This window comes from Butyricimonas sp. RTP31003st1_G1_RTP31003_210430 (genome assembly GCF_040920905.1).
GTDB lineage: Bacteria > Bacteroidota > Bacteroidia > Bacteroidales > Marinifilaceae > Butyricimonas > Butyricimonas paravirosa.
The window spans coordinates 16561-114717 of the sequence record NZ_JBCOSQ010000006.1 but is presented as its reverse complement, the minus strand read 5'-3'; the positions used below and the strand labels follow the sequence as shown (position 1 = coordinate 114717).

Genomic DNA, 98157 nt, shown 5'->3' with positions numbered 1-98157 from the left:
AAAATTATTCTTTAATGTTGTGATAAACGTTAGTTACATCATCATCTTCTTCTAATTTCTCCAGCAATTTATCTACCGTTTCTCTTTATCAGAGCTTTAGATTAGAATTAATTTTTAGTGATTTTTACCCTTAAAATTGGTGGTATTTTATCTCTGGTTTAACTCATGGTTTAACTCAGAGAATGGTTTTAGTTAAACTAGGAATTATCCAAGAATGTGAATAAATTTTTAACTATTTATATATGAATATATTATTGCTGTGGGAGACATTGACTTTTGCCTCTATTATTTTGAATCTGTTAGTAATGGATTGGATCGATTCTATTGTATTTATTTAGCTTGTATTCATAAGGATAAGTTTTTATTTGATGAATGTTTTTTACTTAGTTGTAAGGAAAATTTCTAAGTAAATTCATGAGATAATGAGTAAAAATGATGTTCTACTGATTATCTCATCCTCTACACTTCAATAGTATTTATATCTTATATATTACAGGTTGAAGTGTTGGTGGTTGGTATTTAGCTAGTGTTGCTCATAGGTCATTATTTTTAAAGTTATTGATTGGTTTTGATTGTTGTGAAGGGGAATAGGGATTTAATGAAAAAATCCCAATAACGAGAGTATTGGGATAAAAGACTTGATGAGTAATAAGATGTTAATTAACTTTCCAACCTTTTTCTTCAGCAATAGAAGTATCCCATTTATCATTTATCTTAAGAGTTGAAATTGATTCTCCGTTATTATATTTCCCCATAGGTAAACTGGTTAAAAGAGCGTTGACTGTTTCTTGTGTGAATTGGTTCTCCTCACAATCTAATTCTATTAATTCTATATTTTTAGTCAAATCTAATGAACTTAGTTGATTACTAGAACAATCTAATGAATATAATTTTATATTCTTGCTCAAATCTAATGAACTTAGTTGATTACTAGAACTGATTAATTTTGTTAATTCTGTGTTTTTACTCAAATCTAAAGACACTAGCTGATTGTTGTAACATTCCAATTCTGTTAATTTTATATTTCTACTTAAATCCAAGGAAGTTAGTTTATTGTTACCACAACCTAATGTTGTTAATTTTATATTTTTGCTTAAATCCAAAGAGGTTAATTTGCAGTTTAGACACCATAATGTTGTTAATTCTGTAGCTTCACTTAGATTTAATGAAGTAACTTGAGAATAACTTATATTCAATTTTTTTATTTTTTTGACTTTAATAGTCACATAATAAATCCCTTTTTGCGAGTAATAATGTTTTGGAGATTCGTCTATTGTTCCATCTCCCCAATCTATGATTATTTTACAAGTTGTATAAGCATCTTTTTCATCTTCCATACAATCAAATGCACTTGCTAAGGTTGCATCAGTAATTTCCAAAGTCGCTTTAATTTCTTGCCAATTAGTATTATCATCATTATCATCATCAGAGCATGATGTCCAACAAGCTGCTAAAGCAACCATAACTAATAAAGTAAAAATCTTTTTCATAGTGTTAAATTTAAAGTTTGTAAATAATTGATATTAAGAATAATATAAATGTTCTATTATTTTAAAGTATGCCATTCCCCTTTATCGTAAGTAAGCGATTGTTCATGCAGAAAATTTTTGAACTCTTCTTCACTTTCTTTTAGGTTTATATCTTGAATTTCTAAATATTCAATATCCTTGCATTGGATCATTTGTAGTAACAATTCTTTCATCTTTTCAAATTCTTTAATAGGATAGTTCTCATTACCAATTTGGAATTGAAATATAGAACTAGAAGATAGTTTGGGTTGGAGTTCTATCACTTTATTGTTTTTAACAAAAAAGTCTCCAATGGAATTGAATAGCCAACCTTGGGACACCAAAAAATCATGGAGCTTTTGTTTGGTTTCTTCCAATTTTTTTATCCCTTTCCAAGAAAGCTGGACTTCAAAAATGTCATGCGCCTTTTGCATACAACTGGATATTATTTACCCCAATCCCCCAAGGGTAATTAATATAAATAAAGAAGTGTGGAGATTGCTAGTTTATCTATCTTTAGGTATCGCCAAACACCTGACTAAAAATAAACAGCCACCCCACACTAGACCAGTATATATTTAGAATTATATATGGCAAGCATGAGCGTTTGTACCGTTTATCCCTTTAGTCTTTTAAATTTGGCGATTTTAAAGATAAGGATAAAACCAAACACTTCTTATTAATATGTCTGCCCTCTAGATCACTCCAAAGGACACCACAAATGTAAATAATAATTAGCATTCTACAAACGCTCAACAGGGGTGGCTGTATGGCAAAAGTATTAAATTTCAATGTGAATAACTTCCTCTTCCTCTTAATATATAACCATTCTACAATTCACCTCTCTGGCTGTATATCCAGTATAAACAACCAAAGAGGTGAAAATCCTTACCCTCTCTTGGATAGTAACAGGATTATAAAAAAGATAAAAACAGCACAAGATTCCACTATTGCTGATCTGGGATAGATGGTGAACAAGGCAATGATGTAACCAATGAAAGTGATCAAAAACATCACCATGTACCATTTTAAATTCCTTTCAAATTTCTTATCTCTCATCTATCTTGAATATAATTATTCCCTCTAGTAACCTTCCTCTGAATAGCTGGAATAACCATCTTCCCCGACAATGATATGATCCAGACAATTCATGTTTAACAGCTTGCAAGCCTCCATCATGTTCTTGGTTATTTTTATATCCTCTGGGCTGAAAGCTAAACTCTGGCTTGGGTGGTTATGGAATATAATTAGATTGACTGCATTGGTCTTTATCATCAATTGCAAGGTGGTTCTTGGGTCTATAATAGTATGCTCTTGATTCCCGACACTCAATCTTGCGACACCTAACACTTTACAGCTTGTATTTAATAGCATCACCCATGCCTCTTCATGGTGATATAAACAACCTTCAAAAAAGGGTCTGATGAGTTTATATGCCTCCATCGCCATCGTGACCCTTGGTCTATCCTTGGGTTTAACCTCTGGCTTGTATTTAATCTCCACCTCTGGTAATAGTGTTAGATCATTATAATCTTCTCCTGTTCTAGTTTCATTGATAACTGGTGATGATAGATTCTTTTCATTCATGATCATAAATTTAATTGATGAGAAACTGGTTTTAAATAGAAGTGGGTAACATGAATGAAGTTTCATTACAAGTTACCCACTTCTATTTTGTTTTTAATTAAGGTCATACCGGGGGATGTGAGGTTGAATAGTCTAATCACTCATCTAGCTTGATAAATTTTCTACTTGTACCATCTTTATAAAAATAACAAGCTAATCAATCATCCTCTCCCAACACTTCAATGGTATATATTATAGTATATATATCAATCAAAGTGTATGAGGGGGAATGAATGTTTCCTTTTTAATTTTTATCATCATCATTCTAGAAGGAAAAGGATGGGAGAGGTGGGTACCAGAGGGGTAAAGAAGGATAAGGCTTATTTACCAGAAGTGTAGCATGGGTATAAAAAAAGCAACCACTTTGCAGTGATTGCTTGATGAATTAAATATCAACTAGAATTGTATCCAGTTTCCCACTCCTTGCCAGTTCTTGTAAATGCTGCCATAACCTCGCAGAACCTTCTCGAAGTAGATCATGATTGAGGTATTCAATATCAGTTGAATGATTGTAATGTTCCGTTATTTTAAATGGAACGAAACTTGGAGATTGCTCCTTCTCTTTTTTTTCTTTTTTCTTCATGTTGTTTTGTTTTAAGTTTGTAGTAAATGATAATTCTCTCCCAACATTTCAAACTGTTATTTTTAAAGTAATAATCATGTAGAAGTGTAGGGAGAGGGAAAGAGTGAAGAGCTACCAGTTATTAAATATAGCTGTAACCTTCACTTCTTTTATCTAGCTAATGCTTGCTTGTGGTGTTTATTTTACATGGAATAGATGATTTTACCTGTATCTCTATAATGTTCCAAAACAGGGGGTAAAGAAATTCACCTGTTCCAGTGGCTTTTTCATCTGGATGGTTTACAAGATTTTCATTGATTGGAAGTAGTTAGAAGGTTTCAATAATCTCGTAACTTCTTCCATGATTGTTATACTCTTTAGTGTGAAACAACAATCTAAAATATTGGACAGCATTATTATGTAACATCTTTTCCATCCTGTTTCTAACAAGTAACTTGTTCATCCTTTCAGTGATCTCATCACCAGTTAACCTTTCACCCACTTTAAACTCTGAGAGTAGGAGGGTTCTGAAGGTGATCAAGGTGGGATCAGTGCTATGCCTGATCTTCTTGCAAGCGATCACTTGATTCATCTTTTTAGTGTTGTGCAGGTGTTGTTCCTGCAATTCTCTAATCTCTTCATCCTGTAAACCTAGGGTAAGTAGTTCTTTATAAGTTCTTTCCACGGTATATTGCAGGGAATCCTTGTCGATCTTCACCCCCAAGACTGGATGAGAGTACTCTTTGCCCATGAAGGTAGTTGTCTCGTGTTGTTTTGACTTGTAAAACAAATCAATAGCTTTCAATGTTTCTTGTTTTTTCATGTCATGATCAATTTTGTTATTATCATTATTATTTTCCTTGTTCTCTTCATTATCACAATCTAGTACTAGTTTGGATTCAAGTCCAGAATTGCATAGGGTGATATTGTAATATTGCAGGACTTTATTCATCCTGTGTAATTGTTCATAAATAGTATAGTTAATCTTCTTGAAAGCGCTAAAAGCTATTCCTTGGTGATCAATCTCTCTGGTCACATTTATGTACTGGTCAAATTCATTAGCTTGTAATTTTAGCTGCCTTTTTAATTTCCTAGTGCTTTTAGTTATTTTCACCAGTTCCTCCATCCTTTTTTTGGCACCAGTTGTTAGCTGGTCTTTTAGAAAATCAAAAATAGAAGGGAAATTGTATATCCCACTATCCTCTTCTTTTACCCATGTGGCATTGGTGAGGATGAGAGATGTAACACTAGTGTCCTCTCTAAACCTGTTCATCATTTGCACAATGTCAACATAGGTATGTCTATTCTTCCCCGGTGCGATAACAAGGAAATAATTCTTTCCCAGTAATGAATATCCTTGAGTGTAAGTGGTGAAGATCACCTCTGCATCAATCCTGCATTCATTAACTAGCTGGGAGAGGTAATCGGTTTTATCCCCTTCACTTTCAGCTCCCATGTCCTTGACAATTAATTTATCCTCTTCCTCTACCTTTTGCCCTTCTTTCTTGATAACCTTTGTTTCTGAATTAATAGCGGCAATTCTTTCAATCCCCCTCTTCTTCAATTCTTCTATAACCTCGGGGAGTAGAGTGGATTTATCAAGTAAAGAAATAACAGGGATCTTGTTGTTCCTCCTTGCAAACAAGCATAATTCAATAATCCCACCTGCTAAATCTTTATAGGGGACAAACCCTAGCTCTCTTTTGTCTGGAATCTCTTTCCTTGCTTTTAGCACCTGCATCCCTTTAAATATATTATCATCACTGGTGACAGGTGTGCCAGAGAGGAATATGATCCTCTTGTAAAATTCTAGAGAAGTCATCACTTCTTCGATAGTACTCCCTTTCCAGCCAATTTGTGTGACTAGAGTGTGAGCCTCATCAATAATCACGGTCTCCCTGCTTTCAAATTTAGGGATATGGTGCTGTATGGTGATGATCAAACTTGAATTGAAATCTTCTCTATGATCTGCCGTGTAATATGGTATCTGGTACTGAGCTGATAGTTGTTTTGCCAAGTTAATGGTATCAACAACAAAAACAGCTTTTATCTCCCTCTCTTTTAGATAATTGAGAATGTAATAGGATTTCCCACCACTTGTTGGACAATCCACGTAGATTTTAAACTCTTCATTAAAATCCAAGTCATCAAGAAACCTTGTTTCTGATAACTTTTCCTTGAATGTAAACTTTTTACATTCCATAAAATTCTAAGATTTAGTTAATTCTTAATTTTCCTTCAACACTTCGATTGTTATTTTTACTATATAAAACAGGTTGAAGTGTTGAAGGTAAACATCACTTCTCGTGAGTTATTTTTAACACATTATAAGCCTGTATGTAAAGGTTTATCTATTTTGATATAATCTATCTGGATGGTGTTATTTACAGGTAGAAATGGAAATTTGCCCTGTAAAATGGTATCTAGGAAGGATGTGAAACATCCTTTAATTATGTTACAAAGATATATAACCTTCACAACATTTCCAAGTGAAGTGCAGGAAAAATTTTACATTTATTAAGAAATGAGAGGAGGATAGGTTTTATTGTTTTTTGGATGGTGTGATTATAGAGGTTTGATGATTTAACAGGCTAAAGGATGATTCCCCTTGTTTGCCTTGTTGACAGGTGGGGGTAGATATGAAATAATAGTGATCCAACCTTGAATAACTCCCTGAAAGGTCATTCATGGATAATAATTCCCCACCTTGTTTTTTGAGATAAACAAGGGCATTGTATTATGATTTAGATAAAAGGGACTAGGAGTTGAGCCAGTCCCCTTTTGATAATTCTAAGCTTTCATTTCTTCTTTTGGAATTCTTGCTGTCAGCCTTGAAACTATTAGGTTTACTTTATCTGTTTTAGTTGCTTGTATTATCTTTATATCAGAGGTATTAAAAGCTCTTAGAGCTTCTAATGCAGTGTGAAAACCATACGGTTCTTCTTTTTCATTTTGGAGGTTTGTGAAACTTGCAAAAGCATCTATAATGTACCTTTTCTTGATCTCTTCTCCAAAATTTAATTCATGCAAAACTGCTATTATCTTGTCTCCACAAGATAAATCATATTTGAATTCCCCTGTGAGGATTCCTCTAGCTGCATTGCATAGTTCTGTGTTTGTAAATCTTTTTCCAAGATTATAGTACTTTATAGCTGTACTTGCTGGCATTTTTTCCGACGCACAAGTTTCACTAATTTTTTTGATGAATTCATCTTCTGTGGCTAAAACTGCCAAGGATAATTTTTCCTTGCCCTTTAAACTTCTGTCCAGTAGTGTATTGGTACTGCAATATTTAGCAAGCTCTTTTATAGAGGTAAATTCTCTTTTTTGTATGTTTTTGATGATTCTTAAATCAGTCCCCTCAACTAGAGCATCGATATTTAATTTGTGTATAGCTTGAATAATTCTTTGATCTTTTACACTTCCAAGCATATAGCAAACATCTGCCGTGTTTGCGGGAATGATATTCCCGTTAAGATCTCTTAATTCGATATTTTCTTGATAGAAAATATCCGCTGTTGCTAGATATTTTGTTGAATCTTTTTCTAGTAGATCATCATTCACAATATCCATTGCCAGCTTGTCATTAGTTGTGGATAAGTTGATTATAGAGGGAGCATACCCTAGTATGACCATTTCTATCTTTCTTTCGATTACTAATTTCCCCTCTTCTTCTTTTGGTTTCCATTTTTCAATAGGAGTGGGGAGAAGATTTTTTTGTAATTCTTCTTTTAGAGCCTTTTTGGCTCGCGCAACTTTTCTCAGTGCGTTTTTTTTCCTCTCCTCTTTGGCTTGCGCCAATTTTTCTTTTGCTTTTTTGAGTTCTTCATATAGACTCTTGATTGTAGCTGATAAGTCAAGCTCATTAATTAATTCTTCCAATGAAATTTTCATAGTGCTATTTTTTAAATTATTTATTTCCATGTTATTACCCTCCAATTCTCTTTTGAGTGTATCCTTGTCTTCCATGCTTTCTGGATTTAAAGTGTTACTTACTAATTTTGCCTCACTCTCTGTTTGTTGGTTATTACCAACGATTTTATTATTATTTTCTAACATAGTATTGAAAATTAATTGTTTAACAATAATCCCCATTCCGAATAATTGGCCATTTCATCCTTTCTGGGGGTGATGAGTTTCGGGGGTGAAGTTTCCAAATTCTCCATTTTTTCTTTTATATTGGAGTGTCCCACCTTGTGAGACGGGAATCCTCTCAACCTTACATTCATCATTTTGTTCAATAGCTAAAGAACACCGTAACCAACTTTATGATGTTGATTACAGTGCAAAAGTATGGCAATGGATTTTGGCAGGAAAAAATGTAATTCCAGAAGATAGGGGTGAATTTTCTATGTAGTAGAAACCAGATAGTTAAGAGAGTTTCATGGCTTAAATTTTTACCAGTACTTGGGATTCCATATCTCCATTAATGTCTTCCCTTCTTCTTCTTCATTAGATTCTGGTTGAATAGAGGCTTTTTCAAAAAATTCTTGTTTCTTGCTTTTATATGCCCCTCTCTCTTTTTCTCTCTCTAGATTGTACTTGATGTTAGTGCGAATGTTGTTGACCCAAGTCGAGAGAATCTTGCTCCTTTTCTTCTCTTCTTTTTTAATATTAAATTCATCATCATCCGGGACTATGGTAAGGAATCCCAGAACCTCCAAAAATTTGGTGATGAAAGTGCAGATTTTATCAGTTGTTTTCCCATCCGGATCATGGTAAGGAGTTTCATCCTGCAAGAAGTGGTACAACTGGGTTACTATCCTGTGGAAGTCATGATCAGGTTTTGCTCCCACTTTGTTTTTATATTCCCTCAATTCAAATTCAACATCTTTGATATTATCCTCTTTTAAATACTGGCTGATGTACTCTGTGAGGTGGGTGAGAAACCAGTTATTCATGTTGTTCAATGTAAGGGAATGTTTTCCATAAGAAAGTGTTATATTTTTATATGGATCAGACCATGCCCCTTCCATTCTATATTTTGGAGAGTCTTTGTACTCTTGTTGATCGGAAGAGAAATTTTTATGATTATCATGCAGGAATTTATATAGAGCCAGCATATCTGGTCTCACAAATTCATAGAAAATCCTGTAATTGTAGTCCCAGCATTCTGAATAATCTGGTTCAATGATAGATTCACTGTAAACGTAAAACATTATCCACAGGATGATCTTCTGTTTCTCATCCTTGATTAAATTGGATTCATCATCAAAGAATTCCTGTATCTTTTTAGCCAGTGATTCTGGGTAGACAATAGTGATTGGATGGTTCTCTTCAATGAAAAATTTCTTTGGATTGAAACGTGAATGATGCATTCCTTTTTCATCAACGGTGGTTTCTGTGGCTTGATTGTTATATAGTTTCTTGTTGCACCAGTCCAGCATACCATTTATTTCAAGGAGAGTGAATGAAAAATGTTTTTGCATTACTGGGAGTATCTCTTTTAAATCCCCACCGTTAAATTGATAGCCTAGATATTGCTCATCTTTTTGATCCACGCTTTCCATGATGCTTTTTGTTTTCAAAGATAGGGACAGAATTTGATTAATTATACAAGGAAAGAGAAAAAAAAGTCCTGAATCCAAGCTGGAAACAGGACTTTGTGACTATAAAAGGTTTTGCATTGCATTACTCATTTGGGTATTTTCAAAGCTATCCAAGTAAATTTGGGTTACTTTTTCAGAACTATGTCCCAATGCCTCACTGATGATAGATGTGCTTACACCAGCTCTTTTTAATGTGGTTGCATGAGAGTGTCTAGCAACATAGGTTGTCAATTTCTTATCTATCCCAAGTTCTTTACCAATGTTTTTTAATCGCCGATTTACTTTAACAATTGTTTTATGAATTCTATTTCTTTGTTGAATTTCTGTTTGATGGAATGTTGATAAAATGGGGAAGAGAAAAGGACTACCTTCAGTTTTGTATTTGTCGATAATTTCAGAGGCTTTGGGGAGTAAAGGAAGTTTAATGAGTTTCCTTGTTTTCTTTCTTCTGTAAATTAATCGAGAATCTATTATGTTTTCATGGGTAAGGTAAGCCATATCAATGAAATTGATGCCTCCCATGAAATAAGAGAATGAAAATAAATCAATGGCTAAATGAATATATAAGTCTTTGCCGGTATAATTATAGTTGATAATTTGCATCACTTCTTCTTTTACAATTGCTCTTTTAGCTGTAACTTCATGTAGTCTTGAAATTTTGAATTTACGGAATGGGTAGTATTCCTCTTTAACAAGGTTTTCTTCAATTGCATGATTATAGACAACTCTTAATGTTCTGAATCTTATTCCAATAGAGTTCTCTGCATCTCCATTCGCTCTTTGCCATTCCTCATATTTTTTTAGCCAAAGAATATCAATATCAGAGAAATAAATATCAAGATGGCCATTAAATTTCATCAAGGAATTGTAAACATGGTAATGGGATTTTGCATATCCTGTTCTTTTGGCTATTTGGAGTTGTTCTATTTGTTCCAAAAAGAATTCTCCAACAGTCTTTTTCTTTGTTGGTTTGGAAACCTTTTCAATGAGAGTTCTTGCTGTAAATTCTTTGTCCTCAGATTTGAATTCAATAACCTTTTCATTAAATTCTTTGGTTTTATTTGCTATGAGGGTTTCTATGTACTCTTTATTGGGACAATTGAGTTTTGGTTTGTTTTTTGTGAAATCCCAATATTGTTCTGCAATTGATAGACCTAAACTGATGTATTTCTTTTTACCATCTTTACATACTCTAAGCATTAAAGGGTGTTCCCCATTTGCAAGTGTTTTTGATTTGTAACACAAGATGTTAATTCCTGTACTCATGATAGATTTCGGTTTAACTCTTGGTTTAACTCATGGTTTAACTGGGGGTGAAAATCTGCCTAAAAATGGATAAAAAAAGAAGCACCTACTTTTGTAAGTGCTTGATTTTTAGTGCTTTCTTTATCATAAAAGCTGATTAAGAGTCAATTGCTCTACCAGCTGAGCTACGAAGTCTTCCTTGTTGCAAGGGCTTTTAACCGTTTTGCGGGTGCAAATATGCAACAATATTTTTTAATCTGCAAGAAAATTATTCTTTAATGTTGTGATAAACGTTAGTTACATCATCATCTTCTTCTAATTTCTCCAGCAATTTGTCCACGGTTTCTCTTTGTTCGTCGGTTAATTCTTTTGTATCAAGAGGGATACGCTCGAATTCTCCGCTGACCATTTCGTAGTGGTTATCTTCCAAATATTTTTGAATAGCCCCGAACGCTTCGAATGAACCGTAGATGATCACGTGATTTTCTTCGTCCTCGAAGATTTCGTCGGCACCGTAGTCAATCATTTCCAATTCAAATTCTTCTAGGTCAAAGTTCTCCGGGCGGGTAATTTTGAACACGCATTTCCGATCGAACAAGAAATCGAGGCTACCGGTTGTTCCTAAAGAACCGCCGTATTTATTGAAGCAATGACGTACGTTAGCAACGGTACGGGTGTTATTGTCTGTTGCGGTTTCTACCACGATGGCGATACCGAAAGGACCGTATCCCTCGTAAACGATCTCCTTGTAATCAGAAGTATCTTTTGAAACGGCGCGTTTGATAGCTCTTTCGACGTTCTCCTTCGGCATATTTTCAGCCTTGGCGTTTTGGATAAGTATACGTAAACGCGTGTTATTCGCTGGGTCCGGACCGCCGGCTTTTACGGCAATATCAATCTCTTTTCCTATTCTGGTAAACGTACGGGCCATATTGCCCCATCTCTTTAGCTTCCGTGCTTTACGGTATTCGAACGCTCTTCCCATATGATGTGAATCTTATTTATATAACAATTTGAAACGCGAATTTAGTTTTTCTACTTAAAACAAAAAAGGAATTCAGCGATTTTGTGTTGAGAATGAGTTTCATTCCACGAGTTCTACACTGAAATCATCAATATATATTCCCTCTTCGGGGGTGATCTTTTTGCCATAGGTACGGATTTCTACCCGTAAAAGTTTAGCTCCTTCCGGAGCGGTGAATGATTTGCCGTTGAACACGTTGATCCAGCCGTTCGTTTGTTTCAGGTAACTCTGGGCTTGTATGGGCTTGTTGTGTTCTGCCGGGAGTGCTGTGCTTTTGGTTTTACGCCAGTAACAGTAATATTTCCACGGAAAAGAGGGAGAAGGGGCATTCACGTGCATTTTTATCTCGTAGCGTTTGCCGGTTTCAATTTCTACATCTTGGTACAGGTAAGTTTTACCTTGTAGGTAGGCCGCTTGTCCGGAACGGGCTTGGGAGCTCGTGATCTTGAGGGCGATACTGTCTTTCCCGTCTTTATAAAAATGCCAATGGTCGGGTTCTTTTGCCGGGTTACTCCATTCCTCGAAATTCCCGTTCCGTAATAAGCTTTCCCCATTTCCTTGTATCCCGCCTTCGGTTAATTCCGGGAAATTACATTCCACGTGAATGGTTTGATTCGTGTCGATAGCTATCGAGAAGGGGATAATTTTTCGCTTTGACGTGTTGTCTTCATCGTAGGTAACAGAAAGTGTGGTTTCCCCCTTTTTGGCGGGGAAGGTCCGAATCATTACTTTTCCTTGATGATCCACGGGTTTCGTGATCGTGCCGAAGGTGTTAGTGGTTGATCCGGAAAAACTGACAGAGGACGGGATGAAAGACAATTCTAGGTTTAGGTTGGATATTTCCTTTGGAATTGCGTGGAGAGAAACCTGTAATGTTCCCGTTCTCCGGAAGAGCCGGATCGGGGGAAGGGCATTTTTATTTTCCGTGATACTGACACTTTGTAGAGCCGTGGAGATGTCGCTGGCCTCTTGGTAAGTGTTTTCTTCATGTGGTAGGCAAAGGAACAAGTTTTCAAGTGTTTCTCCGGTTTCCGGAATAACCATGTTTCCCTTGGGAGCGTTGGCCACGAGGGCTAATCTGTATCTGCCCAGAGGGAGAGTAGCGTGAAGAGTGTTTTCATGAATGTCCGATGATGTAAACGTTTCATGACGGGCGATACGATTATCCCGGTCAATGGCAAACAGGTGCAAGTGGTGTATGGAAAATTCCTCGGAAGTGTTACATTCAAGCGGGATTTGTATCTCCTGCCCTTCCATGACTTTGCTTTTCTGACATGAAAAAAGTACAAACTGCGTTACCAGTAAAAATATTATTTTTCTCATTGTGTTTTTGAACTTGTAACTGGTAAACCTGCAACTTGTAACTTTTAGCAAGGTGAGGTCTTGTTAAAAAATAGAGATCCCGATGTTCGTGGTAAACCGTTCGAGCGTTTCGATACCCATGTACGAGTTCCCGTGTTCATTCAGTTCGGGACTCCACACGGCGATACTGAGTTTGCCCGGGATGATGGCTACCACGCCTCCTCCGACACCGCTTTTCCCCGGCATTCCTACACGGAAAGCGAACTCCCCGGATTCGTCGTAGAAACCACAGGTCAGCATGAGCGCGCTGAGGCGTTTCGAGCGGCTCACGGTGAGTATATTCTCGTTGTTGTGCGGGTTGATCCCGTGGTTGGCCAGAAACAGAAATGATTTTGCAAGATCCTCGCACGTCATGGCGATACTGCATTGATTGCAGTACACGTCGATCAGCGAGTCCACGTCGTTGTCGATGTTACCGAAACTTTTCATGAAATGTCCCAGGGCTTGATTCCGGCTAGCGTGTTCAAATTCGGATTGGGCCACCGTCTTATCATAGTAAATGTCGTCGTTTCCGGCCACGCTTCTCACGAATTGCAGGATGGCTTCTTTCGGTCGGTGGTAAAGGTTCATCACTTTATCCGTAACCACGAGAGCCCCGGCGTTGATAAACGGATTACGCGGGATTCCCTGTTCGTGTTCCAACTGAACCAGCGAGTTAAACGGGGTTCCAGAAGGTTCCCGGCCCACGTATTTCCACAGGTCTCCCCCCATATGGCGAACGACCATGGCGAGAGTAAAGACTTTCGAAATACTTTGGATGGAAAATTTGGTTTGGTAGTCTCCCGTGCCGACGATCTGACCGTCGAGAGTGGCTATGGCAATCCCGTATTGGCGCGGGTTGATATTTGCCAAGGCAGGGATGTAATCAGCTACTTTACCTTGTCCGAAGAGGGGTTTTACCTCGTTATATATGTTGTCAATAACTTCCTTGTAATCCATTGCAAACGTTTTAAACGGGGGCAAAGATAAGAAAGTAAATGATTCATCGGTACGTGTTTATTTTATTTTTCGTACAATTTTGCCGGAATAGGTTTCCGTGAAATGTTCTTGAAAATATATGTTCTTGGGAACTTCGTAAGGAGATAAACAGGATTTAAGTCGGGATAGCAATTGCTGACATTCGGCCTCGTCCCAGGGGAGCGATTCTATGACAAGCACGGCTTTTTGTCCTAGCCGATTGTCGTCTTCAGCCGTGATAAAGAAACGTTGGCTTAGAAAAGAGGCGATACGGGCTTCTATGCTTTCCGGGAATAGTTTTACTCCACCGGAATTGATCACGTTATCATGGCGTCCCAACCATTCGAAATGAGTGGTGTCAACAAGCTGGACAATATCGTTCGTGATGAATCTCTGTTGTTGGAGATGCGGGGTGTTGATGACCAGGCATCCTCTTTCGTCCGTGGAGAAGGACACTTTTCCCAGGGCAAAATAGGCGGGGGATTTTCTTTCGCTATTGATTTCCCGCAGGGCAATATGCGAAACGGTTTCAGTCATGCCATAAGTGCCATAACATCTTGTCGGCAGCTCTTGAAGACGTTGTTCTAACGTGGGGGAAACGGCTGCCCCGCCAATGATCACTTGCTTGATGCGAGCGAATCGGGAACGAGTTTCCGGGTTGACCAAGGTGGTTTCAACTTGCATGGGAACCATGGCGGCAAAGTCAATGTCGCCCTCGATGTTTTGCAGGGGAGAAGAGGTCGGTTTTATCGTGATCAGGTCGGCTTCCGAGAGGATGGTGCGGACGATCATCATTTTCCCTGCGATATAAGTCGGGGAGAGACAAAGTAACAAGCGGGATTGAGGACCTATGTGGAAATATTCGTTTGTTAGTCTAGCGGACGCGATCATGTCTTTTTTCAGTAACCGGATTTCTTTCGGTTTCCCCGTGGAACCGGAAGTATGCCCGATAACTTCTTCTTTTTCGTTATACCATTCCTGTAAAAAGGCGATGACTTCCGGGTCGATATTTCCCGTGAGCATGTTTAAATCCGTGTACCGTTTACCGTTTAGTCTGATGTTCATGGCTTTTAAAACGAAATGGGAGATAAATTCCAACTTGCCTGTGGGTTGTACCGGATGGTCGAGCCGGTTTGCTCCAAGGGTGAAGGGATATTATTCGTGTAGAGTTGCCCCGTTCCCAATCCTTGAGGCATATCCGTGGGGTGACACTCCAAAATATAAGCCGTCCATTGTGCGATGGCATTCAACCCGATATTGGATTCCAGTGCGGAAGTAATCCACCAGCCGATGTTACGTTCTCGGGAACGGGCAATCCATTCCCATGAACCCGAAAAACTGCCTAAAAGAGATGGTTTTATTACGACGTATTGGGGGCGAATCGTATCAAGTAACTTGTCTTTGTTTAATCCTTCGATTCCGATCAATTCTTCATCTAGGGCAATCGGGATAGGGGTATTTCGGCATAGACGAGACATTTCTTCCCATTGTCCTTGACGGATGGGCTGTTCGATAGAGTGAATATCATATTGAGCCAATTGTTCCAGTTTGCGGGGTGCATCTTTCGGGGAGAAAGCTCCGTTGGCATCAACCCGGAGTTCTATTAGCTCTTTGCTGAATTGTGACCGAATCATGCGTAACAGGTCGAGCTCTGCCTCGAAATCGATAGCTCCTATCTTCAATTTAATGCAATGGAATCCGGCATCCAACTTTTTGATAATCTGTTGGCGCATGGAATCTTTGGAACCCATCCAGATCAAACCGTTGATTTCGATATCTGTTTGTCCTTCGGTGAAAGGGGTGGGGTAAATGATGCGTTTACCACCATGCTTTAAATCCGCTAGAGCGGTATCCAAGCCGAATTGGATAGAACTCCAATCTCGCAAGTAGCGGATGTCACGTAGGTTGCTGAAACCTTCGCAGGTTTCTTTTAATATTTTCTCGAATTCCGGACGGTCATCTGCACTTAATCCCCGAAACAAAGCACACTCTCCCAGTCCGTATATTTCGGGTTGTTCCGACTCCCAAACTTTGATAAACCAAGTTTCTTTTTCCGTGAGAATCCCTCGTGAAGTTCCTGCCGGTTGCTTGAAGTGTAGGTTATATTTTGAATATGTTGCTTGTAGCATAGTTTATTTTTTAGTACAAGCAAAAGTAAGGTATTCTGTAAATGAAATCAAGGAGTTTTATTTAAAACTCCTTGATTTGTATATTAAATGCCGGGTAAGGCATTTAAAACTTTTTCGATGTCCGGTGAGGAAGGACGGATCATGCTGGCGTTAACGATTTTTCCTTCCGGGTCGAGTAGTATAAAATGAGGAATTCCATTTATATTATAATCTTTCTGGAATTGACTGCCTCGCCCGATTAGAAGTTGGGTGCCGGAGAGTTCTCCGGATTTAACCATGTTTTCCCAGTCTGTTTTGTTCTGATCGGTGGAAAGACTTAGGAACGTGATGTTTTTTCCTTCGAATTTCTTCTCCAGTTCTTTCAGGAACGGGATTTCTTTTTTGCAGGGACCGCACCAGGTTGCCCAAACGTCGATGTACAGGTATTTCCCGTTGAAGTCTTTCAAGGATAAAGTTTTCCCGTTAATATCCTGTCCTTTAAAGTCAGGAGATGGGCGTCCGACCGATGTGAGATCCCATTGATCACGAATCTCTTTATATGCGGCTCGTAGATCGGGATCGGTGACGTAAGCGTTATAGATATTTTCCAGATCGGTAATGTTGCGAATTCCATTTTTCTTCACGTATTTCATGGCAATATCGTTCAGAATGACCTGTTTTACCTTTTCGTTCTGGATGTTTTCGGCAAGATATTTCATTTGACTCACGCATCTGTCGTAAAGGTTCGGTATCCGTTTTCCCGGAGAGGCAAGGAGGATTGCCGCTTCCGCAACAAATTCCCTGTATAACGGGAGATGAACAAGCTGTTCGTCTCCTTGTATGAGTTGGCTTAACATATTGTAATATTCCGGTCCCGGCTGATAGCTTGTGTCTTGTGTCAAGTAGGCATATCCCATGGGATGCATGAGTATATTGAAGGCATACATGTATTTTATACGTCCTTTTTCCCAGGTAACGAAATCGGGATTTACGGTTTCTAGTTTCCTGGCTTGTAATAATTTGATTGCCTCGTCTGTTTTTTGTTGAACAAGTGTGATTAGCTCGTCTAGCGGGCGACCGTATTCATCCGGAGCGATTTCCGTGTATGTGATCGCGTTGAGGTAGTCATTGACCGGGGCGTTTTTGCCTTCGAATCGAATCTCGTCCTTGAATTTACCGGCATCGAAGGAGATAGTAAGTTGGTCCCCTTTTTGAAAAAAGACATTCTTGGACTCTTCGCCATAGAACAAGCGGGCATATATTAAATCGCCTTGTAAGGTACAGGTGGCCTTACCGTTCTTGTCCAGTTCGATTTCGTCGATTAATTCCGGGCTTTGAACAATGGCGACTTTGGAGTAAGTCGGGTTCTGAACGTTGAAATTGACAACAATATCGTCCTTGTTTTTTTGTGAATTCGAACAAGCGTTAGCGATAAAGAATAAGATGATAAATATAAGATTTCTCATTTCGATGATATTAATTATTAATCATATATTTCTTGCATTGCGGCATCAAGCCACCCGCCTCGTGCGTTTATGCTAAGAATATTTCCTTGAGCATCCACGAGAATGGAGGAAGGAACGCCCGTCAAGTTATATGCTTTGAATGCAGATTCTCCCGGGGGTGTTCTCCGGTCGAGTAGTTGGCCCCAGGATAAGTTTTCCTCCTTTAAGGCCGTGAGCCAGTTTTCCCGTTTCGAGTCGATGGAGATACTCACGATATTAAATCCTTTCGGATGATATTTGTCGTATGTTTTCCGGATGTGGGGGAATTCTGCCCGGCAGGGCTGACACCATGAAGCCCAGAATTCGATCAGGGTAATATGTCCGGGTTCTACGAAATCGGAGATCTTTTTACTGCTGCCATCGGGGGCGATAAGTTCTTTATCCAGAAAAGGTTGTCCGATGAATATTTGTTTACGTTGTATTGTTTCCCGCAGTGATTTCCCCATTTCGGATTCTTGTAAACGGGGAGAGAGTGCCGTGAACAGTTGCTCCGTCTCTTGCCGAGAAAGTGATGAGTTGCCTTTACAGAGTTCTTGTGCGACGTGTAAGCTAATCACGGATTCGGGATGATCTTTGATATATTTTATTTGGGCATCTTGTATTTTTCGTGCCTTTGCTGTCGTTTGTTTGGCCAGATCTATCGCTTTGGTCAAGTCGTTACCATAGTAATAGGCTTGGGTGTAGGCAGTGAACGTTTTTTTGCGATCGGCTTGAAGAGGTTGTATCTGATCTGTATAATTTTGGAAAGCATCTTGTGTGTTGCTTCCCGAAATGCTGAACACGGGAGCCTTTCCTGAATTGTCGCAAACCGCTTTCACGGCCGTACTGTCAAGAAAGAGCGAAAAATTGACCAGTTTACTCCGATCCGAACGGTTATTGGGATCCAGGTAAATGAGTACGCTGCAATAACGGGGAATATCAAATTTTCCTTCCAAGAGGAATTTCCCGTTTGATATTTGGGTACTGTCAATGGCATAAGGTTGATTTATGTCATTAAGCATCAAGAACACGGGTTTACCTTCCCAAGCTTCGGGTACCTCCCCCGAGAGGGAGTACCCGTTGTGTTTTGTACAACTGAAGATGGATAGAAGGAACATGATAAATAAAATGTGTTTCATTTTTATTCTTGAGTTAGAGGTTCTTTATAGATAATATCCACGATTCTGCCGAAACCGGAATGGTATTCTTTATAATCGGTTATTTGTGCCAGGTTATCAACCGCCTCGTACACTCTGAGTTCACCTCCGTCAGTACCCCCCTTGTCACTGCCCACGATCAGGTCGTAAGAACGTCTGGCATTTTCTGCATTCCTGTATAGATAAAATTTCAGGCAAGTGATTTCTCCCGGAACTTCAAACTGAAATTCGGAAGAAGGGGTACTCGTGTCCAGATTTACCCGGTAGACTTTTCCATCTACGGCATAAAACATTTGATCGTTTAAGGGGCTGAATGCAAAATGTTCCGCTTGTGTTATATCAGTGCAATTAGAGAGGTTTGCGTAATGGGTTTTCGTGTATGCCGGCATTCCCATCAATGCCATATAATAGTCGTCTAATGTAATTCCGTAAAGGTGATAAATTCCGTTGTTCTCCAAGATCGTGAACGTGATATTATTGAAGAAACCGGGCATCATGGCGGATTCGGAGTAGTTACGTCCACTATTCTCCATGTAAACGTAGTTGTAACCCATCGGGAATGAAAAAGCATTGCCTCCGGCTTCATCGTCGTTCATGCTCAAGCAACCTACAGTTTGATCTCCGGTTAATCCCCCATACATTCCTCCCGGATGATAAACAAATTGTTTGTGGTCTAAATCATAGAACATAAATACCGGGGCAAATTGCATCGGATTTGTGATGTTACATCCCACGTATGGTGCGATTTGTATATATTCTTTCGTGTTATCGTCATTACGAAGATAATTTAATCTTGATTCCCATAATGCTCCTGCTCCCATACTATAATTACTGCTAAATACCCCCTCTGGTGTTACCATCATGCGGTAATAGCCTGCTGATGTGATATGCATAGGTTTGGCATCATTCATATCTCCCATTTCGTATTTCATGAGATATTCTTCTTTCCATTCGAAAGCATCTTTATGTAGCCGGGTAGTTCCTTCTTCTGTGAGCAAATAGAATGGGGAGGTAGGATCTACTTGTTGTACAGAACTCATATCTTCCGTGTTTTCGGGACTAAGAGCAATGAGAGCCAACGGCCCTTTCTTGAAAGGCATATCCGAATCGGCAAGCATATCCTTCGAATGTACCTCTTCTCCTAATACAGTTGAGATCATATCCAGGCGAACATTACCATTCTCGGAACACAGAAGGACCCAGCCCTCGGAAGTGGTTGTAACGACGGAAAGATTCGCTTGTTGTTGATAAAACACGTTCAGGTGTTTGTCCTTTACCGTGTAAATCAATTTATAAGGACCTGGACGTAAAGATATAATATCATTAAATTCTTTTGTGGTAGCTAACACTTCACTTGCGGAGTCATTTGCGTCTTCCGCCTCGAATTGCCGGATGGCCAGCCATTCGTATTCATATCGATCCTCATCGGCTTCCAAGCCATCTAGTTGCACGGGGATAGACAAATTTTGGTATGCCAAAGCTTGGATCGAACTACCGATACCTTCAATTTTTACTTCCGGAATATCGTGGTAATTATAATTGCCTTTATCGTCCGCACAAGCACTAATTCCACCTGCTATTGCAACAAGTAAAAAAAGTGATTTTATTCTATATAATATCTGTTTCATAGTCTATCTTTTTATAGTAATTAAAAGATGGTATCTCCATTCTCGTCAAAGATTTCCGGGTCGGGATTCTCCAGTAACAATTGTTCTGCTACATATTTTATCATTTCTGATATTAAATATTGGAAGCGGGCACTTGTTATTTTTGATGAATCGTTAAAGTCTGAGCGTGGGATGTCCATCACCCGGCAGGTCAGGAAAAAGCGTTGAGGGGTAAATGGATATATATACGTGTACCAAGCGGCAGGAGCCTCGGTGAATAGTTCCGAGAACTCGATTTTATGACGCATAGTAGAGACATCTGTGCCACTTTGAATATCCGTGATCTCGTGTGTGATGATCGGTTTGAAATGTTCGTTTTCTTCAATAGCGATCTCGATTGTTTTCGCTTCTTCTTGCAATGCGGTCGTCCGTTTCAGCGTGATTTCATAGTTGAACGAACTGGCTCCTGCGGGTAATACCGGATTGGCAGGTAACACGAAATCATCCCCTTCCTTTGCACTTCCTCCAACAACTTTGATGTTTACGGGGCGAGCTTCGTCGGTAGCCCTACCGACCAGCTGAACCGGGATTGATACTATGGCCTCGTTCTGTGATTCTTCGATGTACACGAACGTGAAGTTCGTGCTGTCTGTCAGGATATTTCCTACTCTTATGCGTTGGTTGAAATAGATTCCTTCATTTGCACTATAGTTATTAACCTCTTCTTCCGAACAAGCGGTTAATCCTATAATGAGCATAATCCATATAAATATATTGCTTGTTTTCATCATTCGCGTGTTATTGTCGATTATTAATTTCTGTGTCGGGTAAAGGCACCACGAAAACTTGGGTGGATGCCGCTTGACCTGCAGGTTTACTTCCACTATTGTTCGTTCTATTTAAGATGTTTGTAAACGTCCGTTTATAGAAATAGAACAATTGTCCTTCTCCATATAATTCGCGCATGTATTCGTAAGTAAGCTCGGTTGTCGTTAGGGAACCGAGGTTCGAAATACCTCGTTTATTTCTTAAGGTGTTGATATATGGAAGTCCGTCATTCAGAGTTTCCGATTCGCTTTCTGCGGCGATCAGATACATCTCTCCCAATCTTAACATGGGGATCATCGTGTTCTGGATTAGCCCGGTGGTACTCATGTCATTGTATTTATAGAAATACCGGGCGCCGCTTGTCAATCCGGGAAGTGTGGCCTGTTCCCAGTTTGCCTCGAAACGAATATCGCTTGTGGTGGAAGAACCCGGTGCAGAGTACAAGAAATTCAATAATTTTTCATCCATGGTAAATATAAACGCCGGATTACGAGAGGGATCATGGTAATTTTTGAATAATAGAACCCGATTTGTGTTTGTTAAGGCGAATAAGACCTCTGACGAGAAAATCCGGTCACTCTTGGCTTCCGTTCTTTCCGTGAATGGGAATGTGCCCGCTTCTGCCGCCGTGATCACTTTTTTGGCGTAGATGGATGCATTGGTTTTATCCCCAGCATAGAGATAAACTCGTGCCATGAGCCCTTGTACCGCATAATAGTTCATACGTAATGCCCGGTAACGCAGGAAATTGGATTCATTCCCGGCTGATTCCATTAAAGTACCTTTTGTGATGATCGGGTCATTTGCCAACGCTTTCTCCGCTTCTTGCAAGTCATGAATGACATATTCCATGACTTTGTTTGCAGGTAATAAATCGTTTACATTCGATGATTGGTGTAAATAGTAGGGAATACACTCGTTTTCCGGGTTGTTCATGTAAACCGGGCCGAACAGGCGTAACATATCGAAGTGCAACATGGCACGCAAAGCCAAGGCTTCTCCCCGGATAATGTCATAGTTGATACCCGTGAAGAGTGATTCTCGGTTTTCTATGTTATCAAGAATCTTGTTACAGTTCATGATCAGGGCGTAAGCTTTTTCCCAAACTTTATCCAAGCGTCCCCGCCAGTATTCAGTGCTGTATTTATAGCTGTTTAAATCAATATAATTCCCCCATTTCCCTTGGTCGTCGCCGATCTTGTAGGCTCCGCCCATGAGTTCGAGCATTTCCACCATGAGGGTACTTCCGTAAAGGTTCTCGTCATTTAACTCGATGTAAACGCCGTTCAGTAATTTCTGGAAACCGGTTTCCGAGTTCAACAGGTCTTCTTCCGCTATCTGGTCGTAAGGTTTCACGTCCAACCAACTGTCGCAAGCCCCGAAAACAAGGGTGCAACATAAAAGCGTGATTAATTGTATTTTTCTTTTCATAATTCTTCCGTTTAAAAGGTTGCAGATATAGAGAATGACATCGTGCGTGCAAAAGGATAGTCAATACCTCGCTCGCTCTTTACCGATGAAACTCTGAAAATATCGTTCATGTTAGCTTGCACGGTCAATGTAGACAAACCGACATGCTTGATGAAAGGTTGGGTAAACTCGTAACCAATGTTGAAAGATTCTCCGCTTAGCGTGTTTTCGTCCATCACGAAACGGGAAGAGGTTTCAGTTGTTTGGAAAAGAGAAATTCTTTTGAATTTTGCCTCTTGTCCCGGAGTACTCCAACGGTCGTATAAAGCCCGTTTATCTTGGTTATAATTAATGCTTTCCCTGTCGATATTTTCTACCTTCTCGTAAAGGGCGCTATTGAAAACCTGACCTCCTAGCTGATAACGCAGGTAACATCCGAACGAGAAACCTTTGTAGTAAAGGGTTGTACCGAGTACTCCTTCCAGTTTCGGTTCCGTGTTTCCGACCACGACTTCATCATTCTTGTCATACGTGAAAGTGTAAGTACCATCTTTCTTGATAAACAAATCCTGACCTGTCGCCGGATCAATACCTGCCGATCTTACCGCCCAAATATCGGTGGGGCTACCACCGTCGTAGTACCTAGTAGTGTTCAGGTTCGCCTGATTCTGTTCGTTCATGGATTGCAAGCTATTGCCGATTTTGGAATATTTTGACTTGGCATGTGTCCCGTTGAGACTGATATTCCATACGAAACGATCTTGCGGGCGATAAATGGGAGAAACTTTTAACGTAACTTCAATACCGTCTGTTTTTAATTGCCCCATGTTCATCATGACACTTTTCACCCCGATAGAACTCGGTGTCGTGATGGCTGCTACTAGTGGATCGGTTTTTTTCCGGTATAAATCCAAGGTGACATTCACTCGTTCGTTGAACATTGTGATGTCGGTTCCCAGGCTATAATTGATGGTTTCCTGCCATGCCAGATCGGGATTGCCCAATCCTTCAAGAATAACTCCGGTTCCGAAAATATTACTCATCCAGTGCGTGAAAGCATAGGTAGAGAATGCCTGATAAGAGGCGAAATTCTGGTTCCCCGGGTTTCCGACCGAGCCTCTGAGTTTTAATAGTTGGAAGAAATCGCAATTCTCCATGAATTTTTCAGCGTGGATATTCCAACCTAAACCGACAGACCACGTGTTTCTGAAACGGTTGTTTGTTCCGAACACGGAAGTTCCGTCACTGCGGTAGTTGAAATCGAATAGATAGCGATTGTCATAAGCGTAGCCCCCGTTGATATAGAAACTGGCAGCACGTGTTTTGCTTTCCGTGTAAGTCGGTTTAGACCCTGCCGGGTAACTGTTGGTAAAAGACGGGGCGTCAAATTCATCTTCTGTAAATCCGATTGCCTTATACCCGTTTTGGGAATTTTCCTTGGTACTGAAATTGAATCCGGCCACGGCATTTACCATGTGTTTCCCTGCGAATAAGTGTCCATAGGTGACAGAAACATCCCCTTCGTAATTCAGATTTTTTGTTTGAGCGTTTGTGTAAAGTCCTTTTTCTGTGTCGCTTACCTCATCAAAATCACTGTGTTGCGGGGAAAGACGTACTTCGGCTGTCGAATTGTTCTTGGTAATCCCGAACTTGGCCCTTGCACGCAGGTCATTCGTGGCAAACCATTCGAGGATGAAATTATTCGTGAATCCGAATTGATCTTGCACGTCGTAATTATTCAAGTGAGCGTTCCACAAGGGATTGGGTACGGAATATTCTTCCGGATCTTCCGTGTAGTATAAATATTTGTCGATGCCGCCTTCGCTATTGTATTTCCTGAAATAAGGATTAGCTTGAGCGTATTCCGAGAAAGGAACGGCCGGGTCATTCGTTTTCATGTAATCCAGTATAAATTTATTGCTGAATTGGAATTTACCTGTGCGGTAGACCAAGTCGATATTTCCGCTTATCGTTTGACGATCTGAGCCTTTCATGACGCCTTGCGTGTTGCCGTAACTTAAGCCTAGACCATATCTGATGCGTTCCTCGCCTCCTTCGGCGTAGAGGTTGTGTTTCTGAACGAAACCCGTGCGAATCGGTTCGCTGAGCCAGTAGGTGTTAACGCCTCGTTCGATGTCTTGTAAACGTTGGTTTCTGAGATTGTCCAGCGTGATTTGGTCCATCGGGTCGTTTGTGGTGCTGGTGTATCTTCCCGCTCTGGTTTCAAACTCCAGTTTCTCCCGTGCGTTCATGAGGTTATAGTCCGATAGGTCAGCCATGGTTATGCTGAAATCTCCTTTGTACGAGAGTGAAAGAACTCCTTTTTCCGGAACTTTCGTTTCAATAACCAATACACCGTTGGCGGCTCTTGAACCGTAAATCGCTGTGGAGGCGGCGTCCTTTAAAAGTGTTACGGAGGCTACCCGGTTCATGTTCAAATCCATGACGGTCTGTAGATCCGTTTCGAATCCGTCCAATATAAATAATGGTTGGTTCGGATCGGTTCCGTATTCTTCTTTTAATCCCATGACACTACTCTTACCTCGAATCTCCACGTCCGGCAACCGGTTCGGGTCTGAGCCGAATTGGTTATTGACGTTAATCTTGAAAGAGGGGTCTAGCGTTCTGATACTTTGAAGTACATTTTGTGTACCGGCGGCTTTCAAGTCTTCCACCTTGTACGTGCTTGCCGATCCCGTGAAACTCTCTTTTTTTCTTCGGTATATTCCGGTTACCACGACGTCCTCGATGGTTTCCACGGCGGGGGTAAGCTGTATTTCCCGAAATTCCGCGCTGTTGTTACCGTTGAATTTTTTTACTAATCTTTCGTAACCGATAAAAGAAAATATGATGTTGTAGTTCCCCGAATCGATAGGGAAAATAAATTCTCCGTTGGCGTTGGTTGCAGTACCCTGCTGACTTCCTTCGATCATAACAGTTACGCCGGGAAGGGGTTCACGGGTATCTTTATCAAACACGACACCTTTTAGCTCGATAAGTTTTATCTTGGGGGTATTAGCTTGTGCCGGACGTTGTACGATAACGATCGTTTTATCTTCCAGTTTGTACGTGAAAGGTGTTTTGTCCAACAAAAATTCCAGTACTTGTGTTAGTGGGGCGTTTGTGAATTCCTTAGAGATGCGTTTGTCATAAGCTTTGACCTGTCCTGCATTATAAAAGAATTCCATTCCCGTGATGGTGCTGATTTGTTTGATAGCATCCAGAAGGGTCGTATTTTCCAGTTTAAGATTGAGACGCGTTTCCTGCGCATGTGAATTGTAGGTCATGCTGCAAAATACGATGATCAGGAAAAGAGGCAAGATCATTTTTCCCGTGAACTGGGTCCAGGGAATTACTTGTCTAAGATTGGATGAAGTGTCTTCTTTCATGATATTTATGTTACTGTTATTAATTGATTGTTAGTTGTTTATTTGCTTGATAAACCTTTTTTTTAGGGTCACAAATCTCAGGGCTTTATCCGTGATAAAGTCTTTCCTTTTTTGAGTTATTATCTACATTCGATATTTTTTCGCTAATATGTTGCTACTGTTTTCTAGGTACTTTTGTCCGGTAATGTTCTCTCTTTCATTTTATTTGATCGTTAGGTTTTGTATTTGGTGTTATTTTTTTGAGTATACAATTCCCCCGGCATTACGTTTTGATAATGTCCTCGGTCAGATATTCAATATGTTATTCCTTTGTTTTTACTTCAGATGAATGATACCGTTTTCAATGCTACACGTTATATTACTTGTTGTTGTTAATAATTTCGTGATATAATCAATACCTCTTTCATACCGGATCATACCGGAGAAGCAAGTATCGTTGTATTTTTCTGCTACTTTTATTTCAATGCCGTACATTCGGGCAAGCTGTTTTGCCAGTGCGGGTAATTTCTCATTGTTGAAATAGAGGATTCCTTCTTTCCACATGGCGAATTCGGAGGTGTTTACCTCGTTTTTCGTGACTCCTTTCGTTGTTTTGTTTACCCGTACTTGTTCATTGGGTAAGAGGGCGATGGCTTCAGTTCGTGTGGGAAGTGAGTATTCAATTTTCCCGGTAACCAATGTCGTGATATTCTCTTCGTTATCCGAGTAAGCTGAAACGTTGAAACTGGTCCCCAATACCCGAATGGATTCTCCTCCGGGGATTTCCACGTGAAAAGGTTTTGCGGCATCCGGTTTGACGTCGAAGAAGCCTTCTCCCTCGATTTTTACCCGTCTCTCTTTGGCAGAGGCGAATGTTGCCGGGTATTCGAACCATGTGTCCGAATTTAACCACACGTGAGTGCCGTCCGTCAGTTCTAGATCGAAACGCTTTCCTGCGGGGACGTATATCTTGAGTGGGGTCTCCTCTTGCAGGGTAATTTCCTCACCCGTGGCGGATTGTAAGGTCGTCTTCGCGTTTGGGTTGGCATTCATTCTGGCTGACGTGTTCAGGTTGGCCACGATGGAATCTCCTATCATGAATTGAACTTTTTGTTCGCTGATAGATATGCCCATATCATTTAATTGTGCAAATACAGGAGACTTTTCGGATGATTCGGGGCTGAATAGCAAAAGTATAAATAAGCATACCGCAGCTGCACTACTTGAAATGTAGATGATACGGCGTCTGAAGGTATGTTTATGTATTCTTTGTTTCACGTTCCGATAGTTTTCGTCCAACATTTGATCATCGTTTTCCACGGGGGGAAGTGAGTTCCATATTTCCTCCAGTAACTCTTCCTCGTTCTCCCCGATGGGGCGTTTCAAATATTTCCCTGCATTTGTTTTCATGCGTGTTTCTATCTAATCTATTTATATAATACTTGACTTTTCGAAACTACGTATTCGAAAATGTTATTTTTTTGCTTTTGCCCGAAGTTTTTTCATGGCCTGGTAGAGAATCGTTTCTACGGTCCGGGCAGAAATACCCAGTTCTTTGGCGATTTGAGTACTTTTTTTATTCTCGATATGGCTCATGATGACCACTTGTTTACTTCTTTCCGGTAGCTCGTTAAGGATGTTAGCCAGTAGGGTTTCGGGATCTGTCGGGGGATCATGGTTGATGGTATTTTCTTCTTCTTCGCTTGTCTCCTGTTTTATCTGTTCGTGATGCAGTTGATGAAGGGAGTGGGTTTTGAGGTAGCGTAGTGAATTATTGTGAGTTCCCCGAAGAAGATAGTTGCGGAGAGATTTTTCCCGGTCTAGTTTTTTCCGGTTTTCCCATAAGGTGACAAAAAGATTCTGAACAATTTCATAAGCGGCTTCTTGATCCGAGAGGATGGTGGTGGCATAATTTCTTAAGGAGGTGAAGTAGCTTTTGTAGACCATGGCAAAAGTTGCTTCATCTCCTTTTATAAGTGCATCAACGATTTCCCCGTTGTTTGTTATGTCGAAATTATGTTGCATCGTGTTTTATGAAAAACCCTTGTGATAACAAAGATACTAAAAAGATGCGAATTTCCTTGTCATGGGAATTTGGGGAATTTTTTGAAGTCCGGGTCTCGTTTCTCCAAGAAGGCGTTTTTACCCTCTTGTGCCTCTTCCATGAGATAGTACATTAGGGTGGCATCCCCGGCGAATTCCATTAATCCGTGTTGGCCGTCCAATTCGGCATTCAATGCCCGTTTGATCATGCGGATGGCCATCGGGCTGCGTTGCATGATGGTCTTGCACCAGTCCACGGTTTCATCTTCCAGTTGATCGAAGGGAACCACCTTGTTCACCATCCCCATCTCTTCGGCTTCTTTGGCGGTGTACTGGCGGCAAAGGAACCAGATTTCACGAGCTTTCTTCTGGCCCACGTGGCGGGCGAGATACGAGGAACCGAATCCCCCGTCGAAGCTACCGACTTTAGGGCCTGTTTGTCCAAAACGGGCATTCTCGGAAGCGATCGTGAGGTCACACACGACATGAAGCACGTGGCCTCCGCCGATGGCGTACCCGTTTACCATGGCGATGACGGGTTTCGGAAGAGAACGGATGGCTTTGTGCAGGTCGAGTACATTGAGGCGGGGAACCCCGTTTTCATCAATGTAGCCTCCTATTCCTTTCACTTTTTGGTCTCCTCCGGAACAAAACGCTTTGTCCCCGGCCCCCGTGAGTACAACAACACCAATGTCACTCCGTTCCCGACAGATATTTATGGCATCTAGCATTTCGAAATTGGTTTGCGGACGGAAAGCGTTATAAACTTCTTGGCGGTCAATGGTTATTTTAGCTATTCCTTCGAAGAATTCAAATCGAATGTCTTCATATTCTTTGATTGTAGTCCATTCTCTTTTTGACATATCCGGTATGTTATTTTTAGTTTTTACAAAGTGTAACGACAAATGTACATGATAATTTTTATTTTAACGAGGTTCGATATAAAGAATTCGCGTGATGGTACAGGGAAGAAAGTCATGGCTTTGTTCGTGGAAGGTCTATGTCTTCTTCGACGTTGGGCGGGATCATGAACATAGCATGAACATAGCATCTTCATAGCAAGAATACTCGCCAGTGTTTTTGATGTGAAATTGATGTCAAGGTGCTATATGGTTGGTGGTAAGGAACCCCGGAGGAAAGGTAGGATATTCCGGGCGATCCACCATACTATGATTAATATTAAGTACGTGTTGACGACTATCCGGTGATGGCAGATCCTTTTTAGCCGGGCTAATTTATTTCGGGGGTCAAACCATTGCGTGATTACAAGAGCAATTAGATAAGGAATAGAAAGAATAAGGAACGGGTTATACCCGAAAGCTCCTTTGATATTCAAGTGTAATAATTGATGAATTGCCCTTTGGCTACCACATGCCGGACAATCGAGTCCCGTGAACCAACGAAAGGGACATTTTGGTATAAATGCCGAATACTCGGGATCAATGAAGAACAGGATGATCCCGAGTAGTATAATTAGTATGAGGCCTATTTTCTTAAAATGTCCGAACGAATACATTCATTCGAATATTAATAATAACCTCCTCCCATCAGTACACTTGTTAATCCGCTGACGAACCCGATGATGACGGCGAGTACACCTCCACCTAATGCCAAGAAGAAAAATAATCTTGCCATGTTAGAAGCTTTTATCGCTTCCTCTTGCTGACCGGAATTCCAGAGGTTGTCCACTTTCGTGGCATAGATGATGGAGACAATCCCTAGCGGCAAACAGCACAAAATGGTTGATAGGATTGCCCATACTAGCCAGTTGTCCGGTTTGGAATTGTTGTTTACCGGTGGTTGAGGTGGTGTGGGAGGGAATGGCGGGGGTGATAAAGGTGTGGAGGTTTCGTTCGTGAACAATTTCGCAAGTTCGGGAACTTCTCCTGCCGGGAGCCATTGGGCCATACCGTTTTTCCACACGAGGGAGTTTTTCGTTACCCCGTTGCGAATTAATTCTTCGGGAGAAACCGGGCCTTTTTGTTCATTCTTTTCGTTCAGGTAAAAATAGTTTTCCATAGTTTAATAATTTACCATTTATATTCGCTTCGTAAATAATTTCCGTTAAAGTCGTAAATATCTTTGATATATCCCCCGTCGGCCTCGATGCGTTCAGAACCGGCGTAGGGTATGATGTCATTGTATTTGCAGGGGATAATGATTTTTCCTTTTTTATTGATTGCACCCCAGACTCCATTCTGCACTTTACCGTCTTTCGAGAATCCGCCGCGGTTGATCAGTGATATACCGTTTAATTCTTTACAGATGATAAATTGACAGGGTAATATCTCTTCTCCCTCCAGGGTATAGAGGCCTTCTTGGTCATCTATTTTCACGTGGAGGAGCGAGGTTTCCCGCCAGCGGGAAATTTTCGTGTACTCGCAAGGAACGATTACTTTTCCTCTTGGGGTATATAGTCCTTTTAGTTTCCCTGATTTAACCATGAAATTGTCGGTTGTGAGCCAAGTGTCAACATCATCGTATATACATGGGATAATTTCAGTTCCATCGAGGGCGAGTATCCCTTTTTGGTTGTTATACGTGGCCCGGTAGTAAGCGGGTGACCAGTAACTATTGGGTGCGATATTATCGTATACGTAGGGAACGATTTCCAATCCGAATTTATCCATGACTCCTACTCCGGATCTTTTCTCTATGATGCAGCGATCGTACCGGAAACAATAGGCATGATTTAGTACTCCATAATAGAAAATGGAAAATAAGGAAGATAGTAAGAAGGGTAGAACTATCAGTGTTGTATTCAGTAAGTATTTTCTTTTTTTGTAAAACAGGGAAAAGATGATGCCTAGTACCCCGATGATGAGGATGACAATTCCCGGAACGTATGGGTAAATGTCAAACCACGAGGCGACAAGCGCCGAAACAAATCTGCCAGCGAGTAAGAAGAGAATCGTGCCTAAGGTTGCGTATAAAATCAGGACAATCTGTACCACGCTGATTTGTGGTTTAGGAGATGTGATACATTCATGTAATTCGGGAATATCTTTTGCCTGTACCCAGTTTGGCATACCTTCACGCCACACGGGTGTTTCTCGTGTGATTCCTTGTTGTTTAAGTTCATCTAACGAAAGCGGCCCGACCTGTTTGTGGGTCTTGTCCATGAAATAATAACTTATCCCCATAAATTAAGATAAAAAGAATAAACAAACGCTATCCCAAAAGTAGTAAATAAATGGATAAGTGTGCTGTTGGGGGAAGAAAAAATGAGGTAGGACTTTGGGCGGGGCTATCCAAAAAGTTATTTTTCAAATTCCCTCCCCCCTTCGGGGTACTCCCCTTACTAATTTTAGATTTAATGATTGTAGATTCTAGATTTCCGTCACACAAAGCCGACGCTTCTAAATTTCCTACTTTCAACTTTTAGTTTTTATCTTTTAACCTTTATCTTTCTCTTGCAGAGGTAGAGTTGAAATATTCTCTATCTTCGGAATGAGTCTCTAACTCCTCTTCTGTTTATAGAGAGAGTTAAAAATAGCTCTTCTGAGAAATTCTAGTTTCCCTTAATTAACCCCTTAACGCTTGAAAATATCCTTTTAATATTTCCCCGTTTATTTTTCCGGGTGTGTGAACAACGAGAATGGCCGGTTGTTGTCCCGGTTGGTAGAATTCGGATAGTGCTGATTCTAACGAGGGTGCATCTGTTGCTCGGTACATCTTGAAACGATGAACTTCGGCAAGCCGTTCTATATCCACGTCGTGAGGGGTTTCAAATAATTCTTCAACTTCTTCCAGACCGGAAGGACCGGCCAAAAAGCGGAATATGCCTCCTCCTCCGTTTTGGATAACGATGATTCGTAATGACGGGGGACAGTTTTTGATCCATAAAGCATTGGAGTCGTACAAAAAGCTGTTGTCTCCCACGATCAGCGTGGTGATCCCGTCGAATGTTGAGGCTGCACCCATGGCTGTCGAGGTACAACCATCAATACCACTTGTTCCCCGGTTGGCATCGGTACGGTCCACCTGCGTGTACCGGAAGAGTTGGGCGTAACGTATTGGGGTGCTGTTGCCTAGTTGTAAACGGCTCCCGGCAGGAAGTGCGGGAATGAGCATGGAGAAGGCTTTCAGATCACACCACGGGATACGTTTCAGGTAGTTATCGTGTATTTGTGTTGCTTTTTCTTCCCGTTGATGCCATTGGTGGGCATAACTGGACGGTAAACTGTTGGCTTTTATTTCCGCGGGTTGGAGTTGATCAAAGAATGTTCGGGTGTCCATGGGGACGTGGAGGGTCATGGACTTGTACGTGTCAGGCGGTGTCGACCGCTCGTCAATATGCCAATGAGAATGTGGGGTATGTTCTCGGATGAAAGCCTTTATCATACGGGAAACAATCGCTCCCCCGAACGTGATGAGTAGTTCAGGGGCGTAAGTCTCTGCTTCTTCCGGTTGTATCGTGGAAATTACCCTGTCTATCGTGGAGATCACGAGGGGAATGGATAGATTTGTTACGCTTTCCGTTAAAACCACCACGTTGGGAAGGCTTGCTAGTAACTTGATATGTTGTTGCAAAACTGGGTCGGGTTTATGGAACCCGGAGATGATCATGACCTTGGGGCAAAGGAAAAATTCCTCCCGCAGGTTTTGAGAGATTTCTGCGGTTAAGGAAGGGGATTCTTTCAGCGTCTTGATCACCCGTTCTGAAGTTATGGATTCATGTTGAAAGCCGTACAAGGGTTCTCTCAGGGGAACATTGATATGCACGGGGCCTTTCCGGCCGTGTTGGGATAGATTGATGGCCTCGTTTACCAGACGATTGGTATGCCAGCGGTCTTCGTTGCACGTGATGGCTGTCGGGAGCTGAAAGCTCTTTTTCACAAAGTTACATAATGCCCCTTGCTGTTGTATCGTTTGGCTATCGTCTTGATCTATCCATTCGGAGGGACGGTCTGCCGAGATAACGAGAAGGGGAATACCCTGGTAATAGGCTTCCGCCACGGCAGGGGAGTAATTCAATAAGGCGGTTCCCGACGTGCAGATAAGGGCAACCGTTTGTCCGGTTTGTTGTGCTATTCCCAGAGCGAAGAAGGCGGCCGAACGTTCATCCACGATGATATGATGTTTCAACCTTTTTTCCCGGGCAACAGACACGAGTAAAGGTGCATTCCGGGAACCGGGTGACAGAACGACTTCCTTGATCCCTTTTTGAACGAGTAGACTGATAAGAATTCGAACGTTTTCAATATCAGAATGTGATTTTTCCATAATTCATTTGACGTATGAGGTTTAGTAAAGTATCGGCTTTCTGACAAGTTTCCTGCCACTCGGTTTCCGGGTCGGAAAGAGGGGTAATGCCGCCTCCGACATACAATCGCAGGGCGTCATCGAATACTTCCATGGTACGCAGGTTGACAAACAGGTCAAATGCCCCGGAGGCTTGCAATGGTCCTAGGAATCCGGCATAATATCCCCGATCCCGTTTCTCGATCTCCGTGATGATTTGCATGGCTCTCTTTTTGGGTAGGCCGCAGACGGCCGGAGTCGGGTGAAGTTGTCCTACCAGTTCGTCAATCTGGTCGGCAGGGAGTTGTTCGTCACTTCTGAAAAAGGTACAGAGGTGAAAGACATTCCCGGCTTGTAACGTGATAGGTCCCTCGATTTCGAGATGGCGGGTAAAGAAATGTCTTAGCGTGTCTTGGATGTAGTCGGTCACGATTTGTTGTTCCTCGATGTCCTTGTCTCCCCATTCAGGTGGATTTTTTGCTGTTGCCACGGGTTGAGTTCCTGCCAGTGACATGGTGAAGAATCCGTTTCTGTCGTATTTGAGGAAAGTCTCCGGTGAGGCACCCATCCAAGCACATTTACCCGGAATGGCGGCAAAGAACAGGAAGGCGTGGTGGTATTGTTTCATCTGTTCGAAGATCGCTGGCGATAGTCGGAGTGAGTCGCAGGGTATCGTGATGGTTCTTGATAGAACGGCTTTTTTCATCCCTTCCCGTTTCAACGTGTCGATCATCGTGCGCAGTTCATCTAAGTACTCGAAATGCTCGCAGTCTTGCTTGGTGAAAATACGTTCCGGGGTATTGAAAACCGTGTTCTGTAAATTTCGAATCGCTTCGCCGTCAGTCAGGTAGTCCGTGAATGAAAGATCGGCCTTGATGAAGAAGGGGAAACTCCAAGAGGAGTGATTGAAGGGCGTGATAACAAACCCTTTTTCTCCCCGATGTTTTTCGAATCCCTTGAATATCCGGGTATCGTTGGAGAGTTGAGCCCCGAAAACAACTTCACGCGAACCGGGTAAACGGTACGTGTAAAACGGGATGTTATTTCGCAGGCAGATGTTCTGCGCTTCTGCAACCGAGAGTCTGTTTTCTGTTTGTTCTATCATGGCATAACCTATTCTTACTGCAAAAATAGGCAAAATTATTCGCTGGTGATTCAATTGATGCAAAATGTAAGTATTTTTGTGGGGGAAGTGGCTACGCCACGTTGCAGGTTACAGGTTATGAGTTAATAAGGTTATTTTGTTTGAATGAAATGAATAAAGATAGGAGCGGGTATAAGTTTTTGGGTGGTTGGCGAGGGCTTCGGGAGTTATTGCCTAATAATTTAGGGGCCTTCACGCAGGTATTCGCTTCCTTGAAAAGTTATAATTTCCGTCTTTATTTCGGGGGACAATGTATCTCGCTGATTGGGACGTGGATGCAACAGATTGCCATGAGTTGGCTGGTGTTTCGGTTGACCGGGTCGGTACTTTTACTGGCGACGGTTACTTTCATGGCACAAATCCCGATTCTCGTGGCGACTCCTTACATGAGCGTTTTTGTTGACCGGTTTGATCGACGTAAGTTGTTGGTACTGACGCAATCACTGTCTATGGTACAAGCATTGTTGATGGCTTTGCTCACGTTGACCGGGTTGATACAGGTGTGGCATATCATGATTCTGAGTTTATTGATCGGTTTGATTAATGCTTTGGATAATCCCACTCGACAGTCATTTTACCCGAGTTTGGTTCCGAAGGATAAGTTGAGTAACGCTATTGCGCTGAATTCTGCCGTGATTAATGGTTCTCGTTTGATCGGACCCGCGGTGGGTGGAGTGTTGATCGGTTTGTTGGGAGAGGGCATTTGTTTCCTGTTGAATGGTATCAGCTATATTGCCGTGATTATTGCCTTGTTGATGATGCGGGTAACGCCCAAGCGGGAGAGAACTGCGAAGCAAAAGGTGTGGGAAGATATGCGGGATGGTTTCCGGTACGTGGCGGGTAATATACCGATCCGTACGCTATTGCTTTTGATGAGCGCGATCAGTTTCTTCGGGTTACCCTTGATGACGTTTATCCCGGCTTACGTGAAAACGATCCTGCACGGGGAGAGCGAGATGTTGGGGCTACTACTTTCATGTATCGGTGTCGGTTCCTTCATTGCGGCCTTGTATCTGGCAGCCCGGAAGAGCGTGCTGGGACTGGGAAAAGTGGTGATGCTTTCCGGGGCATTGCTGGGGATTGGTTTGTCGGTGATGTCGTTTGTTACGATTCCTTGGGTGGCTGCCGTGCTATGCTTGCCGGTGGGCTTTACGATTATTGCAGCCGTGGCTTCTATCAACACGCTGTTGCAGACCCTTTCCGGCGAGGATAAACGAGGCCGGGTGATGGGATATATGGCAATGTCTTTCACGGGTATGGCTCCCGTGGGCAGTATGGTGCTGGGGGCAATTGAAAAATGGATCGGTTTGCAAATGATTATCTTACTATCCGGGATTTGTTGTTTTGTCGCCGCTTTGGTTTTCGAATATTATCGCCCCTTGGTGCGTAGATATGCCCGTCCCGTTTATATTGAAAAGGGGATTATCAAGGAGATCGCCATTGGGATTGATTCCACGGAGGAACAACGGTTTTGAATTAATTTGTTTGTAATGCTATATTGTTAATGATACGATAAATTCTTTGATGATATAACTTATTCCCTATCTTTGTCGGAGATATAAAGTGTATGTACGGTGAAGAGTAAATTCGATACATTATTTGAACAATATTACGGACGGCTAGTTTTATTTGCTGAAAGTTATGTTGGAGATTTGAAAACAGCGGAGGATATGGTGCAGGATGTATTCTTATCTCTTTTATCTCGTGTGAATTTGGATGACGTGGAATATTCTCGTTCTTATTTGTACAGTTGCGTGAAGAATGAATGTGTGGATTATTTACGAAAACTGAAAATCTCGGATCCGTTGGACGTGAAGTTATTCGATGCTGTTTACTATTCTGGTGATTTTGATATATCGGAGCAGGAGGAGTTGATCATTCATCGAGTCGAGGAGGAAATTGAGAAATTACCAGAACAGCGACGTGAGATTTTAAAAATGAGCGTATATGGTAAGATGAGTTATCCTCAGATTGCAGAAATTACCGGATTGTCTGTCAATACGATAAAAACCCATATGAAAAAGGCTTATCAAGATCTTCGAGAAAGTTTGTACGACCAACATGATGAACTGTTTTTGTCTTTTATTTTAATGAAATTACATAAGTCCTGCGAGAAAATCTGAATTTTTTCTTTTTTTCATTCACCCTATTTTCGTCTTTTTACGTCATAGCTGCAAAATAGGAAATACATGGATGAAATTGAATCTATAAATATTGCTCTTTTGTATCGGAAGTTTAGAGGAGAAAAACTTTCGAAAGAGGAATCTCTTGTATTTAATGCTTGGTATGCCGAAAGTGAAAAACATAGGCAATACTATAAGTTGTTTTGTCGTCAGCAAGAGAAGATTATGGTGCGTGATCGTTCACGTGTGAATGAGTGGAAAGGATTGGTTGTCGTGAAACGTGGGAAAAATCGTCATGGTGTTATGAATTGGTGGCAGTATGCTGGGGTGGCTGTCATTATTTTAGGCGTGTTTATTTTGGGTTGGAGATATTGGCCTGTAGGTGAGAAAGTAACTAACCCCGAACCTACACAAATATGCCCGGGACAGGTTGCCGTGACGCTTCGATTGAGTCAAGGCGAACAAATTGTTTTGGATTCATCACAAATTTCTGGAACGATAAATCGGGATTGTGTGACGATTCATGTGGAGAAAGGAATGTTACGTTATGGCGGGGAGACGTCTATTGCTGGTAAGGAGACTTATAATGAATTGATCGTGCCTCCTTCAGGAGAATACGTTGTTGAGCTGGCCGATGGAACAAAAGTTTTTTTGAATTCAGAGTCCCGTTTACGTTATCCAACGGCATTTTTGGGTGCAGAGCGAAGAGTTGAATTGTCGGGGGAGGCCTATTTCGTGGTTGCTAAAGAAGAACGTTCTTTTATCGTGGAAACTCGGTTAGAAGAGGTGAAAGTATTTGGAACCGAATTTAATGTGATGGCTTATGAAGACGAGGAATTTTTTCAGACAACACTTGTGAAAGGTTCAGTGGGTGTTTGTGTGAAAGGGGTAAATATGATTGATTTTCAAAAAATTGTTCCGGGAGAGCAATTCCTTTTGAATCGACAAACCTTGGAGACACAAATTCTTCCCGTGGATGTTTTTACTTATGTGGCTTGGAAAGATGGCCTCTTTGTTTCTCGTAATGATGATTTGGAGACAATTTTGCGGAAAGTTTCCCGGTGGTTTGATGTGGAGATATTTTATCAAGAGCCGAAGTTAAAAAAGAAACGATTCTTCGGTATAATGAAACGTCAGGCTAATTTGCAGGAAGTGCTTGATGTGATTGCAGAGGCGGGTGATGTGCATTTTAACGTGAATGGCCGGACGGTAGTAGTTGGTGAATGAAAAATAAAAGCAGGTGTTGCTACGAACAACACCTGCCTTAAATAAGCAATAGGGAACACACATTACCAGATGTTATTCCCGATATGTTTCACTTAATAATTACAAATGTATGAAAAAGAATCGATGGTCTATACCCATTCGAGGGAATAGTTTACGAAAACAGTGGCTTATGGCAAAATTTCTATTTGTGTTTGTTTTTGTGATGTCATTACATGCATCAGCAGATTTACTCTCTCAGAATAAGATGGTGACCCTGCAAATGAGGGGAGCAACTCTGGAAGAGGTGATACAATCCTTAAAAATCCAAACGGATTTCGGCTTTTTTTATAACATAGATAATGCCGAAATAAAAAAAATAAGGGATGTAAATATTGATATGCGGGATGTCCCTTTAGAAGATGTATTGAATCAGGTGTTAAAAGGAACAGGATTGACTTACACGGTTTTAAATAACGTGGTTATTATCAAGTTGAAAGAAGGCAAGGAACCCGACGAGAAAAAATCAGTCACGATTAGGGGAAAAGTGGTAGATAAAGATAGTCTTCCGATCCCGGGAGTGACGGTAAAGGTTGTTGGAACGACACAAGGTGTTGCCACGAATTCAAATGGAGTATTCATGTTGCAGTTACCATCCATAAAATACGCTTTGGAATTCTCGTTTGTAGGATATAAAACCGTGGTTTACCCCTTAAAGAATGAGAAAGAGTTTACGATTAAAATGGAAGAAGAAGTAAGTAAGATCGAGGAGGTTGTCGTTAACGGCTTTTTCACGCAGAAGACGAATTCATATACAGGGTCAGTTACTTCTGTAAAGGGAGAGGATCTTTTAAAGGTTTCGCCTAACAATATTTTGAAGGCTTTGGCTTTTACTGTTCCCGGTTTGCATATCGTGGAAAATAATGAACAGGGGGCTAATCCTAACTACATTCCGGAGATTATCCTTCGGGGAACAACCGCTTTGGCCGTGGATGGGCAATTCGGCTTGAATACTCCATTGATTATTCTGGATGGGGTGGAGATTTCACTACAGGCATTGTATGATATTGATATGCAGGATATAGATCGGGTGGATGTATTAAAGGATGCTTCAGCTAAAGCAATGTATGGAGAAAAGGCCGCCAATGGTGTCATTGTGATTACCCGTATGCGAGTGACCGATTCGAAGTTGAAGGTTCGTTACAATTTCCTTCCCGATGTGCAATTCCCGGATGTTTCTTCTTTTAACTTGTGTAACGGAAGAGAGAAATTGGAGTTGGAAAGATTATGTGGCTTGTATGATTCGCCGACCGGAGAATTGGATGAATTGTATTGGCAACGTAGAAATGTTGTAGAACGCGGAGCTTCTACAGACTGGAAATCTATCCCGTTACGGAATAGTTGGTCGTTTGATCACTCGGTAAGTATTACCGGGCGTGGTGGTGGAATGGATTATAGCGTGAATCTTCGTTACGGGGATACTCGGGGGATAATGAAAGGAGATTTCCGACAGAGATTGGGAATCGGATTGAATCTTTCTTATAATTATAAGGATTTTCTGACCGTGTCTTATCGTTTGGATGTAAATAAAACGGATTCCAAGGATTCTCCCTATGGTAGCTATTCTGAATGGGTTAGACGTAATCCTTATGATATGCCTAAAGATGAGTACGGGAATTGGGTGAAAAAGTATAATAATAATTTGGATCGAAATCCATGGTATGAGGCTTCATTAGAGAGTTTTTCAAAATCAACGGAAAAGACAATTACCAATAATATCAGTTTTCGGGTCAATCTTTTGCAAGGTTTATATGTCAACGGTGGGTTTAATTATTTGTTGGGTGACGGGCGTGAAGATAAATTTATCTCTCCGGAGTCTGCCGATTTTTTATCACGAGTGATTGACGAGAAAGGTAGTTACGAGATAACCGGATCGGATGAAACGTCATGGGCTGGTAATGCTACGCTTTCCTATAATTGGAATCTGGATGAAAAGGGCTCTTTATTAAGCATTAATTTGGGTGGGTCCGTGAACAGAAATACATCTTCTTCGTTTTCTTTTCAAGGAATAGGTTTTTTGAAACCGATATTGAACGATATTAATTTCGCATCAACCTATCCGGAAGGATCACCTGGTGGTGCGGAATCGAAAAGTTCGGGGGTAGCGGTATTTGGCAACTTGAATTTCATATACCAAGATCGTTATTTCGTGGATGGTAATTACCGGGCTTCGGGTAGTTCCAGTGTTAGTAAAGAGTATCGTTGGCACCCTTATTGGTCGATAGGTGCCGGATGGAATGTTCATAATGAGGCATTCCTTAAGGAGTCGTTTGTGAATTTACTGAGACTGAAAGTCAGTTACGGGTCCACGGGGAGTAACACGTTGTCTTCTTGGGAAACGAGAACAACTTACTTATATAGTGCTGATAATAATTTTATTACCGGGGTTGGAGCCAGACCTAGAACAATGGCTAATGAAAAGCTGAAAGCTTCCTATACGAATGAATTGAATTTGGGAATTCAACTGTCGTTGTTGTCAGATCGTTTGCAATTGGATTTGAGTTTCTATAAGAAAACGACAAAAGATATGCTTTTGCCCGTGGCTTATCCGCCATCGGTGGGAGTCATTCGTTTGAACAGTAACTTGGGAGAACAGGAAAACAAGGGATATGATTGGAGTTTATCCGGCGCCATCTTGAAAACGAGAGATCTACAGTGGCGTGTAACTCTGAACGGACAGCATAACCGGGATAAAATATTGAAAATTAGTAATTCTTTGAAATATAAGAATGACGAGAACCGGCAAGAGCATATAGATCAAGATGCTCTTAAGCGTAATATTTATAAAGGAATACCACCTAAGATTCAATTTGAAGAAGGAGAATCGGCCTCTTCCATTTATGTCGTACCTTCTTTGGGAATTGATCCGGCTACGGGGCAGGATATTTTAGTAAAGAAGGATGGTTCTTTAACTTTTGTGTATGATGCTAATGATAAAGTCGCGATGGGAAATACGATCCCGAAATTAGAACTTGCGCTTAGTACTTCCTTTTCTTACAAGGGTTTTTCGATGTTTGCCGGAATGAATATCACCCGTGGAGGATGGATCTATAATTCTACTCGTGCAGATAAGATTGAGCGGATTGACCCAAATTATAATGTAGATCGCCGGGCCTTTACCGAGCGTTGGAAGAATCCGGGTGACTTGGTATATTATCGAGGTTATGATCCGAATGATTACACGTTCGCGCAATCATCGCGTTTCGTGGAGAAACGGAATGAATTTTATTTATCCTCTTTAGGATTTTTCTACGAGTTTACCTCGGAATGGGTGAAGCATATTTATTTGAAAAGATTACGTATAGGCGTGAATTTCTCGGATGTATTGAGACTTTCCACGGTGAAGTTTGAAAGAGGGACTTCTTACCCGTATATGCGAGGATTTAATTTTACGATTAGTCCGACGTTTTAATGTTGATGATTTATAGTAAAGGGTATAATATGAGAAGAATAGTAATATTATTGGTAACGATCCTTGTATTTTCCGGTTGTGAAAATTTTCTGGATCTGACTCCCAAGAGTGAAGTGTTGGGAGATAAACTGTTCCAATCCGAAGAAGGATTTGAGGATGCATTGTACGGTGTATATACCGCTTTAGCGCAAAAAGAGTTATATGGGGAGAAGTTGTCATATTATTTGCCGGATATGCTAGCCCAGTATTACGTGTACGAGAATGTTGGGGGCTACATGGAGTTGTTGCTGACTTTTCAATACATGAATAGTAATTTCACGAAACGATCCATGTTTGATGATATATGGAAATTGATGTATGAAAATATCAGTCATGTAAATAGTGTATTGACGAATTTGGAAGGACGAGAAAATAGTTTACGTTATTATAATTTTTACAAGGGAGAAGCCTTGGCTTTAAGGGCTTTCATGCACTTCCAGTTACTTAATGCTTTCGCTCCGGCTTACCGGGAAGAGACAGTTGATTACCCGGCCATACCTTATTGTGAATCGTACGAGCCTTTGGTTTACCCGTTTCGTACCGTGGGAGCTATTTATCGTAAGGTTATAGATGAATTGAAAGAGGCTGAAGGGTTGTTACAGGACGAGGGGAGTTACTTGAATTTGGAGCGGGTAGATAGGGGTGATGTGTCAGCTTTCATGACTCAACGGCAATTTCACATGAATTTGTATGCTGTCCAAGGATTATTGGCACGTGTTTACATGATGAAAAATGATTTGGATAGTGCGGTTATCTACGCGGAAAAAGTGATTCAGTCAGAGAAGTTTGAGTTCGCGAATAAAACGAATATGGGGTATGAATACGCGTCATGTGTTTCAAGGAGTGAAACGATTTGGGCTGTTTATCCTCAAAAAAATTGGACCGAAGTTATGAAAGAGCATTTTGACAATGAACAGGATGAGCCAAAGCCTAACGTGTTGTTACCCTTAAATGGTTTTTACTTGTATCCGGGGTACTATCCGGAAGGGATGGCGCCGGTTGATTACGGCTTCCGGAAGTTATATGAAGTTCCTTCAACAGGTGGAGAGATGGATTACCGGATCAATTGGTTTCGACAACGAGAAGGTGTTTCCGGTAAACACGCACGTTTTTACAAGATATTTCGTAATGCCGGGACGGTTCGTGGAACTCGGGGAATACACATGATGCGAATTTCCGAAATGTACTTGATTATGGCCGAAGGATTATTGAAACAGGGGAAGTTAACGGAAGCTCAGAGATATCTTGATTCTTACACGCAAGCTCGTGGATTCGTGTATCGAAACGTAACACTTGATATGACGTTGATTAATAAGGAATATCGGAAAGAATTTTGGGGTGAAGGATTGACGTGGTTTAATATGAAACGTCAGAATATGTCGATTAATAGTTGTTTGTATTATGGAATGACTTACGAAGGGTCTGATGAAGTATACGTGTGGCCAATCCCGGATGATGAGTTTGAATATCGGGAAGGGGGGCGAGAAGGGGTATTTCCACCCGTGGAAACTGAAAAATAGGACATAAATAAAATTTGGAGTTATGAATAAGATGAAATTATATGTGTTTTGGGGGGCTTTAATATGGATGGTGGGAATAAATGCTTCCTGCGACAGAGATTATTTGGCTTATGAGCAAGAAAAAGACCGGATTTATTTTATGCCGGGTAGTGACATTGGAACAACGACAACCATTTTTGAAGATTGGGAGAATGGTGATACTAAGCAAGTGGCGGCGAATTTTTATGTTATGGGATTTCCTTCACCCGAATTGCGGGAAATTAATTTGGAAATTGTAGATACGCTAACTGATGCAGTCGAAGGACAGGATTACATTTTAGAAAAGGAACTTGTTATGCCCGTTAATGAAGTATCAGCTTATATTCCGGTAATTACTTGGAAACGGAGAAAAGAGGAGGACACTAGACCTAATCATTTACAAGTGGGACTCCGGCTAGTAGAAAATAATCATTATCTCCCGACCATGAGTGATACCCGAATATTTTTGTATAATAAGACGGTTCCACAAAAACCATGGTATTGGAAGGAGGTCGTGCTAGGCCCTTGGTCTCCCGGTTTGATGTATAAGATTATTGAGCAATATCGAAGTTTGAAAACGACAAATGTTGACGTGTATAATTCTATACATCGATTTATGGGGGATAATTTTCAAGCAGATTATTGGCCTTTAGCGGTGGAGTACTTGGTTATTAAATATGTTGTTACTCCGGTCTATTATTATTACGAGGAACATCCGGAACCCGGAGTGGTTGTAATTCCTAAACCGATATATGAATAATAAAGATATTGATTATGAAAGAAAGAATGAGATATGTCATAATTGGGTTGATGGCTTGGTTATTACTTTATGGATGCATAAAGGATGAGTCATCCGGTTTCCGTACAGAAGGTTCTCCCATTACGATTACTACGGAGGACACGGTTTATTATCAGGATTTTGGAACGAGTGTTTTGATTGACCCCGAGGTAACACAATCGCAACCAGATCTTCCTTTAGTGTACGAATGGAAGTTTATTGCAACGGATGGTGGTGCTTCAAGTGATTCGCTAAGGTTGATAGGAACGGATAAGGTGCTGGATTATAAATTTCCCCGTTCCGGAATTTTTCGGGTTCGATTACGAGTGGAAAATCAATATGGTAGTAGTTTCAAATTTTTCCAAGTACACGTGCAGGCTCCTTTTGAACAGGGGATTCTAGTACTGAGTAACGATCAGTCGGATGTGGGAAGATTATCTTTTTTGCGGTTGAAAGAAGAGGATGAAGTGTTGTCTAAAAAAGAATCTGATTTTAACCTGAACGCTTTTAAACAATCTAATCCGGGAGTAACTTTACACGGGTTGCGGGATGCGATCATTTCATATATTTCACAAGTCAGTCAGTCGGAGACAGGTTCCGGGCTTGTTGTTTCTTCTGAGACGGATCAAGTGCTTTATTGTCTGAATGCGCAGAATTTCTTGATAGAAAATCAAGTTGATGTTCGGGCCTATTGCCCGGAGATGTATCCTACAACTCTTTTTGGAAGTGATTATGCCGGTATATCGGAAGTACTTTTTGCTAGTAATGACGTTGACGGTAATCCCGATGATATTGGTGTTTTCGAAGTTGAGGGTTTTATTGCCCGGCCGCGGCCTGCAGCTTATAATAAGTTTGATAAAGCAATCTTAGGTATTATGGTTATTGAAGGATGGTCGATACTTAATTACGTGGCTTGCCTCGTTGATAATACTCATTCGGAAGTGCATTCCATGGAGAACGGGAGTGTCGGGAAATGGAATGCCGGAGATCGTTTTACCGGAGAATATATTGTAAATGTTTCTTTTTTGGGAACGAGTGGGTGTATGGTGTTTATTACTCAAGATAAAAATGATCCGTCAAAGATTAGGATACATAAAACGATAGATGATCAGCTTGAATTTGAGTCTGGGATTTATGAATATACTTTGGCAAAGGAGATGACCTTGACACATGAGTGTCAAATGTGTTCAAATGATAAATATAAGCATATTTACTATTACAAAGACAATAAGCTGTATCGTTGGGTATATATGGCTAATGAACCGAAACTGCCGGAGAAACCTGATTTTGAGTTCGCGGATGAAAATGATGAGATTACCTGTATTGCGTGTAGTCCGAATGAGGAACATATTTATGTATGTGTTTATAATCCGAATGCTACCACGGAATTAAAAGGAAGATTGTTGATACTGAATGCTGATACGTTAGAGGTTGAGAAAGAGTATAAAGGAATCTCTGATAAGGCATTGAAGGTGATGTGGAAAGTATCTGTTTAATTCAGGATGTCAACAATGAAAGGGATATTACATAAAAGCATTGGATGTGCGATTCTGTTATTGTGTGTTGTGGCAATTGTTAGGGCTGGCGAAAGCCGGTCCTTTCATGGTCAATATGTTGAAAAAATTGATGGTCAACCGAAACGATTGGAGAGTGGGCAGCCTTCTTTTAATTTTCGTTACCTTGACGTGAACGGAAAGTGGGTTTCGTTAAAAGACTTAAAGGGGAAGTACGTGTATATAGATGTCTGGGCTACTTGGTGTGGCCCTTGTAAAGCGGAAATTCCTTATCTGAAGGCATTGGAAAAAGAGATGAAGCGGAAAAAAATAGTGTTTGTAAGTATTTCTATTGATGAAAACAAAAAAGAGTGGAAAACATTTGTGGAGATGGAAAAATTAGGTGGAATCCAACTTTACGCGGGGAAAGTGAAAGATCTCGTAAGTTTTTATGGAATTGACGCTATTCCTCGATTTATTTTATTGGATAAAAAGGGGAACATCGTAAATGCTTTCATGACTCGTCCTTCGGACAAAAAAACGAAAGAAACACTTATGATCTTGAAAGGAATATAAGCTTGAGAATAGGGTAAATATTAAGATTTGACAAGATGAGAGAAGCAATATTAAAAATAGGTTTGACTTTACTAATCTTGATGGGAGTGGAATGGCATCTATTGGCGAAGACAAGTGAGACTGATTACGTGGTGTTGGTGGGAAAGTCGGTTTACGCGGATGTATCTTGGGATAAAGTGGTAAATCGATTGACAGAAATTCATCAGGCAAAGGTTGTGAATTATGATAAATTACCTTCGGAAGCCTTACCTCTTTTGAAAGAATTATCTCCCCGTTATGTTGCCGTGATAGAAAAACCGGAATATATTAATCGAAATTTTATAATCAATTTAAACCGGATGAGTCGCGAGATTGATGATGACTTATACGGGGATTTTTTGTGGGGTATTATCACCGGATATGATGCGGATGCGGCGTTACGATTAGTTGAAAGAGCCCGAAATCCTAAAGAAATTAAAAGTGCATGGTGTATTGGGGTGAATGATTTTAAAGATGGGAAGTATTTTGAACAAATGGGCTTAAGTACAGAGGAGAATGAATGGAGAGAAAAGAATACCGAATCTAATCAAGATATGGCAGGGCGGTATAAGGAACTGGCAAATAAAGTAGTGAGTTGGGGAGAGCAACATAATCCGGATTTAATCATTTATCAAGTGGAAGAATTTAAGAATCAATTCAATTTGGTATCACCGGATGATTACCGTGAGGGTAAAATTGTTCCTCGACAAGGGAAATTATGGTGGGGAGATCGGAAATTAAAGTTGGGAAATAACTCCAGAGTTTGTTTTACCCCTATGTCCGGGGCTAATACTTTCGGGACAAAGGAGAGTGTCCCTGTTGTTTGGTTGAGTGATCTTGATGTAACCACTTTGATCGGTAGTATGGAAATATCATTTCATGGAAGGGGAGAGTGGGGAACATTAAAGTATTGGATGACAGATGCAGGACGTTTTACGTTGGCAGAAGCTCATTTTCTGAATCAACAGGACATGTTGTGTAAACTGAATCGATGGAGTCCCAAACTGTTGCAAGAATGCTATAAATTTAACGAAGATACCTCTAAATTAGTACTGAATTATTATAGATCTTATAACGAATATGAGAGTAAAATTGAAGAATTGACAGGTAGCAAACAGGAAATGTTGGATAAATTTTCTTATCTGTACGAGCGTGATATTATGGTGTATTATGGTGATCCGGCGTGGAATGTACGGGTAAAAGATTTATCGGATGATCAGCCGTATATAATAACTAGCAAAGTAAGAGGGAAAAAGTGTATCGTGACGATTAAGACGACCGCTTCTTTTTCATGGGAACGATTAGGAGGGGAAATTCGGGCGGAATATTCTTTTGGTGATAGACATTGTGCTGTTGGATATTTGCCGATTTGTTATTTTTTTCCGCAACGTCTTCATAAACCGCAAGTTGCCCGTAAGCAAAAACAACAATTGGACATTGTGGTAAATAAAGATTTCTTGTTTGTCTATGATGCATATTGGGAACCTAATGGAACGTACCGGATAATTCTTGATTTGGGAAAGTGAAAAGGGAATGAATTTGTTATGAAGAGAAAAAGACTGTCTTGGGGCAGTCTTTTTTATAACGTGGATTTATTTATAATCCGTATATTATTGTACAGAAATAATCCATGATACAATATTCCTTTCCATGAATTCACTACTCCCCGTTCCCTTTCAATACCGGAAGACTGATGTGGTATTTCACGGCAACGACCCGGGTTAAAATGACACTTCCGGCCGTGATGACCTGGGTGGTGATGTGTCCCACGGCAAAGAAGTCACAGGCGAAGTAAATTAATCCGCCTAGAATACAGGCGATAGCATATATGTCCTTACGGAAGATAAGGGGAACCTCGTTGATAAATATATCCCGGATGACTCCCCCGACAGCTCCGGTTGTCATACCCATGATAATGGCAACCCACATTGGGAATCCTGCAACCAAACTCTTCTCGATGCCAACCACGGTAAACAGTCCCAATCCAATGGCATCAAAGATGAAAAACGTGTTATTCAATCGGATGACATATTTCCCGAACATAATCACGAATAACAAGGCCAGCCCTGTAACAATCAGATAGGAGGGTTGGTGCATCCAAAAAGGAGTTAACCCCAGCATCAAATCTCGTGTCGTTCCGCCCCCGATGGCTGTTGCGGCTCCAACCACGTATGCCCCGAACCAGTCGAATCGCTTGGCTGATGCCAAACGTATTCCACTGATAGCGAATGCGAATGTACCGATGTAATCAATGATTGTAGTAAAATCAATATTCATATTCCTGTTATTTTTTGAGCCTGCAAAGCTAATAATAAAGGAATATCATTCGCCACGTATTTTGATGTTTTACAGCATGATAATAGGGTTTATAAAACTATTTTTATACCCACTCTTCGCTTTTCACTTCCCCTTCCACGGAAAGTACGATCTTTTTGATCGGGATGTTACGGGAGGCCATTTCTCTCGCTTTTAAAGCCATTTGCAGGAGGCCACCGCAACAAGGTACTTCCATGATGAGAACCGTGAGCGTGTCGATCTGGGCATCGTCAATCATGCTACGAAGTTTGTCCACGTAAGAATCGGTATTATGATCCAGTTTCGGGCAGGCAATAGCCAGGATCTTACCTTTCAGGAAACGTTCGTGAAAATTCCCGGAGGCAAAGGCTGAACAGTCGGAGGCCAATAACACGTTTGCCCTTTGGAAATACCCGGCTTGCGGGTTTAACAGGTGTAACTGTACGGGCCATTGCCGGAGTTCGGAGCTACCGGAACATGGAGTTATAGCGGGTTTCATGACGGGTTTTAATTCTCTTGCCATGGAACCGGGACATCCACATCCCAGTTTCGGTGTGGGATGTAATTCTTGCAGGTTTATGGGAATGTTATGGCGTTTCAAATATTCCAATCCCTGTTTTACCAACTCTTTTTCACCGTGTTCTTTCAGGTGACGTAAATGAGCCAGGATTACGTGTTCTCCTTTGGGTGCAATGCGCTCCATAACAGCCTCTTCACTATATGGTTCCGCTTCCCGTTCTTCTAGCTCGATAGCGCCGACGGGACATTCTCCGATACAAGCACCCAACCCGTCGCAGTACAAATCACTTATCATGACGGCTTTTCCGTCTATTAATTGTAAAGCCCCTTCGTGGCAACCTTTCACGCATAGCCCGCAGCCGTTACATTTTTCCTCGTCTATTTTTATAATTGTCCGTTTCATAGTCAGTCGTTTTTGATTCTAGGACAAAGATACACGTGAAAACAGGGGAGTTTTGTAATGAATATTACAGATGGGGCTCAAAAAACAAGAATAATTGTTTATGAATTTTAAATTGCAAAAAATAGAGAGAATGTATAAGTTCTAATTAATATCGTTTTTTTCTTTTTAGTATGATATACACTCTCTTTGGACATCATTCGTAGAGCTTCTGGGAGGTATTCGTGGAGGAATGAGAATAGAGTTTGTTCAATATCGGAACAAATTCGAATCAAAGACACTCACTGAACGTCTTTGAAACGTCTTTGATTCGAAAGTGAAACGTCTTTGAACCCTAAGTTCATCGAATCTTCTTCGAATTTCCTGCGGGTATTTATGGTATTCTCCAGTATCTCCTTGTACACGAAACTAGGAACTTTTTCCTTTCATACGAGGAGACACTGGGGAAGTGTTAACCTTCAATTTTGGAAATTTACTTGAATGCTTTTTTCAAGCGTTCCAGTCCTTCTTTTACCGTTTCGAGCGGGCAACCGATGTTCATGCGGAAAAAGCCTTCTCCCTCGGGGCCGAAATCCGTACCGCTATTTAAGCCGAGCTTCGCCTCGTGGAGTAGTTTTTCCTGAATTTGCTCGTGGGATAACCCTGTCGCCCGGAAATCAAGCCAGAGTAAGAAAGAGCCTTCCGGGAGTATCATTTTTACCGAGGGTAACTCTTCCCGGAGAAATTGGTCGGCAAACAGGATGTTCTTTTCGAGGTAACGAACCATTTCGTCCAACCAGGCGTCCCCGTGCTTGTAGGCAGCCTCTAGAGTGACGTGTCCGAAGATATTACCCAAATCCAAGTGCAGACATAAAAGTTCTTTCTCGAAGGGGCGACGTAATTCCGGGTTCGAGATCACGACAACGGAATTCATCATCCCGGCGATATTGAATGTTTTACTCGGAGCCATCATGGTCACGGTGATTGCGGCAATCTCCGGTGACAGGGAGGCCATTACCACGTGCTTGTATCCGAAGAGGGCAAGGTCGGAATGGATTTCGTCAGAGAGGATTGTGACCCCGTATTGCAGGCATAGCGCTCCGATTCGAGTAAGCTCTTCCTTGGTCCATACTCTTCCCACTGGGTTGTGAGAATTGCTCATTATCAGTAGTTTTACTCCGTTTTTCAGTTTCTTTTCAACATCTTCCCAGTCAATCTGGTAATGTCCGTTTTCTACATTCAAGGTACTGCATACGAGTTCCCGGTTGTTATCTTTCACCACGGCATAGAATGGAGGATAGACAGGAGTAAAAATCATGACCTTATCATGTTCTTCCGTGTAAACCCGAACCCCTAATGCCAGGGCCGTGACGATACCGGGACTACTTAATAGCCAGTGGGTATCTACTTGCCAATCGTGGCGACGTGCCACCCAATCGGCGAATGCCTGTTTGGCTTTATCACTTCGGAACGTGTATCCGAAAACTCCTTTTTCACAACATTCACGAGCGGCATCGAGAATTTCGGGGGCTACCTGAAAATCCATATCCGCTACCCACATGGGTAGAATATCCGTGCTACCAAACACGTTTGCAAGATTGTCGTACTTCACGCAACTAGTGTTCCGACGGTCTATTATCTGATCAAAATTGTACATACTTTTTTTATTTAATCGAGTAGCAAGTTATAAAACTCTTTTAAATATTTATACGGGAATGGACGGGAAATGTCGAAACATTTATTTCATATTTTGGTAATCGTTTCTTAACAATACAATTCTTCCTTTGTATAAGTAATTTAGGAATGAATATATGCCTAAGAAACAGCAACATTACAAAACAATCGTTCTTTCGGACATCCACCTCGGTTCTAAATGGTCGAAGACGAAAGAGGTTACCCGTTTTTTAAAACAACACTCTTGCGATACCCTTATCTTATGCGGTGATATTATCGACGGGTGGTCGCTTATGCGAGGGAAAAACAGTAAATGGCGGCGGCGCCACACGAATTTTATCAAGGTGCTACTGGACATCTCTCATGACACGAAGATTATTTACGTGCGGGGAAATCATGATGATTTCCTGGATCGGGTGATCCCCTTGACCTTCTCGAATATTTCAGTGGTGAAGGATTACATCTACACGAGTGGGGATAAACGTTATTACGTGCTGCATGGGGACGTGTTTGATAAAGTGACTTCCTCTATGAGTTGGTTGGCGAAAGTCGGGGATGTGGGATATTCTTTCTTGTTGTGGGCGAACAAGATTTATAATCGCCGTCGATTGAAGAAAGGTTTGCCCTATTATTCGATTGCCCGGGAAATCAAGTTGAAAGTGAAAGCTTCGGTTTCATATATCAGTGATTTCGAAAAACATATCGTGGATATTGCCGGGAAGAAAGGTTGTCAAGGGGTGATTTGCGGGCATATCCACTATCCGGAGAAGAAGATGATCGGGAACGTGCTTTACTTGAATTCGGGAGACTGGATGGAATCTCTCTCTGCCTTGACCGAGGATTACGATGGAAACTGGAACGTGTATATCGAAGAAAAGGCTTTGACGGAGGTACGAGATTCGGAATCTGAAACTGTATTACACACGGGATTAGCGGTATGAAGTATTTATTTATCGTTCAAGGAGAGGGAAGAGGCCATCTGACGCAGGCCATTTCGCTCTCGCAAATGTTACGTCGCCATGGTCATGAGGTCGTGGAAGTGCTGGTTGGGAAAAGTAGTAACCGGGAGATTCCCGCTTTCTTTTTGGAGAAAATTGGGGCAAAGGTAAAGACTTTTGCCAGCCCGAGTTTTTGTTACGGGAAAGATCACAAGAAGGTGAAACTGACAAAAAGTATATTACTTAATATCACGGTGAAGAAATTGCGGGAATATAGGAAGAGCGTGAATTTGATTCATCGTCACATTCAAAAAACGGAGCCGGATGTGGTAATTAACTTTTACGAGATTTTGGCCGGGCTGATGAACCTGCGTTTCCGGGAACATGTTCCTTTTGTCTGTATCGCTCACCAGTTTCTGATGAAACATCCCGACTTCCAGTACGGGAACGGGACCGGAAGAGAAGAAATGTTATTGCGTCTGAATAACACGTTGTGTAGTATCGGGGCGACGAAGACATTGGCTCTTTCGTTCTACCCTTTGAAAGATTTTTACCGGGAGAGAATGGCTGTCGTACCGCCACTTTTACGGGAAGAGGTGTTACAAGCTGACCCGGAGGATAAGGGATATATTTTAGGGTATATGCTGAATCCCGGGTATGCCGATGAGGTAAAAGAGTGGCATAAATCCCATCCCGATCAGGAGGCTCACTTCTTTTGGGACAAGAAAACTGCTCCTCCGGTTTTTCGGGTAAACGATCGTTTAACTTTCCACCGGATTAATGATGTCAAGTTTCTAGAATACATGCAAGGCTGTTCGGGATATGTTACGACCGCCGGGTTTGAATCCGTCTGTGAGGCGATGTATTTGGGAAAACCGGTCATGATGATTCCTACCCACGTGGAGCAGGAAATTAATGCTGCCGATGCTGTTGGAGCCGGGGCGGGAATCGAGAGTACGACTTTCGATGTTTCCCGCCTCGTGGAATATATTCCGACCCACAATGCTGATACCGGAGCTTTTCGGGATTGGGTGCAATCTGCAGAAGAGTTGTTTATCCGGCATTTGACGACGCTGGTGTGAAAAGTTACAAGGGAGAAATTATTCTCTTGCTTTCTGTTTGTCCTTTTCTGTAGATTTTTTCTTTGTTGTTCTTTTAAAAAATTACTTTTTTAATGTGTCCCAAGTTATTTTCTTGATTCTCTTTTTTCTCTCATTTTTCTTCGGTTTTATTCATCGATGTAAAATTCTTTACTTAATTCTTTCATTTCTTTCTCCCGTTTAAATAGTTCCTTTTGGGTGCCGAAGAATGAAACATTCTTCATAGCATATATATAGTCTTCATTGAAACTTTCAGGATCGGCTAATTTTATTTTCTTTTTAATCTCTTGCTCTATCATGTAGAACGTGTCAGGAGGAATAGTTTGCCAAGCAGGATGATCCCAGATTGAAAAACTAATTTCTACAATGTCGCCCTGTCTGTTTGCAAGCATATGAATAAATATAGTCAATTTTGCATCAACTAATTCTTCCATTTCTTGTTTCAAATGTCGATATATAATTTCTGCGGTAGTCATTGGATATTCGAGTAACCTTCGTCCATTTTTTCGTTGGAATTTTTTGTTGTCAAATAAATCATGTTTGTTGTTTATATTTTGTAATCGAACTGGCTTCATAATGGGGTGCCCTTCAATTTTTTCCATTATGACGAATAATGAATCTTGAGAGACGTGATAACTTGTTTTTTTCCCGTGTGTAGTTTCGCCATATTTGTAATAGGGTTGTTGGCCCAAGAGTTTTCCTACAGAGAGAAAAAATAGTAATGATAAGAGAAAAGCTTTCATTGTAATATATCTTTTAATGTTTTGAATCCACGCAATGTCCATTCTTCTGTTCTTCCGCCGTATTTAGGCATTTTCTTTAATAGTTCAACTGCTTCTAAATAAAGTCGTTCAAGATTTTTTGTATCTTTAGGATTCTTTAAGTTTAAATTTGAGTCGAGCATCTCTAACATACTGTATATAACATCAAAAAAAGGTTGTGTTTCTGAATCACCAACAAAACTTCCAAGACTTAACTGTGCCATAAAAGCGTCAATTTCATGATTTATTGGAGACGTGTCCGTGGAATGTTGAAATATATGGACAAATTCATGCATTAGAATACCAGCCCAAGTTAAACTAATATTGTTAATATCATTTTCAAGTAATAGAGCGCAGTTGCGGCTTACATATATTGTCGTTCCATCTGTCTCGAAATCGTAGTTTTGAAGGTCGACATCAACACTAATATAGAATGTTTTATTGAAACCCTTTAATTTATCAAATAGTTTTTTACCTAAATGATTGTTGTAAATATTATTTAATATTTCATTGAGCTTGGGAGTGTAGCTCTCAAGACCATTTTGGTATTCGATTTTAATAGGAATATCTGCAATAACAGAATAGAGAATAATATTTTCATCCTTTATTCCCCAATGGAGGTTTTTATCTGGAATTATTTCTTCCGAATATTGACATCCCCAAAGTAAACAAATCAGGCAAAATAATATATATTTCGTATTCATAAATAATTTTATTCATTTACTTGCCTTTCAGTTGTTCTGCGATTTTCTCTCGTAAGGCATCATCTCGGAGATTCTTGGCGACAATTACATTATTTTCGTCTAGCAAGAGAGAATGAGGGAGGTTTTTCACGAAAAACAGGCGAGCGATTTCAGACTGTTGGCCTTTCAAGTCCGAGCCGTTTTCCCATATCATTCCATCCTCTCCTACGGCTTTAAGCCATTCCATCCTATTGTTGTCTAGAGAAATACTAATAATTTCCAGACCTTTTGTATGATATTTCTGATAGATTTTTAACAGGCTTATATTTTCTTGGCGGCAAGGAATACTCCATGATGCCCAGAAATGAATTAATTTTACTTTTCCTTTAGTATTTCTGAGAACAATAGAGTTTCCATCGGTTTTTTTTATTGTAAAATCGGGGGCAACATTTCCTTCCGTGAGTTTTTCCTGTTGAGCAATAAGATTTGCTATTGCTTGTCCGGGGATTGTTGATTTAGCATTCTCTCCTAGCAAAGAATACCTACCTTTCAGTGTTTCTAATTCCATTTGTTGCATACTGGAAAATATCACATAGGCAGCGACATAAGTATCGGCATATTCTTGTAATAGTTTTTTTTCTTTTGCTTGTGCATTTTCCAAAAACTGATTGAATTGATTGATTAATGTTTGTACTTTCGAGTTATTCCCTTTTTGTTCTGTAAGTTGAAGTTCTGTTTGTGTTTGCTGTTGTATGATCTCTGTATTGATTTTACAGAACCGATTATAGATTTCTTGTTGAAAACCTCCTTGTATTATTACTCCTGAGGTCCCTGCAAATATGGTGAAATTTGCATTTTCAAGGATGAGAGGAATGATTCCTTGTTGATCGGTTGTTGTGATGTAAGCCCCGATCGGTTTGTCGGTCGTACCGGTGAATTCGAAAGCCTCGTTTATTATTGGGGTTATTCCTAGTGTATCTACCATCCCTCGTTCTTCACTTATTAATAAAAGGGTTCCGTCGGCCATCCCCTCGATTTTTCCGCTTATTTTGTAATTTTCTTGAGCTATGGTGGTAATAGAAGTCCCTATTACCAATACAATTAGTAATAAAAGTTTCATCTTTTCTGTGTTTTATGGGATTTCTTTGATTTGTAAATGTACATGGAAAAGGAATATCCGGGCTAAACCGGATAATCCTTTTCTAATGAAAATAGTGCGTGTTTTTTACTTGATAAAGTTAAAATACCCCGATTTCTGCTAGGGATACCGAGAAATTTTGTCCGTAAACTTGGTCATTAACAATGAATTTGAAGTATCGGACATCGGGCGAATTGGGGAAATAGAGAATAGTTGTTTCTCCATTCGTTGCCCCGATTGTGTTTTCTTCCACGTATGTAGCATCCTCCCAAGAGATCTTGTTTGTTGAGACTTTAACTTTTATCATGCCAGGCATTAGGCTCGCACTTTGAGAATCTGCTTTGTCAAAAGCTTTTTGCACAATTTTAATGCCGTGTATGGTTTGAACTTGTTTCATGTCTACCGTGATTTCGTAAGTACGAGCTAAAGTTGAAATTAATTCTGGTTGCCACCAGTTATCGAGTTGTCCGTCAAATAGATTTTCAAGATTTGAGTTGTAGGGATATTTATCCTCTTCCGAACAAGTATATTCCCAAGTGCTGGCATCCAAACACGTTAATGCTGGTTGCGTGGGATTACTTTTTTTCGTTACATAAGCAGGTAAATTTTCATCCGGAATATAATGCTTGTTATAGCGATCGACAGCTAGTCCACAGACCGTGTTGGCTACATCCAGAACAAAAAGACTACGTTCCAGATCATATAATTCGGATTGAGGAACTTGGTCTGCCATGTCTGTTCGCAAGTAACGATTTTTTCCTAGAACTAATTTTTCTAGATTAGGGAGATTCAGGATGTCTTCAAAAGAAGAGAGCGAATAATCATATTCAAGTTCTCTTAAAGATTCAATGAACTCTTCCGAGATCTCACTTTGTCCGTATTTTGCTTTAAGCCAATGCTTGAAATCACTGGTGTACAATTTATCCCGGGAAAGTTGATACGGGTCAAAAACAATTAGGTCATCACATCCTTCGACTTGACCTTCCCGATTTAGAATTACCGGCTTGTCGGGGTCAATTTCTTCTGGTAACAAGTAATACTTTTTTTGCATTAATTCGGATGTTAATTCCAGGGTTTTGACATTCCCGTCTGCAGTATAATAATTCAATTGGGCGGAAGAAATGTTCTCTTGCCAAGTTGAAAAGAAAAGCACTAAACGTTTCTTTACAAAGTAATGTTTGGAAATCAATCGAGTAAAGGATATTATTGTTTCATGCGTGGGTGTATAAGGACGTCCAAAAATTGGGTTGGCTAAAGACTCATTGCCATTTTTGTCAATAGCACATACTGTAACCTCGTAATTTCCATCTTCTAAATCGGGAATACTATACTCTGTTGTATTTGGGGCTAGAAGAATAGAATCTTTCATATCATTTACTTGCCAGCGGACTTTAATTTTATCGATAACGGGATCCACATTATTTACCCATTTCACGATTAATCTTTTCCATCCCGGAGCTATCGATACTTTGGTACATTTCCCTAGATAACGAATGGCTCCATCACCTGCATAATCACTATATGTATCTTCCAAACTCTCGCAACCAGCGACAAGGACGAGAGATATAAGTATCCATAAATATTTTTTTATTGCCATAACTTAGTCTTTTTTGGTATAAACCTCGAATTCATGAAATGTTACATATTGGCTTGCGTTAATATCTCCTGCCCAGCCGGAAAATAGTCCGAAGGTATCGTTTATCACAACCTTAATGAAACGATAGGAACTTCCGGTTGCGGCAAATGGGATTGAAATGTATTGGGGTTTGGCCGCTTTGATTTCTTCCAAGCTATTGAGTTCGTCTACTGTGTTCAACAAAGGACACTTGGAACACCAGCGGAGATTGTTAACAAGTTCCCTGTATTGTTCAAAATGGCCAAGTTCTTTCCACGAGTTTTCGTCATCTTTATTATTAGATGCGTAAATGGTGACATTGCAAGGAAGCTTGTTGAAAATTCTTCCTGCCCACACGTAACCGTATTTCCCCGGATTAGGGTCCCATGCTGAAGGTGCTGATGGGAAACTTTTCTTCGTGTATAGCATGCTGTATAGTCGAACTTCCGATATTAGTTTGTCCTCTTGAAGGTCAAGAATAAATAGTGGCTTACCGAAACAATCTGGTCCGGCTAGATAAGTTCCATAGGTATTCTTGTCTGTCCCGAAAGATGTTTCCCCTTTCGTGTCCCCATCGAATAAATATGATTTACTCAATTTTGCCTCTGCGTCTTCTATGGCTAGTCCTTCTGGATCTAAAAAGTCAAATTTTGAAGGAGATAATAAAGCTGTATTGTAGGCTTCGATATTTTCCCAAACTTGCTGTTTTACCATGTAACCTCGAAAATCTTCCGTACGAATTACAACCGTGTTCGTGGCGGCGGATTGTTCAAGGGGGAATGCTAAGGTGTCTGCTCCAGCCGTGATTTGAAAACTATTTATCAATAATGTGTCCGGTTCTTGTGTTTTTGGATCTTTACCGATATAAAATACGTGAGCCATACCGTTTGCATTTTGGGGGACATCGTATGTGAGCATGAATCCGTTCCAACTTGGTTTTACTTCCAGTTGTTCAAAAAAGGCAACAGGGCCAGAATCTTTCGTGTCAAAAGCGATCTCCAACGGGGCCGATTCCACGTTATTTCGATTGCAAAGAGTGATCGACGCCAGAACTCCTTGCCGGGCTTCGTTGAATCCGACTAAAAATAAAGAATCACAAGCATAACTACCCGTTCGTAGTATTTCTTTACCGAACGCATCTTGATAACGGACTCTGATGGATAGAATGTCCGGATCTGCTGGTAATCGATAACGCATAATAGCCCCCCCGGCCGTGGGTTGAAAAGAAATATTTTCTTGTGGTATGGTAATGTCAAAACCGACTTCTTTGTCTTCTTGACAGCCATAAAATATGCTTAATGTCAATAGTATATAAATAAGTTTTTTCATAATTCTATATTTATGTATTAGACTATTTGTTACCAACCTGGATTTTGAACACAACCGGCAACCATAACTTCCTCGCTACGAATGGGGAAAAGATAATCTCTAGGAGCGACGAATTCCCGTTTTGACCATACAACGACAGGTCCATCAAAGTTATTATAGAATTGATGTGCTGTTTCTCCTAAAATATTCCATCCATAAAGATCTGTATTTAATTCATCAGCAGCGGTTAACCAACGGCGTAAATTCCAGAAACGACGCCCTTCAAATGCAAATTCAATGTTCCATTCTTGACGAATGATCTCTCGCATTCCTGTTTTCGTTTTTACCTTGTCTGGGGTTTTTGAATAATTAGTCCATGCGGATTCTACGTCTGGAATTCCTGCGCGTTCTCGTACTGCATTTAGAGGATTATAGACGTGTTCGGCATCAGGTGTTTCTAAATATTCATTCCAAGCTTCTGCTTTCATCAGGTATAGTTCTGCTAAACGGAAAATAATAGCACCTTCTTCACGATTATCGATAGCTGAAGAATAATCACGTGTTGAGACATTAGAGTAGCTTCCCTTTTTCAACCAGTAACCACTTAAGTTTTGCGGATAGGAGTTATTGATGATGGGGGTGTGCGTACCGAATTGTTCTCCCCGATAAGCTTTCACGATAAGATTCTGCGCTGCATCTTTTCCTCTTTGCCAGTAACAGCGGTCGGCGGCGATACTTGCATAGAAACGAGGTTCTCTGCGAAGATGTAGTCCCAGTACATCAGAGTTTAACGGAATGACATCTCGATATAGAGGACTACTTTCTTTTCCCATTTGGTAGCGGGAAGAATAATCCCATTCTTTGTCAGCATCAATTGGTAATCCATGTTCCGTGTAATACATTTCGACCATTTTTATGCTTGGAGAGATACAACCTTTCATTGATGCATTATAATTAGCATAATCAGTACTTTTGAAATAGGGTAACGTCCAAGAATACCAGAAGTGTAAGCTCTGACCTTGTGGGCGAATCATGTATATAGCCTCGTTGTTGGCATAACCTGGCGCTACCACTGAGTTTTCAATATCCATCATGGTATTGAGCAATTCTGTACTTTTAGACATATTTCCCGTGACAAGTTGTCTTCCTCCATCTAAACAAAGTTGTATCGCCTCGTCTGTCGCTTCTGCTGCACGTTTCCACTTTTCATGATCATATGTTGTGTTAAACAGTTGTTCTCCCTTTTTATTTTTGAAATTGGTATATGCAGGATTCCCGTTAAAAAGGGGTGATGCGGCATATAGCAGAACTTGTGCTTTTAATGTTGCTGCGGATTCTAAACTATGATATGTCCAACGAGATTGATCTTTTTGCATGAAAGGAGGTAATACTTTCATCGCTTCATCCAATAGCCTGACAATTGTGTTTACACAAGTGTCAATAGGAGAACGTGGTTGTTGCATAATCTCAATATCTGAATTTACTTCAATATTTTCAGGAACTAAAATGATTGGTCCATACCGGCGCATGAGTTCGAAATACAGTTGTGCTTTTAAGGCTTTTAATTCGGCTACCCATAAAGCTTTTTCGTTGTCAGGCATATTGTAAACTCCACCGATCTTTTCGAAAAAGATATTACAATAACGAATGGCAGCATAAAATAAGTCTTTTTTCCAAATATTGGCATATGGTTCTTGAACCATTTGTAGACCGTCGCCGATAAATAAACCGTACCATTGCCATCTATGTTGAGTTGTGAGAAGTTGTCGCGTATATTCTCCGGCAACGACTTCGTCTGTCCCGGTAAAAGCGGGATTTACGATGACGGAAGAAACCGGATCGGTCATGAGAACATAACAGCTTTTTAACCATAGTTCGGCTTGTTCTCGTTTTTCAAAAATGGTCTCGATTGTCTCAATATCATTCTCGGGTACTATATCCAGATAGTTACTACAACTAGAAAAGAATATTGATGTGACAATCGTGCTATATATAATTAAATGCTTCATAATAGTAATTTATTAGAATTAGAAACTGAAATTTAAACCGATAGCATATGTCTTTTGTATGGGATAATTAAAACCGTCTTCACCTAATTCTACATCCCATACTTTAAAGTTGGTGATTAAGAATGGATTATTTGCCCGGACGAAGAGTTTGACATTCTGCAATTTCCATTTATCCATCAATTTTCGAGGCATATTGTAAGCTAATTCCAACGAGGTACAACGTAAAAAACTACATTCTCGCATAAAGTAGGTACTTTTACGAATTTCTGCATTATTTTCATTATACCAATCTTCTTGTGGATTGTGTTGTGTTAAGTTGTAAGTTGATAATCGTGGCCAGAACGGTTTGTTTGACATATTGTCTTCTGACCAATGGTCGTTGTAAATAGCCTTTAGCATGGCGTGGTTATTATCAAATGGAGATATTTTTTTAGGATCCATAAAGAATCCTCGTTTCCCGGAACCTTGGAATGCAAAACTGAATTCGAAACTCTTGTAGTTGATAAAGCCTTGGAAACCATAAATTAATCGAGGAGTTTCTGGGAATCCGATGTAAGTCGCATCTTCCACGTCAATCACTCCATCACCATTCAGGTCGCGATAACGGATATCTCCGGGCATTACATCCCCACCTTGAACCGGAGAGTTGTCTATTTCTGCTTGGTCGCGGAACAAACCTTCTGCAATATATCCTACTTGTTGAGAGATTTCATGACCAACCTTACGTTGCCATACTGGTTTATCCGTCGCCTCTTCAATTTCCAAATATTTTGATTCGGAATAAGTGGCCGTGGCGTTTAAGATGACCCACAAGTCATTTGTGAAAGCGTGTTGGATTTTGCCAGAAAAGTCAAACCCGCGCGTTCGTGCTTTACCAATGTTATCTAAGGGGGCAAGCTCTACACCCATGGAAGAGGGGATTGTGGTACGATTGGCCAAAATGTTATGGCGTACTTCTTGAAAAGCATCTAAAGTAAATTCAACAACACCTTTAAATAACTTAGCCTCTAGTCCCAAATTTACTTGTTCTGCAATCTCCCATTTTATATTTTCATTAGCATAGGAAGAAACTCGGAAACGATTAATATTTTGTCCATAGGGCATTGGATCTTTATATTGAAGGCTATTAGGTTTTTCGATGAGTGGCAGAAAAACAAAACGAGGGGTTGAAATGATTCCGTCGTTTCCAACCTTCCCATATGAAGCTCTGAATTTTAAAAAGGGTAGCCACTCTGAAGTGGATTGCATGAATGGTTCGCTGGATATAACCCAGGCAATTCCTCCGGCTGGAAAAAAGCCCATTCGGTTCTTGTCCGCGAAACGTTCGGAGCCATTGTACCCGAAACTACCTTCTATGAAGTACCGATCTTTGAATCCATAACTTCCGCGCATGGAGAATGTCATGTTGCGTCGGGGCATACCGTCTAGGACGGATTGGATGGGAGTGTAGGTTCGTTCTTGCATTTGAAAGACTCCTGTTAATGAAGTCTGGTGATCTCCCCATGCTGCGGTATGTAATGCCCGCCCTTCGTAAGTCACTTGCGTGTTGGTTGTAGAACTGTTAGATGCGACTTCTAGTGTTCTACGGGCAGATACCGGGTTTATAGCATGTAGGGTATGCTTACCTGTTTCGAAATTGTAGTTTTCAAGAGAATATAAAAAAGGTGCAGTTTTAAAACCAGTTGTGTAGTATCCGGATTGAACAATGGATACGCTGGCTCTAATCTCAAGACCTTTGATTAGAGAGGAAAGATTATGGATGTATTCTGCTTTGTTTGTGGTAGAATACCGGGTACGTTTCATGTATCCTTTTTGAATCTCCATGTATGGATTTGTCGTGTATTCATCTACTGCTCCAAAACGAAGATGGGGCCAGTTGTATGTATCATCTCCCGGATAGGTAGGTGCAAAATCGACAGGGGAAGCATTAAAGGCTAATTGGTACGCTTGGGTTACATCATACAACGGTCCATTATATTTATCTAAAGTGGTGGACGAGTTGATTAATAATTTGATACCCGCCTTTAAATCAATGTTCAGGTTTGCCCGGAAAGAGGTTTGATTGTTTATGATGTTACAATCATAATCATTTAATTTATCTGTTTTTAGCATACCTTGATCTCGGTTGTAATTTACAGAAGCGTAATATTGTACAACCTTTGAACCACCCCTAATACTGATCCCGGCATGGTGGTTTACGTTAAAACGTTTAAATAAAACATCGTACCAGTCGTTTTGAGGGTATAGCCAAGAAGGATATTTTCCCGAGAGGGTTCTGTTGATTGTTTCCTCGCTGTATTTGGGTGTTGAAGCTTGTGAGCGTCCCATTAATGCTTGGTTGTACATTCGCATATAAGTGATGGGATCTACCACGTCAATTTCTTTGGTGGGCATGGAGAATATGGATTCATAACGTAAAGATGCATACACGCTGCCTTCTTCCCCCTTTTTCGTGGTAATCATGATTACTCCATTTGCCCCGCGAGCCCCGTACATTGCTGTTGCCGAGGCGTCTTTTAATACCGAAAAAGTCTCGATATCTTCGGGTGCAATTCTGGCTAGTTCCAATTTTGACGATTCTACCCCGTCGATCAAGATTAATGGGTCAATATTTGCTCCTGTCTGGAAAGACGTGATCCCGCGAATATAGAACTTCGTGTTCATCTCTTCTTCGGTCAACGCTCCCGGAATACCTCCCGTTTGCCAACCGATAATACTAGGGACACGTCCCACTAGGCTTGTTGTTAAGTCACTATTAGAGGATTTTAAATCCATGGGGCGTACCGTGGAGATTGCAGATACTACACTTTCTTTCTTCTGTGTACCAAAGGCAACAACGGCAACTTCTTCAATGTTTTCGGCTGTTGGATTTAATGTTACATTCACGGTCTTTTTTCCTTTGATAGCAACGATTTCCGGTTTGTAACCGATGAAAGAAACTCGTAAAACATCGTCAGGTCTAACAGGAATCGTGTACCGTCCATTGGCATCTGTGGCAACTCCTTGGGTTGTCCCGTGGATAATTACTGTGGCTCCGGGAATAGGATTCCCTTTATCATCAGTAACTTTACCACTAAGTCTGATTAATTCTACGATCTTTTTCTCTCGAATGGAGATCAAGCTTTGTGAAATGGCGTATTCTAATCCTAGCTTGGGAAGAATCTCGTCTAAAAGTTGTTTTACCTCCTTGTTTTTAGCCTCTACTGAAATTTTTCCTTTGGATTTAGCCAACTCACTGTTGTAGAAAAAGTCATAGTCGGTTTGCTTTTTTAATTCCTCGATGACTTCGTTTAACGTGACATCTTTCAAATCTAAAGTAACCTTTGTTTTCTTTTGGGCCTGTGCATTTGTCGGGAGGGCAAAGCACACACCTAGCAACAAGATTACTAGAAAATTTTTAAAGATTAACATCTTCTGCCATGAATTCCAGCATCTTGGCAATGCATAGTCTCGCTTTTTTTTCATAAATTTGTAAATTAATTTATTAAACATCTATACTTCCGATTCTTGCAAGGACTCCGGAAAGTATTGAGAATAGGAACAGGTTGAGGATTGATCAAGTCTTCAACCTGTTATATTTTTATTTTCTTTGTATTATAATCTTGTCTTCAGCAATGATGAAATTGACGTCACGAGTGTATTCCAGCATCTCGAATAATGGACGGAGATCCTCGTAACGTTTCAATCGTCCACTGAATTTTATCTCTTTGACTTTTGGGTCTGCGAACTCGATATTAAGATTGTACCATCGGGTAAAAATTTGCATTAATTCCTCCAAGGACATATCCTCAAATTCATAGTAACCCTCCTTCCAAGAGATGAATTGTTGTACATTTACCGGAAAATAGCCCGATTCTTGTGTAGTTTTATTGTAAGCAACTTGCGTACCGGGAGCCATGATGATATTTTTATTTCCACAATGGGCCTCCACCCGCCCTTCTACCAAGGTCGTTTTTACCCACGTCCCTTCAGCATAAGCGTTTACATTGAAAGAAGTTCCCAATACCCGAATTGCAACATCCGATGCATGAACGATAAATGGGTGGAGGGAATCAGATTTAACCTCGAAATAGGCCTCTCCGGTTAAAAATACTTCTCTCTTATCCCCGATAAATTGATCCGGATAGCGCAATGTGCTACCTGCGTTGAGATATATCTTCGATCCGTCCGAAAGTACTAGATTGTATTCTGCCCCGTAGGGTATGTTTATAGTGTAATACTCGGTCTCTCTCGTTTTAATGGTATTGGATTCAACAATTAGAGTTTGTTGGTCCGTGCGCATTTCCCTGTTACTGTCAGAGATAATAACCGCTTTTTTCTCTTGGCTAAGTAATCGCTTTCTGCCATCAGGTAAAATCAATTCTGCCGCAGGTCTTTTAAGTGCTAAACCGGAGATATACGTTTGATTGATCGTTTGTGGTCTCGTGACGGTGTTCTCCGTCCGGAGAAGGAAGAAAAAACCGATAAATAGGATAATTCCTGCTGCACAGGATGACCAAAAGATCAATTGACGTTTTCTTTTGCTTTGTCGGACTTGGTGTTGAACTTTGTTAAATACGACTTGATGTGATTGATGCCGGGCTAATATCTGTTTTTGTTTCTCTAATTTCACTATCAGTTTTCCTACTTTCTTGTTATGGACGGAAGAATTCTTCCATGCCTCGAATTCCTGTCTTTCCTCCTCGGTCAATGGAGCTTTATTTAGGTAGGCAGCTAGGATGTCATCAATGTCTTTTTTCATATCTCTCCCTTTGTTTTTTATATATTGCTAAAAGGAAGAAAAAGGGTGATAAGAAATTAATCTTTTTCTGTTAAAAAAAGTAAAAGCGTAAAAAACAATTCTTCTTGTAAGTTTTCCCGTAAAAATTTGAGTGCTGTCTTCATTTGAGTCTTCACGGTATTAATGCTTGTGCCTAGTTCATCGGCCACTTCTTGGTAGGTTTTGTCATTCAGACAGGCCATGAGGAAGACTTTCCGGCATTTTTCGGGGAGCTTGTCTATTGTTTGGTATAATAATTCGATCTCTTTGGAGGACTCGTCAAGCGTGTCATAATGAGAGATTTCACTTTCTTGGGAGAATGAAACTTGTATATTGTATCTTTTCTTGTATTCCCGGAGAAAAAGGAAAGCTTGATTTTTAACCATTTTGAAAATGAATCGGTCCAGATCGCCCGAGAATGAATGAAGGCGCTTGCTATTCCACAGGTTGACGAAACAATCCTGTACAATGTCTTCGGCTGTTTCCAAATCATCCAATATATGATAACAATATAATAATAGATTATCATAGTACCGGTCAAAAAGAAGTCGGAATGCACCGCTTTCGTCTTTTTTGAGTAAATCTAATATGGATTCTGACGGATTCATGCACACTTTTTTGTACTTACAAATATAATGAACTCCAAGACGGATGCAAATTTTAAAAGAAATTATTGTTTGAAATGTTTGTTCCCGTGAATATAATTAAAGGAGATTAGAGGAAAACCTAAAGAGAATTAGAGGAGATAATCCTCCTTGTTCGAAACTTTCTCGCTGATTCCACGGAGCTTATTCATCCCGTGTTGGATGAGTCACGAGTGATCTTCGAATGATCTCTGAAGGAGGGGGATTATTTGGGTTAGATCACTTCTTTATCACGGTAGGATTTGGTAATAAACAGGGGAGAAGTATGGTCAAAAAGAAAGGGAGCCCCGTGGACTCCCTTCTTCTGCCTGATAGCATTTTATTATTTCTTAGCCAAGTCGATCAAAATTTCAAGAACTTGGATAGCACTTGTCGGAACTTTGGTACCGGGACCGAATACGGCGATGGCACCTGCGTCGAACAAGAATTGGTAGTCTTGATGAGGAATAACACCACCCACGTAAACGAGGATGTCTTCACGTCCCAATTTCTTCAATTCTGCGATAACGGCAGGTACAAGCGTTTTATGACCGGCTGCTAGAGAAGATACTCCGACAACATGAACGTCGTTTTCAACGGCTTGTTTTGCGGTTTCCTCCGGGGTTTGGAACAACGGTCCCATATCCACGTCGAAGCCAAGGTCTGCGTAACCCGTAGCAACAACTTTAGCACCACGGTCGTGTCCGTCCTGACCCATTTTAGCGATCATGATACGCGGACGACGTCCTGTCATTTCTGCAAACTGGTCTGCCAGTTCTTTCGCTTTCTTGAAGTCTTCGTCTTCTTTAGCGACACTTGAATATACTCCACTCACGGTTCTGATAACTGCTTTATAACGTCCGGCAACTTTTTCACATGCATCTGAAATTTCACCTAAAGATGCTCTCTTCTTAGCTGCATCAACAGCTAATTCAAGTAAGTTTCCTTCTCCTGTTTCTGCACATTTGGTGATTGCAGCCAATGCAGCGTCAACCTCAGCTTGGTTACGGTTAGCTTTCAATTCTTGCAAACGACGGATTTGGGCTTCACGTACAGCGGTGTTGTCAACCTCAAGAATATCGATCGGGTCTTCTTTTTCCAAACGGTATTTGTTGGTTCCCACGATCGTTTGAGCTCCACTGTCGATACGTGCTTGTGTACGGGCAGCAGCCTCTTCGATACGGAGTTTTGGAATACCGGATTCGATAGCGGCAGCCATACCACCTAATTTCTCAACTTCTTGGATGTGAGCCCATGCTTTTTCAACCAATTCTTGAGTCAAGCTCTCAACATAGTAAGAACCTCCCCATGGGTCGATTGATTTACATATGGTGGTTTCATCTTGAATATAGATCTGGGTATTACGAGCGATACGAGCAGAGAAGTCAGTCGGAAGAGCGATAGCCTCATCCAATGCGTTGGTGTGCAAAGATTGCGTGTGTCCCAAAGCAGCTCCCATAGCCTCGATACAAGTACGACCCACGTTGTTGAACGGGTCTTGCTCGGTCAATGACCAACCTGAAGTCTGGCTGTGTGTACGTAATGCCAAAGATTTCGGGTTTTTCGGGTTGAATTGTTTAACGATCTTAGCCCACAACAAACGTCCGGCTCTCATCTTGGCAATTTCCATGAAGTGGTTCATACCGATAGCCCAGAAGAATGACAGACGAGGTGCGAACGCATCGATATCCATTCCGGCGTTAACTCCGGCACGTAAGTATTCCAAACCGTCAGCCAAGGTGTATGCCAACTCGATATCTGCGGTAGCACCTGCTTCTTGCATGTGGTATCCGGAGATTGAGATAGAGTTGAACTTCGGCATATTCTTAGAAGTATATTCGAAGATGTCAGCGATAATCTTCATAGAGAACTTCGGCGGGTAGATATAAGTGTTACGCACCATGAACTCTTTCAAGATATCATTCTGGATTGTTCCTTGTAATTGATCAAGAGTAGCACCTTGTTCCAATCCGGCAACGATATAGAATGCCAAGATAGGAAGTACGGCACCGTTCATCGTCATAGATACAGACATTTTGTCCAATGGAATTTGATCGAACAAGATCTTCATGTCCATGATAGAGTCTACGGCAACACCGGCTTTACCCACGTCACCGATTACACGCGGGTGGTCTGAGTCATATCCGCGGTGAGTAGCCAAGTCGAATGCTACAGACAAACCTTTTTGTCCGGCAGCCAAGTTACGACGATAGAATGCATTTGATTCCTCTGCGGTAGAGAATCCGGCATACTGACGGATTGTCCAAGGGCGCATCGGGTACATCATGGAGTAGGGACCACGTAAATATGGAGGGATACCGGCAACATAATCCAAGTGTTCCATCCCTTTTAAATCTTCAGCCGTGTACACGGGTTTTACCGGTATCAGCTCGGGTGTCAACCAGTTTTTCTCAATGTGATTAGCTTTTTCCCATTCTGCAGCGGCAGTGGTAGCTTTCTCTGTTGACTTGATATTTATATCTTTGAAATTTGGTTTCATCTTTCAATTTTTGATCGTCAATTACTTAATTCCCAATTTTTGTTGGTATGCTTTCAAGTCTTCCAGCACGTTACATTTCACGTGAACATAGTTCTTGATGCCAATTTCTTCTAGTTGGGGTCTGCATTCCGGGTTACCGGCAACAACGATGATTGCTTTGTCCTTCATTGCTGCATATACTTCCGGTGCAATGGTAGCGTACTCGTCATCCGAGCTACAGATTACCACGATATCAGCCTTGTTGTCCATACATGCTTTAGCACCTTCTTCAACAGTCTTGAATCCATTGTTATCCATTACTTGGAATCCTGCACAAGCGAAGAAGTTACAAGCGAATTGAGCTCTTGCTTTACGCATAGCCAAATTACCCATCGGGAACATGTAAACTACCGGGCGACGACCTTGTTCTTTTGCAAACAAGTCAGTTCTGATACGCATAGCTTCGAAAGCTTGAGTTCCACGGTAAGGTTTCAACGTTTCAACAACAGCGTCGGGAGCAGTTTTGTCTTCCGGCTCTAGGATGCAAGCGCAAAGCTCTTTATCCATTTTTTCGTTGAAGTTCGGGAATTGGTTCGTACCCAAGAAGTTTTCTTTCCGGTTAGCGATGTCTTGATCTCTCTTCTGTGCGGTAGCCTTCACAGCAGCCTGTACGAATCCTGATTCAAGAGCTTTCACCATACCGCCTTGTTCTTGTACTTCTAAGAAGAGTTTCCAAGCAGCCTCGGCGATGAATTGGGTTAATTCCTCGATATAATATGAACCACCGGCAGGGTCAACGATCTTGCTGAAGTGTGATTCTTCTTTCAATAACAATTGTTGGTTACGAGCCACGCGTTCTCCCAGTTCTGAAGGATGGCACTCGTAGATATAGTCGTACGGGTGAACCGTGAACGAGTCAACACCACCGATTGTTGCGGACATAGTTTCCGTTTGAGTACGGAGCATATTCACGTTCGGGTCGTATACCGTCTTGTTCCATTCTGATGTTTCAGCATGGATGTTCATCTTGCAAACGCAGTCACAGCAAGGATTGTAAGCTTTCACGATGTGAGCCCACAAGTAACGAGCTGCTCTTAATTTAGCAATTTCCATGAAATATTTAGAACCGGTAGCGAAGTGGAAACGCATACGAGGAGCGATGTCCTTCACGTCCATTCCTGCATCGGTTAATTTGTCAAGATATTCAACTCCGGCAGCCAAGCTGAAACCTAATTCCTGAACGATGGATGCTCCTGAGTTATTGAAAACATATCCACCCACTTCAATGGTTTTGAAGTTTTTCAGTTCGGCAGTACTCTCCGTGGTAGCCTTTACCACGCTGAACGGGTTCGGGTCACAGAATTTTCCTTCTAAAACGAGTTTGCTGATCGGATCGATATTGATACCTCCCTGTATTTTTTCAGGGTTGAATCCCTTCTCTGCAACGTACTCTTTGAACATATTCAAGATGGCAACCTTGTTGCAGCATACAACGAAGTTAATCTCGATACATTCCAAGCAAATATCTTTCAACAAGGTGGCCATGTCGGCTTTCGTGAAGTTCTTGCAATTTGTAAGCACGAATCCGAGTGAGTCAACACCCTTGTTCAGAACATCCAACGCTTTCTTGTTCGCCTCAGCCACATCCTCTACCACGATGTCCTGACGAACGAACCATTCGTTGTTATTTTTCTTGTTACCTCTCACGAAAGGATATTCTCCCGGGAAGCATTCTAAGTTCTTGAGGTCTTTCATGTCCTCCAACCGGTACATCGGTTGTACGTTGAATCCCTCGTTTGTTCTCCAAACCAGCTTTTTATTGAAGTCAGCCCCTTTAAGGTCTGCAGTGACTTTCTCCATCCACTCTTGAGTCGTGTTGGGAGCAAATTCACTGAAAAGCTTTTCGTTTACATTCTCTGCCATAATAGATTTTTATGTATTTATTCTGTAACTGTTTGTTATTAAAAACGAAAGGCAAAATTAGCCGTTTTTGACAATAAAAAAAAGAAATTCTTCTTTATTTCGCCTCGTGAATCGGAATATAAGTCTTTTTAAGGATTTTGTGAATAGAATGTTCTATGGGTTATCGGGGGATGATGGAATGACAGATATTTAAAGAAATATTGCAGGAATGTTGTCTTGCATAGAAAAATAGATAATGAATTGATATTCAATAGATAGTTTTACATCCGGCTGTTGTCCTTTCGTTATGGTTTCGATATATGTTTATTCCAGGGAACGAAGAGATAACGGAGGGATAAAACGGGTTGGGTAGGATCGATGTAAGAGAAGGTAAAAAGATGCAGTGGTGTATGTTGTATTTTAATGGCAAGGAAAAAATAGATGTTGAAAGTTTAACAAATAGGTGAAAACGTTACGCTTGCGTTTTGTAAGAAAAAAATTTATTTCGTAATTTGCGATGTTAATTTAAAAAGCAAAAACAGATGAAGAAAATTAGAGCAGCCATCGTCGGGTATGGAAATATAGGTAGTTACGTGCTTGAGGCACTGCAAGCTGCCCCCGACTTTGAAGTAGCAGGAGTAGTACGCCGGGATGCGACGAACGTGCCGGCCGAATTGAAGGACTATGTTGTCGTGTCGGATATTGCTCAAATCAAGGATGTAGACGTGGCAATTTTGTGTACCCCAACCCGTAGTGTGGAGTCGTATGCCTCGAAAATACTGGCTATGGGGATTAACACGGTGGATAGTTTCGATATTCACACGGAGATTTCCGGTTTGCATAAACGTCTGGGAGAGGTTGCTAAAAAGCATGGGAAAGTATCTGTTATTTCCGCCGGATGGGATCCGGGAAGTGATTCTGTCGTTCGTGCCTTGCTAGAGGCTTGCGCCCCGAAAGGGATTACTTATACAAATTTTGGCCCCGGCATGAGCATGGGACACACGGTTGCCGTGAAAGCCGTTGAAGGCGTGAAAGCCGCGTTATCCATGACGATCCCGGTGGGAACGGGAATCCATCGCCGGATGGTGTACGTGGAGCTGAAAGAGGGATATGATTTTAAACAAGTGGCCGAGGCAATCAAGACCGATCCTTATTTCGTGCATGACGAGACGCACGTGACGCAGGTGGAGTGTGTCGATAACCTGAAGGATATGGGGCACGGCGTGAATCTTGTGCGTAAGGGAGTTTCCGGCAAAACGCAGAACCAGTTGTTCGAATTTGACATGAAAATCAATAACCCGGCTTTAACGGGACAAATCCTCGTGGCAACGGCCCGTGCATCCATGAAACAACAACCGGGATGCTACACGTTGATCGAGATCCCGGTGATCGATATGCTGTATGGAGATCGGGAGGAATTGATCAAGCATTTGGTATAGAGAGAATAGCGGACTTTTTATAAGATTCGTTTGAATTTATATTACGACTTTATTGCTGTTTTGTTCGGTGATAAAGTCGTATTTGTGTAAGCGATTGTTGGTAAGGTGATTTGTAAATCCTTTGATGATTTTATACCCAAAGGTATTATACCGGAAGGTATAATAGTTTGGCTCGATTGAAAATTTGTAAGCATTGGGAGGATGAAATGGGTGAAGGTAAGTCAATAGAGGGATCATTGTTGTCCCGGCTTCATTATGGTTTGCTTATCCGATGATCATGCGTGTATCGTAGGATAGGTATATTTTTCCAAGTGGTTAATATACAATATGAAATACTCGATCTGCAAATATAATTAAATCAAAAACCAATTCTATCGAGGATAAATACAGGATGAATGCTCCGTGGTCTAAATGAACTATAAGGTGACTTTCAAGAGAATAATTGGTGAGCATTGCTTAATGCCAAGGTAATATCAGCCTTTAGCCGGAGTAATAATCTCCCTCGGACCTTTCCTCTTCCTTTCTCCGACCATTCACGGACCTTTGGCAATATACCGAGAAGGACGAGGTGAGGTCGTTTCAAGGGGAATGGGGGATTATTACGGATATAAATCTATGGGATAATAGTTGCATAAACTTGGGAGAGCTTGTGATTAATTGATAAGGTCATTCGTAAATCTTTGGATCGTTTTATACCGAATGTGAATGGATAATAAAATAGATACACGAATTTGATATATAAAATAAGATTCAAGTGTTTTGCTTGAATCTTATTTTTATTTTTTGAAGATCAGAGTTTTTATTTTACATCACCACCAGTAGCAGTTCCTGTTTCCCAATCGGTGATCGTTGCTGTAGGCGTGATTTCTGTTCCTTTAAAAGTTAATGTGATGGTGTATGCTTTACCTGCTTTGAATGAATTGTCATCAGTTCCTGCAATTGGAACAATTGTTGATGTGTATCCAGTAGCAGATACTGTGACGTTGATTGATGATAAGTTTGGTTCCAACATAATTCCTGCTGTAGGTGTTGAAGCTGTTGTAGAAGCTGTTCCAGTAGATATTGCTTCAGAGCTAAAGGTTGGAGTACCCCAATTGCTCAGAGTTCCATTTGCTAAAGCTAAATCGCACGTTGTATTCATGTTTTCTAACTTTACAGAGACATTTGTAATGTCAGTATTTGTTGTAGCGCCATCTCTAATTATGACAAATTTGAATTGCGTAAGTAAATGATTGAATGCTAAATTAGACATGGGGGTTCCTTTCGTGCCGAAAACAGGCTGTGCGTAAATCAAATCTTTTTCCCCGTCTATAGTCATGCTGGCTACTCCATTCGTAATACTAGTTGCTACAGGGAAAAAGCCTAGTATGTTAGCATTGCTTCCATCTGTTGGGTAGTATTGTTTTGTGGTAAGTGAAATTGTGCCAGTGCTTTCCGCAATTGATCCGGTTGTTGAAATATCACTTACTGTTGTCCAACTTGGCGTGGCGCCATCAACTCGAACAAATTGTACATCTGTTGCTCCTGTTATTTTGGTAATTTCTGCACGGGCCATTCCCTCGATCCCCGCGTTCAATTTAATTTCCACCGGGGCATTCGGTTCAACACCTTCTTCGTTTTCTTTACTACAGCTTGCAAGTGCTACACATGCAAGTGCTAATGTTATTAGTTTTTTCATGATTATAAATTTAAATGATTAATTTCTTGTTTATCTAATTTTCTACTATAGTTCCTGATGCCGAGCCTTCCAGCCAAGGGGTTACCGTTGCCGTGACTCCTATACCTGAGCTGTTGAAGTTAAGCGTGACGGTGTAGGCTTTTCCGGCTTGGTAGTTTGTATCCGCGGTCGTGGCGGTTATTTTTGTTGTTCCGCTATCGCTAACGATGGTTAACGGGAGGGCGTTTCCGTTGATTGGAGCAATCATCACGGGGACTCCGGCCGGGGTAGCCGTGGTGGTAACCGTTTGACCGGAGAGGTCGGGGATTACAAGAGGCGCTATGGTTGCATAGGTAACGACGCCTGTGCCGATGTTTAAGGAAATAGGTAATTGTGCTTGATCGATCGTGATCGATTGAAGCTTGTTCGTGGTTTCCCAACCCTTCCCGATGATGACGAATTTAATTTGTGTTAGTAAATGGTTGAATGTTAATGTTTGTTTTATCTTATTATCTAGTGAACCGGATATGGCCCCGGCGTACATCACGTCAATATCTCCGGACGTTGATGTGATTGAAACCATGTCGTTACTAGGTATCCCTGCGGGGTACCATCCGGTAACATAGGTCTTGATTGAAGTTTCCAGGTTGTATTCGGGGTTATTCTTTAGTTCGAGGGCATCAGTCGATCCGATTGTAATTCGGGTAGGAGTGCTGGTCCAGGTCGCTGCTTGCGTGTAATTTGGGGTTGAGCTGGTTTCCCATCCGGCCACTGTGGCTTCGAATGACTCTGTGGTGATGGCAGCCTTTGAAAGTGGGGCAGTTATAACGGTAGAGACGCCTGCATCCAGTTTGATTAGCCTGTCGTTATCGTTGTCATTTCCTTCCTGTTTTGAACAGGAAGTCGTGATAAATAGTATTGTGCTGATGATTATAATTATTTTCATAATGATGTGTTTCGATTTTTTGTTATTTGTTAATGGAACCTGACGCTGTTCCTGGTTTCCAGCCGGAAACTGCAACATAGATACCCATGTCTTTAAGTCCGATCACGGCTTGATTCAGGTTTTCTTCTTCTCGGATGTTTTCGAGGACGGTTGTTACGTCCGCGGTAATGGTCTTTCGTGTATTATTTTTATACGTGGTGTTGATTTCGATTACGCTGGTTACTTCGCTCGTGGAAGAACTTTTATCGTTGGCAGGGCCAAAAGTGGTGCAAGTCATGGTGAGGTTCCCGTCAAGTTGCACTTGCGTGTTCATCAAGGTTTCGGCCGGAATGTTTTCGAGAACAGACCGTCTCGCTGAAAGAAGGACGGATGAGCTTATACCTTTTAATTGAGCCGTTATGGTGTTTACCTGAGGCCGTTCTTCTTCGGGTATATTGATATTCGCAACGATGTTTTTCGTGTACGGGTAGATTTTCACCTTGTTCTCAGCGGATTTTCCTTCTTCGATAATAATCTCGTCAATAGCCGTTCCATAAAGCATATCTGGCTGGTTGACCGTTATGCCGGCTTTTGAAACTGGCATGACAGAAGCGGTTGCGAATTCGTATCGGTCAATGTTTTGGAATAGAATGTTTTTTGTATCGTTATTAAAAAACAGGACTTTATATTTTCCTTGTGGGAGATTAAAAGTATAGATTCCTGATTTTATCGTGTAATTGATGGGCCGTTCTCCATTGTCCGGGTAGAATATGAAACGCATGTCATTGCATTTTGGCAGATTTCCCCAATCTGCGGTAATCATGATCGTACCACAATCCTGCCCTTTCTCTTTTATGCAGGAAAAGGAGGAGATGAGTAATGCCGATAACAAAATTGTTTTTTTCATTTTAACAACCCGTTGATTTTGCAGTTAATGTTTATGCAAATGTTTGCATTCGGGAGATAAAATGATGCCGAAATAGTAAAATTCTGTTATAATTTTACCTTTTCGGTCGTGACTTGTACGAATTCCAAAGTTTTTACGTATTCGAAATTGTTAAAGGATGTCCACGTAACGTTGTTTCCATTGTTTTGGGGTGATGCCCTCGTTGAGCTTGAAGGAGGAGATGAACGAGGAAAGGGAGTTGAAACCGGAAAGGCTGGCTACTTCCTGGATTTGCATATCCGGGTGTTGAATTAATAAAATGGTGGCTTTTTGAATCCGGTATTTGTTGACGAACTGGTAGAAACTGAAACCAAACTCGTTGTTGATAACGTTCGAGACGTACGTGCGGTTTGTTCCCAGCAAGGCGGCGACGTCGGCTATGGTCAGGTTCCCGTTGGTGTATATTTCTTTTTCATCGAAAAGGTGGACGAGTTCATCTTTCATCTTTTCTCTTTTGATCCCGAGATTTTTCAGATACTTCTCGGGTAGGGCGGGAAAAACAGGGGATAATTCCGTTTCGCTTGTGGGAGCGGTAACGGGTGGTTCCGGGCAGGAATTAGGGGAAATGATTTCCTCTTCATGAATCTCCGCGTGTTGCTCCGTGTAACAGATATAAGGTTCGTTGAGAGCGTGGATAAACAAGTAAAAAGTGAATAATATGGAACTGATGTGGAATAGATAATCGCTCCAGATGGCTTGAAAACAAGATGCGAAAAGAGCTACAAATGCGAAAAATGCAGCTAGAGGGATGGCTTGGTTTAGCCAGTGTAAATCGATGTCTTCCATGAAAGAATAATTCTCTTCCAGTCGTTGCATGTGTTCTCGTTTCAAATGCAGAATGCGAAGCGTGTATATCGTGATCATGATGGCTTGAAGGATCAGGCTGGCACAACGGAAAATAATTAAAGGTAAGTTGGCGTTTAAGAACACGCCGTTTCCTGCAACTTTTTCTTGCAGAGGGGACAGAAAGAAACTGGTGATCAGCACCGAAATTCCCGGCATCAAGTGTGGCCAGATTCTTCGGGATGTCAGTTTTTCCGGTTTCGTGAGCTTACGGAAATAGAAAAAATACAGGGGAACCAGGAACAAATTAATGGCAATATCAAAGATCGGTAAGCCCAGTTCACCCGTGATATATTTATGAATATCTTGTATCATGTTTGGGATGAAGATCAACCCCGAGAATGTGAAAATAATTCCCAGTAGCCGCCGCGGATGCATTCCGGCTTGTTCGCTAGGGACGGCCCCTTTGACCGTTAATAGCGTGAGGCCGCAAAATAGGGGAATGATAAAAGAAAGGACGTACGAAAAATACATCCAAAATATTGGAGAAGATATACTGTCATTCATCATATTCCTAGAATTTGAAATGCCGTCCTTATTATTTCACGGGACAAATATAATGAAATTATAACTATATGGATACGATCTTGATATTTTGAATAAAAGTTTGGAAGAATAAAAATAGATACCTTAAAAATTGACATCCTGCCATAAACTTTGTACTTTCGTCCCCACTATAGATGACTTATAATGAATGATGAAAAGCTAAAGGAAGAAGTTCGCAAGGCTTGCGAAATTCTTAAAAATGGGGGGATAATTCTTTATCCCACGGACACGATATGGGGCATCGGGTGTGACGCCACGAACGAGGTTGCCGTGAAACGGGTGTACGAGCTGAAACACCGGGAAGATAGTAAGGCCATGTTGGTATTACTGGACGACGTGGGTAAGCTTGCATCCTACGTGGAAGTTCCGGACGTGGCTTACGAGCTGCTGGAAGTGAACGATAAACCCATGACAATCATTTATCCGAATGCGAAGAATCTGGCGAAGAATCTGATAGCACAAGATCGGACTATCGGCATTCGGATTACCTCTGAGATTTTCACGAAATCCTTGCTTTACCGTTTCCGTAAACCCATTGTCTCTACCTCTGCCAACATCAGTGGAGAACCTTCTCCCCGGTGTTTTGCCGAAATCAGTGATGCTGTGAAAACTGCTGTCGATTACGTGGTCGATTTCCGTCAGGAAGAAACAACGAATCCCGCACCCTCCAGTATTATCAAACTAGGTGTTGGCGGCGAAATTCAAATCATCAGAAAGTAATAACCCGAAGATTGAAGTCGAGAGTGTCCCCACATTTTCAATTTTCAATTTTCAATTTTCAATTGTATTATGGCTCTTATTCTAAATATAGATACTTCAACAGATGTATGTTCCGTGGCGATAGCCCGGGATGGAAATGTGATTGCTTTAAAAGAGAATGACGAGGGATTTAATCATTCTACTTTACTGGGTGTGTACGTGGATGATTTATTAAAAGAGAATAACTTGACGGCGAATGATTTGGATGCCGTGGCCGTGAGTATGGGTCCCGGTTCGTACACGGGCTTGCGTATCGGGGTGTCTTTAGCAAAAGGGATATGTTTCGGTGCAGGAAAGCCGTTAATTGCTGTTAGTACATTGGCAGCATTGGCAAATGCCGTGGCCCGGAGAGAAGGCGAAGAGGCTTTTTATTGCCCGATGATTGACGCTCGTCGCATGGAGGTTTACACGGCCATATATGATCGGGAGGGAAATGTTGTACGGGATATTCATGCAGAAGTGATTGAAGAAAATTCTTTTGCCGATTTATTATCTACCCGGAAAGTTTTGTTCTTTGGAAATGGGAGTGATAAGGTGAAAGAAGTCTTGAAACATCCGAATGCCGTGTTCATTAACGGGGTCTCGACTTCTGCAGCAAACATGATTGGGCTTGCTGAACAATACTTTAAAGCCAGTAAGTTTGAAGATGTAGCCTATTTTGAACCGTTTTATCTGAAAGATTTTGTGGCTACCGTGCCTAAACGAAAAGTTTTGTGAGATTAATTTATCGATGGTAACAGGACTCGATAAATTTTGTTTTAGAAATACATAAAACGGAACAACCGAAAATGAAATGATCTTCGGTTGTTTCGTTTCTTTTTTCCTGTATTTAGGTATGTTAATTATATCTCAATAGGTATCTTGGAATAGAGGTTAATTAGCGTGATAATAACTCCTGAAGTTTCTTTTCTAGTTTTTCACCTCTAAGATTTATCCCTACAATCTTGCCTTTGGGATCAATCAGTAAAATATGTGGAATTCCTCGGACATTATATTGATCTGCAACCTTACCTTCTCTACCATTCAGTTGAGTCCAGGGCATTTGTTCTTCAGCCAAGGCCTTTCGCCAATCTTGTTCCTTCTTATCTAGGGTAATACTGATGATTTCGAGACCTTTCCGGTGATAGTTGTCCCAGGCTTTTTTGAGATTGGGAATTTCTCCTCTACAAGGTCCGCACCAGGAAGCCCAAAAGTCTAGAAGAACATATTTACCACGGAAATTCTTCAATGAAATTTTTTCCCCTTTCTCTGATGGTAAAACAAAATCCGGAGCCGTCGCATTGATGGCTAACTCACGACGTTTGGCAATTTGCTTCTCAACATCTTTATAAGCGACATGTTCTGATAAACTTTTGTCCATCATGTTTAGCCATTTCTCTACTACATCGGGTGAAAACCTTTCAGTCCATGCGTTTGCTAATCTCATTAAGGTTAGCATGTCGGAGGGGTGACTTGCAATCCAATTTTCAATGTCTTGTTGTTCTGAAAGAGAAGAAATGTATTGAGCTTCCTCTTCTGCGTGGCTACCGTATACTTGTCCTTGGAGAGATTTCATAGATATGCTTTCTCCATTTCGGGTATGGGTACTTTGACTAATTTTGATATTTAGTTCTATCGGAGAATTTTCCAGGTAAAAACCAACAGGAAAAGATGTTCCTCGAATCCCAACATTGCAATATTGAGGATAAGGTACTTGTCCGCAGAACGTGAAATGGCCATTCTTGATTACGGCACTATCAACGACTTCCGGTACTCCTAATGTTCCTTGTTTGGCTAAAACTAATTCTGCAATCCCTTCTGTAAGTCCTTCTACATAGCCATTGATTGTAAAACCTTTATTAGGTTTTGTTTGAGTGATATTCTTTTGATTATAAGCATCACGTATTTGTTGGTAATAAGGTAAATTTTGTTTATCGGCAGGAATAGTTTCCAGAATCTCTTGAATATCTCTATCCTTTAGTATTTGTTTGACAATGTAGAAATAGGCTGTAGCAAAGAGGCCGATATCTTCTGATGCGTGCCTTTTTATCCACTCAACCCCCTCTCTACGTCCGAATGGATTCAACATGTTATCATCCAATATTTTGAAAATATCTTCCAACAATATTCGTACGTGTCCTCCGGTGATAGTTTCATTAACTAATCCGAAAAGAGTTGCCCATCCTTCAAAAGTGATGTTTTCGTCTTTGTTAAAATAGTATTTTAAATAATTTTTATCACTACGTAATAACCACAGACGCCCATATGTGGCGTCTGGCACATTGAATTCAAAGCTACCATTTTTAACAATAGTGCTATCTATTTTGTGGCTGAGAACCCATTTATGTTCTATTGTGTCATTAGGATGAGTTAACAAGTAGATAGTTGTTCCATCTTTTAAACCTGTGATTTTTCCTTTTATCGTGTGTGCGTTTGCACTTAAGCTGAAGAATAGAGTGCAAAGAATAACTAAGTATTTCATATTTCTGTAAAAGTTAAGGTTTTATTTTCTAGGAGCTATTTTTGTGATACGATTGAATTTATCGTAGCAATTGACATACTTGTCCGGAGCGATTCCTCCGGTTCCACTATATTGAATGGGAAGCGTATACACTCTTCCTTCGTTACCATCCCAAGTAGCTATACAAAGTACATTATTTTTTGAATTACGCCATACAGGAGTTTCTTCTCCGGTTTCGGGGTCAATATTCTCACTCCAAGTGGTATAACCATTTCCCCGGTATACTAAGATATGGGTAATTTGTTCCGTTGAACCGAATTTGTTATAAGAAATTTGGCGTTCTGGTTTTTCTTTAGCTAGAGGAACTGCGTAAAGAATATTATCTACGCAATAGTAAAACTCGTCATTATTCGAGAATGCGTAACAAGGACTTTTCTCTATACCCGGACAGTTTCCTAAGTCATAGACATTTACTCCTACAAAGTTTGTCTCGTCTTTATCCCAGTTGTGAGTACAATCTAATACATAGACATAGTATTGTCCGTCTTTTTTCATTAACCATTTGGTTCTATCATTTCCAGTTGTTTCTCCATAGATACATTCACAACCTTGCATGTTATCTGGATTGAATTTCTCAGCAATAGTATTGTCTAAATCTATGACATCTCCGGTGGAACTAGGCTTCTGAACAAATTTTCCAACATTTTTATCCCATAATATAGCATCTGCCCAATTTAATTCGGCAGCATATGTTGTGGCTAAATCGTATTTAGTATCAGGATAGTATGAATATTTTGTGCCGCTAATTGGATTGTAATATTGCAGTTGACCATTATTTATTAGTATACTTTTTGACCAGCATGTTATGACTAATTGCGGATTAAAAACCGGAGGCGTGTAGAAGAAACACTCTAAATTTTGGTCTATCACTTTCATTGTCACGGGATCAATTCTAACTAATGATTTACCTTTAGCGAGAGCTACTATGGCAGCATGTTCATTTTGTGAGATGTAAGCTAGAGAACTGATTTCTCCTTCTACTAATGTATTGTTATGCTTGCTGAATATATTACGATTAATGACATCTGCGCTGTAATCTTTTAAACTCGTGTTAAATGTACGTGACATGATCAAAGAAATATCAGAGTTTATTCCATCTGTTGTTTCCGCTATCAATAAGCCACTTCCATAAGTACCTAGGACTTTTACTTCCCAAATCAAATTCTTTTTTGTGTTACTAGCTTTATGAGTAACTTGAAGGGTTAATGTGTAATATGAGTATCCGTCATTGGTGGGTGTAAGTTCAATGAGCGTTTTTAGTATCCGTTCATTAGAAATGATTTGTTTGGTTGTGTCATTACCATTAGAGAGTAAAGATAGACTCCATTGGTACCCATAATCGTCAAATTCACTTTCTGTTAAGGGGATACTATCTCTTCCCTGTATTTTGCATAATCGGGGTTCATAAGTAAATTCTTCACCTAATGTAGCAATCAAATATTCTTCTTCCCCTTGTCGATCACTAACAATTGTAGGAAAATCGAATTGTGGAAGAGTACTTTTATCGTCATAACAGGCATATAACAAACATATTGCCAGTAACGTAAATAATATATTTTTCATCATCTTTCAGATTAGTTTGGGTAATATTTGCCAATAACGATTTCTTTGTCTTTTGCCGTACCGTCATCGTGTAAAAGAGGAGTTTTTTCCCGTTCGTTTCTAGCTTTTAATTCCTGTTTCAAGTTTGCAATAAAGGCCTCCGTGTAAGCGGAACTCCACTTCTCTCCGTTATTGTATCCGGGGATCGCTGATTGTATCGGAAATTCTGTTTCTCCTGTTACTTCAATAATAAACTGATAATAGGCAGTGCTATAATTCCCTAATTTATAACGTTCAATCCAACTTGTCCAACTATTAGGTCTTACCAGTTTATTTGTAAGATAAAGAAAACAATTCTTTTGAGTGTCGACACCCGGAATGAGGTCTTTCCCTTGTGCAATTTCTAGATATATGCGAACATCTTGGAAATTGTCTCCTTTCTCATTTTTAACTTCGACTCTTAAATAACCAAGATATTCATCGGGTTTTAATATCGCATCTATAATACGATATTCATTAGTAGTAGCGGTTGTACTGTCGGCTATGACTAGGAATTCTGCATTTCTTTCCCAATTTTCCGGATAACCAACCAAATTGAAAGGAATATCAACGGTGTCTATTGCCTGAGAAGTCTGTTTGAAAGAGTAGGTATATGAATTCCCTTTAAATTCAATTGCGGCTCTCTCTCGATCGTATCTCATTATATCTTCTTTGTCACAAGCAACCCATAACAAAGAGAATAATGTGCAACTTAGTATATAAGATAATTTTCTGTTCATAAAAGTTTTTTTAATCATTCTGTTATTGTCTTTGGCCAAGTTCATTCTCAATATCCGGGTAAGGTAATTGATATTGTACGTCGGTCATTGCTTCATGTTGAATGCCTGGGAAAGTTTGTAATCCTAACCTTTTGTAACAGAAGAATAGTTGGCCTTCTTGAGCAAATTCCCTTCGATAATCTTGAATGATTTCTTGTTGTAATTCTTCTACTGAAATATCTTCAGGTAAGAAAGAGCTCGTGGGAATGTTTCTTTTCGTTTTTAAGAAATTCATGTATTCTACGGCTTGTTTCTTGTTACTTTCTTTTAAACATTCACTTGCGATTAAGTAAGCTTCGGATATTCGCATTAGTGGTAAATAATTCGTGAACCAATTTCCTTCAGTCTTTCGGATCTTTATCGTTAAAAAGTTATTTCCCGTGATTTGCCATTGTTTCCGAAATCTCAGGTCGGAAGTGGATAAAGAGGTGAATAACTCTTCGACAAATTGTCCTGATTGTATCAAGCGGTCATTGTTATAATTACCGTTTACATGTTCTGAATAAGCATTTTCAATATATTCATTTAATTTTTGTACATCCAATGCGAAAAGAAGTTCTCCTTGGAATACATAATCGCGGTTGTCTCCTTCGCTAGAAACATAACTGCTTTCCGTGGCCCATTGCATATCTCCTTGTGCAACGTATTGTTCATAGGACTTGATGAGCTTTTCCGCATATTCTAATGCTTTTTCTTGATTGCCCTCCCACAGATACACGCGTGCATTTAAGAGTAATACTGCAGGGTAGGAGAGTCGTGTCTCTCGCCCTTTGTAATAGGTCCCATTGAAGAAAATGTTATCTGTTACGTCTTCATAATCTTCTGGGCGTTCCTCAGTACCTGTATAAAGGGGATCACTTTTTAAATAGGAAAGAGCATCATTTAAATCTTGATGTAACAATTGTAAAGTTGCTTCATAGGTTTGTTGATCGGTAATTTCTTTCGAATATTCGGTTACATAAGGAATACAAGGTTCGGTTAGAATTTCCCGGCGTTCAGCAAGATTACCTTTAGCGAATAAGCGTATCAGGTCGAAGTGGCACATTGCACGAATCGCTAGGGCCTCTCCTTTTATGACGTTATAAAGAGTTGGATTCAGGATATTTCCTTTTTTCTCCAATGATTCTAATAGTAAATTTGTTTCCGAGATGATATTATACTCTTTAGCCCATACCGCCTGGATAAAATTCTTCGAAGAGTTGTGTTCGAAATTGTATTTCTGTAATTCAATATAAGAGCTTTTCCCTCCATCATATTGTCCGGCCATAAATTCGATGGCTTGCCAAGATAGATTAGCCCCATATACATCTTTTGAGGTCATATTGATATATAATCCTGTCAAGGCGTCTTTAAAACCAGCTTCCGTATCGAATAACTTATCTGCTTTAATTTCTGATTTAGGATTAACATCTAACCATTTTTCGCAGGAAGTAATACATAGAAGCATTAAAACCGAGATGCCATATAATATTATTCTTTTCATAATCGATTTATTTAGAATTCAACTGCTAACGAGAATGACATGGTACGGGCAAAAGGATAGGAGGTTCCTCGTTCCATTTTGATTGTCGATATTGTGCAGACATCATTCATGTTAAATGCTAACTTTAAACGACTGATTCCGGCTTTGTCCAGCCATTCCCTATCCCGCCAGTCGTACCATGCACTGATGGAAGAGATTGTCATTTCGTTTTTGCGTTGTACAAAACGGGAGGTTGGTTCTGTTTTTGGGGCAGATATATAGTTCCCATTAGCATCATTATAAGGTTGTAAGGTTTTGAATGGGGCATCTTTATTCTTTTCCGACCATCGGCCATATAAAAGACGTTTGTCGACATTTTGTTTTAGATCTGCATTTTCTACTTTGTCGACTAATGTTTGGTTATAATAATCACCTCCGGCAGTAAATCGGGCAATTACACTTAGACCGAAACCTTGATACTCACCATTGAAACCGAAATTTCCCCTGAATTTTTCTTGACTATTACCCACGATTTGTTGATCACTGGCCTGCCAAGTATAAGTGGTCGTTCCATCCGGTCTTACGTATATTTCTCTACCGTTGGCAGGATTAATTCCTAAAGAAGGCACAGCCCAGATAGAATTTAATGATCCTCCTTCAACATAACGCAGTACAGGTTTTGAACGTCCTCCATCCTCTTTGGTGCTTACCAGTTCGTCTTGGCGCTCGTTGAAAGCACGCATGGCATCAGAGAGTTTCATGATTTTGTTTTTATTGGTTGTCAGAGAACCTGTCAGATTTAGAAAACCAGTCCCTTTAGAAAAAATGTTATAGGTAAAGGCAATATCAAAACCGCTGTTTTTAACTTTCCCGATATTTTCTTTCACAGAACTGAAACCGACAGAAGTCGGTAGAGAGAGGTCTACAATTAGATTATCGGTGATCGACTCGTAGTAATCGAATGTGAAAGAGAATTTCCATATACGGGCATCAATACCGGCATTATAATCCATTTTTTCCTGCCATTTTAAGTTGTCATTGGCTAATCGCATCACGTAAGCTCCTAACATTCCGGTGTAAGAAACATCGGTATAATATTTGTAGGTCGCTATTGCCTGGTAACTTTCAAAAGACTGACTACCACTTGTCCCGATTGATCCTCTGATTTTAAGTTGTTTTACCCAATCTAGCTCCCGCATGAATTTTTCGTTGTGTATGTTCCAACCTATACCGGCACTCCAAAATAATCCCCAACGATTGTCGGCTCCGAATTGAGAAGAGGCATTTTCTCGTATAGTCAGATCGGCTAGAAATCGATCATCATAAGTATATCCCAGTACTCCGGTGAAACCGATATCTCTGGTTATACTTTCATTTCCATAAGGTGTTTTATTTTCTGCATATTGTAATGCAAAAGTGATATCATCCATCCGGTCAGAAGGAAAACCTTCCGCATAATGTACGACTTCGCTGTTTTTCTTTTCGCTTATAGAGAAAGCAAAGTTCGCCATCAATAAATGTTTATCAAAAGTTTTTGAATATTGTATAGTTAAATCTCCGTTTAGATTCGTGTATTTCCCGGTATTTTGTTGATAAGAACCTCTACGTAGGAACCTGTCATCTGTCCAATCAGAAAACTTGGTGTGATTGGCAGGATAAAAAATATCCCCGGTGCTATTTTGACTTGTAATTCCTATTCTTGCAACGGCTTTTAGTCCATCCAATATGCTGTATTCCGTGTAAAAATTGTTCGTGAACTCCAGATAGCCGGAGGTACGTTTGGTATTTAATGTTGCATTATACATCGGGTTGTTATTATCCTTGGTGATCTCGCCTGATTTGTCATATGGGGAGAAATAAGGATTCATGGTAGCATATTCACTAAAATCTCCATAAGGAGAATCGTCTGAACGGTTTGAGGTAATACTCATGATGTTCCGGAAAAGGAACTTGGTATTCAATCTGTAAGCCAAATTGACATCACCGGCAATGACTTCCCGATAAGATCCTTTCATTACACCATTTACTTTATTGTAAGAAACGTCTACAATCGCAGTCAGATTCTGATTCCCCATTTCAAAGGATAGAGCATGCTTGGTCCCGATCCCGGTACGTAAAGGTTTTGAGAGCCAATCTGTGTCTAGACCTTCTAAAGCTGCTTTCATCCTCTCATTGTACAAGTCCTGCAAGTTTTGATGAGAAGGGAGATAATCGCTTTCGTATATTCCGGCAATTCTCTCTATCTCCAATTTTTCCAGTGCGTTGGCTAAATTGTAACTACTTAAGTCTGGCATCGTGACATCGAGGCTACCTTTATAATTCACTCGGAATTCTCCTCCTACGGGGCGTTTGGTCTCGATGACAACCACTCCGTTTGCCGCTTTAGAACCATAAATAGCTTTAGCTGCAGCATCTTTTAGGATTGTAACACTCTGGATTCGGTTCATATCCAAGTCGAAAATTTTCGTGGCACTGGCCTCGAAACCATCCAAAATGAATAAAGGTTGGTTAGGATCGTCTTGATAATTACTTCTTAAATCCGTGTTACTTTCTACCGGGAAAGTGGAGGTCCCTCGTAACTGCATGTTGGGTAATTTGTTGGGGTCAGACCCGAATTCCAGGTTGTCCATGATGTTTAATGACGGATCAAGATTCCTCAGGCTTTGAAAGAGATTTCCGTTTCCTACTCGTTCTAGCTCTTTGGCCGTAATGGTCTTGGCTGATCCGGTAAAGCTTTCGGCTTTACGGGTAAACATTCCGGTGACAATAACCTCTTCCATGGCCTTGACATCAGATTTCAATGTGATCAGTAATTGGTCTGTGGATTGTGTAACATGGTATTTTTGTGGTTGCATACCCAAAAAGGAGATTTGCAAGGTTTCTCCGGCTGAAACTTCCAGTTGGAATTCTCCATTTACATCGGTGGCCGTTCCTACACTTGTACCTTCGATTAGAATGGTTGCTCCGATTACAGCTTCCCCGCTTTCATCGGTGATTTTACCTTTTACACGACATTTGTTTTCTTGTTTTTTTGTATTTTTTTTGACAATGGCAATTGTTTTACCATTGATTTCATAGATATAAGGTGTTTGTTCGAAGAGTTTGTCCAAACAAGCTTTTAGTGTGGTATTGACTAGGTTTATGCTTTTTTTGATTTTACCTAGTTCTTCCTGTTCGAACATAAAACTGTAACCGGTTTTCCGTTGTATTTCATAAAGGATTTCCTTTATGGTTGAATTTTTTACATTTACGGAAAAGGTTGAATCTTGTTGAAGATTCTGTTTGTGTTCCGGAATAGTCTGATCTGCATATACTCCATTGGAATAACCTAAGAGTAATGTGAGAAAAATTGCCATGAAAAATACCATTGAAAATTTCTTGGCTTTTATTTGGCAGTGTATGACATTATTCATAATTTTAACTGATTAATATTAAGACATTTTCTGTCCATCCGACGGCAATCTGCGATGGCAGAACAAAAAAAGAATATTAGTTAGAGAGGGTATCCCTGGGATGCTCTCTTCTGCATTTTAGGATATTTATTGAGTGATGATGTACCTCCTTTCTATCAAATGAAATTTTATTTTTGCGGTTGTTTGAATCATGGCTAATACTTCTTCAAGGGGAGTATCCTTGTTGATAGAAGCCGAGATTCTGATGTTTTTCAGTTTGTTATCTTTGAAGTCGAAGTCGGCACCATACCATCGACTAAGATCTTCGATTAGTAGTTCCAGTGAGTCATTGTCATATCTTAAGAAGCCTGTCGTCCATGCAATGTATTTTTGAACATCGACATCCACAATTTCTTGTTCTCCTGTCAATAAATTAAGGCGACTAAGCTGATTGGGTTTTAATATTTTTTCTTGATCGATAGAGTCTTGGATTGAGACCCCTACTTTCCCTTCAACTAATACCGTTTCAATATTGGTTTCTTGATAAGCATTTATGTTGAAGTGGGTTCCATATACTCGTATGGAGGCTTGACGGACTTCGACCATAAAAGGACGTCCGTCATGCTTGATTTCAAAATAAGCCTCCCCGGTTAAGCGTACTTTCCGTTCATGGGAAGGAAAACTATTGGGATATTCTAATCGACTTCCAGCATTTAACCGAACTACCGAACCATCGCATAGGGTGACTTGATAGTTACATTGGTTGGGAATAATTAGTTGGTTATACCCTTCCTCTTCGATATCAACGGCAGGAGGTTGATAAGTATATTTGATTTCTTCGGTACTTTTATAAGCAATATTTAAATTGTGAGTTGTATCGGTTAGGACTTTTGAAAGATCATAGTGTTGTCCGTTAGGGGTAATAATTACGGGAGATAGCTTGGAGGAAATAGTAGATGCTAATGTCTGATGTTTTTCCTGTTGTGATAATTTGTGATATAGTAGACCACACCCTATGAGAAGTACGATTACAGCAGCAACACGACTGATACGGATAATCACTCGGTGGCGCTGGTGTTTTTGAATTTTTGTTCGGAGAGATAAAATTGCCTGTTCTTTGTCTTGTTGACGGTAGAGTTCAATCTTTTTTGATAGTTCAGAGTCATCCATTAATGACTTGATAATTTCTATTGCAGTATTGTTATGTTCCAGCCATTCTTTTAGTTCTCCTATATCTTTTAGTTCATGCTGTTGCATGATATCACAGAGTTGACGTGCGATAGTCTGGATTTGTATATATCTTTTTGTTTCTTTCATATTGTATCTTTTTCTTCCAACACGGTTTTAATATTGATTTTTGCTACCCGTGAAGAAAAAAAAGATAAATTTTAACATTTTGTCGGATTGACTAATGACGTTTGTTTCTGTAATGCATTAATAAAGAGTTGTATAGAATTAGTGAGAATAACTCTCGTTTCATCAGTTTTTTTAAAATCACGATAATTTCTTGGCGTTGAGTGTAGATTGTACTGGGTGATTTATCTAATTTTTCAGCAATATCTTTGATATCCCAACCTTCTAGGTATAATTTTAATACTTTTCCGCATTCTTTGGGGAAGAGTTCCGGATGGCGGCTTAATTCAGAGATGACTTCTGTCTCAACAAGATATGATGTGAATCGGTCGTCTTCGTTTTGTAGGGTTTGTTCGTATTTACTTTTTACTTTTTGATGCGAATAGTATTCTCGAAAACTATTCCGGATACTTGTGTACATATAGGCCTTTATGTGTTCTAAAGAATTGAATGATATATGTTTCCCGATCCATAATTTCATAAAAAGATCTTGAATTGTATCTTGGGGAACTAAATCGGAATTGTGGAAAAGTTTAATCGAAAAGTAGAGTAAATCTTGATAAAGTAAACCATATATATACTCAAAAGCAGATTCTTCCCGGCGGTTAAATCGTTGGATTAGTTCTTCTGTTTCTATGGAATCTGATATTTGCTTTTTCACCATATGTTGCTTAAGCCTATTTCACTATACAATAATATGGTTTAATTTTCGATATTCCAATTTTTTGGAAAATGAAAAGGGTTATCTAGGGATAGTTATTACCTTTGCATTTGATTGGAGTTTAAAAAGGATGATATGGATATAAAATTACTAAGTCCCTCATGCTGGACTGATTACGAGCTAATTGATAGTGGTGCTTTCGAGAAATTGGAACGTTTCGGGCGTTACGTGATTGCCCGGCCGGAGCCGCAGGCGATATGGAATAAATCGCTTCCCGACGTGGAGTGGCAGCAACGGGCGGATGCTTATTTCAAGAAGGATAAGAAGAGCGAGGATCGTGGAGAATGGATTTGCAAGCCTAAAATGCCACAGCAATGGTTCGTGAATTATCGGTACGGGGAGATGAATATTCGAATGCGTTTGGGATTGACTTCTTTCAAGCACGTGGGGATATTCCCGGAGCAGGCGGAGAATTGGAATTTTATATTCGATCAGGTGAAACGAATTGGTTCAGAGGCAAAAGTGTTGAACCTGTTTGCTTACACCGGGGGAGCTACTCTTGCGGCGAAGAGTGCCGGAGCGGATGTTACCCACGTGGATTCGGTAAAGCCGGTTGTTTCTTGGGCTAGGGAAAACATGGAAGCATCGAAATTGGATGGTGTTCGCTGGATCGTGGATGATGCTTTAAAATTTGTGCAAAGGGAAGTACGTCGGGGTAAAAAATATAACGGGATCATTCTGGACCCACCGGCTTATGGGCGCGGTGCGAATGGTGAGAAATGGGTATTGGAGGAAAATATTAACGAGTTGATTACCTTGTGTGGGCAATTGTTGGAAGGTTCCAATAGTTTCCTCGTGCTTAACCTGTATTCCATGGGACTCTCCGCACTGTTAGCCCGGAGTATCGTGCGACAGCTAGTCGGTGATTGTACCGGGGAACAATTCGGAGAGTTGTATTTTACCGATTCATACGGGAAATCGTTACCGTTAGGAGTTTATTATCGGTTGTGGCGTAAGTAGTGTGGTTTTATATTATTACTTTTGTATTTATAAAAGCAATAATATGACACAAAAGGATGCAATAAAGCTATTTGAAGAAAGAAAGATTCGTACAGTTTGGGATGAAGACCAAGAAAAGTGGTATTTTTCAGTTGTAGATATTGTTTCTGTATTGACAGATAGTGCTAATCCGACTGATTACTTGAAAAAAGTAAGAAAACGTGATTCCGAATTGGGATTGTTCATGGGGACAAATTGTCCCCAGGTAATGATGATGACCGAAACGGGTAAGAGGCGTAAAACACTTGCTGCAGATACGGAATCCCTTTTTCGAATTATTCAGTCGATCCCCTCTCCTAAAGCGGAACCTTTTAAATTGTGGATGGCACAAGTAGCTAAAGAACGTCTGGATCAACTGGAGGATCCTGAGTTGTCGATCGAGCAAGCCTTGTTAGACTATAAACGATTGGGTTATTCGGATAATTGGATAAACCAACGTCTAAAAAGTATAGAAGTGCGAAAGGAGCTTACTGATGAATGGAAATGTCGGGGAGTGAAGGAAGGTGTACAATTTGCTGCATTGACAGATATAATAACGCAAGCTTGGGCTGGACTGACGACTCGAGAATATAAACAATTAAAGGGTTTAAAGAAAGAAAATCTTCGAGATAACATGACCAATATGGAGTTGATTCTGAATATGCTTGCAGAAGCGACGACAACCGAAATATCGAAAGAACGTGAACCGAAAACATTTGAAGAAAATCGACATATTGCGAATCAAGGAGGTCAAATCGCAGGTAATACTCGGAAAGAAATTGAAATTCAGACAGGTAAAAGTATAATTTCTCCATTAAATGCAAAAGATTATTTGCAACTTGGAAATTCGGAGAAGGATGATTAGTTTATTATTTGGGCTGGATTAAAAATCGGCTTACTTGTGTGATAATAGACGGATCATATAAGAAAATAAAATCCTCATTTGGTGATTTGTGCTGATTTCCTTATCTTTGCACCCTCAATGAAAAATATTAAATCTAAAAAATAAAATAAATGGCAACAACGGCTGATTTTAGGAATGGATTATGTATCGTTTTCAAAGACGATTTATACAGAATTGTACAGTTTCAACACGTGAAACCCGGTAAAGGTCCCGCTTTCGTGAGAACGAAGATGCAGAACATCAAAACCGGTCGTACCTTGGAAAATACCTTTACTTCAGGGGTGAAGATTGATGTGGTGCGTATCGAGAGACGTCCGTATCAATTCCTGTATATGGAAGGAGAGGACTATATCATGATGCACACGGAATCTTTCGAGCAAATTCCTATCGCGAAAGATTTGATCAATGCTCCCCAGTTCTTGAAAGAGGGTGATGCTGTTGAAATGGTTGTACATGCCGACACGGAAACCCCGTTATATGTTGAATTGTTGCCGACTGTTGTTTTGGAAGTAACTTACACGGAGCCGGGATTGAAAGGTGATACCGCTTCTTCTACGGCTTTGAAACCGGCAGAAGTAGAAACCGGTGCAAGAGTGATGGTTCCTCTTTTTATCAATACCGGTGAGAAAATTCGTATCAAAACGGAAGACGGTACTTACGTGGAACGTGTGAAAGAATAAAAAGATTGAGTGATTTATGATTGGTGATTCTGTGATTATATTCACTGAAAGAAATCACGGAATCGGCAATCGTGGAATCATGGAATAATATTAGATTTCAATTTCTCCTTGGGCCTCGACCTGGAGTTTTTGAATAACTTTTTCAGCGGAGTTTTGCTCCGCTTCTTTTTTTGATGCACCTATGCCTTGGGCCATGATGTCTTCGCCGATAGAGATTGTACAGACGAATTTAGAGCGACGGGCATTACTTTCAATCGTTTCGATATTCAGGTCAATCTTTTGTTTTTGGGCCCATTCAATCAGGCGGCTCTTGTAGTTTTTGTCAACGTACACGAGGTCTTCCAGGTTCACGTAGTGGGGGAAGATGTAATTCTCGATAAACGCTTTGGTTTTGTCGTATCCTTGATCCAGGTAGATGGCTCCGGTAAAAGCCTCGAATACATCACCGTAGATATGTTTGTTTTTGGAAATATCCGATTTGGCAATTACTTCTTCGCTCAACCCCATTTTGATGGCAATGATATTCAATGATTCGCGGCTCACGATCTTGGAGCGTAAGCGGGTCATGAATCCCTCGTCCTTGTTGGGGAAAAATTTGTACAGGATTTCAGCGACAATAGCTCCCAACACGGCATCGCCCAAGAATTCGAGACGCTCGTAATTCAAGACGGTTCCGCTTTTCGTGTATCTGGACGCCGATTTATGTAACAATGCCAAGGTGTATAAACCCTTGTTACCGGGAACAAATCCCCATTCCGAAATAGACAATCCATAAAACTTTTCCTTCCTGTGAAGGTAAAGTTTTATGGATTGAATTATTTTACTAATCACTTCCCCAAAATTTTAGTTAGTGATTACTTTTTGAATACAACGCAAGCATTGTGTCCTCCGAAACCGAAAGTGTTACTGATGGCTACATTGATTTCTTTCTCTTGAGCCTTATTGAACGTGAAATTCAGCTTGGGATCCAGTTCCGGATCAAGGTTGCTGAAATTAATGGTAGGGGGTACAATGTTGTTTTTCACAGCCAGAACACAAGCGATCGCTTCTAAGGCACCGGCGGCACCTAGTAAATGTCCTGTCATTGATTTGGTGGAACTGATGTTCAGATCATAAGCGTGTTCACCAAATGCTCTCTGAATGGCCTTAGGTTCTGCCACATCTCCGAGTCCGGTAGACGTTCCGTGAACGTTGATATAATCAACGTCTTTCGGGGTCAGTCCGGCGTCTTCCAACGCGAGTAACATAACATCGGCTGCACCTTCTCCTTCCGGGTCCGGGGCTGTCATGTGGTAAGCATCGCAATTGGCTCCGCCTCCCGCGAGTTCCGCATAGATGTGAGCACCTCTTTTTACTGCATGTTCGTACTCTTCTACGACTAAGCAAGCACCGCCCTCGCCGATAACGAATCCGTCACGGTCAACGTCGAAAGGACGCGAGGCTGTTTTCGGGTCATCATTACGAGTGGATAAAGCTTTCATGGAATTGAAACCACCTACACCCGGGGGGGTGATGGCTGCTTCAGATCCACCGGCAAGTATCACGTCTGCTTTTCCTAATCGGATCAGATTTAATGCATCTACTAACGAGTGTGCGGATGATGCACAGGCTGAAACCGTCGTGTAGTTCGGACCCTTTAGGCCTTCTTCTATGGCGATCATGGCTCCACCCATGTTGGCAATCATCTTGGGTATAAAGAACGGGTTGAATCTGGGAGTTCCGTCTCCTAATGCAAAAGTTTTGCATTCTTCGTAGAACGTATCCAAACCACCGATACCTGCACCCCAGATTACACCGATTCTCTTTCTGTCCTCTTGCGAGAAATCGAGTCCGGCATCTTTTACGGCCTCCCTGGAACAAATCAGGGCAAATTGGCTGTAAAGATCCATTTTACGGACTTCTTTCTTGTCGAAATATTCCGTGGGCTCGTAGTTTTTAACTTCGCAAGCGAATTGCGTGCGAAATTTAGATGCATCAAAACGAGTAATAGGACCGGCGCCGCTGACGCCACCTTTCAAGTTCTCCCAAAATTCGGCCACGTTATGACCCAAGGGATTAATAGTTCCAAGACCAGTTATTACTACTCGTTTGAAATTCATAGATAAAATATTAAATTATTGAGCGTTAGCTTCAACGTATGCAATAGCATCGCCCACGGTAGCGATTTTCTCTGCTTGATCGTCCGGAATAGTGATGTTGAATTCTTTTTCCAATTCCATGATCAACTCTACCGTATCCAAAGAGTCAGCTCCTAAGTCGTTAGTAAACGTTGCTTCAGGTTTAACTTCACTTTCGTCAACTCCTAATTTATCAACAATGATAGCTTTAACTCTGTTTTGAATGTCAGACATAACTTTAAATTTTAATTAGACATTTTTTAAATTCACACTTGCGTCTACAAGAGACGCGCATAACTCTCTAAGTTCGGGGGCAAAGTTAGAGAATTTATTTTTCCTAGAAAATTTTTTGGCATGAATAAAGTTTTCTTATCTTTATGCGTTTGATTTTTAATAGATTACAGGATGAAAAAAATAGCAATATTTGCCTCTGGTTCAGGTTCTAACGCTGAAAATATCATTAATTATTTTAAAAATGACACCGAAAATGTCGTGAAAATCGTGTTTTGTAACAAACCCGATGCCTATGTTTTGGAACGGGCAAAACGTTTAAGCGTGCCGACGTTTGTTTTCGGACGGGAAGAGTTCTCTCATTCTGACCTGGTTTTGAATGAATTGAAACGATTGGATATTGATCTGATCGTGTTGGCGGGCTTTCTCTGGAAGGTGCCGGATGCTATCATCGACGCTTATCCGGACCGGGTAATTAACATCCATCCGGCCCTGTTACCCTCTTACGGGGGCAAGGGTATGTACGGCATGAAAGTACACGAGGCGGTGATCGCTGCCGGGGAAAAGGAAAGTGGTATTACGATTCATCACGTGAATAATCATTACGACGAGGGGGCAATCATCTTTCAGGCTAAATGTGAAATCGTGCCGGGAGACACTCCGGAATCTTTGGCAACGAAAGTCCATGCCTTGGAATACGAGCATTTTCCTCGTGTGATCAAGGAATTATTAGAAAAGGGTTTATAAAGTTCATAAAGTCCATAAAGTTCTAAGGTGAATAGATTCTGTGGATTTGCGATTTTGCGACGTCAATGTCATTGGTTCGTTTTTATGCCTGAATCAACTTTGTGAACTTTACGGTTTTGTAAACTTTATAGACCTTATGAACTTTATAAACTTTATGAACTAATTTGTTATGAGGAGGTTTATTCTTTTACTAGGTGTGTTGTTAGCCGGTTTGTGGGTACAGGCCGGGGAGGTAAGGTTATTAAGGTTCCCGCATAGCGTGGGGGACAAGTTGGTATTCTCGTATGCCGGGGATCTTTACCTGGTTTCAGCCGGGGGAGGAACGGCCCGTCGGTTGACCTCGCACGTGGGGTACGAGATGTTTCCTCGTATTTCCCCGGATGGAAAATACATCGCTTTCACCGGGCAATATGATGGTAACACGGAAGTATTTGTCATCCCCGTGGAGGGGGGCGAACCTCGTCGCTTGACTTACACGGCCACGTTGAAACGGGATGATCTAGGGGATCGCATGGGGCCGAACAACGTGGTGATCGGTTGGACCCCGGATAGTAAACGGATTCTTTATCGTTCCCGGAGATATACTTTTAACGATTTTACCGGGCAACTGTTTACGGTCCCGGTGGAGGGAGGGATGTCCGAGGAAGTACCTTTAAAGAATGGCGGTTTTGCCTCTTATTCTCCGGATGGAAAGAAATTAGCTTACAATTATATTTTCCGGGAATTCCGGGCGTGGAAACGTTATCAAGGTGGTATGGCGGATGACATCCGGGTGTTTGATTTCAACACGAAGAAATCAGAGCGGATTACCGACAACGTGCGGCAAGATGTGTTCCCGATGTGGTCCCCGGATGGGAATACTATATATTATATATCCGATCGGGGTGACATCATGAATCTTTACGCCTATGACGTGAACACGAAAGAGGATAAACAATTGACTTCTTACAAAGAATACGATATAAAATTTCCTGCGATTGGTGACAAGCTAATCGTGTACGAGCAAGGGGGATATATTTACGGGTACGATTTGCAGAGTGGCAAGGAATCCAAGATCACGATAAACATTGATAACGATCAGGTTTATTCTCGTCCGACGTTGACTGATGTAAGCGGCCAGATTTCGAGTATTGCGGTTGCTCCCGGTGGGGAGAGGGTAGTTGTGGCTGCTCGTGGGGATATTTTCTCGCTGCCCGTGAAAGAGGGTATTACCTATAACTTAACCAATTCTTCCGATGCTAACGATATGCAGGCGGGTTGGTCTCCGGACGGGAAATACATCAGTTACGTTTCCGACAAGGACGGGGAATTCAATATTTATCTCCGGGACGTGGTGACGGGAAAAGAACGGAAGCTGATCAAGAATCTGAAAAGTTATATCTTCAATTATAAATGGTCCCCGGATTCCAAGAAAATTCTCTGGAGCGAGAAGGGGAACACGTTGAATATATCTGACGTGGAAAGCGGGAACCGGAAGATCGTGGAAAAATCGGGTATCCGTTCCATGACGTCCTACAACTGGTCTCCTGATAGCAAATATATCACTTACGTTCGTCCGGAAACGACGATGGATAACATTATCGTGTATCATGTTGAAAGTGGCGAGAAACACCAAGTTACCGACGGGTGGTTTGGTTCCAGTTCGCCGAATTTCAGCGAGGACGGGAAATATCTGGTGTTTGTTTCTGCCCGCACTTTCTCCCCGACGTATGGACGGACGGAATGGAATCACGTGTACAATGATATGAATAAGGTGTACATCCTGCCTTTGGCGAAGGATGCCCCGGTATTGTTCGCCCCTAAAAATGATGTTGTCCGGATGGAGACAATCGTGAAAGAAAAGGATAAGAAGAAAGAGAGTGAAGACAAAGGTGTCGTGTATGATTTCACGAATTTGGAAAGTCGTCTTGTAGAATTGCCCGTGTTGGCATCGAATTACTATGGTAACGTGCATATGCTGGGAAACCGGGTATATTATAACCGGGGAGGCCGCACGCTGATTTATGACCTGAACGGGAAGAAAGAAACCGACACGGGTGGGGACGTCGAATTTTCTCCCGGTTACAAAAAGGCTATCGTTTCTTCGGGTTCCGCGTTCCAGGTGGAGGACCTTCCGGTACTTTCCGCTAACGTGACTTCTCCCGTTCCCACGAAAGGGGTGAAACGGGTGATTGACTACCATCAGGAATGGATGCAGATCTATAACGAGAGCTGGCGGCAGATGCGTGATTTCTTCTATGCCAAGAATATGCACGGCGTGGACTGGGATCACGTGTACGAAAAATATAAAGTGCTGGTGCCTTACGTGAATCATCGTACGGACTTGACTTATATTATCGGGGAGATGATCGCGGAATTGAGTGTCGGACACGCTTACTCGATTAACGGGCGGGTTCCGATGCCCGAGAGAATTGATATGGGGTTGCTGGGTGCTAAATTCGTGAAAGATAAATCCGGTTATTTTAAAGTGACCGAGGTGATCGAGGGAGCCAACTGGGATGCCTCTACCCGCTCGCCTTTGACCATGCCGGGCGTGGAGGTGAAAGCGGGTGACTATATTTTGGCCATTAACGGGAAATCGTTGAAAGAGGTAGATAACCTGTTCTCCGAGTTGATCGATATGGCTGGCAAGACGGTTGAATTGACCGTGAACACGAACCCGACCGAGAAGGAGGCTCGTAACGTGTTGGTTGTTCCGTTGGCTGACGAATCGAAATTGTATTATTATAATTGGGTACAGAATAATATCCGTAAGGTAAACGAGGCCACGAACGGGGAGGTAGGGTATATTCATATCCCGGATATGGGTGTTGATGGTTTGAACGAGTTCGTGAAACATTATTACCCGCAGTTGAATAAGAAAGCCTTGATCATTGACGATCGGGGAAATGGTGGGGGAAACGTGTCCCCGATGATTACCGAACGTTTGATGCGTACGCCGACTTTCTACACGATGCACACGAACCAAACCTCCGGGTCGGTAAGTCCGGTTGGTACGTTCTTGGGACCGAAAGTGTTGCTGGTAAACGAGTATTCCGCCTCTGACGGGGATCTTTTCCCGTATCGATTCAAGTATAATCACTTGGGAACGATTATAGGTCGTCGCACGTGGGGTGGTGTTGTTGGATATAGCGGTTCGATCCGGGTGGTTGATGGTGGCTCCATCGTGACGCCGTCATACGCGCCGTTCGCGGCAGATGGCAGCGAGTTTATTATCGAGGGAACGGGAGTTACTCCTCACGTTGATATTGAAAACGATCCTTATTTAGAGTATAATGGTGAGGATCAACAGTTAAATAGAGCGGTTCAAGTGATTCTGGAGAAGTTAAAGACCGAGAAGAAGGAGATTCCATCTATTCCCGCTTTCCCGAATAAAGCGGCAAAGAAGAAATAGTACCGATCATACGTGAGAATATAAAGAGTGTTTGGCTGTGATGCCAGGCACTCTTCTTTTTTTTAGTGTGTTTTTGTGATTTAACAAGGGGGATTAATCTTGAACAAATCCTTGTTAATGCCTTGTGTATGAATATAAAATGAATGTTTTATGATCACTTCTAGATCACTACCGGATAAAATAGTTTAAACATCCTATTAAAATTCTAATAGAACGCTATTATATATAGCGCTTTAATAGGGATTTAATAGCGTTCTAATAGCGCTTTATACGATAGTGATCCGCTAGATTTCAAGATGTGATCATAAAATATGTATGATTATCAGTTGGTTTACCATTTATATACCGACAGACAACCGATAAGGTAGTTTTTAAAATTTTCGTACGGTGGGTGAAATGGGAATTTTATATTTCGTATTTTTGCACGATAAAATTGGACTGGGAAAATGAGTACGAAAGAGGTAGAGTGGGACGGGTTGCCTGTCCCGAAACGATACTGGGCGATTCTTGCCATTGCCATGGGAATTACGGTTTCCGTGTTGGACGGCACGATTG

At 40.9% G+C, this 98157-nt stretch carries 75 protein-coding genes and 1 pseudogene; 19 read left to right on the top strand and 57 right to left on the bottom strand.

Going from position 1 to position 98157, the window contains the following annotated elements; translation table 11 throughout:
• Window positions 1–4: 4 nt before the first annotated feature.
• From AB5542_RS03460 to AB5542_RS03320, 29 genes and pseudogenes are all read right to left on the bottom strand, one after another.
• Window positions 5–85 (bottom strand): annotated as a pseudogene (locus AB5542_RS03460) (YebC/PmpR family DNA-binding transcriptional regulator); the annotation flags it as partial.
• Between the two features lie 571 nt (window positions 86–656).
• Window positions 657–1490: a leucine-rich repeat domain-containing protein gene (locus AB5542_RS03455; protein ID WP_368242981.1), complete on the bottom strand. Its 834-nt coding sequence runs from the start codon at window positions 1488–1490 to the stop codon at window positions 657–659.
• Window positions 1491–1546: 56 nt separating this feature from the next.
• The gene (locus AB5542_RS03450) at window positions 1547–1942 is read right to left on the bottom strand and encodes a hypothetical protein (protein WP_279039712.1); all 396 of its coding nucleotides are present in this window, start codon (window positions 1940–1942) and stop codon (window positions 1547–1549) included.
• Between the two features lie 649 nt (window positions 1943–2591).
• On the bottom strand, window positions 2592–3095 hold the full coding sequence (locus AB5542_RS03445) for a JAB domain-containing protein (protein ID WP_279039710.1): 504 nt from the start codon (window positions 3093–3095) through the stop codon (window positions 2592–2594).
• Window positions 3096–3519: 424 nt separating this feature from the next.
• Complete coding sequence (locus tag AB5542_RS03440) at window positions 3520–3717, bottom strand: hypothetical protein (protein WP_279039708.1); 198 nt, start codon at window positions 3715–3717, stop codon at window positions 3520–3522.
• Window positions 3718–4024: 307 nt separating this feature from the next.
• Window positions 4025–5899: a DEAD/DEAH box helicase family protein gene (locus AB5542_RS03435; protein ID WP_288215001.1), complete on the bottom strand. Its 1875-nt coding sequence runs from the start codon at window positions 5897–5899 to the stop codon at window positions 4025–4027.
• Between the two features lie 587 nt (window positions 5900–6486).
• Window positions 6487–7755, bottom strand: a complete 1269-nt coding sequence (locus AB5542_RS03430; protein WP_279039706.1) for a hypothetical protein — start codon at window positions 7753–7755, stop codon at window positions 6487–6489.
• An 11-nt stretch (window positions 7756–7766) separates the two neighbouring features.
• On the bottom strand, window positions 7767–7928 hold the full coding sequence (locus tag AB5542_RS03425; protein ID WP_288215000.1) for a hypothetical protein: 162 nt from the start codon (window positions 7926–7928) through the stop codon (window positions 7767–7769).
• Window positions 7929–8093: 165 nt separating this feature from the next.
• Window positions 8094–9206: a hypothetical protein gene (locus tag AB5542_RS03420; protein WP_279039702.1), complete on the bottom strand. Its 1113-nt coding sequence runs from the start codon at window positions 9204–9206 to the stop codon at window positions 8094–8096.
• A 99-nt stretch (window positions 9207–9305) separates the two neighbouring features.
• A complete protein-coding gene (locus AB5542_RS03415; RefSeq protein ID WP_288214999.1) occupies window positions 9306–10511 on the bottom strand; it encodes a site-specific integrase in 1206 nt (401 codons plus the stop codon).
• Window positions 10512–10758: 247 nt separating this feature from the next.
• Window positions 10759–11475 carry a YebC/PmpR family DNA-binding transcriptional regulator gene (locus tag AB5542_RS03410; protein WP_087419310.1) on the bottom strand — a complete coding sequence of 239 codons (717 nt, stop codon included), beginning with the start codon at window positions 11473–11475 and terminating at the stop codon, window positions 10759–10761.
• 99 nt (window positions 11476–11574) lie between these two features.
• Complete coding sequence (locus AB5542_RS03405; protein ID WP_279038662.1) at window positions 11575–12837, bottom strand: FimB/Mfa2 family fimbrial subunit; 1263 nt, start codon at window positions 12835–12837, stop codon at window positions 11575–11577.
• Between the two features lie 63 nt (window positions 12838–12900).
• Window positions 12901–13815: a glutaminase gene (locus tag AB5542_RS03400; protein WP_270543001.1), complete on the bottom strand. Its 915-nt coding sequence runs from the start codon at window positions 13813–13815 to the stop codon at window positions 12901–12903.
• 57 nt (window positions 13816–13872) lie between these two features.
• Window positions 13873–14898 (bottom strand): AMP-binding protein, encoded by a 1026-nt coding sequence (locus AB5542_RS03395; protein ID WP_279038663.1) that lies wholly within the window; start codon window positions 14896–14898, stop codon window positions 13873–13875.
• A gap of 5 nt (window positions 14899–14903) precedes the next feature.
• Window positions 14904–15962: an o-succinylbenzoate synthase gene (locus AB5542_RS03390; protein WP_279038664.1), complete on the bottom strand. Its 1059-nt coding sequence runs from the start codon at window positions 15960–15962 to the stop codon at window positions 14904–14906.
• A gap of 83 nt (window positions 15963–16045) precedes the next feature.
• Complete coding sequence (locus AB5542_RS03385; RefSeq protein WP_279038665.1) at window positions 16046–17407, bottom strand: TlpA family protein disulfide reductase; 1362 nt, start codon at window positions 17405–17407, stop codon at window positions 16046–16048.
• 17 nt (window positions 17408–17424) lie between these two features.
• The gene (locus AB5542_RS03380) at window positions 17425–18564 is read right to left on the bottom strand and encodes a TlpA disulfide reductase family protein (RefSeq protein WP_118302924.1); all 1140 of its coding nucleotides are present in this window, start codon (window positions 18562–18564) and stop codon (window positions 17425–17427) included.
• 2 nt (window positions 18565–18566) lie between these two features.
• A complete protein-coding gene (locus AB5542_RS03375) occupies window positions 18567–20210 on the bottom strand; it encodes a PKD-like family lipoprotein (protein ID WP_087419317.1) in 1644 nt (547 codons plus the stop codon).
• A 20-nt stretch (window positions 20211–20230) separates the two neighbouring features.
• The gene (locus tag AB5542_RS03370; RefSeq protein ID WP_162613677.1) at window positions 20231–20980 is read right to left on the bottom strand and encodes a DUF4843 domain-containing protein; all 750 of its coding nucleotides are present in this window, start codon (window positions 20978–20980) and stop codon (window positions 20231–20233) included.
• A gap of 7 nt (window positions 20981–20987) precedes the next feature.
• A complete protein-coding gene (locus AB5542_RS03365) occupies window positions 20988–22448 on the bottom strand; it encodes a RagB/SusD family nutrient uptake outer membrane protein (RefSeq protein ID WP_270543008.1) in 1461 nt (486 codons plus the stop codon).
• 11 nt (window positions 22449–22459) lie between these two features.
• Window positions 22460–25816 carry a SusC/RagA family TonB-linked outer membrane protein gene (locus tag AB5542_RS03360; RefSeq protein ID WP_279038666.1) on the bottom strand — a complete coding sequence of 1119 codons (3357 nt, stop codon included), beginning with the start codon at window positions 25814–25816 and terminating at the stop codon, window positions 22460–22462.
• 315 nt (window positions 25817–26131) lie between these two features.
• On the bottom strand, window positions 26132–27205 hold the full coding sequence (locus tag AB5542_RS03355; RefSeq protein WP_279038667.1) for a FecR family protein: 1074 nt from the start codon (window positions 27203–27205) through the stop codon (window positions 26132–26134).
• A gap of 63 nt (window positions 27206–27268) precedes the next feature.
• Window positions 27269–27820 (bottom strand): RNA polymerase sigma-70 factor, encoded by a 552-nt coding sequence (locus AB5542_RS03350; protein WP_118302934.1) that lies wholly within the window; start codon window positions 27818–27820, stop codon window positions 27269–27271.
• 59 nt (window positions 27821–27879) lie between these two features.
• Entirely contained in the window at window positions 27880–28701 is an 822-nt protein-coding gene (gene menB, locus AB5542_RS03345) for a 1,4-dihydroxy-2-naphthoyl-CoA synthase (protein ID WP_087419323.1), read from the bottom strand.
• A gap of 242 nt (window positions 28702–28943) precedes the next feature.
• On the bottom strand, window positions 28944–29354 hold the full coding sequence (locus AB5542_RS03340) for a DUF2752 domain-containing protein (protein ID WP_087419324.1): 411 nt from the start codon (window positions 29352–29354) through the stop codon (window positions 28944–28946).
• A gap of 11 nt (window positions 29355–29365) precedes the next feature.
• Window positions 29366–29857 carry a CD225/dispanin family protein gene (locus tag AB5542_RS03335; protein ID WP_118302938.1) on the bottom strand — a complete coding sequence of 164 codons (492 nt, stop codon included), beginning with the start codon at window positions 29855–29857 and terminating at the stop codon, window positions 29366–29368.
• A gap of 11 nt (window positions 29858–29868) precedes the next feature.
• Window positions 29869–30960 carry a WG repeat-containing protein gene (locus tag AB5542_RS03330; protein ID WP_288214997.1) on the bottom strand — a complete coding sequence of 364 codons (1092 nt, stop codon included), beginning with the start codon at window positions 30958–30960 and terminating at the stop codon, window positions 29869–29871.
• Between the two features lie 403 nt (window positions 30961–31363).
• The gene (gene menD / locus AB5542_RS03325) at window positions 31364–33064 is read right to left on the bottom strand and encodes a 2-succinyl-5-enolpyruvyl-6-hydroxy-3-cyclohexene-1-carboxylic-acid synthase (RefSeq protein ID WP_279038669.1); all 1701 of its coding nucleotides are present in this window, start codon (window positions 33062–33064) and stop codon (window positions 31364–31366) included.
• Window positions 33045–34187, bottom strand: coding sequence for a chorismate-binding protein (locus AB5542_RS03320; RefSeq protein WP_087419329.1), 1143 nt, complete (start codon window positions 34185–34187; stop codon window positions 33045–33047). The genes menD and AB5542_RS03320 overlap by 20 nt, the downstream gene beginning before the upstream one ends.
• A 149-nt stretch (window positions 34188–34336) precedes the next feature.
• Between AB5542_RS03320 and AB5542_RS03315 the strand changes: the two genes are divergently transcribed.
• The 9 genes from AB5542_RS03315 to AB5542_RS03275 all read left to right on the top strand — a co-directional run bounded on the left by AB5542_RS03315 (window position 34337) and on the right by AB5542_RS03275 (window position 46992).
• Window positions 34337–35701 (top strand): MFS transporter, encoded by a 1365-nt coding sequence (locus tag AB5542_RS03315; RefSeq protein ID WP_279038670.1) that lies wholly within the window; start codon window positions 34337–34339, stop codon window positions 35699–35701.
• Between the two features lie 99 nt (window positions 35702–35800).
• The gene (locus AB5542_RS03310) at window positions 35801–36349 is read left to right on the top strand and encodes an RNA polymerase sigma-70 factor (protein ID WP_279038671.1); all 549 of its coding nucleotides are present in this window, start codon (window positions 35801–35803) and stop codon (window positions 36347–36349) included.
• 66 nt (window positions 36350–36415) lie between these two features.
• Window positions 36416–37576 carry a FecR family protein gene (locus AB5542_RS03305; RefSeq protein WP_270543015.1) on the top strand — a complete coding sequence of 387 codons (1161 nt, stop codon included), beginning with the start codon at window positions 36416–36418 and terminating at the stop codon, window positions 37574–37576.
• A gap of 169 nt (window positions 37577–37745) precedes the next feature.
• Window positions 37746–41024, top strand: a complete 3279-nt coding sequence (locus AB5542_RS03300; RefSeq protein ID WP_270543016.1) for a SusC/RagA family TonB-linked outer membrane protein — start codon at window positions 37746–37748, stop codon at window positions 41022–41024.
• 29 nt (window positions 41025–41053) lie between these two features.
• Window positions 41054–42583: a RagB/SusD family nutrient uptake outer membrane protein gene (locus AB5542_RS03295; protein WP_270543017.1), complete on the top strand. Its 1530-nt coding sequence runs from the start codon at window positions 41054–41056 to the stop codon at window positions 42581–42583.
• Between the two features lie 22 nt (window positions 42584–42605).
• On the top strand, window positions 42606–43361 hold the full coding sequence (locus AB5542_RS03290; protein ID WP_270543018.1) for a DUF4843 domain-containing protein: 756 nt from the start codon (window positions 42606–42608) through the stop codon (window positions 43359–43361).
• A 14-nt stretch (window positions 43362–43375) separates the two neighbouring features.
• Window positions 43376–44875, top strand: a complete 1500-nt coding sequence (locus AB5542_RS03285) for a hypothetical protein (protein ID WP_270543019.1) — start codon at window positions 43376–43378, stop codon at window positions 44873–44875.
• A gap of 15 nt (window positions 44876–44890) precedes the next feature.
• The gene (locus AB5542_RS03280) at window positions 44891–45448 is read left to right on the top strand and encodes a TlpA family protein disulfide reductase (protein ID WP_279038672.1); all 558 of its coding nucleotides are present in this window, start codon (window positions 44891–44893) and stop codon (window positions 45446–45448) included.
• Window positions 45449–45483: 35 nt separating this feature from the next.
• Window positions 45484–46992: a hypothetical protein gene (locus AB5542_RS03275; RefSeq protein ID WP_279038673.1), complete on the top strand. Its 1509-nt coding sequence runs from the start codon at window positions 45484–45486 to the stop codon at window positions 46990–46992.
• Between the two features lie 133 nt (window positions 46993–47125).
• Here the strand turns inward: AB5542_RS03275 and AB5542_RS03270 are convergent, their stop codons facing one another.
• The 3 genes from AB5542_RS03270 to AB5542_RS03260 form a co-directional block, all read right to left on the bottom strand.
• Window positions 47126–47743 (bottom strand): trimeric intracellular cation channel family protein, encoded by a 618-nt coding sequence (locus tag AB5542_RS03270; protein ID WP_279038674.1) that lies wholly within the window; start codon window positions 47741–47743, stop codon window positions 47126–47128.
• 103 nt (window positions 47744–47846) lie between these two features.
• Window positions 47847–48683: an ATP-binding protein gene (locus AB5542_RS03265; RefSeq protein WP_279038675.1), complete on the bottom strand. Its 837-nt coding sequence runs from the start codon at window positions 48681–48683 to the stop codon at window positions 47847–47849.
• Between the two features lie 469 nt (window positions 48684–49152).
• Window positions 49153–50316, bottom strand: coding sequence for a MalY/PatB family protein (locus tag AB5542_RS03260; RefSeq protein ID WP_279038676.1), 1164 nt, complete (start codon window positions 50314–50316; stop codon window positions 49153–49155).
• A 154-nt stretch (window positions 50317–50470) separates the two neighbouring features.
• Here AB5542_RS03260 and AB5542_RS03255 point away from each other — a divergent pair, with 154 nt between their 5' ends.
• Together AB5542_RS03255 and AB5542_RS03250 are read left to right on the top strand one after the other, a co-directional pair.
• Complete coding sequence (locus tag AB5542_RS03255; RefSeq protein ID WP_270594591.1) at window positions 50471–51274, top strand: UDP-2,3-diacylglucosamine diphosphatase; 804 nt, start codon at window positions 50471–50473, stop codon at window positions 51272–51274.
• On the top strand, window positions 51271–52353 hold the full coding sequence (locus AB5542_RS03250) for a glycosyltransferase family protein (protein WP_279038677.1): 1083 nt from the start codon (window positions 51271–51273) through the stop codon (window positions 52351–52353). The genes AB5542_RS03255 and AB5542_RS03250 overlap by 4 nt, the downstream gene beginning before the upstream one ends.
• A 146-nt stretch (window positions 52354–52499) precedes the next feature.
• Here AB5542_RS03250 and AB5542_RS03245 read toward each other — a convergent pair whose 3' ends face one another.
• The 11 genes from AB5542_RS03245 to mutA form a co-directional block, all read right to left on the bottom strand.
• Window positions 52500–53114 (bottom strand): hypothetical protein, encoded by a 615-nt coding sequence (locus tag AB5542_RS03245; protein WP_279038678.1) that lies wholly within the window; start codon window positions 53112–53114, stop codon window positions 52500–52502.
• Entirely contained in the window at window positions 53111–53836 is a 726-nt protein-coding gene (locus AB5542_RS03240) for a hypothetical protein (protein WP_278598392.1), read from the bottom strand. The genes AB5542_RS03245 and AB5542_RS03240 overlap by 4 nt, the downstream gene beginning before the upstream one ends.
• Window positions 53837–53852: 16 nt before the next feature.
• Window positions 53853–54935 carry a TlpA disulfide reductase family protein gene (locus AB5542_RS03235; protein ID WP_087419345.1) on the bottom strand — a complete coding sequence of 361 codons (1083 nt, stop codon included), beginning with the start codon at window positions 54933–54935 and terminating at the stop codon, window positions 53853–53855.
• Between the two features lie 118 nt (window positions 54936–55053).
• The gene (locus AB5542_RS03230; RefSeq protein ID WP_279038679.1) at window positions 55054–56550 is read right to left on the bottom strand and encodes a DUF4998 domain-containing protein; all 1497 of its coding nucleotides are present in this window, start codon (window positions 56548–56550) and stop codon (window positions 55054–55056) included.
• Window positions 56551–56553: 3 nt separating this feature from the next.
• The gene (locus tag AB5542_RS03225; RefSeq protein WP_087419347.1) at window positions 56554–57897 is read right to left on the bottom strand and encodes a DUF4959 domain-containing protein; all 1344 of its coding nucleotides are present in this window, start codon (window positions 57895–57897) and stop codon (window positions 56554–56556) included.
• A 29-nt stretch (window positions 57898–57926) separates the two neighbouring features.
• Window positions 57927–59885: a RagB/SusD family nutrient uptake outer membrane protein gene (locus AB5542_RS03220; RefSeq protein WP_087419348.1), complete on the bottom strand. Its 1959-nt coding sequence runs from the start codon at window positions 59883–59885 to the stop codon at window positions 57927–57929.
• Between the two features lie 18 nt (window positions 59886–59903).
• Window positions 59904–63350, bottom strand: coding sequence for a TonB-dependent receptor (locus AB5542_RS03215; RefSeq protein WP_279038680.1), 3447 nt, complete (start codon window positions 63348–63350; stop codon window positions 59904–59906).
• Window positions 63351–63465: 115 nt separating this feature from the next.
• Complete coding sequence (locus AB5542_RS03210; protein WP_279038681.1) at window positions 63466–64626, bottom strand: FecR family protein; 1161 nt, start codon at window positions 64624–64626, stop codon at window positions 63466–63468.
• A 56-nt stretch (window positions 64627–64682) separates the two neighbouring features.
• Entirely contained in the window at window positions 64683–65252 is a 570-nt protein-coding gene (locus tag AB5542_RS03205) for an RNA polymerase sigma-70 factor (RefSeq protein WP_270543031.1), read from the bottom strand.
• A gap of 358 nt (window positions 65253–65610) precedes the next feature.
• Window positions 65611–67767, bottom strand: a complete 2157-nt coding sequence (gene scpA, locus AB5542_RS03200) for a methylmalonyl-CoA mutase (protein ID WP_118302982.1) — start codon at window positions 67765–67767, stop codon at window positions 65611–65613.
• Window positions 67768–67788: 21 nt separating this feature from the next.
• Window positions 67789–69669 (bottom strand): methylmalonyl-CoA mutase small subunit, encoded by a 1881-nt coding sequence (gene mutA / locus AB5542_RS03195; protein WP_279038682.1) that lies wholly within the window; start codon window positions 69667–69669, stop codon window positions 67789–67791.
• Window positions 69670–70190: 521 nt separating this feature from the next.
• Here mutA and AB5542_RS03190 point away from each other — a divergent pair.
• On the top strand, window positions 70191–71087 hold the full coding sequence (locus AB5542_RS03190) for a diaminopimelate dehydrogenase (protein WP_279038683.1): 897 nt from the start codon (window positions 70191–70193) through the stop codon (window positions 71085–71087).
• A 799-nt stretch (window positions 71088–71886) separates the two neighbouring features.
• On the opposite strand, the gene AB5542_RS03185 is transcribed toward AB5542_RS03190, so the two are convergent.
• The 4 genes from AB5542_RS03185 to AB5542_RS03170 form a co-directional block, all read right to left on the bottom strand.
• Window positions 71887–72765 (bottom strand): fimbrillin family protein, encoded by an 879-nt coding sequence (locus AB5542_RS03185; protein ID WP_279038684.1) that lies wholly within the window; start codon window positions 72763–72765, stop codon window positions 71887–71889.
• A gap of 34 nt (window positions 72766–72799) precedes the next feature.
• Entirely contained in the window at window positions 72800–73690 is an 891-nt protein-coding gene (locus AB5542_RS03180) for a fimbrillin family protein (RefSeq protein ID WP_273307797.1), read from the bottom strand.
• A gap of 22 nt (window positions 73691–73712) precedes the next feature.
• Window positions 73713–74576, bottom strand: coding sequence for a DUF5119 domain-containing protein (locus AB5542_RS03175; protein WP_279038685.1), 864 nt, complete (start codon window positions 74574–74576; stop codon window positions 73713–73715).
• A gap of 150 nt (window positions 74577–74726) precedes the next feature.
• Window positions 74727–75968, bottom strand: a complete 1242-nt coding sequence (locus AB5542_RS03170; RefSeq protein ID WP_270543035.1) for an AraC family transcriptional regulator — start codon at window positions 75966–75968, stop codon at window positions 74727–74729.
• Window positions 75969–76148: 180 nt separating this feature from the next.
• Between AB5542_RS03170 and AB5542_RS03165 the strand changes: the two genes are divergently transcribed.
• Together AB5542_RS03165 and tsaB are read left to right on the top strand one after the other, a co-directional pair.
• On the top strand, window positions 76149–76724 hold the full coding sequence (locus AB5542_RS03165) for an L-threonylcarbamoyladenylate synthase (RefSeq protein ID WP_279038686.1): 576 nt from the start codon (window positions 76149–76151) through the stop codon (window positions 76722–76724).
• Between the two features lie 69 nt (window positions 76725–76793).
• Window positions 76794–77480, top strand: coding sequence for a tRNA (adenosine(37)-N6)-threonylcarbamoyltransferase complex dimerization subunit type 1 TsaB (gene tsaB / locus AB5542_RS03160; RefSeq protein WP_087419775.1), 687 nt, complete (start codon window positions 76794–76796; stop codon window positions 77478–77480).
• 160 nt (window positions 77481–77640) lie between these two features.
• Here the strand turns inward: tsaB and AB5542_RS03155 are convergent, their stop codons facing one another.
• The 7 genes from AB5542_RS03155 to AB5542_RS03125 form a co-directional block, all read right to left on the bottom strand.
• Window positions 77641–79224, bottom strand: coding sequence for a TlpA disulfide reductase family protein (locus AB5542_RS03155; protein WP_279038687.1), 1584 nt, complete (start codon window positions 79222–79224; stop codon window positions 77641–77643).
• A 21-nt stretch (window positions 79225–79245) separates the two neighbouring features.
• A complete protein-coding gene (locus tag AB5542_RS03150; RefSeq protein ID WP_279038688.1) occupies window positions 79246–80829 on the bottom strand; it encodes a hypothetical protein in 1584 nt (527 codons plus the stop codon).
• Between the two features lie 8 nt (window positions 80830–80837).
• On the bottom strand, window positions 80838–81584 hold the full coding sequence (locus AB5542_RS03145; protein WP_162613681.1) for a DUF4843 domain-containing protein: 747 nt from the start codon (window positions 81582–81584) through the stop codon (window positions 80838–80840).
• A 22-nt stretch (window positions 81585–81606) separates the two neighbouring features.
• A complete protein-coding gene (locus tag AB5542_RS03140) occupies window positions 81607–83106 on the bottom strand; it encodes a RagB/SusD family nutrient uptake outer membrane protein (RefSeq protein ID WP_087419362.1) in 1500 nt (499 codons plus the stop codon).
• An 11-nt stretch (window positions 83107–83117) separates the two neighbouring features.
• Window positions 83118–86441, bottom strand: coding sequence for a SusC/RagA family TonB-linked outer membrane protein (locus AB5542_RS03135; RefSeq protein ID WP_279038689.1), 3324 nt, complete (start codon window positions 86439–86441; stop codon window positions 83118–83120).
• Between the two features lie 183 nt (window positions 86442–86624).
• The gene (locus tag AB5542_RS03130; RefSeq protein ID WP_279038690.1) at window positions 86625–87794 is read right to left on the bottom strand and encodes a FecR family protein; all 1170 of its coding nucleotides are present in this window, start codon (window positions 87792–87794) and stop codon (window positions 86625–86627) included.
• Between the two features lie 91 nt (window positions 87795–87885).
• Window positions 87886–88491, bottom strand: a complete 606-nt coding sequence (locus AB5542_RS03125; protein ID WP_270543042.1) for an RNA polymerase sigma factor — start codon at window positions 88489–88491, stop codon at window positions 87886–87888.
• Between the two features lie 135 nt (window positions 88492–88626).
• Between AB5542_RS03125 and AB5542_RS03120 the strand changes: the two genes are divergently transcribed.
• The 3 genes from AB5542_RS03120 to efp all read left to right on the top strand — a co-directional run bounded on the left by AB5542_RS03120 (window position 88627) and on the right by efp (window position 91113).
• On the top strand, window positions 88627–89511 hold the full coding sequence (locus AB5542_RS03120; protein WP_118303004.1) for a class I SAM-dependent methyltransferase: 885 nt from the start codon (window positions 88627–88629) through the stop codon (window positions 89509–89511).
• Between the two features lie 43 nt (window positions 89512–89554).
• Complete coding sequence (locus tag AB5542_RS03115) at window positions 89555–90394, top strand: Bro-N domain-containing protein (protein ID WP_118303006.1); 840 nt, start codon at window positions 89555–89557, stop codon at window positions 90392–90394.
• A 149-nt stretch (window positions 90395–90543) separates the two neighbouring features.
• Window positions 90544–91113, top strand: coding sequence for an elongation factor P (efp, locus tag AB5542_RS03110; protein WP_087419368.1), 570 nt, complete (start codon window positions 90544–90546; stop codon window positions 91111–91113).
• Between the two features lie 90 nt (window positions 91114–91203).
• On the opposite strand, the gene rnc is transcribed toward efp, so the two are convergent.
• The 3 genes from rnc to AB5542_RS03095 are packed head-to-tail and all read right to left on the bottom strand — an operon-like array spanning window position 91204 to window position 93464.
• Window positions 91204–91944: a ribonuclease III gene (gene rnc / locus AB5542_RS03105; RefSeq protein ID WP_027200890.1), complete on the bottom strand. Its 741-nt coding sequence runs from the start codon at window positions 91942–91944 to the stop codon at window positions 91204–91206.
• A gap of 23 nt (window positions 91945–91967) precedes the next feature.
• Entirely contained in the window at window positions 91968–93212 is a 1245-nt protein-coding gene (gene fabF, locus AB5542_RS03100; RefSeq protein WP_087419369.1) for a beta-ketoacyl-ACP synthase II, read from the bottom strand.
• Between the two features lie 15 nt (window positions 93213–93227).
• Entirely contained in the window at window positions 93228–93464 is a 237-nt protein-coding gene (locus AB5542_RS03095; RefSeq protein ID WP_027200888.1) for an acyl carrier protein, read from the bottom strand.
• 171 nt (window positions 93465–93635) lie between these two features.
• Between AB5542_RS03095 and purN the strand changes: the two genes are divergently transcribed.
• On the top strand, window positions 93636–94208 hold the full coding sequence (purN, locus tag AB5542_RS03090; RefSeq protein WP_279038691.1) for a phosphoribosylglycinamide formyltransferase: 573 nt from the start codon (window positions 93636–93638) through the stop codon (window positions 94206–94208).
• Window positions 94209–94377: 169 nt separating this feature from the next.
• Window positions 94378–97602, top strand: coding sequence for a S41 family peptidase (locus tag AB5542_RS03085; protein WP_279038692.1), 3225 nt, complete (start codon window positions 94378–94380; stop codon window positions 97600–97602).
• The last annotated feature ends 555 nt before the right edge of the window (window positions 97603–98157 follow it).

Excerpts from the sequence above, each read along its gene's own strand:
- AB5542_RS03455 (WP_368242981.1), bottom strand. The coding sequence starts at position 1,490 with ATGAAAAAGATTTTTACTTTATTAGTTATGGTTGCTTTAGCAGCTTGT.
- AB5542_RS03450 (WP_279039712.1), bottom strand. The coding sequence starts at position 1,942 with ATGCAAAAGGCGCATGACATTTTTGAAGTCCAGCTTTCTTGGAAAGGG.
- AB5542_RS03445 (WP_279039710.1), bottom strand. The coding sequence starts at position 3,095 with ATGAATGAAAAGAATCTATCATCACCAGTTATCAATGAAACTAGAACA.
- AB5542_RS03440 (WP_279039708.1), bottom strand. The coding sequence starts at position 3,717 with ATGAAGAAAAAAGAAAAAAAAGAGAAGGAGCAATCTCCAAGTTTCGTT.
- AB5542_RS03435 (WP_288215001.1), bottom strand. The coding sequence starts at position 5,899 with ATGGAATGTAAAAAGTTTACATTCAAGGAAAAGTTATCAGAAACAAGG.
- AB5542_RS03430 (WP_279039706.1), bottom strand. The coding sequence starts at position 7,755 with ATGTTAGAAAATAATAATAAAATCGTTGGTAATAACCAACAAACAGAG.
- AB5542_RS03425 (WP_288215000.1), bottom strand. The coding sequence starts at position 7,928 with ATGATGAATGTAAGGTTGAGAGGATTCCCGTCTCACAAGGTGGGACAC.
- AB5542_RS03420 (WP_279039702.1), bottom strand. The coding sequence starts at position 9,206 with ATGGAAAGCGTGGATCAAAAAGATGAGCAATATCTAGGCTATCAATTT.
- AB5542_RS03415 (WP_288214999.1), bottom strand. The coding sequence starts at position 10,511 with ATGAGTACAGGAATTAACATCTTGTGTTACAAATCAAAAACACTTGCA.
- AB5542_RS03410 (WP_087419310.1), bottom strand. The coding sequence starts at position 11,475 with ATGGGAAGAGCGTTCGAATACCGTAAAGCACGGAAGCTAAAGAGATGG.
- AB5542_RS03405 (WP_279038662.1), bottom strand. The coding sequence starts at position 12,837 with ATGAGAAAAATAATATTTTTACTGGTAACGCAGTTTGTACTTTTTTCA.
- AB5542_RS03400 (WP_270543001.1), bottom strand. The coding sequence starts at position 13,815 with ATGGATTACAAGGAAGTTATTGACAACATATATAACGAGGTAAAACCC.
- AB5542_RS03395 (WP_279038663.1), bottom strand. The coding sequence starts at position 14,898 with ATGAACATCAGACTAAACGGTAAACGGTACACGGATTTAAACATGCTC.
- AB5542_RS03390 (WP_279038664.1), bottom strand. The coding sequence starts at position 15,962 with ATGCTACAAGCAACATATTCAAAATATAACCTACACTTCAAGCAACCG.
- AB5542_RS03385 (WP_279038665.1), bottom strand. The coding sequence starts at position 17,407 with ATGAGAAATCTTATATTTATCATCTTATTCTTTATCGCTAACGCTTGT.
- AB5542_RS03380 (WP_118302924.1), bottom strand. The coding sequence starts at position 18,564 with ATGAAACACATTTTATTTATCATGTTCCTTCTATCCATCTTCAGTTGT.
- AB5542_RS03375 (WP_087419317.1), bottom strand. The coding sequence starts at position 20,210 with ATGAAACAGATATTATATAGAATAAAATCACTTTTTTTACTTGTTGCA.
- AB5542_RS03370 (WP_162613677.1), bottom strand. The coding sequence starts at position 20,980 with ATGATGAAAACAAGCAATATATTTATATGGATTATGCTCATTATAGGA.
- AB5542_RS03365 (WP_270543008.1), bottom strand. The coding sequence starts at position 22,448 with ATGAAAAGAAAAATACAATTAATCACGCTTTTATGTTGCACCCTTGTT.
- AB5542_RS03360 (WP_279038666.1), bottom strand. The coding sequence starts at position 25,816 with ATGAAAGAAGACACTTCATCCAATCTTAGACAAGTAATTCCCTGGACC.
- AB5542_RS03355 (WP_279038667.1), bottom strand. The coding sequence starts at position 27,205 with ATGAAAACAAATGCAGGGAAATATTTGAAACGCCCCATCGGGGAGAAC.
- AB5542_RS03350 (WP_118302934.1), bottom strand. The coding sequence starts at position 27,820 with ATGCAACATAATTTCGACATAACAAACAACGGGGAAATCGTTGATGCA.
- menB (WP_087419323.1), bottom strand. The coding sequence starts at position 28,701 with ATGTCAAAAAGAGAATGGACTACAATCAAAGAATATGAAGACATTCGA.
- AB5542_RS03340 (WP_087419324.1), bottom strand. The coding sequence starts at position 29,354 with ATGTATTCGTTCGGACATTTTAAGAAAATAGGCCTCATACTAATTATA.
- AB5542_RS03335 (WP_118302938.1), bottom strand. The coding sequence starts at position 29,857 with ATGGAAAACTATTTTTACCTGAACGAAAAGAATGAACAAAAAGGCCCG.
- AB5542_RS03330 (WP_288214997.1), bottom strand. The coding sequence starts at position 30,960 with ATGGACAAGACCCACAAACAGGTCGGGCCGCTTTCGTTAGATGAACTT.
- menD (WP_279038669.1), bottom strand. The coding sequence starts at position 33,064 with ATGGAAAAATCACATTCTGATATTGAAAACGTTCGAATTCTTATCAGT.
- AB5542_RS03320 (WP_087419329.1), bottom strand. The coding sequence starts at position 34,187 with ATGATAGAACAAACAGAAAACAGACTCTCGGTTGCAGAAGCGCAGAAC.
- AB5542_RS03315 (WP_279038670.1), top strand. The coding sequence starts at position 34,337 with ATGAATAAAGATAGGAGCGGGTATAAGTTTTTGGGTGGTTGGCGAGGG.
- AB5542_RS03305 (WP_270543015.1), top strand. The coding sequence starts at position 36,416 with ATGGATGAAATTGAATCTATAAATATTGCTCTTTTGTATCGGAAGTTT.
- AB5542_RS03300 (WP_270543016.1), top strand. The coding sequence starts at position 37,746 with ATGGCAAAATTTCTATTTGTGTTTGTTTTTGTGATGTCATTACATGCA.
- AB5542_RS03295 (WP_270543017.1), top strand. The coding sequence starts at position 41,054 with ATGAGAAGAATAGTAATATTATTGGTAACGATCCTTGTATTTTCCGGT.
- AB5542_RS03290 (WP_270543018.1), top strand. The coding sequence starts at position 42,606 with ATGAATAAGATGAAATTATATGTGTTTTGGGGGGCTTTAATATGGATG.
- AB5542_RS03285 (WP_270543019.1), top strand. The coding sequence starts at position 43,376 with ATGAAAGAAAGAATGAGATATGTCATAATTGGGTTGATGGCTTGGTTA.
- AB5542_RS03280 (WP_279038672.1), top strand. The coding sequence starts at position 44,891 with ATGAAAGGGATATTACATAAAAGCATTGGATGTGCGATTCTGTTATTG.
- AB5542_RS03275 (WP_279038673.1), top strand. The coding sequence starts at position 45,484 with ATGAGAGAAGCAATATTAAAAATAGGTTTGACTTTACTAATCTTGATG.
- AB5542_RS03270 (WP_279038674.1), bottom strand. The coding sequence starts at position 47,743 with ATGAATATTGATTTTACTACAATCATTGATTACATCGGTACATTCGCA.
- AB5542_RS03265 (WP_279038675.1), bottom strand. The coding sequence starts at position 48,683 with ATGAAACGGACAATTATAAAAATAGACGAGGAAAAATGTAACGGCTGC.
- AB5542_RS03260 (WP_279038676.1), bottom strand. The coding sequence starts at position 50,316 with ATGTACAATTTTGATCAGATAATAGACCGTCGGAACACTAGTTGCGTG.
- AB5542_RS03255 (WP_270594591.1), top strand. The coding sequence starts at position 50,471 with ATGCCTAAGAAACAGCAACATTACAAAACAATCGTTCTTTCGGACATC.
- AB5542_RS03250 (WP_279038677.1), top strand. The coding sequence starts at position 51,271 with ATGAAGTATTTATTTATCGTTCAAGGAGAGGGAAGAGGCCATCTGACG.
- AB5542_RS03245 (WP_279038678.1), bottom strand. The coding sequence starts at position 53,114 with ATGAAAGCTTTTCTCTTATCATTACTATTTTTTCTCTCTGTAGGAAAA.
- AB5542_RS03240 (WP_278598392.1), bottom strand. The coding sequence starts at position 53,836 with ATGAATACGAAATATATATTATTTTGCCTGATTTGTTTACTTTGGGGA.
- AB5542_RS03235 (WP_087419345.1), bottom strand. The coding sequence starts at position 54,935 with ATGAAACTTTTATTACTAATTGTATTGGTAATAGGGACTTCTATTACC.
- AB5542_RS03230 (WP_279038679.1), bottom strand. The coding sequence starts at position 56,550 with ATGGCAATAAAAAAATATTTATGGATACTTATATCTCTCGTCCTTGTC.
- AB5542_RS03225 (WP_087419347.1), bottom strand. The coding sequence starts at position 57,897 with ATGAAAAAACTTATTTATATACTATTGACATTAAGCATATTTTATGGC.
- AB5542_RS03220 (WP_087419348.1), bottom strand. The coding sequence starts at position 59,885 with ATGAAGCATTTAATTATATATAGCACGATTGTCACATCAATATTCTTT.
- AB5542_RS03215 (WP_279038680.1), bottom strand. The coding sequence starts at position 63,350 with ATGAAAAAAAAGCGAGACTATGCATTGCCAAGATGCTGGAATTCATGG.
- AB5542_RS03210 (WP_279038681.1), bottom strand. The coding sequence starts at position 64,626 with ATGAAAAAAGACATTGATGACATCCTAGCTGCCTACCTAAATAAAGCT.
- AB5542_RS03205 (WP_270543031.1), bottom strand. The coding sequence starts at position 65,252 with ATGAATCCGTCAGAATCCATATTAGATTTACTCAAAAAAGACGAAAGC.
- scpA (WP_118302982.1), bottom strand. The coding sequence starts at position 67,767 with ATGAAACCAAATTTCAAAGATATAAATATCAAGTCAACAGAGAAAGCT.
- mutA (WP_279038682.1), bottom strand. The coding sequence starts at position 69,669 with ATGGCAGAGAATGTAAACGAAAAGCTTTTCAGTGAATTTGCTCCCAAC.
- AB5542_RS03190 (WP_279038683.1), top strand. The coding sequence starts at position 70,191 with ATGAAGAAAATTAGAGCAGCCATCGTCGGGTATGGAAATATAGGTAGT.
- AB5542_RS03185 (WP_279038684.1), bottom strand. The coding sequence starts at position 72,765 with ATGAAAAAACTAATAACATTAGCACTTGCATGTGTAGCACTTGCAAGC.
- AB5542_RS03180 (WP_273307797.1), bottom strand. The coding sequence starts at position 73,690 with ATGAAAATAATTATAATCATCAGCACAATACTATTTATCACGACTTCC.
- AB5542_RS03175 (WP_279038685.1), bottom strand. The coding sequence starts at position 74,576 with ATGAAAAAAACAATTTTGTTATCGGCATTACTCATCTCCTCCTTTTCC.
- AB5542_RS03170 (WP_270543035.1), bottom strand. The coding sequence starts at position 75,968 with ATGATGAATGACAGTATATCTTCTCCAATATTTTGGATGTATTTTTCG.
- AB5542_RS03165 (WP_279038686.1), top strand. The coding sequence starts at position 76,149 with ATGAATGATGAAAAGCTAAAGGAAGAAGTTCGCAAGGCTTGCGAAATT.
- tsaB (WP_087419775.1), top strand. The coding sequence starts at position 76,794 with ATGGCTCTTATTCTAAATATAGATACTTCAACAGATGTATGTTCCGTG.
- AB5542_RS03155 (WP_279038687.1), bottom strand. The coding sequence starts at position 79,224 with ATGAAATACTTAGTTATTCTTTGCACTCTATTCTTCAGCTTAAGTGCA.
- AB5542_RS03150 (WP_279038688.1), bottom strand. The coding sequence starts at position 80,829 with ATGATGAAAAATATATTATTTACGTTACTGGCAATATGTTTGTTATAT.
- AB5542_RS03145 (WP_162613681.1), bottom strand. The coding sequence starts at position 81,584 with ATGAACAGAAAATTATCTTATATACTAAGTTGCACATTATTCTCTTTG.
- AB5542_RS03140 (WP_087419362.1), bottom strand. The coding sequence starts at position 83,106 with ATGAAAAGAATAATATTATATGGCATCTCGGTTTTAATGCTTCTATGT.
- AB5542_RS03135 (WP_279038689.1), bottom strand. The coding sequence starts at position 86,441 with ATGGCAATTTTTCTCACATTACTCTTAGGTTATTCCAATGGAGTATAT.
- AB5542_RS03130 (WP_279038690.1), bottom strand. The coding sequence starts at position 87,794 with ATGAAAGAAACAAAAAGATATATACAAATCCAGACTATCGCACGTCAA.
- AB5542_RS03120 (WP_118303004.1), top strand. The coding sequence starts at position 88,627 with ATGGATATAAAATTACTAAGTCCCTCATGCTGGACTGATTACGAGCTA.
- AB5542_RS03115 (WP_118303006.1), top strand. The coding sequence starts at position 89,555 with ATGACACAAAAGGATGCAATAAAGCTATTTGAAGAAAGAAAGATTCGT.
- efp (WP_087419368.1), top strand. The coding sequence starts at position 90,544 with ATGGCAACAACGGCTGATTTTAGGAATGGATTATGTATCGTTTTCAAA.
- fabF (WP_087419369.1), bottom strand. The coding sequence starts at position 93,212 with ATGAATTTCAAACGAGTAGTAATAACTGGTCTTGGAACTATTAATCCC.
- AB5542_RS03095 (WP_027200888.1), bottom strand. The coding sequence starts at position 93,464 with ATGTCTGACATTCAAAACAGAGTTAAAGCTATCATTGTTGATAAATTA.
- purN (WP_279038691.1), top strand. The coding sequence starts at position 93,636 with ATGAAAAAAATAGCAATATTTGCCTCTGGTTCAGGTTCTAACGCTGAA.
- AB5542_RS03085 (WP_279038692.1), top strand. The coding sequence starts at position 94,378 with ATGAGGAGGTTTATTCTTTTACTAGGTGTGTTGTTAGCCGGTTTGTGG.